We start from the raw sequence: 115,343 nt of genomic DNA, 5'->3' as shown, positions 1-115,343 counted from the left end.
GGGCGCGTCGGTGTCCACGTACCAGGGGACGACGTGGCCGGTGTCGTCGAAATAGGTCTCGCTGCCGCGGAGCCAGGGAACGGGTCCCAGGCCGAAGGGGTCCGTGACGGCGTGCGCGAGTGCCCCCGACTCCCAGCGGCGGATCTTCTCCGATCCCATGCCCGCACCCCTCCTCGTGCCCCCGTCGTACTGGCAAGCCCTTGCTCTGTGCTCGATCGGTCCCAGCACATCACATTACGCACGCAGTCCGTCACCGTTCGTCGTGAATTGGCGTGAGTGGAACGGATGGCTCCGCCTGTGCCGGGGACCACGGACGGTGGTGTGTGTGATGGCCGGGGGACGTGTGATGGCCGGGGACGGGAACGGTGGGGACGACCGCCGGACGGACCGGCATCGGACCGGACCGACCGCGCCGTCAGACCAGGCGGACCGGTTTCTCCGGGCGGACGCCGAGATGGCGGAGCCAGTCGCGCAGGGGCACGGGGTCTCCCGTCTCTATGAGGGTCAGGACGCGGGGGCCGATGTCGGCGGCCCGTTCACCGGCGACGAGGAGGGACGGGCCGTCCAGCCAGTCGAGTCCGGGGACCGCCCCGGCGGTGTCCATCGCGGCGCAGCAGACCATCGCCGTGACGTGGTCGGCCAGCAGTTCACGGCCGGTCCTGGGCGGCTGGAGGGGGAACAGCGGGAGCATCCGGTCGTCCCAGAGGTCGTGGTCGGGGCCCTGCTGCCCTGTGCTCCCGGCGGGCCGGGGCTTCGCCGGGGCGGATGCCTCCTCGCGGGCCAGTTCGGCGGTGAGCCGGGCCGCGAGGGCCGCCGACCGCTCGTTCCCCACGGCGAGGTCGGGATCGTCGCTCTCGGCGATCCCCATCTCCCCGTACGCCTCCGTCCGGTGCTCGGCGAGGGCGGCCGCGGGGTCCGGGGCCGGGGCGGGCCCGGACCCCGGCAGGGACAGGTGGTCCAGCACGCGGGCCAGGGTCGGTCCGTCCGCCTCGGGCAGCTCCGGATCGGCGGGGTGGCGGACGCCCAGCGCGTCCAGGACCCGGTGGAGCCGGGCCGCGTCGGTGCGCCACTTGCGGTCGACGACCTCGTCCGGGTAGTCCCGCCAGTCGACCGGCGCCCAGTCGGGGCCTGGCTCGGCGGGACCGCCGTGGAAGAGCCGGGCGGCGAGCAGCGAAGCCGCCTCGTCCACGGTGCCGGGCTCTTCGAGCAGGTCGCAGGCGGGGCGCTCGCCGAGCCGGGAGGTGAAGCCCTCGGCGAGCCGGTCGCGGCGGGACAGCTCGGTCAGGGCGGCGACGACACCCACGTCCAGCCGGGAGGGCCAGCGGCCCATCCGCCAGGCGGGCAGCGCGACACGGGTCAGCAGACGGTCCCAGCCCGCGTACGCCAGACCGACCTGTTCCTGGGCGACGATCCGCACGCCGTAGTCCACGGCCTGGGCGCGCTCGGCCGCCGCGGACGCCACGGCCCGCTCCATCTCGGCCGCGTGGTCCCGGCAGCCGCGCAGCAGGAGCCGGGTGACCCGGCCGACGCCGGCCAGGACCGTGCGGGACAGCGGGCCCCGGCCGGGTGCCGAGGCCACGGCCACGGCCGCGTCCAGGCCCCGGACGAAACGGCGGGCCGCGGCTATGTCCGGGTGCGCCGACGGGCCCGTACCGGCGACGACGGGGGCGAGGACCGCCCGCAGCTCGCCGACCCGCATCCACCACAGGAAGGGGGAGCCGATCACGAGGACGGGGGCGGTGGGGACACGGGCGGCGCGGTCCGTCAGCGCGGTCACGGGGCCGCTTCCGGCCGGATTCCGGCGCGGGCCGTCCGGCTCGCCCCTTCCGCCCGCGGAGAACCGGCCGTGCGCCCGATGGGTGCGGTCCTCCAGCCAGCTGTCGCAGTCCGGGGTGAGCGCTATCGCCGAGGGGGCCGGGACGTCGAGACGGTCGGCCAGGTCGCGGACCATGCGGTAGAGATCGGGGGCCGATTCCTCGGGGATCGGGACCGTGGGGCTCATCGCGGGCCGGGCCCGGGCCACGACGAGCGCGACACCCGCCGCCGCGAGGAGGACGACAACGGCGAGGACCGTCACGATCCACCCCGCGATCCCCCAGGGCCTGCCGGTGACGCGGCCGGTGGCGGCCCCCACGAGCAGCACGACGGCCACGGCCGCGGGCAGCAGGGCGACGGCCAGCGCCCTGCTGCGCACGCGCAGCACAGCGAGAGCCCGGGAGCGCGCTGCCTGCGCGCCCACCTCCACACCCATACCGGTCACGACCGGACGTCACCCCCTCTTGTCCGCCGGGACCCGGCCCTGTCGCTGCCGGTGCCGACGGATGCCCTGGCGTTGGTCACTCCCCCACTGTGGCACCCGCCGCCGACATCGCAATGCCGGTGGGCCAAGTGCCGGAATGCTTTCGCCGCACCATAGTTGGGGCCCCGGCCCTCGTCAGCCGGATAGGGCATCGGTCACCCGATGGAATGGCTCTGGGGAAAGGTGGATGACGACGGGCCTCGGACACGCTTCCGGTTCCGTACAGAAACCCGCAGGTGGCGGGGCCCGGACGCAACAAGACAAAGCCCCGGATTCCGTACGGAGTCCGGGGCGCTGTGCTGCTATGGGGGTCCGGGGGCCGGGCCCCCGCCGCGAGGACTACGCCTCGGCAGCCGCCTTCGCCGCGATGTCGGTGCGGTGCTGCGAACCCTCCAGACCGATGCGGGCGACGGCCGCGTAGGCGCGCTCGCGGGCCTCGGTGAGGCCGGATCCGATCGCTGTGACGGACAGCACACGGCCGCCCGCGCTCACCACCGCTCCGCCCTCGTGCCGGGTGCCGGCGTGCAGGACGTACGCGTGCGGGGCGTCCTGGGCGGCCACCTCGTCGAGCCCGGTGATCGGGTCGCCGGTGCGCGGGGTGTCCGGGTAGTTGTGCGAGGCCACGACGACGGTGACCGCCGCCTTCTCGCTCCAGCGCAGGGGTTCCAGATCGGCGAGGGTGCCGTTCGCGGACGCCAGCAGGACGCCGGCGAGCGGGGTCTTCAGCCGGGCGAGGACCACCTGCGTCTCGGGGTCGCCGAAGCGCGCGTTGAACTCGATGACCCGCACACCGCGGCTGGTGATCGCCAGACCGGCGTACAGAAGTCCGGAGAACGGGGTGCCGCGGCGGCGCAGTTCGTCGACGGTCGGCTGGAGGACGGTCTCCATGACCTCCTCGACGAGCTTGGGGTCCGCCCAGGGCAGCGGCGAGTACGCGCCCATGCCGCCGGTGTTCGGGCCCTCGTCGCCGTCCAGCGCGCGCTTGAAGTCCTGGGCCGGCTGGAGCGGGACGACGGTCGTGCCGTCGGTGATCGCGAAGAGGGAGACCTCGGGACCGTCGAGGAACTCCTCGATGACGACACGGTCGCAGGCGTTCGCGTGCGCCCGTGCCGTCTCCAGGTCGTCGGTCACGACGACGCCCTTGCCGGCCGCCAGTCCGTCGTCCTTCACGACGTACGGCGCTCCGAAGGCGTCGAGGGCCTCCTCGACCTCCTCGGGCGTCGCGCAGACGTACGAGCGTGCCGTGGGGACGCCGGCACCCGCCATCACGTCCTTCGCGAACGCCTTGGAGCCCTCCAGCTGCGCGGCCTCCCCGGAGGGGCCGAAGCAGGGAACGCCGGCCGCGCGCACGGCGTCGGCGACACCGGCGACGAGCGGGGCCTCCGGGCCCACGATCACCAGCTCGGCGCCGAGCTCCGTGGCCAGCGCGGCCACGGCGGCGCCGTCGAGGGCGTCGACCGCGTGCAGCTCCGCCACCTCTGCGATCCCGGCGTTCCCGGGAGCGCAGTGCAGGGCGGTGACGTCGGGGTCGAGGGACAGGGAGCGGCACAGGGCGTGTTCGCGGGCGCCACCACCGATGACAAGGACCTTCACGGGGTCAGCCTAACCGCCGCACCCGGGTGCCCCTTGTAGGGGCTTCCGAGACGCCGGGGCCACGAGGCTGGTGCGATCCTCCAGGAGAGGGTCCCCTGCGTGCTGGACGCGGGTGTCCCGCGGACCGGCGGGGGGCGTCCTCCGCGGACCGGCGGGGGGCGTCCTCCGGGGGCCGGTGGGCTGCGTCCCCGGGGGCGTCCGGGGCCCGGCGGACACCCCGGCTGCGGGCGCGACCGGCGGCGGCACAGAAGGACGGCAGAAGCCCGGCGGGCACGGTCGACGGTGTGTCCGAGGCCTGGGAAACAGGGTTTCAGGGCCGGTGGGCCGTGGCCTTGGAGCCGGTGAGCCGAGAGCCGAGAGCCGGGGAACGGGGTCTCAGGTCCGGCGGGCCGTGACCCGGGGACCGGGGACCCTGGGACCCAGAAAGCGGTGTCTCAGAGCCGGTGGGCCGCACCCCGGAAACCGGTGGGCCAGGGGCCGAGGGCCTGGAGACCGGTGAGCCGGTGAGCCGGTGAGCCGAAGCCTGGAAACCAGTGAGCCGAGACCTGGGGAGCGGGGGCCTCAGGGCCTATGGGCCGAGGCCCAGAGGTCGGTGAGCATGGCCCGGGGGCGGATAGCCGAGGCCCGCGGAGCCGGGGCCTCAGAGCCGATGAGCCATGACGCAGGGACCGGTGGGCCTGGGGCCCAGAAAGCGGGGTCTCAGAGCCGGTGGGCCGCACCCCGGAAACCGGTGGGCCAGGGGCCGAGGGCCCGGAGGCCGATGGGCTGAAGCCCGGGAAGCGGGGCCTCAGAGCCGGGCCCGGAGACCAGTGAGCCGAAGCCCGGGAAGCAGGGCTCAGAACCGGTGAGCCGTGCCCCGGAGACCGGTGGGCCAGGGGCCGAGGGCCCGGAGGCCGATGGGCTGAAGCCCGGGAAGCAGGGCCCCAGAGCCGGGGCTCAGGAACTCGGGAAGCCGAGGCTCAGGAACTCAGGGAACCGGGGCTCAGGAGCTCGGGGAGCCGGGGCTCAGGAGCTCGGGGAGCCGGGGCTCAGGAGCTCGGGGGTCACTCGTTCGAGAATTCCTCGATCACTGTTGCCCCGAGTTCGCGGACGATCAGTTCGTGGCCCGAGAGCGCGGACTCGTCCAGGTCGGGGTCGTCGTCCTCCGGGGTGTCGTCCTCCGGGGCGACCGGCGGCGGTTCGTACGCCGGGGCGCCCTGCACGGGGGCGGGCGCGGACATGCCCTGGGCCTGGGGACGCCCCGCGGACGGTCCGGACTGCGGCGCCGAGGGCCCGGGGGCCGGAGCGGACGGCTGCTGGGGCGCGGGGCTCCGGCCGGCCGGAGCCCCGCCGTACCCGCCGCCACCGCCACCGCCTCCGTAACCGCCTCCGCCGCCGAACCCGGCGGCCGGGGCGGGCGGCGGTGCCGAGCCGCCCGAGGCGTCCACGATCGCCTCGACCTTCCACTGCACGTTGAACTGCTCCGCGAGCGCCTGCCGCAGCACGTCCTCGCTGCCGCTGCTCGCGAAGTTGTCCCGCGCCCCGGCATTGACGAAGCCGACCTGCAGGGTCGTGCCGTCGAAGGCCGTGACCTGCGCGTTCTGGCTGAGCAGGATCCAGGTGAAGCGGCGGCGGTTCTTCACCGCCTCCAGGATGTTCGGCCACAGCACGCGGGGGTCGAGACCGCCCGGGGCCACGGCGGCCGCCTGGGGCGCTCCGGGAGCCGCGGCGGCCGGAGCGGCGGGTGCCGCGGCCTGCGCCGGTGCGGACTGCGCCGGAGGGCGGCCGCTCCCCGCGGGGGCCGCCGTGGGCCAGCCGCCGGGGCGCCGGCCGCTGCCGGCCGCCGTGGCGGCGGGCCAGGCACCGGGAGCGGCCCCCGTGGGAGCGCCGACCGGGGCCGCGGGCTGCTCGGGCGCCGCGGGGACGGGCGGGGGCGCGCTCGCCGGAGCCGGGGCGGTGAAGGACACGGCGGGTGCCGCGGGAGCGACGGGGGCGGGCGCCGCGCCGGGCACGGCTCCGGCGTTTTCCCCGGCTCCCGTCTGTCCCGCGCCCTGTCCCGCTCCCCGGGCGGCCGCACGGGCCGCCGCGAGGCCTCCCCCGGGAGGGACGGGGGCGGCGGCCGGCCCGGCCTGCGGGACCGGCACCGCGCCGTGCGCCTCGGGTCCGGGCACGTAGCCCATGGCGGGGGCGGCCGCGCCGCCGGAGAAGTTCACCCCGCGCTCGATGCGGTCGAGGCGGGCCATGAGGGACCGCTCGTCCCCGTAGGCGGCGGGCAGCAGGACGCGGGCGCAGATCAGTTCCAGCTGGAGGCGCGGCGAGGTGGCCCCGCGCATCTCCGTCAGGCCCTCGTTGACGAGGTCGGCGGCGCGGCTCAGCTCGGCGGCGCCGAACACCCCGGCCTGCGCCTGCATGCGCTCGACCACGTCGACCGGGGCGTCGATGAGCCCCTTCTCCACCGCGTCCGGGACGGCCGCCAGGATCACCAGGTCCCGCAGCCGCTCCAGCAGGTCGGCGACGAAGCGCCGCGGGTCGTTGCCGCCCTCGATGACGGTGTCCACCACCTCGAACGCGGCGGCGCCGTCCCCGGCCGCGAACGCCTCGACGACGGCGTCCAGCAGGGAGGCGTCCGTGTACCCGAGCAGAGAGGTCGCCATGGCGTACGTCACACCGTCGTCGGCGGCGCCCGCCAGCAGCTGGTCCATCACGGACATGGAGTCACGCACGGACCCCGCGCCCGCCCGTACGACAAGAGGCAGCACGCCGTCCGCGACGGGAATCCCCTCCTGGCCGCAGACCTCGCCCAGGTACTCGCGCAGGGTGCCCGGCGGCACCAGCCGGAACGGGTAGTGGTGGGTCCGGGACCGGATCGTCCCGATGACCTTCTCGGGCTCGGTCGTGGCGAAGATGAACTTGAGGTGCTCCGGGGGCTCCTCGACGACCTTCAGCAGCGCGTTGAAGCCGGCCGGCGTGACCATGTGGGCCTCGTCGATGATGTAGATCTTGTAACGACTGCTCGCGGGCCCGAAGAAGGCCTTTTCCCGCAGGTCACGGGCGTCGTCCACACCACCGTGCGAAGCGGCGTCGATCTCGATGACGTCGATGGAGCCCCGGCCGCTGCGGGCGAGGTCCTGACAGGACTGGCACTGGCCGCACGGGGTCGGTGTCGGGCCCTGCTCGCAGTTCAGGCAGCGGGCCAGGATGCGCGCGCTCGTGGTCTTGCCGCACCCGCGCGGGCCACTGAACAGGTACGCGTGATTGACCCGGTTGTTCCGCAGCGCCTGCGACAACGGGTCGGTGACATGCTCCTGCCCGATGACCTCGGCGAACGACTCCGGGCGATAGCGGCGGTACAGCGCGAGAGACGACACGTCTACGAGGTTATAGGCGCCCACCGACATCAAGGACCGCCCCGAGCGCATCGCAGGCACATCCCGGGCGCGACCCCTGCGGCCCGGGTCCCGGGCGGCAGGGTTTCAGGGCGGCAGGCCCGGCGGTGACCGCCCGGGTGACCGCCCCGGAAACGCAAGCGCCCCCCACGCACCCGCCAGAGCCGACCTACCCTTGCTGCCTTCCGGCCCTGGGGGAGTTCAGTCAGATAGCGCCACGTGAGGGGCTCCGCACAGAGTACAGGATCCGCGGCACGGGGAACGAGTTCGCGAGCACTCCTCAACGTCTTGTATTGTTTGCCGCGGAGGATTCGCCTAGAGGCCTAGGGCGCACGCTTGGAAAGCGTGTTGGGGGCAACCCCTCACGAGTTCGAATCTCGTATCCTCCGCCAGTGCCTCACCGGGCACTAACGTCGAAGGGCCCCGCTGCTTGCAGCGGGGCCCTTCGACGTTCCCGGCACCGTACGGCCCCGAGGACCGCTCGGCGCCCGGCGCGGGGCGTGAGTCCCGGCCGGGCAGCGTGCAGCGGGCCCTTCGGCGTCGTCCGTCCCGGTTTCCGTCTCGGTTTCCGTCCCGGTCGAAAGTGATCCCGGATCACGGTGGATGCCGTCCGCCGGGATCAGTCGATCTTCACCTTCTTCGAGACGGTGACCTCGTCGATGTCGCTGGTGCGGACCGTGACCTTCATGGTCCAGGTGCCGGGGAGGGGGAGGGTGAGGCCGTCGGAGGTCCAGTAGCCGCCCTTGTCGGTGATCTCCGCGTCGATGGGGCCGACCTTCTGTGATTCCAGGGTGAAGGTGAGGCGCACCTCGGGGACGGTCGCGAGGCCGCCGTCGGGGCCGAAGACCACGGCCTGCACGGAGTTCTCGCCCACCTGGCCGGGCGTCAGCTCGATCGACACCTTGCCGTGGCCGCCCGCGGTGCCGACGTCGAAGGGCACCAGGACCGTCCTCGAGGTCACCCGGCGCACGGCCGCGACCGCGTCCGCGCTCTCCGTGGCGGCGCGGCCCGGCTGGGTACCGGTCAGCATCGTCGTGATCACCAGCACCAGCATGCCGACGGCGACCTCGGCGAGCACCGAGCGGCGCAGGCCCCGGTGGTACTCGTTCTCCCCCGGACCGCCTGCCGCCCCGGTCCCCGCCGGACCCTCCGCCGCGCCGCCCGTGGCCGGGACGTCCCCTGAGGGCCCCTCTGCCGCCGCCCCGGCACCCGCCGCGGCCTGCGGGGCGTCCGGGTCCTCGTCGTCCGCCTGCTCCTCGCCCACGTCCCCGGAGACGGCGCCCGTGCCGGTCGGTGCCCCGGCCGCCACCCCGGCCGGGACCGCGGCCCGTTCCGCCGGGACGGTCGCGGGGATCCGCGCCGTCGCCGCCCGGGCCGTCCAGCGTCGCGAGACCGCTGCTCCCGCCAGGAGCAGCGCCACCAGGACGACCTTCACGGCCAGGAGCCGGCCGTACGACGTCGAGGTCAGGGCGCTCCAGGAGCCGAGGCCGCGCCAGGACTGGTAGACGCCGGTGACCGCGAGGACGGCGACCGAGGCGAGGGCGAGCCGGGAGAAGCGGGTGACGACGGCCGCGGGGACCGGCTCGGCGGGACGGTGGAGGGCGGTCAGCAGGGCGGCCAGACCTCCGAGCCACACCGCCATGGCGAGCAGGTGCAGCACGGAGGAGACCATCGCGACGGGAACCTGGATCCCGGCGGAGGCGTGCTCGGAGGCGGCCCAGGTGACCGCCAGGGCCAGGGAGAACAGCGCGCCGGACACCAGGACGCCACGACCGGTGCCCCGTGTCCCCGCCACCACGCGCGGGGGCACGAAGGCCACCGCGGCGAGCAGCGCCAGCCGCGCCACCAGCACGATGCCCGGCCGGCCGGCCAGGGTGTCGCTGAGGGTGGCCGGGTCGAAGACCCCGGACACGCCGGTGCCGCGCTCGTAGGGGCCGCGCAGCAGGAGCAGCGCGAACGTGGAGCCGAGCAGGATCCACCAGCCGGTCACCAGGAGACGCCGCAGGGACCCGGGGAAGCCGCAGCCGAGGACGAACGTGACCGTGCCGATGAACAGGGCGAGTCCGCTGTACGCGGCGTAGCGGGCGATGTCGTAGAGGGCGGAGGAGACGGGGTCGCCGACGGTGGGCGGCAGCGGCGCGCGGGTCGTGGAGGGCTCGCCGACGGAGAAGGTGAAGGCGCCGGAGACCGGGTGGCTGTCCGCCGAGACGACCCGCCAGGCCACGGTGTACGTGCCGTCGCCGAGGCCGCGCGGCAGGGTGACGCCGGCGGTGTCGGAGCGGCCGTCCGCGTGTTCCGCCTCGCCCGTGCGCACACGCCGGTTCTCCGGGTCGAGCACGCGGAAGGAGTCGTCGAACAGGCCGATCGACTCGCTGAACGTCAGGGTCACCCGGCGGGGCGCCGACTTCAGCACGCTGCCGTCCTGCGGATCGGTGCCCGTCAGGGCGGCGTGGGCGGACGCGCCGCCCACGCCGCCGAAGAGCACCAGGACCAGGACACCGCCCAGCAGGGCCAGGGCCCTGGCGCCGAGCCGCCGTCGCTGCCCGCTTCCGTTCACACGCCGTCTCCGTATCCGCATGTCCAGAGTCTCGGTCATGTACGGATTCGGGCCGCGTCCGGCTCACCTCGGTGCCGTCGGGCCCTTCTCGAAGGCCTCGCGGGTCAGGAAGGCGAGCAGGGCCCGCTTCTCGGGCAGGTGGACCTCGGGCAGGTCGATCTCGGGGAGCACGACGTCCCCGGCGGGGACGAATCCCTGCCGGGTCAGCCGGGCGATGGCCTTGGCGTTGCGGGCGTCGGGTTCGACCACGGCCCGCCGCCGGTCGAGGCCGGTCAGCGCGTACGCCAGGAACACGGACAGGAGCGTGGACGACCAGCCCGGCCGCTCGCCGTCGCCGGGGGCGGGGGGACCGATGAACAGGTGGACGCCGATGTCGCCGGGCCGGACCTCGTAGCACGCGGAGACGCGGTCGGCCTCGGGCTCGTACGTCTGGAAGAGCGCCGCCGGTACCCCGTCCTTGACGACGAGGAAGGCGTGGTGGGTGTCGAGCGAGTCGAGGTGCCGATAGGTCTCCAGCACCTGCTGCCGGGTGAAGCCCGTCATCCCCCAGTACGCGGCCCGCTCCTCGGTGACCCAGCCGTGCAGCACGTCGAGATCGGCGCGCGGGTCCACGGGCAGCACGCGGACCGTGCCGAAACCGCCGATCCGCTGCTCGTGGACGGCCTCGCGGGTGTCGGCGTACGTCTCAGTCGTCATCGTTCTCCTGGTTCTCCTTGGTCAGCGTGTTCCAGTCGGTGGCCACCGGGGCGAGATCTCCCCCGAGCCACAAGGGGAGTTGATCGCGGTGGTGGACCGCGCCGGGAACGCCGTCGGCGCCGAAGGGGACCACCCAGCGGCTGTCGTCCCGGTCGGCGAGGTCCCAGACGTAGCGGGCCGCGGGTCCGCGGGCGCTCAGGTCGGTCAGTCCGGGGACCGACGAGGTGGACAGGACGCAGTCGTTGTCGCCGGACAGGCCCGGTTCGTCGTACGCGGCGCCGGCGAGCGCCCGCCAGGGGGCGAGGCGGTGGGTGTCGCCCCAGGTGCCGGACACGGGACCGGCGGCCACGTCCTCGACGGCCTCCCGCACCACGGCGTCGGGGTCGATGCCGTACCGCTTCCCCGCCGTCAGCAGGTTCTCCAGGGCGAAGGCGACGCGCGGGGTGAGCGCGAGCCAGGGCAGGAAGACTTCCGGACGGGCGGGATGGTCGGCCAGGACGGCGAGGGACGGGTGCGCCACGAGCCGCCGTACGACCGCGTCGCGCACCCGCGCGTAGACCGCGGCCGTTCCGCTGTCGGCGTCCATGTGCCGGTTCCAGCGCAGGAGTTGGTCCCGCAGGCCGGCCGCCGCCGCCGAGAGCTCCAGCGCGGGCAGCCGGTCCAGCAGGACCGCCGCGGAGGCGAGACGGGTGTCCGTGTGGACGGCGGACATGTCCGCCGCCGACAACTTCCCTCCGGTTTCGAGCAGTTGGCGGATGCGGTCGGCGCGGTGGGGCGGCGCGAACTCGACGCCGAGCGGGGCCGCGGGGCCGCGCTGGTTCGCCATCACGGCGAGTCCGTCCTCGACCGGGCCGTACGGCATCGCGTGCCAGCCGGTCCACTCGTGGCCCGGCTCCCACGCGTTCACCACCCGCACGCGGTTGGCTTCGGCGCGCACCGGCACCCGGCCCGCGACGCGGTGCAGCACCCCGCCCTCGGTGTCGGCGGCCTGCACGACGTTCACCGGCTCCGCCCAGGCGTCGAAGGCCCGGTCCACGTCGGCGGCCCGGCGGGCCCGCAGCAGGGGCAGGAGCGCGCCGAAACCGAGGTCTCCGGTCACGCGGGGCGGGTAGCGCAGGCTGATGGACTCGTCGGCGCCGGCGCCCCCGATCACCACGGGTCCGCGTGCCGTCTCGACCACCTCGACCTCGACGCTTTCGCCGCCGGCCACCTCCACCCGCTCGGTGTGCCGTGCCGCGGCCCGCCAGGTGCCGTCGGGGTCGAGCGCCTCGACGGCCCCGGCGTCGCCGTGCCGCAGCCGCTCCCGGTAGAGGTCCTGGTAGTCGGCCATCGCGTTGGTGATCGCCCAGGCGACGGTTCCGGTGTGGGCGAAGTGGGCGATGCCCGGGACGCCGGGGACGGCGAGGCCGAGGACGTCGAACTCCGGGCAGGAGAGGCGGATCTGCTGGTAGACGCCGGGGTCCTCGATGAAGCGGTGCGGGTCACCGGCGATCAGCGCCCGGCCGGTGGCGGTGCGTTCGCCGCTCACCAGCCATCCGTTGCTGCCCGCCGTGCCCGGCCCGTCCATGGCGAACAGGCCGACCGCGTCCGCGCCGAGGCGCCGTACGGCCTCCTCGCGCCACAACTTGGCGGGGAACCCGGCGAAGAGGATGTGGGTGCCGAGCCAGACGCCCATCGGGCTCCAGGGCTCCCAGCGCCCCGGGGCGAGCCCGCTCGCCGCGAACTCGGGTGCCCGCGCGGCCCCTTCGGCCAGTCCGGCGTTGACCCCGTCGACGTACGCGACGACCCACGCGGCGGCCTCGGGGTCGCGCTCCTCCAAGGAGGCGAAGCAGCGCCGTGCGGTGTCGTCGAGCCTGGCCTGCCGGGCGAACCGGTCCCAGCCGACGGACTCCGCGCCGAGGAACGCGGCGGAGGTGCCCCGGGAACGGTGCCGTTCGACCTCCAGCTGCCAGGCGCGGTCCAGGGCGGTGACCCGGCCCTGCGCGTGGGCGAGTTCCAGGGCGCTGCCGGCGCGCAGGTGCGGGATGCCCCAGGCGTCACGGAAGATCTCGGCGGTCACGGTCCATCCCCAGTCATGTCAGGTTAGGCTAACCTAATTAATCCTCGGAGATCGTACGTCCGGGGTGAGGACCCGGTGACCACGGCCTCGCCGGTGCCCAGGCCCATGAGCACCTCTTCGAGGTCGTACGGGGAATCGGGGAACGTCCTCACGGTGGCCTTCAGCGCCTTCCGGTCGTCCGGGGTGAAGGCCCGCAGCGCGTGCTGGACGCGGTTGCCGAGCCGGCCGAGGACGTCCGCGGGGACGTCCTTCGGCGTCTGCGTCACGAAGAAGACGCCGACTCCTTTCGAGCGAATGAGCCGGACGGTCTGCGTGATCGGCTCCAGGAACGCCTTCGACGCGTCGCCGAAGAGCAGATGGGCCTCGTCGAAGAAAAAACGAACTTCGGCTTCTCGGCGTCGCCGACCTCCGGGAGGTCGTGGAAGAGATCGGCGAGCAGCCACATCAGGAAGGTCGAGAAGAACTGCGGCCGGTCCTGCACGGCGGGCAGTTCGAGGACCGAGACCACGCCCCGGCCGTCCGGTCCTGGGCGACCTCCCGGGCCCGCTCCCGGACCCTCGCCCCCGGCTCGCCCGGCGCCGAGACACCGGAGACGTCCCCCTTGACGTCGGCGAGGAACACGGGAACGCCCTGCGCCGACAACTGCTCGGCGATCAGCTGGAGCGTCTAGGTCTTGCCGGTGCCGGTGGCGCCCGCCACGAGGCCGTGCCGGTCGAGCATCTGCAGCGGGACGCGGATCTGCGCGTCGGGCAGGCAGGTCCCGTCCCGGACGAGCGCGCCGAGGTCGAGGGCGGGGCCCGCGAAGGCGTAGCCGACGGCGATCTCCAGCACCTCCTGCGGAAGCGCGGGCGCACCGGACGCCCGACCGGGAGCGGTTCCGGTGGCAGCCGACCCGGCGGTCTCACCGTCACGCATATCGGACCCCTGTTCCCGGTTTGCAAGCATTTACGCCATCTTTTCCAGCGCCGCACTCCGCCGCCATGGCTGCGCCCGGAAGGTCTTGACCGGTAGGCTTTCCGTGTGATCTTCAAGCGCATCGGAAACGGCCGGCCGTACCCCGACCACGGCCGGGAAAGCACCCGGCAGTGGGCGGACGTCGCACCGCGCCCGGTCCGCCTCGATCAGCTCGTGACGACCAAGGGCCAGTTGGACCTGGAGACCCTCCTCGCCGAGGACTCCACCTTCTACGGCGACCTCTTCGCCCACGTCGTCAAGTGGCAGGGCGATCTGTACCTGGAGGACGGCCTGCACCGCGCCGTCCGCGCCGCGCTCCAGCAGCGCCAGGTGCTGCACGCGCGCGTTCTTGAACTGGACTAATGGCCACGGCTTGACCCCAATGGGTTGAACTGAACACCGGGCAATGATCATCTAGTAGGCATTGGCGCCCCGGCGCACTACGCTGCGCCCATGAGCATGCTTACTCCCCCTGGCATGGGTGGCCAGTATCGGATCACGGGGGACAAGTACCCGCGGATGCGCCGGCGCAGCGGCCGTCGCAAGTTCGCGTTCGTGGGCGTCGCCTCCGTCACCGTTCTCGGGCTGATCGGGTGGGGGTCCCTGCAGCTCATCGACATCTACACGGGCGGCGGCGAGGCCTCGGCGAGCACCAAGGCGGACTGCGCGTCGAAGATCACCCCCGAGGCGAAGGCGGCCGCGGCTGCCGCCGCCGTCGCGGCCACGCTGCCGAAGCCCGGCCAGATCACCGTGAACGTCTTCAACGCGACCCCGCGCAGCGGACTCGCCAAGCAGACGGCGGACGAGCTGAAGAAACGCGGCTTCAAGATCGGCGACGTGGGCAACGCGGCGACCGCGTACGACAAGAAGGTCGCGGGCGCCGGGATACTGCTCGGCGCCAAGGCCGCCGACCAGGCCGCGCTGCCCGTCCTCAACACCCAGCTCGCCGGCGCCCAGCTGAAGACCGACGGCCGCGCCCGGGCCACCACGGTCGACCTGATCATCGGCACCGGCTTCAAGGCGCTGACGAAGAAGGAGGACGCCGACAAGGCGCTGACCGTCCTGACTCAGCCCAAGCCGGCGCCCTCCGCCTCGAAGAAGCACTGCTGACCCCGGGATCCCTCCCGGGGGCCGTCGGCCCCGGAGCCGGCCTCGAACCCGAGCCGCCGGCTCCGCGGTCGCCGCGGAGTTACTCGGCGGCCCCGTACATGCGGTCACCCGCGTCGCCCAGCCCCGGCACGATGTAGCCGTGCTCGTTCAGGCGCTCGTCGACCGAGGCCGTGACCACGGTGACCGGGGTGCCCGCCAGTTCGCGCTCCATGATCTCGACACCCTCGGGGGCGGCCAGGAGGACCACGGCGGTGACGTCGTCGGCGCCGCGCTTGATCAGCTCCCGGATCGCGGCGACGAGCGTGCCGCCGGTGGCCAGCATCGGGTCCAGGACGTACACCTGGCGGCCGGAGAGGTCGTCCGGCATCCGGGTGGCGTACGTGGAGGCCTCGAGTGTCTCCTCGTCGCGCACCATGCCCAGGAAGCCCACCTCGGCGGTCGGCAGCAGCCGGACCATGCCGTCGAGCATGCCGAGACCCGCGCGCAGGATCGGCACGACGAGCGGGCGCGGGTAGGAGAGCTTGACGCCCGTGGTCGGGGAGACCGGCGTCACGATGTCGACCTGCTCGGTGCGCACGTCGCGGGTGGCCTCGTAGGCGAGCAGGGTGACCAGCTCGTCGGCCAGCCGCCGGAAGGTCGCGGAGTCGGTGCGCTGGTCGCGCAGGGTGGTGAGCTTATGGGCGACCAGGGGGTGGTCGACGACGTGAAGACGCATGTCCACAACAGTAGCGGGGCTCGTGGCACCCGCCACTGACCCGCCCGGCAAGGTCCACCACCCCGCATCACCCGTCCGCTGGCATCAAACCATCCGTCGGAGGGAAAGTGGGAGGGACTGACCTGGGGTGGTGTGCCGATGCGGAACCAGCAAGAGGAGTCGTCCGAACGGCTGGAGAGCGACGCCGAGCGCAGGAGGCGGCGGGCCCAGTTCCTGCGCGACCTGGCCGAGGCGCGCGAGCTGCGCGACCGGGTCCAGCCCCGTCGCGCCAAGGCGGCCCGGCTGCGCCACGCGATGCGCATGCGCACGTTCCGCTGGTAACCGGCGCCCCCGCAGCCGCCGGCCCGCGTGCTCCCCTCCCACCGCACGGCCGCACCGCCCCCTGCGCCCGGCCCGCCCGCCACGGCCACCGGACGGCCGCCCCGCCACTGCCGTCGGCCCGCCCGCCACACCCACGGAACAGCCCCGCCGTGGCCATCGGCCCTCCGGCCGCCGTGCCGGATCGGCGGCACGCCCGCGGGGCGGAGCCGACACGCCCGTCAGAGGGCGGAACCGGGTGCGCCCCCGCCGGGGCCGACACCCCTACGGAGGAACCGGGGGCACACCGCCGCGGAGCCGCGGCAGCCCCGTCCGCGGGAGCGCCGACGCCGTACCCGTGCCGCCACCGGTCGCACGCCCGCCGCCACAGGGGGACGCGCCCGCACGGCTCCGGCGAGCGCCGGGAGAGAACCGGCTGCCCGGCCGCCGTGGAACCGGGCCGCGGCCGCGTCCGGAGGGGCCGTGTGGCGGACGTGTCGGGCGGGGAGGTGTCCACATGGCGCGGGCAGCCGCGTACGATCCGCTGTTAGCGATCAAAAGAGGCAGACACAGCAGGCCGAAGACGTCCCCTGAACGCTGTCTTTCTGCCACGATTCCGAGTGGGCGGGGCTCGGAGCAGCACTCCTCGCCCACAGCCTCCGCCGGGGGGAACCCCAACCGGCACACCTATGACCAGTGGGAGAGTCACGGTGTACTTCGCCGCACTGCTCGCGCGCACCGAAGACGGGTGGGAAGCGAGCGATACAGAGCTCGACGATGTGGAAACCCTGTCGGATCTGACCGATCTGGCCCGTGAAGTCTCGGACGAGGACACGGTGCTCGTGCTCATCGAGCAGGAGGACGCGTGGTTCGGCGTCGTCCGCGTGGACGGCGAGGAGGATCCCCGTATCTACGTCTCGGACGCCGCCGCGGCCGCCCGTAGTTCGTACGGCGAGATCCTGCTCACGGACGAGCTACTAGGACGGGAGCCGGACGACGACGCCGACCTGGACTCCCTCGATCTGGACGGCACGGAGGACGGTGAACCAGGGGACTCCGAGGACGACGAGGAGGACCGGGGGAGCACGTCCGGCGACGCCGTGTCGCACAGCCCCGTCGGGGACCGCTACATCCTCTCGGACCTCGGTGTGAGCGAGAAGGAACTGCTGGCCCTGGACGAAGGCGACGCGCTCGGCACGATCGCCGAGGCCCTGGGAGCGGCAGAGGTCCTGGAGACCGTCCGCTAGGGTCCCGGAAACCGCGGGGCCGGCGCCGTGGAAACGGTGGGGCCGGTCCCCGCGCCCGTGCGCCTGCCCCCGTACCGGCGAACCGGCCCGATCCGGCACGGGCCGGATCTTCGCCTGCCGTCCGCCACCCGCCCGCACCGGGGCGGTGGAACGGCGGGGGCCACCGCTCGCCGGTCCTCACCGTCGGCCCCGTCCCATCCGTCGGACCGGTGGCACACCCCGGCCCCGCCGGACCCGTCGCTTCTCGGCGGACCCGCCGGACCTGTCACACCCGGCGGACCCGCCGGACCCCTCGCACCCGGCGGGATTCCGCTAGGTTCCCCGGGTGAGCACCCCCCGTCAGACAACCCCGCCGCCCGATCCCGTACGCGACCGGTGGCGGGACCCGATGCGGCTCGCGCTGGACGAGGCACGGCTGGCCGCCCGGGGCGGGGACGTTCCCGTCGGTGCCGTCGTGCTGTCCCCGGACGGTGCGACCGTGCTGGCGGCCGGACACAACGAACGCGAGGCCACCGGCGACCCGACGGCGCACGCCGAGGTCCTCGCGCTGCGCCGGGCCGCCGCCCGGCTCGGTGAGTGGCGGCTGTCCGGATGCACGCTGGTCGTCACCCTGGAGCCCTGCACGATGTGCGCCGGCGCGCTCGTCCAGTCGCGGGTCGAGCGGGTGGTGTACGGCGCCCGCGACGAGAAGGCGGGCGCGACCGGCTCGGTCTGGGACGTCGTCCGCGACCGGCGGCTCAACCACCGCCCCGAGGTGATCGAGGGCGTCCTGGCCGACGAATGCGCGACCCTGCTCACCGACTTCTTCCGCGACCGCTGAGCCGACGCCGCCCCGGACACCGACACCGACACCGACGGGCGAACGCTCACGGGTGAACGCTTACGGGTGAACGCCTGTGGACCGGTACCGGCCGGACGGCGATCGGCCGGCGCCCCGGCGTGCCCGTCCCGCCCCACCGGACCGGGCCGCCCGAAGGGGCCGGCGAAACGGATTTCAGACCACGGCCCACCTTGGGGTAGGGTCTCCCTCGGTAGCGTGTCCGAGCGGCCGAAGGAGCTCGCCTCGAAAGCGAGTGTGGCGCAAGTCACCGAGGGTTCAAATCCCTCCGCTACCGCTTCCGAAGGGCCTCGTCGAAAGACGGGGTCCTTCTTGCGTTCCGGGTGTTCCGGGTACCCGGCGCTCCGGAGGCGCACCCGGTGGCGCCCGCGACACGAAGGAGCCCCGGCGCCGCTCCGCGCCGGGGCTCTCCGTACCCGAAAGGGTTCTCCGCTCCCACAGAGGAAGGGGGAAGGGGCGCATATCGGGGGCGCCCGCTTCCCCCACGCAAGGACCCGCAAGTCCACGCCGCCGTCTCGGGGGAAAGTCGGGCGGCGAGAACCCCGCAGTGGGGTCCCTCCGGGCCCCGTGGACTCCTTGCGGCATCCGCCGGGGCTCCCTTCCATCCTGGACCGCGAGAGCGCCGCTGAGGCCCGGCAAAGGACCTCTACCAGCGGGCCGTTGGTCCTTAAAGGGGGCGTGAAGGTTACACTCGCCGCCGTCAGCAGGGGGCCGACGGGCGCAGGAGTCACAGGGGAGGCCGCCATGGCGGTGAATTCGAAGAAGATCGCCATCTATGTGCTCGTGGTCTTCGCGCTCTACGTGATCATCACGGATCCGGCCAAGGCCGCCGACTACGTCCAGATAGCGTTCGAGGGCATATCGAACGCCGCCGGGGCGATAGGCGACTTCATGACCTGGATCGCCGACGGAGCGAAGAACTGACGTCGGGCTCCGCCGCCGGCACGACAGCGGTTCCGCGCGCCCGGCACCGGGCGGACCCGACAGGGCGCGGTGCGGCCGGGCACGGCCGCGGCCGTGCGAAGAACCACCTCATCTCCAGGGAGTACCCGTGATCCGCCATCTGGTCCTCTTCAAGCTCAACGACGGTGTTCAGCGCGAAGACCCCCGCGTCGTGGAGGGCGTCGCCGCCTTCCGCGCGCTCGACGGCCTTATCCCCGAGCTGCGGTTCTGGGAGTGCGCGTGGAACATCAGCGACCGGCCCATCGCGTACGACTTCGCGATCAACGCCGCCGTCGAGGACGCCGACGCCCTCAAGCGTTACCTGGAGCACCCGGCGCACGTGGCCGGTGTCGCACTCTGGCGGGAGTTCGCCACCTGGGTGATCGCCGACTACCCGTTCTGACCATTTTTGATCGCACACTCTTGCCGAGCCCCTGACCGCAACCGGTCAGGGGTTTCCGACGTCCTGGACCCCAAATCGCCGCCAACTCACCTGCAACTCAACCCCAACACGGCGTTATGCGGTGCTTGCACACAGTGCACATGTCTTGTGATGCTATGACCGCTTTTGACGGATGAGTTGACGGATCGTTGACGAACGAAGAGGTGGCGTTGACCGTGTCGGCCAGTACTGCGCCGCCCCAGGAGGAAGCCCCGGCCATGGCCCGGGCGACGGCCCTCACGCCCGCCCCACCGTCACCCCCGGCCCGACCCCTGACGCAGGCCGCGGCGCAGGGCGCGGCACAGAGCACGGCGCAGGCCTCGGCACAGACCGCGGCGCAGATCACGGCCCCGAGCGCCTCATCGGGCGCTCCTGGCACCGTCCTGGGCACTCCGGGCACCGCCCCGGGCGCCCAGGACCCCGCGTCCGGACCCGCGCCGGTCCAGGAGGTCCCGCAGGAGCGGCGTCGCGGCGCCGACACCCGGGCCCTCACCCAGGTGCTCTTCGGCGAGCTCAAGGTGCTGGAGCCGGGCACCCCCGAGCACAACCGGGTCCGCGGCGCCCTCATCGAGGCGAACCTCCCGCTCGTCCGGTACGCGGCGGCCCGCTTCCGCTCCCGCAACGAGCCGATGGAGGACGTGGTCCAGGTCGGCACCATCGGCCTGATCAACGCCATCGACCGCTTCGACCCGGACCGGGGCGTGCAGTTCCCGACCTTCGCGATGCCGACCGTCGTCGGCGAGATCAAGCGGTACTTCCGTGACAACGTTCGCACCGTCCACGTGCCGCGCCGGCTGCACGAGCTGTGGGTGCAGGTGAACAGCGCGACCGAGGACCTGACGACCGCCTTCGGGCGCTCGCCCACCACCGCGGAGATCGCCGAACGGCTGCGCATCACCGAGGAGGAGGTGCTCTCCTGCATCGAGGCCGGGCGGTCGTACCACGCGACCTCCCTCGAAGCGGCCCAGGAGGGCGACGGACTGCCGGGGCTGCTCGACCGGCTCGGTTACGAGGACCCCGCGCTCGACGGAGTCGAACACCGGGACCTCGTACGGCATTTGCTCGTACAACTGCCCGAACGCGAGCAGCGGATCCTGCTGCTCCGCTACTACAGCAACCTCACCCAGTCACAGATCAGCGCAGAACTGGGCGTTTCCCAGATGCACGTGTCAAGGCTCCTCGCCCGCAGCTTCGCACGTCTTCGATCCGCAAACAGGATCGAGGCGTAACCGAAAAGAGCGATTCGCTCAAGGTCGATTTTTACGTCGGTTCAGCGCTGAAAATCCGTCAGACCCCCTCTTTCCAGGGCTGATCCACCCTCTACATGTCGACAAGTCTCTACAGCGTGTTGCCGACATGTGACATTCTTCCGGCAGCGCGTTTGCCGCGGCCTCGCCTCCGGTATTCAGGTGGAGGCTGCGTTCCTCCGACGGGAGCGACTGCCGCGACCGTCCGCGACCCAAAGGGGGTGGCATGTCCGCAGATCAGGGCAGCTCGAAGGTGCTCACGCTCACGAAGAGCGACGCAGTGCCCGAGGCGCACGCCGCGCTTCACGATGTCCCTGCCGCCGAGGCCCCGGTAACCGCTCCGGTCCCCGAGTCCTCGGGCGCCATCGACACCCGGACCCTCTCCCGCTCCCTGTTCCTGCGGCTCGCCGCACTGGCCGAGAACAGCCCGGAGCGCGGTTACGTCCGGGACACCCTCATCGAACTCAACCTCCCGCTCGTCCGGTACGCCGCGGCCCGCTTCCGCTCCCGCAACGAACCGATGGAGGACATCGTCCAGGTCGGCACGATCGGCCTGATCAAGGCGATCGACCGCTTCGACTGCGAGCGCGGTGTCGAGTTCCCGACCTTCGCGATGCCGACGGTCGTCGGCGAGATCAAGCGGTTCTTCCGTGACACCTCCTGGTCGGTCCGCGTTCCGCGCCGCCTCCAGGAGCTGCGCCTGGCCCTCACCAAGGCCAGCGACGAGCTGTCGCAGAAGCTCGACCGCTCTCCGACGGTCGCCGAACTCGCCACGGCCCTCGGGGTGTCCGAGGAGGACGTGGTCGACGGTCTCGCCGTCGGCAACGCGTACACGGCGTCGTCGCTCGACTCGCCCGCCCCCGAGGACGACGGCGGCGAGGGCTCGCTCGCGGACCGTCTCGGCTACGAGGACACCGCGCTGGAGGGCGTGGAGTACCGCGAGTCGCTCAAGCCGCTGCTCGCCAAGCTGCCGCCCCGCGAGCGCCGCATCATCATGCTCCGCTTCTTCGCGAACATGACCCAGTCCCAGATCGGCGAGGAGGTCGGCATCTCGCAGATGCACGTCTCCCGGTTGCTCACCCGCACGCTGGCCCAGCTGCGCGAAGGCCTCATCTCCGACTGACCGGCCCGCGCAGGGTTCATAATTGACGGGTCGTCAGCCACACTGGCGCGATGCGTCACGAGCCGATGCGTCACGAGTCGACAAGCGGTCGCCGAGGTGCCCTGGTGCGTGCCTCGGCGGCCGTTCTGTGTCTGGGCGGAGTGCTGGCCGCGTGCGGGAGCGGCGGAAGCGGTGGCGGCTATGCCGCCGTCGGGGCCGCCGGCGGCTCTCCGGGAGCGTCCGGAGTGGCGGTGGCGCCTTCGGGCGAGGTGTCCCTGGTGCCGCTGGACGGCAGGGCCGCGGACGGCTCCGGCACGGCCGACGGCAAGGGGGGTTCCGGCCCGGGAGAGACGACCCCGGCCACCGGACCGGGCGGATCCCCGGCCGACGGCGCGGGTGGCCCGCCGGGCTCGGACAGTTCGGCCGACTCGACCGCCGGTTCGGGAGGTACGGGAGCCGGCACCGGTGACGGGTCCTCTTCGTCCTCCGGATCGTCGTCCGGATCATCATCCGGTTCGTCGTCCGGTTCGTCGTCCGGTTCGGCCTCCGGCGGCGACTCCGGCAGTACGGGCGGGAGTTCGGGAAGCTCCCCCGCTCCGTCCGCGCCCGGTCCGACCGCGAGCGCCGGGCCCGCCGTGCTCGCCGTGAGCGGCACCTCGCGCGCGGCCACCGATCGGCGGTGGTGCGAGAAGGTGACCGTCTCCTTCGGCAACACCGGTGGTACGGCGGTGCGTTCGGGCACGGTGACGTTCGGGACCCACATCATCGGGGCGCTCGGGATCGACTGGGCGACGATCCGGTCGGCCGAGGCCCTCCCGGCGCCGATCGCGGCCGGCGCGAGGAAGAACGTCACCTGGACGGTGTGCGTCGACGCCTGGCGGGTGCCGCTGGGCATGCACATCGAGACGCGGGACGTGTCGGTCCGGTGGAAGTAGGGGCGTGGCCCCGCCGGGTCACGCCGCCCCGCTGCTCAGCGGGCCCGCCCGGCCGTGGATCCGGCCGTGCGGTCCTGCGGAATCACATGAAGGCGAGATAGGCCACCGCGGCGACGACCGCGACGGCGAGGACGACGCCGACGATCAGGCCCACGCGGGGACCCGCGGGAGCGGCCGCCTGCTGCTGCCGGCCCTGGGGGGCCTCGTCGACGAACGCACGGAACATCTGAGTGCTGCCCGCGGGGTCGTAGTTGCCCTCGGGGCCCTGGGTGTTTGCCATAGGCCGGACCCTAGCGAATGCGCGGGGGCTGCCCAAGTGCCGGGTTGCCCTTCCCGTCGATCGTGACGTGTCCGTACACCGCACACGACCACGACGCACACCGCCCTCGCACCACCTCCTCATCTCGTCCGCCGCCTCCTTCCCCGCCCCCTCCCGCACCTCCACCCCCTTCCGCCACTCCCACCTGCACGTTTCCGTTCGCCAACACTTGCCTTTGCCTACTTTTTAGCCTTGAACCCTCAAATTCGTTTGCCTGCGGCAACCAACTTCTTTATGGTTGCCCCAAGCAACGAATAAGGAGGTGCGATGGCCGAGCAGACGCAGTACGAGGAACTGGCCCGTCAGCTCAGCGCCATCGGTGCCGTGAAGCGGGGCCTGGGCCGGATCCTGCCGCCCGACTGCCCCGCGGGATCCGCCGCCGTGCTCACGCTGCTCGGCCGGTACGGCGAGATGCGGATGAGTCGGCTCGCGGAGCTGCTCTCCGTGGACATGTCGGTGACCAGCCGCCATGTCGCGCACGTCGCCGACCGGGGCTGGATCGAACGGTCCCCCGACCCGGCCGACAAGCGCTCACGCATCCTGCGCCTCACCGGGGCCGGACACGAGCAGCTCGACGAACTGTCCCTGCGGACGTCGCGGCTGCTCTCCGACCGGCTGGGCCACTGGTCCGACGACGAGGTCGGGCTGCTCATCGAGCTGATGGGCCGGCTGCGCGAGAGCTTCGGCGACTGCCGCTCACCGCAGCGGACACCCGCGCACCCTCCCCCGTACGCGACAGACGTATCAGAACCGACCACCCGTACACCTGCGTAGACACAAGAAAAGGAAGCCCATGGCAACGACCACACCAGCCGGTGTGCGGGGCTCTCACGCCAAGCACGGAAGCGCCGACGGCGCTCCGATGACGCACCGGCAGATCATGGAAGCCCTCTCCGGGCTGCTGCTCGGCATGTTCGTCGCGATCCTGTCGTCGACGATCGTCACCAACGCGCTCCCCGAGATCATCGGCGACCTGGGCGGCGGCCAGTCCGCCTACACCTGGGTCGTCACGGCCTCGCTGCTGGCCATGACCGCGACCACGCCCCTGTGGGGCAAGCTGTCCGACCTGTACAGCAAGAAGGCGCTCGTCCAGATCGCGCTCGTCGTCTACGTGCTGGGATCGGCCGCCGCCGGTCTGTCCCAGAACCCCGGCATGCTCATCGCGTGCCGTGTGGTCCAGGGCATCGGCGTCGGCGGTCTGTCCGCCCTCGCGCAGATCGTGATGGCCGCGATGATCTCCCCGCGCGAGCGCGGACGCTACTCCGGCTACCTGGGCGCGACGTTCGCCGTCGCAACCGTCGGCGGCCCGCTGCTCGGCGGTGTCATCACCGACACCAGCTGGCTCGGCTGGCGCTGGTGCTTCTACGTCGGTGTGCCGTTCGCGGTCATCGCGCTGATCGTGCTGCAGAAGACCCTGCACCTGCCCGTCGTGAAGCGGGACGTGAAGGTCGACTGGGGCGGCGCGTTCTTCATCTCCGCCGCGGTCTCGCTGCTGCTGGTCTGGGTCACCTTCGCCGGTGACAAGTACGACTGGGTCTCGTGGCAGACGTACACGATGGTCGGCGGCGCGATCGTGCTCGGCCTGCTGTTCGTGCTGGTCGAGTCCAGGGCGAGCGAGCCGATCATCCCGCTGCGGCTGTTCCGCAACCGGACCATCACCCTCTCCTCCCTCGCGTCGCTGTTCGTCGGTGTCGCGATGTTCACCGGCACCGTGTTCTTCAGCCAGTACTTCCAGCTTGCGCGGGACAAGTCCCCGACGATGTCGGGCGTCATGACGATCCCGATGATCGGCGGCCTGTTCGTCTCCTCCACGGTCTCCGGCCAGATCATCACCAGGACCGGACGGTGGAAGTACTGGCTCGTCTCCGGCGGCTTCCTGGTCACCGCGGGCCTCGGCCTGCTCGGCACGATCCGCTACGACACGGCGTACTGGCACATCGCGATCTTCATGGCGCTGCTGGGCCTCGGCGTCGGCATGATGATGCAGAACCTGGTGCTCTCCACGCAGAACCAGGTGGCGCCGGCCGACCTGGGCTCGGCCAGCTCCACGGTGACGTTCTTCCGCTCCCTCGGCGGTGCGATCGGTGTCTCCGCGCTCGGCGCGGTCATGGCCACCCGGATCACCGACTACGCCAAGGACGGACTGACCCACCTCGGCCCCAAGTACGCGGCCCTCGCCGCCGGTTCGGACTCCAGCTCCAGCATCCCGGACATGGACAAGCTGCCCGCGCCGCTGCGCACCGTGATGGAGAGCGCGTACGGCCACGGCATCGCGGACGTCTTCCTGATCGCCTCCGGCCTGGCGCTGGTCGCCTTCCTGATCGTGCTGTTCATCAAGGAGGTCCCGCTGCGGACGTCCGGCGCGATGGCCCAGGCCGCCGCGGAGAAGTCCGGCGAGCCGGTCGCCGAGGCCGTCGAGGCCGCGGCCACCGCCGCTCTCGCTCCCGCCGTCCCCACCGAGGCCGCCTCCGAGACCTTCCCCGAGGGCACCCGGCAGCTCGCCGCTGTCGCCACGGCGACACGGGAGGACCAACCCCGGCCCGCGTCCGGCGGCATCACGGTGCACGGCCGGGTCCGCGGCGCCGAGAGCGCGCCCGTGCCGCAGGCCGCGGTCACGCTGATCTCACCGGAGGGACGGCAGCTCGGCCGCTCGGTCGCGCAGACCGACGGCTCGTACACCCTCGACGCGCCCGGTGTGGGCTCCTACGTCCTGATCGCCTCCGCCGACGGCTTCCAGCCGCAGGCCTCGACGATCGTCGTGAACGGGGAGCCGCTCACGTACGACATCCTGCTGAGCGGCACCAGCGGGCTGAGCGGTGTCGTCCGGGCCGCCGAGGGCGCGTCCCCGGTCAAGGACGCGATGGTCGTCGTGACCGACGTCCGCGGCGATGTGCTGGCCACCGGAACCACCGGTGAGCAGGGCGAGTTCGCCTTCGCCGAGCTGGTGCCCGGCGTCGTGACGGTCGCGGTGAACGCCGCGGGCCACCGGCCGCGGGCGCTGCCCGTCGAGGTCGGCGGCACCGGGATCACCCGGATCGAGGTCGACCTCGACCTGGGCGCCCGGCTCCAGGGTGTCGTCCGGGCACCGCACGGCCCCCTGCCGGACGCCCGCGTGACGCTGGTGGACGCGGCCGGGAACGTGGTCGCCACCGCCAGGACCGGCGGCGACGGGGCGTACGCCTTCACCGATCTGGACGGCGGCGAGTACACCGTCATCGCGGCGGGCTACCCGCCGGTGGCGACCGCGCTGACCGTCGGCGGCCGCGGAGCGGACGACCACGACATCGAACTCGCCCACCCCGGCGAGTAGTACGAGCCCCGGCCCGTGGGAACGCGCGCACTCTGAGCGGAGGTGCGCCCCCACGGGCCGGCCTTTTCCATCGATCCATCACAAGGAGTTACCGCCATGGCACTGACCGCGAAGATCCGGACCCGGGGCGGATGGGCCGTGTCGCACGCGGTCGTCACGGTGACCGACGCGACCGGCGCGCAGGTGCTGCGGGCCGGGGCGGACACCGACGGCGCCGTGCACGACACCACGAACCTCGCGCCCGGCGCCTACACGGTGATCGTGACCGCGCTCGGGTACGCGCCCGCCGCCTCCGGAGCCATCGTCACGGCGGCCGGCCGGGCCGACGTCGGCGAGGTGACGCTGGCCCGCCGGGGCGGCACCGAACTGCCGCCGCCGGGACCGTGGACCATCGACCCGGCGCACTCCTCGGTCGGCGCCGTCGCCCGGCACCTGGGCATCTCCAGCGTGCACGGCCGCTTCACGGACTTCACGGGCCGCATAGAGATCGCCGCCGACGACGTGACCGCCTCCCGCGTCGAGGCGACGATCACGGCGGCCTCCATCGACACCGGCAACGGCATGCGCGACGGACACCTGAGGTCGCCGGACTTCCTGGACGCCGAGAAGCACCCGCTGATCACCTACCGCTCGACGGACCTGACACCGGCCGGCTCCGACCGCTGGACCGTGCACGGCGAGCTCACCCTGCACGGTGTCGTCCGTCCCGTCGACCTCGACCTCGCCTACCTCGGCACCGGCGCCGACCCCTGGGGCGGCACCCGCGCCGCGTTCCGCGCGCGCGGCGAACTCCACCGTGAGGACTTCGCCCTGCACTACAACCAGATCGTCCAGGCAGGCATCTCGGCCATCGGCACCACGCTGAAGGTGGAACTCGAGATCCAGGCGGTGCAGGGGGAGTCGCTGCCGGCCGCCTGAGCCCGGCTCACTCGCCCTCGCTCGCGTCCACGATCCGTCGGGCCAGGTCACGGAGCTTGACGTTCTCCCGCTGGGAGGTGCGCACGAGGCTGGCGAACGCCTCGGACGCGTCGATGTCGAGCCGCTCCATGAGGATGCCCGTGGCCTGCCCGATCAGATCCCGGGTGCGCATCGCCTCGGTGAGCTGTTCGCGCAGGGTCGCCGAGTCCAGCGCGATGCCGACGTGCGCGGTGAACAGCCGCCCTATCCGGGTGGCCGACTCGTCGAAGGCGCGCGGCGCCCGTGCGTACGCGGTCAGGACGGTCAGCCGGCGCCGGTCGGCCCGCAGCCGCAGCGACAGCACCGACCTCAGCCCGAGGCCCGACAGGGCGAGATCCCCGTCGCCGTCCTTCGCGGCGCTGTCCTCGATCCGGGCCACCGGCGCCGTCCACAGCCGGTTCCAGTACGGGTGATGCTCACGGCCCGCGTTCAGCGCGTCGGCGGAGCGGACGACCTCGTCCGTCCAGGCCAGTGTCTGCCGGCGGGCCTCCGGCTCCATGACGGAGATCCCGGCGTACTCGACACCCGGCAGGATGCGCACGGCCAGTCGGACGGCGGTGTGCAGGGTGGCGTGAGGACTCGATGTCTCGTGCAACTGCCGAGCCGCGGCCGTGAGGCCTTCGGCCAGCTCGAAACCCGTATCAGGGCGGGACAATTCGGAAAACTCGGACGCAGCCACCACGAACCTCTTCGGCATGCACGGCCAAACGGCCATGCGCAGGAGAGCTCCGCAGCACATTCCCGACTGCGAGCACAGGACGAAGAGCACTTTAGCCGCTTCGCCGAGGTCGGGTGCCGCCCGCCGGCCCAGCCCGCGGGCGATCGCGGGGCACGCGCCCTACGCTGATCGCATGGCACCCCACACCGCGACGAACACCTCCGTCTCCCTGGACGAGTTGCTGGACTTCGTACGCCCCCGCCACCGGGCGATCCTGCTCACCCGCCGCGCCGACGGCGGCCCGCAGGGCTCTCCGCTGACCTGTGGCGTCGACGACTCGGGACGCATCGTCGTCTCGACGTACCCCGAGCGCGCCAAGACCCGCAACGCCAAGCGGGACGAGCGGGTGAGCCTGATCGTCCTCAGCGACGAGTGGAACGGGCCCTGGGTCCAGGTCGACGGCACCGCCGAGGTGATCGACTCGCCCGACTCCGTCGAGCCGCTCGTCGAGTACTACCGGAACATCGCCGGGGAGCATCCGGACTGGGACGAGTACCGCGCGGCGATGCGCAAGCAGGCCAAGTCGATCATCCGTGTCACCCCCACCCGCTGGGGCCCGGTGGCCACCGGCGGCTTCCCGGCCCACCTGGCCCCGCAAGACTGACCCGCCCGCGGGTGACCCCACCCCCTTTTTTCGCCCCTTCCGCCCCTACCCTTCCCGTACCCGGGGCTCCGCCCCAGACCCCGCTCCTCAAACGCCGGAGGGGCTGAATCCTCCCGGGGCTGGATCCTCCCGAGGTTGAAATTTCACGCAGGTGAGGGGATGCGCCCAAGCCACCGCACTCCCGCAGCCGGGTACGCGCGGGAGGGGCCGTGCCGGTACATCGATGCCCGTCGCCACCGACGGCCACACCTCACCCAACAGCGACGGGCTGATGCACCGGCACGGCCCCGCCCCACCCACCGAACCGCACCCACACCCGGCAGACGGCAGGCGGCACCTCAGCCGACCGGCGGCACCATCGCCTCGATCCCCGCGATCAGCAACTCCAGCGCGAACTCGACATCCCGCTCCCGCGCCTCCGCACCGGCGAAGTGCGACCCGTACACGAACTGGAACACCGCCGACATCGCCCCCGTCTGCCGGCACGGCGGCATCCCGGCGTTCCGGATCACCTGCCGCACGCACGCCGAGAACGCCATGGAACACGGCCCGATGTTCGGGAAGATCCCGATCAGCGCCGACACCCACGGGTGGCGCACCGACAGCGCCCGGTACCCGACCGCCAGCCCCCGCAGCTGATCACGCCAGCCTTCCTCCGACTCGACGTCCGGCAGCGCCAGTTCACCGAACACGGCGTCGAGCGCGAGCTCCAGCAGATCGTCCTTGGTGTCGACGTACCAGTACACGGACATCGCGCTGACGTTCAGCCCGGCCGCCAGCCGCCGCATGGAGAACTTCGCCGGACCCTCCGCGTCCAGCAACCGCACCGTGGCCGCGGTGATCCGCTCCCGGTCGAGCCCGGACGGCCGGTCCCCGCCGCGGGCGGCCCCGCCCCGGGGAGCCTTGTCGCGAGGGGCCTCGCCCTCGAGCCAGACACTGGTCCGCGCCGGCCGCTTCGCCCTGTCCGCCGTCCCCGCCATGGCGCCCCTTCCCGGAACTCGGCCACGGACCGGGCCGGACTCCCCGGTCGCCCTCCTCGACGATGCTAAGCGGGCCCCGCACGGACACGTGCGACCCAACCACCCGAAACAGCCACGGGAACGGGCGGTGGCCCGGAGCGAACACGCTCCGGGCCACCGCCCGTTCACCGGATAACCAGAGCCGGACCGGAACCGAACCAGAACCGGACCAGAACCGGACCGAAACCGGTCAGCTGCCGCCGGCCGCCTGCGTCAGGTCGTAGAACGTGGCCGAACCCACCGTCACCTTCTTGAAGTTGGCCGTGACCCACGAGCTGATCTGCGAGGAGGTGGAGGTGGTACCGGACCCTCCGCCACCACGCGTTCCGCCTCCCATGCCGCCACCCATGGCACCGCCCGAGATGAAGTAGTGGATCCTGCCGTCCGCCACGTACTTCTTGAACTGGGCCAGGGTCGGGGACGGGTCGGTTCCGTTGAAGCCGCCGATCGCCATCACCGGCTTGCCGGTCGCCAGTTGGTAGCTCGCGGAGTTCTGGGAACCGACCGCGGCGGCCGCCCAGGTGTAGTCCCCCGCGTTCTTCGACAGCAGCGCCTCGGCCGCGGAGCTGACGCTCGCGCCGTTCAGCAGTCCTCCGGCACCGCCACCGCCCGGCATACCGCCCTCGCCCGTACCGCCACCGGGCATGCCGCCCTGCTGGTTCTGACCGTTGCCGTTGCCCTGCTGGTTCCGGCCGGGGAAGCCACCGGTGCCGCCCGTCGGGGGCTGGACGTTTCCGCCGCCCTGCGGAGCGTTCGGCATGCCGCCGTTGCCGTTCTGCGGGCTCTGGCCGCCGGGGAAACCGCCCCGCGTGCCGCCACCGGGGAAGCCGCCCCGGCCGCCCATCATGCTCGCCCCGGCCGGACCGGCCGTCACGATGGAACCGGTGTGCCCGGTGTTCACCGTGGAGAGCGTGTACGCCGTCGGGCCCGCGAGTGCCGCCACGAAGCCCAGTCCGGCCGCCGCGAGAGCGAGCTGCCGACCCAGCCGGGCCACGAAGATCAGACCGAGCGCCGCAGTCAGACCGCCGACGAGGACGAACCACTTGAGCCAGGGCAGGTAGTCGGGAGTGCGGTCGAGAAGGACGTAGCCCCAGGCCGCACCGGCGGTGACCGCGCCGGCGAGGGTGAGCGACGCCCACACCTTGTGCCGCTCCTCCCACAGCGCCGTCGCGCCCATGCCGACCAGGGCGGCGATGTAGGGAGCCAGGGCCACCGTGTAGTACTGGTGGAAGATGCCGGCCATGTAGCTGAAGACCAGCGCGGTCATCAGCAGCGCGCCGCCCCAGGCGAGGAACGAGGAGCGGGCCAGGTCGGTCCGCTTCGCCTTCCGGGTCAGGACGAGGCCGCCCACCAGCAGGATCAGGGCCGCCGGGAGCAGCCAGGAGATCTGGCTGCCGATCTCGGAGTTGAACATCCGGTTCCAGCCGGTCTCGCCCCACTGTCCGGTGCCGCCGGCGCCCCCACCGCCGCCGACACTGCCGGTCTCGTCGCCGTTGATGCGGCCGAGGCCGTTGTAGCCGAAGGTCAGCTCCAGGAAGGAGTTGTTCTGCGAGCCGCCGATGTACGGGCGGGAGGAGGCGGGCCACAGTTCGACGATCGCGACCCACCAGCCGCCGGCGACCACCATGGCGGCCGCCGAGAGACCGAGCTGCGCGAACCGCTTGCGGACGGTCACCGGCGCGCAGACCGCGTACAGCACGGCCAGCGGCGGCAGGATCAGGAAGGCCTGGAGCGTCTTGGTGAGGAAGGCGAGGCCGACCGCGGCGCCCGCCCACAGGAGCCACTTGGTGCGGCCGTCCTCCAGGGCGCGGATCACGCAGTAGACCGTGACGGTCATGAGCAGCGCGAGCATCGCGTCCGGGTTGTTGAACCGGAACATCAGCGCGGCGACGGGGGTGAGCGCGAGCACGGCGCCGGCGATCAGACCCGCCGCGGCGCTGAACCGGCGGCGTACGGCCGCGTACAGGACGCCGACCGTGGCCACGCCCATCAGCACCTCGGGGACGAGGATCGCCCAGGAGCTGAGGCCGAAGATCCGTACCGACAGGGCCATCGGCCACAGCGAGGCCGGGGGCTTGTCGACGGTGATGGCGTTGGCGGAGTCGAGCGAGCCGAAGAAGAGTGCCTTCCAGCTCTGGCTGCCGGCCTGCACGGCCGCGGAGTAGAAGGAGTTGGCGTACCCGGAGGCGCTCAGGCCGTACAGGTACAGCACCGCGGTGGCGAGCAGCAGACCGAGGAAGGCGGGGCGCGCCCAGCGCGGGTCCTCGGGCCGGCCTCTGCGGACCCGCCGGAGGAAGGGCTGCTGGGGCTCACCGGCCCCGGGGGCGGCCGGGGGCGGGGCGTGCTCGGGGGGCGGTGCGGAGGCGGAGGGCCCCCAGGCGTGACCGGAGGTGCCGGTGCCGCCGGTGTTCGTCTCGATGCTCGTACCGGCACCGGCGCTCGTACCGGCACCGTTACTCGTACCGGCGCTCGTGTCGGGCTGTGTCGTCATCGCGCGTTCCTCGGATCGTGATCGTGCGGGCGCACCGCCTGCAACTGCATGGTCGAATCCCGCCAGGAGCGGTCCGCGGCCTCGTCGGCGCGGTACCGGTCGGTGTCGTACGGGGAGGAGGGTGCGGTCGGGCGCTGCGGCAGCGGTGGACACCCGGCCGTTCCCGGCCGGGCACCCACCGGGTGGACCGGCGGGACCGGCTGGTGCGAGGCCGCCACCGGGGACGGGGACGGCGTCCCGCCCTGCCGGTCGGAGAAGACCCAGGCACGGAAGAGCAGGAAGCGCAGCACGGTCGCCGCGAGGTTGGCGGCGATGAGCACCGCCAGCTCGGTGGAGTGCGCGGGGTCGCTCGTCCCGGCGTTCAGGGCGGCGAGGGAGCCGCTGGTCAGGGCGAGCCCGATGCCGAAGACGACGAGTCCCTGCGCCTGGTGCCGGACGGCGCCGCCCCGGCCGCGTACGCCGAAGGTGAGCCGCCGGTTGGCGGCCGTGTTCGCGACCGCCGACACGAGCAGCGCGAGCGCGTTGGCGACCTGCGCCCCGGTGAAGGTCCGAAAGCCGCTGTAGAGCAGCAGGTAGAAGAGGGTGGACAGGCCGCCCACGACGCAGAAGCCGACGAGCTGGCGGGCCAGGCCCTTGGGCACGCCGGTCAGTTCGCGGTCGCGCGGGTCGTCCCCGAAGGGCCGGGCGAGCCGGTCGAGCGACAGCGAGCCGGTGGCGAGGGCGCGTCCCACGCGCCACACCCCCAGCAGGTCGTCCGTCGCGGTCTTCACGATGTGGACGGTCGAGTCCGGGTCGTCGACCCAGTCGACCGGGACCTCGTGGATGCGCAGCCCGGCGCGCTCGGCCAGCACCAGCATCTCGGTGTCGAAGAACCAGCCGGTGTCCTCGACGAGCGGCAGCAGCACCCGGGCGACGTCACCGCGGATCGCCTTGAAGCCGCACTGCGCGTCCGAGAAGCGGGCCTGGAGCGAGCCGCGCAGGATCAGGTTGTACGTACGGCTGATGAGCTCCCGCTTGGCGCCCCGCACCACCCGTGAGGAGCGGGACAGCCGCGAGCCGATCGCGAGGTCCGAGTGACCGGAGATCAGCGGGGCCACCAGCGGCAGCAGCGCGTTCAGGTCGGTGGACAGGTCCACGTCCATGTACGCGAGGACCGGCGCGTCGGACGCCGACCACACGGTCCGCAGCGCCCTGCCACGGCCCTTCTGCTCCAGCCGGAAGGACCTGACCTCCGGGATCTGCGCCGCCAGCCGGGCCGCCACCAGGGGGGTGCTGTCCGTGGACGCGTTGTCCGCCACCGTGATGCGGAACGTGTACGGGAACGTGCGCCTGAGGTGGTCGTGGAGTCTGAGCACGCATGGCTGGAGGTCCTTCTCCTCGTTGTAGACGGGGATCACGACGTCCAGGACAGGCGTACCCGCGTCCGCGGCCGGGAGGTGCTCCCGCGCCGGCAGGTTGCCGGGAGAAGGTTCGGTTCGCATGGCAACGACTCTCGTCAAGCCCGCTGTTGCACCCATGTGCTGGCACTGTGCTGTACCTGTGAGTGCTGTTGCCATGACGTTTCGAGGACGAGCGCGGGCAGATGCAGGGTGAACACCGTCCTGCCGGGGCCGCTGTCCACGGTCACGGCGCCCCCGTGCGCGGCCGCGACGGCCTGCACGATGGCGAGCCCGAGGCCCGTCGATCCGGAGGAACGCGAGCGCGAGGAGTCGCCGCGCGCGAACCGTTCGAAGACACGGGGCAGCAGGTCGGGCGGAATACCGGGCCCGTCGTCCTGGACGTCCACGCACAGCCACGGCCCGTGCCGGTGCACCCGTGCGGTGACGGTCGTCCCCGGCGGGGTGTGCGTGCGGGCGTTGGCGAAGAGGTTGACCATGACCTGCTGCAGGCGTGCGGCGTCCGCCGACACCAGCGCGGGCTCCTCGGGCAGTTCGAGCCGCCAGTTGTGGTCCCGCCCGGCCGCCCGCGCGTCGCTCACGGCGTCGATCACCAGGGGGACGAGGTCGGTCTGCTCGTACTGCAGCGGCCGCCCCGCGTCGAGGCGCGCCAGCAGCAGCAGATCCTCCACGAGCAGCGTCATCCGGCCGGCCTCGGACTCGATCCGTCCGAGCGCGTGCCGGGTGTCGGGCCCGGTCTCCTCACGGCCGCGTCTGGTCAGCTCGGCGTACCCGCGGATGGACGCCAGCGGGGTGCGCAGCTCATGACTGGCGTCGGCGACGAACTGCCGTACGCGCATCTCGCTCTGCTGCCGCGCGTGCAGCGCTCCGTGGATGTGGTCGAGCATCCGGTTGAGGGCCGCCCCGACCTGCCCGACCTCGGTGTGCGGATCGGCCTCCGACTCCGGTACCCGCTCGTAGAGGGTGACCTCGCCGGTGTGCAGCGGGAGTTCGGAGACCCGGGTGGCGGTGGCGGCGACCCTGCGCAGGGGGCGCAGGGCGATGGTCACGATGGCCGCGCCCGCGAGGGAGGCCGCCGCGAGACCCGCGCCGGTGACACTGAGCTCGACGTAGATCAGCGTGGTGAGGGTGTTGGTGACGTCGTCGGTCGGGAGCGCCACGTAGAAGGCGCCGTTCCGGCCCTCCTTGTACTGCACGCGGTACTCGCCCCGGCCGGGGATCTCCACCGTGTGGGGGTATCCGTCCTTCTCCACGGAGGCGAGGGCGGCGAGCTGGCTCTTGCCGAGCTGCAGCGCGGTGGGCTGCTTGACCCCGTTGGAGTCCTTCTTCCCCACGCTGACTATGCCCTTGGTGGCCTTGCCGTTCGTCACGGTCGCGCCGATGGCACCCATGGCCTGCCCACGGAGCACGAACTCCAGGGGGTCCTTGCCGATGACGTCGTCGCCCGGGGGGTGCACGGCTCCGCCGTCGGTGGGGCCGCCCGCAGGGGGCCCCGTCGGGCCCGCCGCGCGCATCGCCGCCTCGGCGACGTTGCCGTCCAGCTGCTTGTACAGGTGGGTGCGCAGCGCGATCGTGGTCACGGTGCCGATCACCGCGCACACGACGGCGATCAGCACGACGGACCCGACGACGAGCCGCGTCCGAAGGGTGCGCGGCTGTCGCCCCCGCCTCCTCTGTGCCCGCGGCCGTCGTCGTCCGCTCATGACGTCGCGGGCTTGATCAGGTAACCGGCGCCGCGCCGGGTGTGGATCATCGGTTCGCGTCCGGCGTCGATCTTGCGGCGCAGATACGAGATGTAGAGCTCCACCACATTGGCCTGGCCGCCGAAGTCGTACGACCACACACGGTCGAGTATCTGCGCCTTGCTCAGCACCCGGCGCGGATTGCGCATCAGGAAGCGCAGCAGCTCGAACTCGGTCGCGGTGAGGTGGATGTTGTCCCCGCCGCGCGACACCTCGTGGCTGTCCTCGTCCAGGGTGAGATCCCCGACGACGAGCACGGAGTCGGACCGACGGTCGGCCGCGCCGGAACGCCGGATCAGGCCGCGCAGCCGGGCCACGACCTCCTCCAGGCTGAACGGCTTGGTGACGTAGTCGTCGCCACCGGCGGTGAGACCCGCGATCCGGTCCTCGACCGCGTCCTTCGCGGTCAGGAACAGCACCGGCACGTCGGGCTGCTCCCGGCGGAGCCGGCCGAGCACCGTCAGCCCGTCCATGTCCGGCAGCATCATGTCGAGCACCACGGCGTCGGGCCGGAACTCGCGCGCGGTCTGCACCGCACCCGTCCCGTCACCCGCGCTGCGGATCTGCCAGCCCTCGTAGCGAAGGGCCATGGACAGCAGCTCGGTGATCGACAGTTCGTCGTCCACCACCAGCACTCGGACGGGGCTCCCGTCCGGCCTCAGCAGTTCGGTGCGCCCCTGGGGCGAGGTCGTGGTCATAGCGGACACCTTGGTAGGCACCGCTGAGAGCATCCTTTCGGCAGCCTGTGATTTTCCTGAGAAACGCACAGGAGCTTCTCAGGAAACTGCTGGGTAGCGCTTTCCGGCGTCAGCCGAGGCCGAAGAGGCGGGCGCCGTTGTCGAAGCAGACCGCTCGCAGCCAGTCGTCCCCCAGCCCGAGCCGTTCCAGCGCGCGCAACTGGTGGACGTACGGGTACGGGATGTTCGGGAAGTCCGTGCCGAGGAGCACCCGGTCCCCGAGGTCCGCGAGGCGGGGCAGCAGTTCCGGCGGGAACGGCGCGAGCCGCTCGCTGAAGTCGGTGAACGCCATGGTCGTGTCGAGCCGTACCTCGTCGTACCGCTCGGCGAGGCCGAGGAACTCCTCGTACTCGGGCATCCCCATGTGCGCGAAGACCAGGCGCAGCCGGGGATGCCGGCGCAGGACGGCCGCGACCGGGCCCGGGCCGGTGTGCTTGCCGGGCGAGGGCCCCGATCCGCAGTGGATCACCACGGGGGTTCCCGCCTCGGCGATCAACCCCCATGCCGGGTCGAGGAGTTCGTCCCCCGGGTCGTAAGCCCCCACCTGTACGTGCGCCTTGAAGACGCGCGTGCCCGCCTCCACCGCCTCGCGCACGTACCGCTCGACTCCCTTCTCGGGGAACAGGGTCGAGGTGTGCAGGCAGTCCGGGGTCCGGCGGGCGAAGCCGACGGCCCAGGAGTTGAGCCACTCGGCCATGCCGGCCTTGTGCGGGTAGAGCATCGCCGTGAAAGCGCGTACCCCGAACTCCCGGATCAGTGCCAGCCGTTCGTCCTCGGCGGCGCGGTAGGCGATCGGCCACTCGATGCCGCCGGTGAGCTCGCCGAGTCCGTCGAAGTAGTCCCACACCTTGCGCAGCACCCGCTCGGGCATGAAGTGCGTGTGGACGTCGACGAGTCCGGGCAGCCCGAGCCCCTCCCAGAAGGCCCGCACCTCCCGCGCCTCCTCCCGCGCCTCCCGGGCGAGCGGACGAGGGCCCGCCTCCTGCCGCGCGCCGCCGCCGACCGTCTCCCCGGGGACCACCTCGGGGGCCGCGTCCGCGCCGCCTTCCCGCTCAGTCCCCGGCATGCTCGAACCCGTGGCTCCGCTCGACCCTGGCGATGTGCAGGGTGTACCGCTCGTACCACTCGGCCCGGCCGCGCCGCTGTGCCGCCCGGTGCTCGGCATGCGCACTCCACTCCTTGATGGCGTCCTCGTCCCGGAAGTATCCGACGGTGATGGCCAGTCCGCCCGGCGTCCGCGCGTGGTCCATCCCCAGATAGCCCGGGATCCGCTTCACCAGCTCTTCCATCCGCTCGGCCGCCTCTGCGTATCCGGCGTCCTCGTCCGTGCGCACGGAGGTGAACACGGCGGCGTAGTAGGGGGGTTCGTGGGCTGCGACAGGTACGTCGGAGTGATCGCTCATGTCCGACACTCTCGTTCCGGGCGTCCCCCGTCGTCCAGCACCTTTCCGAACGGGATCCGAAAGGGATCGAAGTCTTGACCATTCCGGCCCCGGCCGACCCCTGCGTCCCCCGTCCCCTCTCCCTCTTCCCCCAGAAGAGACCGTCCTCCTTCAGAAGAGGCCGTCCTGGACACCGGCGTCCGCCGGGGGCGCCTCCCGGACGGGAAAGGTGATTCCAGAACCCCCGGCCACGTCCGCGGCCCCGGCCCCGGTCAGCTCCCATCCCGTCATCAGCCGGGTGTCGAGAACGACCACTCCACGCCCGGTGAGGAGATGGAGATCGGGACCCGCGGCACCACGCAGCTCGCCGTCGACGGAGCCGCCCGCGGCCAGTTCGCGCACGACCCCCCACGCGGGCGAGAGCCCGGCGAGTCCGAAGACGTCCGTGTGATCGACGGGCTCGAAGGGTGCACGCCCGAGCGACTCCGGCCAGCCGTCGAGATCCGCGGCACGCTCGTGCAGCTCCCGGATCTCGGCGAGGCGCTCCCCGGCCCCCGGCAGCGCCGCCCGCACCGCCCGCTTGTCGGCGTACGGAATCCGGTCCGGCACCCCGAGCGCGGCCCGCAACAGCTCCTCGGCCCGGCGCGCCGCCATCAGCGGCCCCTGCCCCAGCCAGCTGAAGGTGACGGCGCCCTGCTCCAGGAGCCGGACGGAACCCCGCTCGACCCGGGTGATCCCCACCTTGACCAGGCCGGGCCCGAACCACGCGAGGTACACGCGGTACGGCCGCGGATCATCGGCGAGCGTGTCAGCGGCCACGGAGTGCGCCCGGTCCAGCCGCGCGCACTCCTCGCACCGCGCCCCCGTACCGCGCGACGACACGACGGCCCGGACGGGACACGCGTTCCCCCGCGCCCCCACGCAGGTCCGCACACCCCCGTCCACGACACCGAACGCGACCCGCCGCCCAGGAACCAGCGGACTCGTCCGCCCGCCACCCCACACGAGCACGGCCCCGTCCCCCGACCACCGCACCCCCGAACACGTCCACGCCCGCCGCACACAACGACAGTAGAGGACCCCACCGACAAGCACCCTGGCCGGCGGGAACGTCCACGGGACGCAGGGGCGTGGCAGGCGGCGGGGCCGGTCCTGCCGCCGTGTGTCCGGCGAGCGGGCCGGCCCAACGGCTACTTGGCGGGGGTGATGCTGACGATGTGGTGGTCGGGGGTCATGACGACCGAGAGCTTGACGGTGCCCCCCATGCTCCAGCTCAGGGTGACGACGGCCTCGGTGGAGTCGCCCTTGCTCTTCTCGGTCACCGTCCACCGGGCGGGGATGTTCTGGGCACGCAGGACGCCGTCCGCGTGGTTCGTGCGCTCCCAGGCCGCCAGCTTCTTGCTGAGCGCGGAGTCCAGGTAGTGGGCGCGCAGGTCCTTCATCAGCTTGGGGTTGGGGTCGGAGCCGTTCTGGGCGTCGATGTAGGCGCCGTAGAAGTCGGCGATGCCGGTCAGCGCGTCGCCCGTCTTGCCGCTCACGGTCCGCGCCTGGGCGGTGGCCGCCAGCGGAGCGCGGTGCGGCGCGGCGGTCTGGGAGGCGTGCGCCGAGACGCCGAGCCCGAGGCCCAGCGTGAGACCGGCGGCGACGGCCGCGATACGGCGGAGGCTGCGGCGTCCGGAAGTGTTGCCGTGCATGGTGTGTCCCTCGTTCCTGGTCGGTGGACGTCGTCGCACGGGCCCGCCGGACACCCCGTCGAGGGTGCGTCCGGGCAGGGATGTCCCCTGGACGAGTCGGTGATGTGGATGCCGCTCCCCTGAACAAGCCGGCCTGTGGGGCCGTACCGCTGGAGGGCGACACCAAGAGCATCGGCGGCGCCTGGGCGCGGCGGCAATCACTGCCGTCCGATCCGCAACGGTGGAACCGTCCCAGGGCAGTTGACGTGCAAAGACGTGGACTGCCTGGGATGCCGTTCCGGGACGGGACGGACGGATACGAGCGGAGGTGGGCACGGGCCATGGCCGTGGCCGACGACGTGACGAGGTTCGCGGAGCTGCTGGCGCACCTCAAGACCCGCACGGATCGCAGCTACGCGGCTCTCGCCCGGCGCCTGGACATGAACGCCTCCACGCTGCACCGCTATTGCGCGGGCGAGGCCGTGCCGCTGGACTTCGGCGTGGTGGAGCGGTTCGCCGCGCTGTGCGGGGCCTCGCCGCGCGAGCGCGTGGAGTTGCACCGCCTGTGGATCCTGGCGGTCGCGGAGCGGCGCCGGTCCCGCCCGGCCGGGACCGGACGGCGGCCGGGCGGCACGCCGCGGCCTCCGGCGGCCGCGGGCGAACCGGCCGTCCCGGCAGACGGCACGGAGGAACGCGGCACGGAGGGGCAGGGCAGAACTCCTGAGCCGGGAACCACCCCCGCGCCCCTCGCGACACCCGCTTCCCCGACGCCGCCCACCTCCCTCACGGCACCCGCGCCGGACGCGACGCCCGCTCCTGACACGACACCTTCGCGGGACGCGGCGGCCGAACCGGCCCCGCCGGACGCACCGACCCTGCCGGACACCCCGGCCGCGACACCCGCGCCGGACACGGCGCCCGCGCACACCACCCCGGACGCGCCCCGCACACCGGAGGCCGGGACCGCGTCGGGAGCGGCGCCCGCGACCGTCGGCGGGCGGCCCTCCCGTGCCTGGTACCGGCGACGTCCGGCCGTCGTGTCCTCCGTACTGGGCACCGTGTTCCTCCTGACCGCCGCGGGGCTCTCGGCGCTCCCGGGGTTCCCGGACGCCCTCACCCAGGACTCGCCCGGCGGCGCGGCCTCACCGCACCACGGCCCGTCGGCCTCGCCCACCGGCACACCGGCACGCCCGTCCGCCCCGGCCGCACCGTTCACCTGGGCCGTGAACTCCCACGTATGGGAAGGGGACTGCGGCCACGACTACGTCATCGGCAGACCCCCGCGGCAGGTCCCGCCGCCGCCGTCCGCCGAGGACGCCGAGGTGTGGGCGAACGCCCAGGACGCGGTGCACGGCGGGGAGACGATCGTGCGGGTGTCGGTACAGGGGCGCACCTCGGCGGCCGTCGTCCTGGAGGCCCTGCACGTCCGGGTCGTGCGCCGCGCCGCGCCCCCGGACAGCGGAGCCTTCGTCTACGACACGTCCCCGGGCTGCGGCGGGGGCATCACGCCCAGGTCCTTCGCCGTGAGTCTCGACAAGCGCACCCCCGTCGCCCGGGCCGTGCCCGGAAGCAGGGGCGACACGATCCTGCCGGCGCGGCGCTTCCCGTACCGGGTCTCCGTGGAGGACCCGGAGGTCCTGATGGTGGACGCGCGGACCAAGACGTGCGCGTGCGAGTGGTACCTCGACCTCGACTGGTCCTCACAGGGCAGCACCGGCACCATCCGGATCGACGACCACGGCCGCCCCTTCCGCACCACCGGTATCACCGGGCTGCCGCTCTACCGGTACGCCGACTCGCCCCGGCAGTGGGTCCCGGAGTCCCCGCGAAACTGAGCTCACCCCGGACGCGCGGGGCGTCGACCGACGGCCCGCCGGCCCTGGACTTGTCGGACGAACCGAAGCCACGCGTTGACCTGCCCCACGGTTTGGGTTCCAGTTGCGGTGGCTGACTGGCGGCGGGGATGTGTCTTGTTCGGAGAGTAGTTCGTACTCGATCGGGGTGCGGTAGCCCAGTACCGAGTGGCGCCGCTGTCGGTTGTGGAAGATCTCGATGTACTCGAAGATCGCGTTCGCCAACTCGACCCGGGTCCTCCACCGTTTGCGGTTGAGCAGCTCGATCTGCATCGAGGACCGGAACGACTCCGTCATCGCGTTGTCCAGGCCGTCCCTGACGGTGCCGAACGACAGCAAGAGGCCGGCGGAGCGGATCCGCTCCCCGAAGACCCAGGAGGTGAACTGGGTTCCGTGATCGGCGTGAACGATCCCGCCCGGTTCGGGGCGCCGGTTGCGGAGGGCCATGTCCAATGCGTTGACGCTGACCAAGCTGGTGACCGTCTGCCAGTGCTGCGCCCAGGGGAAGGACGCCAAGCGGGAACCCAACCACCGGAGGTGCTGCGCGGTCGGCGACTGCTGCGAGGCCTGCCCGTCCCGGCGGATCGTCCAGGGGTCTCGCGACGCCCTGCGTGCCGCGCTCACTCACGCGGTCACCGAGGAGGAGATCACCAAGAACGTCGCCTCACTGGTGAAGGTGCCCAGCCTCGACGTCGTCGGATCAAACCGTGGTCCGTTGCCGAGGCGGGCCGGTTCCTCGCTGATGCGGCTGCCCGTGACGACCACCTCTTCGCGGTCTGGGTGCTCGTGCTGTGCCTCGCTCTGCGCCGCGGTGAGGTGCTCGGGCTGACCTGGAAGTCCGTCGACCTCGAGCGGGGTGAGCTGTACGTGGATCACCAGATCCAGCGGGCCGGTCGGCAGATCCTGCACCGCGAGACCAAGACGGAGGACTCCGACGACTTCCTGCCGCTGCCTGCGCTCTGTCTCAAGGCGCTGCGGATGCGTCGCGCCCAGCAGACCGGCGACCGGGCGGTTGCCCGGGATCTCTGGCAGGACAGCCACGGCCTGATCTTCACCACGAAGTACGGAACCCCGATCGAGCCGGGCAACCTGACTCGGATGTTCGCCCTGCGCGTCCGCCGCGCCGGCCTCCGTGCGATCCCGCTGCGGAACACCAGGCACACGTGCAGCTCGCTCCTGGTCGCCCTCAAGGTCCACCCGAAGGTGGCGCAGCGCATCCTGCGACACTCGCAGATCGCCATGACGATGGAGGTCTACGCGGAAGCGAGCGAGGAAGAGGTGTGCGCCGTGATCGGCAAGCTGTCCGACGTGATGGGCGGCGTCGGCTGAGCCGTCCACAGCGTCGGCGTGCGGAAGACCTCGGGGACTACCCCAGGGTCTTCTCCTCTAGTTCGATGAGGCGGAAACAGTCAACGCGTAGTCCACGCCGATGGAGAAGTCGCCCGACCGTCCACGGATCTTCAGCGAATGTGCTCCGGGAGCCAGGGAGGGCAGCTGCGCCCAAAGGCCGCACCCCGTAGCCGTGAAGCGCCCTCCCTGCTGGGTGACCGGGTTGCCTTGAGTACCTTCCACCGTGATCGAGTCACCTGCATAGGTATCCGGTTCCACCGGCTTGCCGTCGAGCACCACAGTTCCTTGCGCGCCTTCCATGAAGGCCGCACAGTCCTGGTCGTCTCCGACAAGATTGATCACAGGCACTGCGATCGGACGACCGTTGGGCACCTCGCACGCTCGCTTGACCTGGCCGCCGAAGGAGCCGGCCAGGAACCACACGTCCTTCGGTTGATTGCGGCCGCACGCGCTCCCGTCCGTGTCAGCGACAGGGTTGCTCGCCTCGGGTTCCGTGGCTGCCCACGTCCACCATCGGCCCTGCAGTTCTGCGGAAGGAAGGTTCGTCTTCTCCGCCGCCGGGGCAGTGGTCACCGACGCCGGTCCTACCGTGTCGTCCGAGCCTCCGGCTGCCTGTGTCCCACACCCGGCCAGGGCCGCCAGTACTACAGCGGTCAGTCCCGCTGTCCCAACTCTGAACCTCATATGGCCCCTCCCGACCGCACGCCCCCGCCGCCTCGGCCCTACAGCCAGCGCGACATGAGCGGACACCCTACCTACGGGGTGGGACTCCTCTGCTTCAAGCCCGTTGCTGTACTTCGCTGCTGTACGCCCACACAACGCAAGAGGCCCGGACTTTCGTCCGGGCCTCTCACCTGTGTGCACTCGGCAGGATTCGAACCTGCAACCTTCTGATCCGTAGTCAGATGCTCTATCCGTTAAGCTACGAGTGCTTGTTCTGTTTTTGCTTCTGTCTTCGCTCCCCGGGCTTTTGCCCCGCTCGCGGCGACAGGAAGAACATTACATGACTGCCGCCGCCATGTGAAATCCATTCCCCTCACCCCTTGTGACCTGGGAAAACGTCCTTCAGGGCGCTCGCGGGGTCGCTGGGGGCGCATGTGGTCGGTGGTCCTCGCGGACTCCCGGAACGCCGAAACCCCGGTCCAGTGGACCGGGGTTTCGGGTCTTCGCGCGGAGGCGGAGGGATTTGAACCCTCGATGGGATTGAAGTCCCAAACCGCATTAGCAGTGCGGCGCCATAGACCGGACTAGGCGACGCCTCCCGCACAACCCCTCACGCGAGCGCGAGTGGTGCGTGCAGATGATGACACAGTCGAGCGCCGTGTCACCAATCGCCCCCCACGGTACTAGGCGGATGCGCCGCACCGCAAAGCCTCCACGGGCACGCAACCGGGTGGGTCGTTCCGCGTTAGGCAGGACATGTTGCGCCGACTGCTCCTCACCGCCGCCGTGTCAGCCACCGCCGTCCTCTCCTGGACGCCCGGCGCCACCGCCGGCGCCGTCACCCGTGCCCCCGGGATGCCCCCCGTGCCCGTCGCGTCCCTCTCCGGGCCCGCCACCGCGCTCACCGCGTTCACCGGACCGTCGTCCCCGTTCCGCGCCGGGCCGCCGACGACCGCGGCGCGAACCGCCGGCACCTCGTACGGCCTCGCCCTGCCGGCCCTCATGCCCCCGCCGGCCCGGCCGGAGGACTCCGCCGACCGGCTGACCGTGACCGTCCACGGCGTGGGCGGCGACGCGGACGGGACGTTCGAGCTGGACTGCCACCCCGCGGGCGGCACCCATCCGCACGCGGCGGATGCCTGCGACCGGCTGGAGCGGATGACCACCTGGGGCAAGGACACCTTCGCCCCGGTGCCGCCGGACGCCCTGTGCACGATGGTCTACGGGGGTCCGGCCACCGCTCATGTCACGGGAACCTGGGCGGGGCGCCCCGTCGACGCCCGCTACGACCGCTCGAACGGGTGCGAGATCTCGCGCTGGAACGCCCTGGTGCCCGTTCTGCCGGGCGCCCGTTCCTAGCGCGGAAGCCGCGAGGACACGGCGAAGTCACGGTGATCTCACGGTTCCGCTCGGTGAAATGCGTGGTCACAGGTTCTCCGCCGGTTCTGCGTCTCATATGTGTGCGACCTCCCTCTCATCCGGCATCGCGAGCGCAACCTCTGCCCGTAGACTCCCTCGCGTGACACGCCGCGGGCCGGTTGGCAAGATGGCCTCCGCGGTCGGCAAGGTGCGGTAACAGGGAGGAAGCGTCTCGTGAGCAGCAGGCCATCCCGAGGCGCTGCTCGCCTCGCAGCCATACTGGACGCGCTGCCCGATGCGCTGGTCCTGGTCAACGCCAACGGGACCGTCGTCAACGCCAACACGATCGCCCTGGAGGCCTTCGAGACCCCGGGCACGGCCCTGGTGGGCCGCGGGCTGCTCGATCTGCTTCCCGAGTTCGACTCCCGGCTGATCCCCGGCTCCATGCGGCGCCCCGACAGCACCGACGAGCGCGGGCGGACCAAGCCGACCCGGATGATCGCGCGGCGGACCGACGGCTCGGAGTTCCCGGTCGAGGTCACCAGCGCGAATCTGGAGAGCGGCCAGCAGGCCTACGACAACCACGGCCCCACCCCCGACGAGCTGCTCATGCTCGTCGTGCGCGACCTCTCGGGCACCGTCGACACCGAGGCCGAGCTCGCGCGTTCGCAGCGCCAGACCGAGATGATCCTGCGCGCGGCGGCCGAGGGCGTCGTCGGCACGGACACCGACGGGCGGGTCGTCCTGGTCAACCCCGCCGCCGCCCAGATCCTCGGATACCGGGCCAGCGATCTCGGCGGCAGGGAACTGCACACCCTGATCCTGCACTCGCGGGCGGACGGCGAGCCCTTCCCCTACTCGGAGTCGCCGCTCGCCGACACCCTGCGCTCCGGGCGCAAGCACCGGGTGCGCGGGCAGGTGCTGTGGTCGAAGTCCGGGGACAAGGTGCCGGTCGACCTGACGACCTCTCCGGTGCGCGACGGGGACCAGCTCGTCGGTGCCGTCATGACCTTCACCGACCGGCGGCCGTACGACACCCTGGTCGAGGAGAAGGAAGCCGCCGCCACCCGGCACGCCGAGGAACTGGAACGGCTCGGCGAGGAGCACACCGCCGAGCTGGAGAAGCTGCGCGAGCGGCACACCGCCGAGCTCACCGAGCTGACCGAGGGGCACGAGGAGGATCTCGCCGCCGGCGAGGAGCGGTACGCGGCGCTCGGCGAGCGCGAGAAGGACCGCTACGAGGCGCTGGCCGCCCGGCACGAGCAGCTGCTCGCCGTCCTCGGCCACTCCCTGCGCGGACCCCTCGACCAGCTGCGCGGCGAACTCGCCAAGCTCGCCGCCGACGACGCGGGGCAGCTGTGGCCCGAGGCCAACCAGGTCCTGCACCACCTCGCGGCCGGCTACTCGCGCATCACGACGCTCGTCGACAACGTCCTCGGCTACCAGCGCCTGGACGCGGGCATCGACACGATCTTCCGTACGAACGTGATGCTGGACGCCGTGGTCGCGGCCGGTGTCGAGGGCGCCATCGAACTGATCGGGCCCGGACGCGTCCAGTTCGCCGTGCACGCACCGCCCATCGAGGCCGAGGTCGATCCGCAGCGCCTCGCGCGCGCCCTCGCCCACCTCGTCGCGGACGTCGCCGGAGTCGACGCGACCGGCAACGCGCCGGTGTCGGCGGGCGGTTACATGGACAACACGGTCGTCGTGGCGGCGGCGCAGCGCGGCGAGGTCGTCCGCATCGAGGTGCGCGGGCCGTACGCCGGGGGAGACCCGGTGCACGAGCCGATCGTGCGCGGGATCGTGCGCGCGCACGGCGGTGTGCTCCAGACGCACGAGGTGCCGGGGATGAGCGGCAGCGCGTACGTCCTGGAGGTGCCCATCGGCGGCGGGGCGGGCGCGGTTCCGCTCGACGCCGTGGCGCCCGTCGGCGCCGAGATCGCCCTTGCCGGGCAGGACCCGCGACAGGCCCTGCAGCAGGCCCCGCAGCAGAGCGGTGGCCGGCGCCGGGCCCGGCGGTCCTCCACGGACGCCTTCCTGGAGGGCGAGGAGTCCGGGGAGTCGGGTCCGCAGGCCCTGGAGGCGGCGGGCGCGACCGCTCCCACGGGGCGCCGCCGCCGGCGTGCCGTCGAGGAGCAGGCGGCGGGCGAGCCGGCGGTTCCCGCGCAGGAACAGCAGGGCGAGGGCGCCGAGGACGGATCCGGCGGCACCGGACGACGCCGTGGCCGGCCCAGCCCCGCCGAGGGCACGGGCGACGCCCCGGCCCAGGGCACGGCCGGCGGGGTCTCCGAGGGCTCGGTCGTGATGGCGGGCGAGCACGGGGCGGAAACCGCGGCCGTGGGATCCGGGCTGGGCGGCACGGTGCCTCCGCAGGGGATGCCGGTCCCGGTGCCCACCGGACGGCGCGCGCGCCGCGACGGTGAGCAGAACGCGCTGCCCGCGGCGCCCGTCGCGCCGGCGCCGGACCAGGGTTCCGACGAGGACGACGACACCGACGAGGCGGGCCGGCCGGCCGGGCGGCGGCGCCGTGCGCTGGCCGCGGCGGCCGAGCGTGCCGCCGAGCAGGACACGGGCTCCCGTACGGTGTTCGCGCTGCCGCCGGCGGAGGCGGACCGCTCTCCGGAGTATGTCCAGGCCGAGGCGCAGGCGCAGGCCGCGCAGGAACAGGCCGCCGAGGCCCACGCGGCCGAGGTCCAGGCCGCGCGGGCGCAGGTGGCCCAGGCGGCACAGGACCAGGTGCAGGCCCAGGTGCAGGCCCAGCAGGTGCAGGCCCAGGTCGCGCTGGCCCAGCAGCCCGACGGCCGCCACGACGCGATGCGGCACGACCCCGACGACGACCACACCCCGCCGCAGCCGCACCCTGTCGCCGCCCCGACGGGCCGCCGACGCGCCCGCCAGGTCGCGGAACCGGTTCCCGCGGCGGCCGGGGCACTCGGACAGGCGCTCCCGGCGCCGGGCATTCCCGGTCGGCCGGTGCCCGCGCAGGGAGTGCCCGCTCAGGGAGTGCCCGCTCAGGCGGTGCCCGCTCTCGGGCAGACGGTTCCCGCGCAGGGACTTCCCGCGCAGGTCGTCCCGGCCGCTGCCGCCGCCGGTCAGCCGGTTCCCCCCGGACTGCCTGCCGCAGGCGCGCAGCCGGATGCCGTGCCCGTTCCGGCGGCCCAGCCGTGGCCCGACGCGAACACCACCGGCGCCGGTGCGCAGCCCGCGCTCCCGGCCGCCCAGGCGGCTCCCGCCCCGCTGCCACCGGAGCGCCCGGCCGCGCGGGTCGCCCAGCCGCTGCCCGCCGAGGCGACGCCCGCGTCCGCCCCGGCCGACCCCAACTCGACGCAGGGCCGTGCCATAAGCGTGCGCACGCTCGGACAGGGCGTCCCGTTCGCCCGCCAGGTCGCGGCGGCGCAGCCGGGCGGCGGCGTCCAGGCCCCGACTCCTCCCCCGAACGCGACGAACGGCGGGGGCAGGCGCCGCAAGCTCGGCACTCCGCCGGAGCCCGCCGCCGATCGCCCGGAGACGGCCGCGCGCGCCCTTCCGGGGGGTGCCCAGCCGGGTGCCGGACCCCGGCGGCCCGGCACCACCGAGGGCGCCGGACGGTCCTACGCCATAGGAGCGCCGGACGAGAACGCCGCCGAGGGTCCCGAACCGCTCGACGGTCCCGGCGGTGCGGTCGAGATCGCCGACCAGCCGCAGCCGCGGCCCGTGGACGACGAACTGCCCCCGGAGCCGCTGGACAACCCGCGGCGGCTGCTCGTGTGGCCGGCGCCCGACGCCGGTACCCAGCAGGCGCTGAGCGACCGCGGCTACCGGCCGGTCATCGTGAACTCGCGCGAGGAGGTCGACGCGCAGATCGCCGCGTTCCCCGCCGCGCTGTTCGTCGACCCGCTGACCGGTCCGATCACCCGCACCGCGCTGCAGTCGCTGCGCCAGGCGGCCGTCGCGGCCGAGATTCCCGTCCTGGTGACGGCCGGGCTCGGACAGGCGACGCGCGAGGCGGCGTACGGCGCCGACCCCGCCGTGCTCCTGAAGGCGCTCGCACCGCGCGACTCCGAGCAGCACCCGCCGCGCGTGCTGCTCATCGAGGAGCACGCGGAGATCGCGCTGGCGCTGACGGCGACGCTGGAGCGGCGCGGGATGCAGGTCGCGCGCGCCTCGACGGACGAGGACGCGGTCACCCTGGCCGCGCAGATGCGTCCGAACCTCGTGGTGATGGACCTGCTGCAGGTACGGCGCCGACAGGCCGGGATCGTCGACTGGCTGCGTGCGAACGGGCAGTTGAACCGCACGCCGCTCGTCGTCTACACCGCCGCCGTGGACACGGCCGAACTGCCGCGGCTGGCCGCGGGGGAGTCGGTGCTGTTCCTCGCCGAACGGTCCACGAGCGACGAGGTCCAGGAGCGGATCGTCGACCTCCTGGCCCGCATCGGCACCAACTAGGGCCGTGCCCGTACGTTTGTGAGAAGCACGCAGCACGCGAGCCGGGAGGGACGCCCCTCCCGGCTCGCGTGTGATGTGCGCGCGGCGGAACGCGTCAGAGCTCGGTCACGTCCAGGCCGCCCTCCGCGTACTGCTTGCGGATGACCTTCTTGTCGAACTTGCCGACGCTCGTCTTCGGGACGGCCTCGACGATCGACCAGCGCTCGGGAAGCTGCCACTTGGCGATCCTGCCCTCGTCGGCGAGGAAGGCGCGCAGCGACGCGAAGTCGGCGGTGGAGCCTTCCTTCAGGACGACGGTGGCCAGCGGGCGCTCGCCCCACTTCTCGTCGGGGACGGCCACGACCGCGGCCTCGGTCACGTCCGGGTGGGACATGAGGGCGTTCTCCAGGTCGACCGAGGAGATCCACTCGCCGCCCGACTTGATGACGTCCTTGGCACGGTCGGTGAGGGTCAGGAAGCCGTCGGGGCTGATCGTGCCGACGTCACCGGTCTTGAGCCAGCCGTCCTCGCTGAACTTGTCGGCGGGGCGCAGCGGTTCCCCGTCGCTGCCGCCGTAGTAGGCACCGGCGATCCACGGGCCGCGGACCTCCAGCTCACCGGCGGACTCGCCGTCCCACGGGAGCCGCTCGCCGCCGGGGCCGGTGAGGCGGGCCTCGACGCCCGCCGGGAAGCGGCCCTGGGTGAGGCGGTAGGCGAACTCCTCGTCCGTGCCCACCGCGTGGGCCGGCGGGCGGGCGATGGTGCCGAGCGGGGAGGTCTCGGTCATGCCCCAGGCGTGACAGACGTGCATGCCCAGGTCGTCGAAGGCGGCCATGAGCGAGGGCGGGCAGGCCGAGCCGCCTATCGTCACCTGGGTGAGGGAGGAGACGTCACGGGGCTTGGCGGTCAGTTCGGCGAGCAGTCCCTGCCAGATGGTCGGGACGGCGGCGGCGTGCGTCGGCCGCTCGGACTCGATCATCTCGGCGAGCGGAGCGGGCTGGAGGAAGCGGTCGGGCATCAGCATGTTGATGCCCGACATGAAGGTCGCGTGGGGCAGGCCCCAGGCGTTGACGTGGAACTGCGGCACCACGACGAGGGTCGTGTCCCGGTCCGTGAGGCCCATGGACTGGGCCATGTTCACCTGCATGGAGTGCAGGTAGATCGAACGGTGGGAGTACACGACGCCCTTGGGGTCCCCGGTGGTCCCGGAGGTGTAGCACATGGCCGCGGCCTGCCGCTCGTCGATCTCCGGCCAGTCGAAGACCGTCGGCTTCCCGGCGATGAGCTCCTCGTAGTCGTGCACCCGCACGCCCGCCCCGCCGAGCAGCGAACGGTCGCCGGGGCCCGAGACCACGACGTGCTCCAGCGTCGGCAGCTGGGGGAGGAGCGGTGCGAGCAGCGGGAGCAGCGAACCGTTGGCGATGACCACGCGGTCGGCGGCGTGGTTGACGATGAAGACGAGCTGCTCGGCCGGGAGGCGGAGGTTCAGGGTGTGCAGCACGGCGCCCATGGAGGGGATCGCGAAGTACGCCTCGACGTGCTCGGCGTTGTTCCACATCAGGGTCGCGACGCGCTCGTCGCCCGTCACCCCGAGGTCGTCGCGCAGGGCGTGGGCCAGCTGGTTCGCGCGCGCGCCGGCCTCGCGGAAGCTGCGGCGGTGCGGCTCGGCCTCGCCCGTCCAGGTCGTGATCTGCGACCCTCCGTGCACCAGCGCCCCGTGCTCCAGAATGCGGGTCACAGTCAGCGGTACGTCCTGCATCGTGCTCAGCACGGCGTCCTCCCGGGGCGACATTGCCTACGCGGTAGTAATGGGTTGCGCTGATTCTGCGCACATACCGCTCGGTATGTCACTAGACCACGGAATGATCGATCAGCTCAGGGCACACTCGGCGGCCGGCCGGACCCCGTCCCGGCGGACGGGTGTCAGCTCGGGGTCCTCGCGCAGTTTGCCCAGCGCACGGGAGACCGCCGACTTGACCGTGCCCACGGAGACCCCGAGGACCTCCGCCGTCTGGGCCTCGCTCAGGTCCTCGTAGTAGCGCAGCACCACCATCGCCCGCTGCCGCGCCGGCAGCTTCGTGATCGCCCGCCACATCGCGTCGTGCAGCGCCTGCTGCTCGGCGGGGTCGGGGGCGGGCAGCCCCTCCGGCTCCGGCAGTTCCTCGCAGACGAACTCGTCGACCTTGCGCTTGCGCCACTGCGAGGTCCGCGTGTTCAGCAGGGCGCGTCGCACATAGCCGTCCAGCGCCCGGTGGTCCTCGATCCGGTCCCAGGCGACGTACGTCTTCGTCAGCGCCGTCTGCAGCAGGTCCTCCGCGTCGCTCGGGTTCGCGGTGAGCGACCGGGCGGTCCGCAGCAGCACCGGCTGCCGCGCCTTCACGTACGACGAGAACGACGGGTACGACAGGGTCCGTGCCGCCCCTGTGGCGGCGTCCGAGGCGCTCGTGCAGACGAGTGTGGTCATGGCTCCACGCTAGGTTCGCCCCCTCGTCCGGCGGATCGGCCGCAGGTCCCGAAGCCGTGTCCGCCTCAGGTCGGAGAACGGGGGCCTGCCCCACCTCCTGAAGGTGGACACGCGGGTCGCGTCGTCTGAGGGTTCACCCCTGAGACACGGCCGCCGGGCGCGGTTCCCGTCCGGTGGGTGGGTCGGGGCCGTGCCGGTGCATCAGCCCGTCGCTGTTGGGTGAGGTGTGACCGTCGGTGGCGACGGGCATCGATGTACCGGCACGGCCCCTCCCGTGCACGGCCGACTGCGGGTGATTCGTGGTGGCGGCGGTCTCAGGCGTCGGTCCCGAGGATCAGGCCCGATGTGGGAACCCCGGTTCCCGCGGTCACCAGAACACGGGAGGCGCCCGGTATCTGGTTGACGGACGTGCCCCGCAGCTGTCGTACGCCCTCCGCGATCCCGTTCATCCCGTGCAGGTACGCCTCCCCGAGCTGCCCCCCGTGCGTGTTCAGGGGCAGCCTCTCCTCGGCGACGAAGTCCGCGGCCTCCCCCGGCTTGCAGAAGCCGAACTCCTCCAGCTGCATCAGCACGAACGGTGTGAAGTGGTCGTACAGGATCCCCACGTCGATGTCCGCCGGGCCGGTCCCCGACGTCCGCCACAGCTGCCGGGCCACCACACCCATCTCCGGAAGCCCGGTCAGGTCGTCCCGGTAGAAGCTGGTCATCTGCTCCTGCGCCCGGCCCGCGCCCTGGGCGGCGGCCGTGACCACCGCCGGGGGGCGCGGCAGATCGCGGGCCCGTTCCACGGAGGTGACCACCAGCGCCTGGCCGCCGTCGGTCTCCTGGCAGCAGTCCAGCAGCCGCAGCGGCTCCACGATCCACCGCGAGGCCGCGTGCTCGGCGAGCGTGATCGGTCGGCCGTGGAAGTAGGCGGCCGGGTTCGTCGCCGCGTACTTCCGGTCCACCACCGCGACATGGCCGAACGCCTCGGGCGTCAGTCCGTGGGTGTGCAGATACCGCCGGGCCGCCATCGCCACCCAGGAGGCAGGGGTGAGCAGCCCGAACGGCAGGGCCCAGCCCAGCGCCGCGCCCTCCGCCGACGGCTCCCGCCGCTGTACGCCCGAGCCGAACCTGCGGCCCGACCGCTCGTTGAACGCCCGGTAGCAGACCACGACCTCGGCCACGCCGGTGGCGACGGCGAGGGCCGCCTGCTGGACGGTCGCGCACGCCGCCCCGCCGCCGTAGTGGACGCGCGAGAAGAACGACAGTTCCCCCATCCCGGCCGCCTGCGCGACGGTGATCTCCGGGCTGGTGTCCATCGTGAACGTCACCAGCCCGTCCACGTCACCGGGCGTCAGCCCGGCGTCGTCGAGTGCGGCCCGCACCGCCTCCACCGCGAGCCGCAGCTCACTGCGCCCCGAGTTCTTGGAGAACTCGGTGGCCCCGATGCCGACGATCGCCGCCCGCCCGCCGAGCCCGTCCCGCCCGCGCACGCTCATGCGGCACCGCCCTCGGACGGGGTGTCGGCGGACGGAGGGTTGGCGGACGGAGGGTTGGCGGACGGAGGGCCGGGGGGAACGACGGCCGCCGATTCCGGGGCCGGGACCGTCACCGTCACCGTGCCCGTCACGTGCCGGCCTATGCCGTTGGCGCCGAGGATGCGCACCGTCGCCGTGTCGCCGTCGACCTCCTCCACGGAGCCGGTCAACACCATGGTGTCTCCAGGATGGTTGGGGGCTCCCAGTCGTATCGCCACCCTGCGCAGCACGGCGGCCGGACCGAAGTGGTCGGTCACGTACCGTCCGACCAGACCGTTGGTCGTCAGGATGTTCATGAAGATGTCCGGTGATCCCTTCGCCCGCGCCAGGTCCGTGTCGTGGTGCACGTCCTGGTAGTCCCGTGACGCGATCGCCCCGGCCACGATCAGCGTGCGGGTGATCTCGATCTCCAGTGGTGGCAGCGCCTCGCCCGCCTTCATGTCCCCGCCTCCCCGTTCGCGATCAATTCCCCGAGCTCCTGCAGCAGTTCGCCTCCGCAGCCCAGATACGCGTCCAGCTGGCGGCCCCACAGGAAGTGCCGGTGCACGGGGTGTGCGAGGTCGGCGCCCGCCCCGCCGTGCAGGTGCTGGCCGGTGTGCACCACACGCTGACCGGCCTCGGACGCCCACCAGGCCGCCGTCAGGGCGTGCGCCGCGTACGGCAGCCCCGCGTCGCGCCGCCACGCCGCCTCGTACGCCGTCACCCGTATCGCCTCGGTGTCCATGTACGCGTCGGCGGCGCGCAGTTGGACGCCCTGTCGGACCGCGAGCGGCTGCCCGAACTGTTCGCGCGTGTTCGTGTGCTCCACCGCCCGTGCCAGCGACCCCGCGCACACCCCGGCCTGGAGTCCGGCGAAGGCGGTACGGGCCGTCGCCAGCATGTCGTCGTACGCCCCCGCGGCGCCCACCGCCTCGCCCGGAGTCCCGTCCAGCGTCAGCCGCCCCGCCGACCAGGGCGCCGTCAGCTCGACCGGCTCGCTCGCCGCCGCCTCCGCCGTGCGGACCAGCCGGAGCCGGCGCCGGTCGTCGGCGACGAGCACATGGGTGGCGTCGCGCAGCCACGGTACGGCGGGCAGGACACCGGTCAGCCTCCCGGAAGCGGACCGGACGCCCGAGTCCGCCGGCGCGCCGGTCACCACCACCGTCCCGTCGGCGATCCCCGGCAGCAGCCGCTCGCGCTGCTCCGGCGAACCGTGTGCCGTCAGCGCGAGCAGTCCGTACACGCAGCTCGCGGCGAACGGCACCTGCGCCGTCGTACGCCCCTGTTCCTCCAGCAGCAGGACGAGGCCGAGGAGCCCGGTGTCCGCGACCGCGGCCACCAGCCCCGCGGCGCACAGTTCCTTCCACAGTCCGGTGTCGCTGCCGGTCCCGGCCGCGGTGAGCCGCTCGTGGGTGGAGAGGTCGCCGAAGATCCGCGCGGCCAGCTCCGCGGCGGCCCGCTGCTCCTCGGTGGGCGTGAAGTCCATGTCAGCCCCCCTCGCCCGAGCGGGCGCCGGCCCGCTCCGCGGCGCGGAAGACCGGCAGCACCAGCCCCTCGTCGTACCGCTGGAACGCGAGCCGCACCGGCATCCCGATCCGCACCTCGTCGTACGGGACGCCCACCACGTTGCTCACGATCCGCACGCCCTCGGCGAGCTCGATCAGGGCGACGGCGTAGGGAGGGTCGAAGGCCGGGAACGGCGGATGGTGCATGACGACGTACGAGTACACGGTCCCCTCGCCGCCCGACGCGACGGTGTCCCAGTCCGGGCAGCCGCACGCGCCGCACCCCGGCAGCCACGGGAACCTCAGCGCCCCGCAGTCCGTGCAGCGCTGGATCAGCAGCCGGTGCCGCTCGACCCCCTCCCAGAACCCCGCGTTGTCCCGGTTGATCACCGGACGCGGACGCCCGCTCCCCGCCCCGGCGTTCTCGGTCCGCGCGGTGCCCGACGAGCCCCGGGGCACCTCGGCGGTCTTCGGACTCCGGTGCGCCGGGGCGTACTTGAGGATGCGGAACCGGTGCGTCCCGGCGAGTTCGCCGCCCGCCCGGATGTCCATCCGCGTGGTGACGAAGTACCCGGTGCCGAGCTTGGTCGTCTTGCGCCCGGACACGGACTCGATCATCGAGTCGAAGGTGATCTCGTCACCGGGGCGCAGCGGACGCAGGTACTCCTGTTCGCAGTCGGTGGCGACCACCGAGGTGTATCCGGCACCGTCGAGCAGGGCGAACAGCTCGTCGTAGGTCCCGGAGCGGCCGGGGCGGCCGTCGTGCCCGGAGAGACCGCTCATCGTCCACGCCTGGAGCATGGTGGGCGGGGCCACCGCGTCCGGCCCCCGGTACGCCGGGTTGGTGTCGCCCATGGCCTCGCACCAGTGCCGGATCATCGGCGCGTTGACCGGGTCCCTGCCGACACCCCCGGCGGTGGCCGGGCGCCCCTCGTACTCCTTCAGACGCTCCGCCAGACCGTCCCCGTCGCCCACCGTGCCGTCGGTCACGGACGCGCCCCCGACCGCTCCGCCGGGCACGGTCCCACCCCGCACCGCAGCGCCTGGAACGGCACGCCCCCCGGGCACGGCGCCGTCATCCGCCCCGGGACCCGCGCTCCCTCCCCGGCCGTTCACCGCCGCCCCCTCCTCATGCCGAGCCGCATCGTCGCGACGATCTCCCGTTGCACCTCGCTCACCCCGCCCCCGAACGTGTTGATCTGCGCCGCCCTGTTCATCCGCTCCAGTTCGCCGCCCGCGAAAGCCCCCGGCGAACCGGAGCGGACCAGCGCCTCCGGTCCCACGACGTGCTGGCACATCCGGTACACCGCGACCGCGGACTCGGTTCCCGTGAACTTCACGCCGCTCGCGTCCCCCGGTGCCGGTCCGCCGGCCCCCACGTCCCCCACCAGACGCCAGCTGAGCAGGCGGGACGCCGCCAGCCGGGCGTGCACCTCGGCGAGCCGGGAACGCACCCACGGCTCGTCCGCCCGGCACCGCCCGGTCACCGGATCAGGTGTACGGGCCGCCTCCAGGGCGGCCGTGTAGAAGTCCTCGGCCTGCATGCCGATCGCGGCGAGGGCCACCCGCTCGTGGTTGAGCTGGCTGGTGACGAGCCCCCAGCCGGCGTTCTCCTCGCCGACCAGGTTCGAGGCCGGGACGTGGATACCGTCGTAGTAGGTCGCCGTGGTGATCTGACCGCCCACGGTCTCGACCGGGGTCCACGAGAAGCCGGGGGCCCCGGTGGGGACGAGCAGGATCGAGATGCCCCGGTGCCTGGGCGCGTCCGGGTCGGTCCGGCAGGCGAGCCAGATCCAGTCGGCGTTCTGGGCGTTGGACGTGAAGATCTTCTGCCCGTCGATCCGCCAGAGCGCTCCCCCGGCGCCGGTCTCCCGGACGGCGCGGGTGCGCAGAGAGGCCAGGTCCGTGCCGGCCGACGGCTCCGAGTACCCGATGGCGAAGACGAGTTCGCCCTTCAGGATGCGCGGCAGGAAGTACTCCTTCTGCTCCTCGCTGCCGTACTTCATGAGGGTCGGTCCGACGGTGTTCAGCGTGACCATCGAGACGGGAGCGCCGGCCCGGTAGGCCTCGTCGAAGAAGACGAACTGCTCGTCCGCCCCGCGCCCCTGTCCGCCGTACGCGACCGGCCAGCCGAGGCCGAGCAGTCCGTCGGCGCCGATGCGGCGCAGCAGCGCCCGCTGCCGGGCGGAGTCGGCGGCGGGCGGCGGCCCGTCCGGCATCAGCTCCCGGAAGTACGTGCGCAGTTCGGCGCGCAGCCGCTGCTGGCGCTCGGTGGGGGCGAGGTGCACGGCGGCGGCCCTCCCGGACCTCGTACGAACAAGGTTTTCTGACTGTCCGTCAGATACTGTGCCCTGTCAAGGTCATGGACACCGCCCCGCACACCGTCCCGTACACCTCCCCGCGCCGCCCCGGGTCGCCCGCGCGCCGCCGGGCCGGGCGCTCCCGCGGCGCCCCGGGAACACGTCTGCGCGACGGCACCGAAGCACCGTCGCGCAGACGTCGTGAAGCCCCCGCCCCCGGAGCCCCCCGCCCCGGATCACCACCCCGCCCGGAAACCCCCCGGCCGGCAGGAGTCCGCCGGCCCCCGGCTCACCAGAGCCTGGCGAAGTTGACGAAGACGTTCGAGTCGCCCTGGTCGAGGACCGTGAACGCGGAGCCGTTCACCTGGGCGGTGTTGCTCCGGTTCGACGCTCCGGTGCCGACCGCCTGTTGTTGGGTGGTGGAGGAGTTGCCGCTGTTGTCGCGGCCGACCCCGCTGCCGCCGGCGGTCGCCACTCCCGCGTTCGATCCGGTGTCCGCGATGGAGCCGTTGTCGGCCGCCGCGACCCCGGAGAGGAGGGCGGCGGTCAGGGGCAGGGCCGCGACGGCGGCGAGGACGCGGGCGGTACGGACGCTTGCCATGTGAGTTCCTCCAGAACCGGGCGCACGCGCCGGCGATGAACCGGGATGCACGCGAAATACGGTTTGTTTACGGCTTGTTCCGGGGCGGCCGGCCGACCGCCTCGGCGTTGTCCACGACGTCGCGAGTCCAGAGTTGCCCACCGCGCCCCCGGCGAACCGCACCGGAAGACGCAATTCCCCCTCAAGCGTGAGGACATGTCGATAAACCACCTTCATGCACACAAAGCCCCTGCTCAGACCCTCGGCGACCGCTCGACCCGCGCACCGCAACAGCGGAAGCGTTCCGGCACGTTTCCGACCGGTCCCGCTTCTCACCCGCCCGGCCCCTCCACACAGACGGGGAACCCTTCCCTTTTTCGAACACCCGTACGATTATGGGGACATGGCCACCATCGACCGGCGGGCCACCACACTGGCCCTGGCGCACGCCCTGTCCGCAGCGGAGCGCGGACTCGCGGTGATCCCGCTGTCCCGCACGAAGCTCCCGGCCCTGCGATCCCCCCACCGCGACGACCCCGACCCCCGGCCGTGCCACGGCGAATGCGGCCGCTTCGGGCACGGCGTGTACGACGCCTCGACCGAGCCCCGGCGCATCCGCGAGCTCTTCGCCGCCGCCCCCTGGGCCACCGGCTACGGCATCGCCTGCGGGCTGCACCCGCACCACCTCATCGGCGTCGACCTCGACACCAAGTCCGACACCGACTCCTCGGCCGCTCTGCGCGAACTGGCCCTGCGCCACCTCTTCACGATCCCGGACACGGTCGTCGTCCTGACCCCCAGCGGCGGCCGCCATCTGTGGCTGAGCGGGCCGCCGGACGTCGTCGTCCCCAACTCGGCGAGCCGGCTCGCCCCCGGCATCGACATCCGCGGCGCCGGCGGCTACCTCGTCGGCCCCGGCTCACGCACCGAACACGGCGTGTACGGGACGGCCCCCGGCACCTCCCGGCTCGCCCCCGCGCCCTGCCCGCCCGAACTCCTGCGGCTGCTCCTGCCTCCGCCCCCGGCCCGTGCCCGTCACCCCGCGCCCTCCGCGAGCGAACGCCAAGGGCAGGGACTGGTCCAGTTCGTCCTCGCCGCCCACGAGGGCCAGCGCAACACCCGCCTCTTCTGGGCCGCCTGCCGCGCCTACGAGAACGGCATCGGCCCCCGGCTGATCACCCCGCTCGTCCAGGCCGCCGTCCGCACGGGCCTGACCGAACGAGAGGCCCGCTCGACGATCGCCTCCGCGGCACGGATGACGCCCCCTTCGGACCGGCGGCACTGAGACGACGCCGTCGCCCGCGCCGCCGGGCGGCGGGCGGACCGGGGCGACGGGCGATGACGGGCCGACGGGACGATGCACACGTACGGGGTGACGACCAGTGAAGTTTCATCACACGTACGGGTGAGCGTCAGGACCTGACGACCGGGTATGGAGCCACCTGCCCATGGCCGCGCGGAAGCCCGTCCCGGTGACGGCCCGAGCGGCGAAAGCACCCGGTGACAAAGGCGTTTCCGGAAAGAGCAGCGACACGGAACGTGTTTCCGGCCCTCATGAATCGGCGGTATGTGCGTGTCTACGCCGAACCAAACGTCTTGATTGTTCAGAATGTGGCCAACCGCCCCATTTGAAACTTTGAAGTTTCGTTGCCAAGGAGCGTGGCATGCAGGTTCGCAGGTGGCTCCCGGGCCAACCCACCCATATCGGTCGGCACGACTGGCCGGACGAGGGCGACGACAGGACACACCTGCGGTTGCGGGCCGGCTCCACCGTGGTACTGGACCGGCAGGCCTGGCGGGTCCTGGAGATCAACGACTACCCGGGCGACTGGTGGCCGGAGTCCTACGAGAAGGCATGGGGCGAGCACCTGGAGCTGTGGTGGCACGCCAACGAACTGCGGCGGACCAACGGCCAGGCGGTCAAACCGGCCCCCGAGCGCGCCGAGTTCTACAAGCGCCCGGTGATCCTGGTCCTGCGCAGCGAGAACCTGCCCCGGTCCGCGCCGAAGCACTGGTGCGCTCCCGCCAGCCACGACTGGCAGATCCTCCCGGAGCACTACGCCGTCTGCCACGCCTGCGGCGAGCTGCCGCCCTGCCGCCACGGGGAGTACCGCTGGGAGAGCGGTCCCCGCCACCCGGAGCAGAACGGCGGCATCCCGCTCATGGTGCCGGAGGGCTGCTGCATGGGGTGCGCCGAGCAGATCAAGCCCCGGGGACGGACCGTGCACTTCCCGGGTCCGAACCTCTGGTACCCGGACCTGGGGGAGAACACCGCCGTCTTCCACACCCGCGCCGCCTGTGCCGACCAGGTCGACTGCTACCGCATGCAGTGGCAGGCCCAGTACAGCCCCCGCGCCTCCACGCACTCCGCCACCCTGGCGTTCCCGGGTTTCGAACACCTCCTGCTGCCCCGGACGCGCCGCGCGCCGGACCTGCCCCCGCACGTCCAGCAGATCCCCCAGGGTCCCTACGTCGTACCGTCCCCACCGGCTCCGCCGTCCCGGCCCGAAGAGGAGACACACACCTTCCCGGTCAGCGGCTCCGGAACCTTCCATCTCCCGTTCGCCAGGTACCAGGGGGAACCGGAGACCGGCAACGGGCCGGCCTGCCCGCCGGCACCCGCCGTTCCCGAGCCGACGGTCCGGCCGTCCGCGGCTTCCGGCGCGCCCCCGGCGAACCCGGTCGCGCCGGTCCGGTCCGTCCTCCCAGCCGAGGTGCCCGCGCCCGCCGCCGCTCCCTCGCCCCCTCCCGCCGAGAGCGCCGGGGCAGCCCTCCAGGCGGCGCAGGAACTGGGCCTGTCACTGGCGGAACGCCCGGCCTTCCACAACGCGGAACAGGCGGCCCGGGTGATCGAGGAACTCACCGCCGCGGTCCGGAACATCGCGCTCTGCCTGAACAACCCGGCGGCCCGCGAGCACTCCTGACCCGTCCCGGTCACCGGGCCGGATCGACGGGGGGGCAGGCCCCATGCGGATGGGGTGCCCCTGTGAGAGAGACACCCCATCCGTCCGGTACGGCCATGCACTGCGGTGGGTGTGGGATTTGAACCCACGGTGACTCGCGCCACGACGGTTTTCAAGACCGTTCCCTTAGGCCGCTCGGGCAACCCACCCCGCTCCGCCCGGCCGGGTGGAGCGGGTACAGCGTACCCGGCTCCGAGCCGGTCGCGGGGGCACGGTCCGCACCGGGTCCACCAGCACCGATCCGGCTCCCCGGCGGGCCCTGCCGGGTCCCGTCGGCGCCCGTGCGTCAACGCTCCGAACGGGATCGGCCCACGTACACGAAAAGCCGCTTTGGTGAATACTTCCGCGCGCTCGCGCTCACTCGTTTGCCGCACATCTGGATGCGGGGGAGCCGCGTTAGCGGAACATGGCGAAAGCAAGATCTCTCGCTCCGGCCGTGTCCGGAGCGACGACGACGGGTCCGCTCCCGGCACGTGCGGTGCCGGCCGGGCGGCCTGGCCGCAAGCCCGCCACCGTGTACACATCGTCCGCCGCCCGCGGCACTTCGCGCCAGGACGGCGCGCGCACCGAACCGTGGGGAGCGAAGTCGCCGCCGGGCGATCTCCTCACGGCGCTGGACACGTTTCAAGAGGAAATGGATCAGCGGTGGAACGGCCGGGAACGCTCCGGCCGCCACGGCGCTCACGTGACCGGGACGAATTTCCGTGAATGACGAATACCCGAATCTCTCCTTCGCCCGGTACGGACAGCATCCCGGACCCCCTGCCGGGACGGAGCCCGGCCAGTACGGCGGTCCCGTGGCCGACCTGCACGAACAGGGCTGGGACCCGGTCGAGGAACTCACCTACCTCCTGCAGGACGCCGCGGCGGCGGAGCAGGACGTCACCGTGCCGCCCCCGCGCAGCGAGCCGGTGTACACCGAGGAGTACGCCGAGGAGTACGCCGCGGAGTACGCCCCGGAGTACACCGAGGAGTACGCCCCGGAGTACACCGGGGAGTTCGCCGGTGACCCGATGGACAACCTGGTTCGGATCACCGCCGAACTGCCGCCCCTCCGGCGCTCCCCGGCCGGGCACCGCAAGGTACGGGTCCGCAATCCCCGCAACTGGGTGCAGACCGTCAGCTTCGTGATCGCCGCGGTCGCCGCCGCCACCGTGTCGATGGTGAGCGTCTTCAGCGGCATGGTGGCCTACTCACCGCTGCAGCGCATCGCGTCCAACGCGCAGAGCGGCACGGGACCTTGGTGGCCCCTGCTGGTCTACGGCCCCTGGATGGTGGCCTCGCTCTCCATCCTGAGAGCCGCCCTGCACCAGCGCCGGGCCGTGCACTCCTGGTACGTCGTGCTGCTGTTCTCCTCGGTCGCCATGATGTTCTGTGTGGCCGATGCCCATCAGACGATCACCGGTGTCGCCACCGCCGTCGTGCCCGCCCTCGCGTCGCTGACCTGCTTTCAGCAGTTAATCCGTCAGATCACGCTGACCCGGCCGCCGCGCCAGACCGTGTCCCGCCATCGGCAGCGTCCCGGTCCCCCGCCGTCCCCGGAGCGCGCCGAAGGCAAGAAGAAGAGCCCGGCGGCCGCGAAGAAGCCGCGCTCCTGACCCGTCGATCCGTCCGGGCGGGCCGCCCCGGGACAGGACCGGCGGCATGCGGAAGGGGTGCCTCTCCATGAGAGGCACCCCTTCCGCGTGTGATCGAGGGATCAGTTGTCGCCCTCGCGGGAGCCGAGGGTGACGTCGGTCGTGTGGGTCTTGCCGTCGCGCGTGTAGGTGAGCTTGACGGTGTCGCCGGGCTTGTGGGTCCAGATCGCGCCGATGAGGGTCGGGCCGCTGTCGACCGTCATGTCGTCGAGCCTGGTGATCACGTCGCCGGGCTTGAGGCCCGCCTTGGCGGCGGGACCGCCAGCTTCGACGGACGAGGAGCCGCTCGCGCCCTGCTCGGTGATCTTCGCGCCGCCCGTGCCCTCCTCCAGGGAGACCGACGCGCCGATCTTCGCGTACACCGGCTTGCCCGTCTGGATCAGCTGCTGGGCCACGTACTTGGCCTGGTTGATCGGGATGGCGAAGCCGAGGCCGATCGAGCCGGACTGGCCGGAGCCGCCGAGACCGCCGCTGCTGGACGACTGGATCGCCGAGTTGATGCCGATCACCGCGCCCGAGGCGTCGAGCAGGGGACCGCCCGAGTTGCCCGGGTTGATCGAGGCGTCCGTCTGCAGGGCGCTCATGTACGAGGACTTGCTGCTGGCGCTGCCGTCGCTGGAGGCGACCGGACGGTTCTTCGCGCTGATGATGCCCGTGGTCACCGTGTTGGAGAGACCGAAGGGCGCGCCGATCGCGATCGTGGAGTCACCGACGGCCACCTTGTCGGAGTCGCCGAGGACGAGCGGCTTGAGGTCCGAGGGCGCGTTCTTCAGCTTGATGACCGCGACGTCGTACCCCTGCGCGTGGCCGACCACCTCGGCGTCGTACTTCTTGCCGCTCGGGAAGGTGGCGGTGAGCTTGCCGCCGTCGACCGCGTCCGCCACCACGTGGTTGTTGGTGAGGATGTGGCCCTGCTTGTCGAAGACGAAACCGGTGCCGGTGCCGCCCTCGCCGTTGGTGCTCTGGGCCTCGATGGTGACGGTGCTCGGCAGCGCGGTGGCGGCCACGTTCGCGACCGTGCCGGAGGCGCGCTTGACCTCGCCGCTGGTGCTCGGGGCGGAGACCGTCGTCGAGTCGGTGGAGTTGTCGTCGTTCTTGGCCAGCGAGTAGCCGATGCCGCCGCCGACACCGCCGGCGACCAGGGCGGCCACCAGAACCGCGGCGACCAGGCCGCCGCGGCCGTTCTTGGGCTTCGGCGCGGGCTGCTGGTAGGCGGAGCCCCAGCCGCCGTGCCCCGAGCCGCCGCCGTCGGCGTACGAAGGGGTGGGGGGCGGCGGCGGAGGCCAGCCCGCCTCGGGCGCGGAGCCCTGCGCCGGGGCCTGTGCGTAGGGGTCGGTGCCCTGCCCGGCTCCGTTCGACGCGTACGCCGGCATGCCCGCGGGCGCCGACTCGTGCTCCGGTGCGCCGGGGGTGCCGGGCACCGCGGGGATCGGAGCGGTCGGCGCCTCCCCCACGTGCGGGGCGCCCTGCGCGGAAGCAGCGGGAGTTTCCACCGGCACGGGGGGTGCGGACGGGGCCGGGGGTACTGCGTTGCCCTCGTTCTCGGTGCTCACAGCTCTTCTCCTCGATCCACGGCTGTTGTTCTCGGTCGCACTCGGTCACGCCCACTCACACTTGTCGATGGCCCGGCGCGATTCAGCTGTGCATGTGCTTTTGTACGCCGTCAGCTTTTCCCACGAGGCGTCAGGGCACCATAAGCGGCGGCTGTGCGTCCGGGGCCATCCTTTATAACGGACTTTTATTACTAAAAGGAATGTTCTGCGACATATCTCACCTCACACTCGCCTCGCGACGGTGGCACCATGACGCGGTGACCCTCGCACGACAGCACCCGATTCAGGTCGTCGCCCACCGCGGAGCCTCCGAGGAGGCTCCCGAGCACACGCTGGCCGCGTACAGGAAGGCGATCGAGGACGGTGCGGACGCCCTCGAGTGCGATGTACGACTGACCGCCGACGGCCATCTCGTCTGTGTCCACGACCGCCGCGTGAACCGGACGTCCAACGGCCGCGGAGCCGTCTCCGCCCTGGAACTCGCCGAACTCGCCGCGCTGGACTTCGGCTCGTGGAAGAACCGCGACGAGTCGCCCGACTGGGAACACGCTCCCGGGAGCCTCGCGGACACCTCCGTCCTCACTCTGGAGAAACTGCTCGAACTCGTCGCCGACGCCGGACGCCGGGTGGAGCTGGCCATCGAGACCAAGCACCCGACCCGCTGGGCGGGCCAGGTCGAGGAACGGCTGCTGCACCTGCTGAAGCGTTTCGGCCTGGACGCCCCCGCCTCGGCCGACGAGTCCCCGGTGCGCGTCATGAGCTTCTCGGCGCGCTCGCTGCACCGCGTCCGGGCCGCGTCCCCGACCTTGCCGACGGTCTATCTGCTCCAGTTCGTCTCCCCCCGGCTGCGGGACGGACGGCTGCCCGCCGGTGTCCGGATCGCAGGCCCCTCGATGCGGATCGTCCGCAGTCACCCGGCCTACATCGAGCGGCTGAAACGCGCCGGTCACCAGGTGCACGTCTGGACCGTGAACGAGCCCGAGGACGTCGATCTCTGCGTTGAGCTGGGCGTCGACGCCATCATCACCAACCGCCCGCGCGCGGTACTGCGCCAACTGGGCCGCTGACCTGGCTCCGGCCCCGGCCGACGGACTCCGGAAAACACCACGACCGCCCCTCGGAAACCGTCAAGAACCAGCCACCCGGTCACAGGGAGTGCACCGGCGCGTTCGTTCCGCATTCGATCGTTACGAGTGCGTCAGCAGACGTCGATTGGCCGGTTTCCGGTCCAGCCCAAAGGGGCATTCACACCGTGGCGTGGGGTGAAGGAGGTCTCGGGGGTGGCGTTGGTGGTGGCACAGGAGGTGCCCACGTCGTCGAGCATGGCCGTACCCCATGGCCCTGCGGGCGTGGGGGAAGCAAGGCACCGGATGCGCGATCAACTGCGTTCGGGGGGCGTGGCGGAAACGGTCATCGACGATGCCGTGCTGATCCTTTCCGAACTGCTGAGCAACGCGTGCCGACATGGCAGGCCCTTGGGGGACGCCCTCGCGGGCGACGGCAATGTGCGCGCGGCCTGGCGTGTCGACCCGGCGGGCCGGCTGACGGTCGAGGTGACGGACGGCGGCGGCCCGACCCGCCCCGTACCCGCCACCCCGTCGGTCACCGCCCGGGGCGGCCGCGGGCTGAACATCATCAGGGCGCTGGCCAAGGACTGGGGTGTCCGGGACGACATCCACGGCGAGGTCACGGTGTGGGTGGTCGTCCAGAACGACGTGGAAACGGCGCACCGGCACGACGATTTCGCTACGCGCGTCACGTCACCGAGGGTGTCCGGGATCCCCGGTCTGGACTTCACGGACGTCTTCGACGACCTCGACTGAGCCGGACCGGGGCGGGACGGAGGACCTCGGCCGAGCGCGGTCGAGGACCCCGGCCGACGCGAACCGGGGCGCGGTCGAGGACCCCGGCCGGCCCGAACGGGGACACGCTCGACCGCCCCGGCCCGCCCGGGCCGGAGCACGCTCGGCCACCCCGGCCCACCTGGGCCACGGCGCGCGGGGGGCCACCGGGATCCGGGACGACGCGGTGCGTTGTCCACAGGATCCCGTCGGTCTCCGTACGAACGGCTAGGCTCGCGCCAGTACGAGACGAGCCGTGATCGGGAGACAGCCACGATGGCCAAGAAGCGACCCCAGACGAAGGCCAAGCAGCCGCAGCTCAAGGACGGCGAGATCCCGGTCGTCGGCGCCCGCGAGCCCTGCCCCTGCGGCAGCGGCCGCCGCTACAAGGCCTGCCACGGCCGGGCTGCCGCGCACGCCGCGACCGAGCTGGTGCACCGCCCGTTCGAGGGCCTGGCGGGTGAGGGCGACTGGGTCGCGCTGCGCGAACTGGTGCCCGCCGCGACGGTCGAGCTGAAGCTCAAGGAGAGCCTGCCCGAGGGCGTTCCCTCGGTCACCCTCGCCACGGTCCTGCCGATGGCGTGGCCCGCGCTGCGCCGCGAGGACGGCTCGGTGCTGCTCGGCCTGCAGAACGACACGCCGTCCGGCGACATCAGCCGCGACCTGGCCGACACCCTCCGGCGCGCGCTCGTCGCGCCGCCCGGCACCCCGGTCGAGGGGCGGCGCGCCCCGGCCGACGGTCCGCGGCTGCAGGACCTGCTCGACCCCGAAGGCGCCTTCGAGCCAGTTGTGCACAGCGGCTTCGAATTCTGGGTCCCGGACGCGGAGAACGCGGCGCCCGAGGTGACCGCCTCGCTGGAGCGGGCCAACGCCGCCGCCATCCCGACGGTGAAGCTCTCCGGGGTCGACGCCGCCTACTGGTGCGAGACGCCCGAGAAGAACCACCTGCGCTGGGTCATGCCGCACGCCGAGGAGCAGCTTCTGGACGCTCTGGCGCGGCTGCACGCCGAGGGCCGTTCGAGCCTCGGGGAGGGCACCCGGCTGGTGGGTTCCTTCCGCGCGCACGGCCTCACGGTGCCGGTCTGGGACCTGCCGAGCGGCGTCACGGCGGACGACGTCGAGAAGCCGGCGGCCGAGTTCGCCGAGCGCCTCGCCACCGCTCTGGCCATGGACGCGCCGCTGACGGCGGACGAGCGCCGTGCGCGCGGGGGACTCACCAACCGCCAGGTGACCCTCAGCTGACCCACAGCTGACCCACAGAACCGGAAACTGACCGACCAGTCAGCTGGTCGGGGCCCCGGAACCGGGTGACTCCTGTCACAACTCCCCGTTGTGACAGGTAAATCCGTGTCCGAATAGCCGAGATCGAATTTGCGAACAGCCGATCTCTTGTTACCGTTCGAGTAGCCCGGTTGCTGGTGCATCCCCCGTCGCCAGCAACCGGGTCTTTCCATGTTCGGAATCCCGAACAATATCAATCGCCTTACCGGCGGCCCGAGTTGCTTCCCGAACGCAGCAGCAGCGGCCCGTCGGCACTCCTCGCGAATTCCGCGACCGCCGAGTACGCCCCCGGATCCCCGGCCGAACGCTGTCCCGGTGTCTCGCACGTTCCCGGGTCGTCCTCCGCGTCCACCGCGCAGTCCATCTGCACCGTGCGACCGCCCGGACCCATCAGACTCAGGGCCGAGCTCAGCGCGTCACCGGTCGCGTTGCGGTAGTAGGCGCGCGCCCACGTCTCCCCGCCCCGGGTCAGGACACAGGTCTGCGCCTCGACGCCGTCGGGCGAGGAGAGCTCGGGACCGCACCGGAAGGCGGTGGCGGGCCCGAGGCCCGGCGGCGGGGCGGAGCGACGGGGTCCGGGCACCCGCGGCCGGTCGTCCGCGGGCACGGGCCCGCGCCCGGCCCTGGAGCTCCCGTCGCCCACCGGGCCGGCCGAGGCCACGGCCAGCGGCAGGGCGAGGACGAACGCCACGACTCCCGCCAGCGCCACGAGGTTGACTCTTCGGGGGTCCGGCCCGCCGGCCGGAGCCGTCACGGCCCGGCACCCCCCGGAACGACGCTGCATAGGCGGACGATAACGAGCACGGGCGGGCGGGCGGCCCGCCGCGCGCCGGACGCCCCTACAACTCGGGCGCGCTCACACCCGTACGAGTGAGTGCCTCGACGACGGCGTCCACCACGGCCTCCACGTCGGGCACCCAGGGGGCGGCCGAACCGGGCAGCGGAGCGCGCTCCCAGCGGATCTGTCCCTGGCCGGTCTCGGACGGCGGCAGCGCGATGTAGCCGCCGTCGCCGTGGAAGCGCAGCGAGCCGGGGACGAAGTCCTTGGCGTAGAGCAGTTCGCCCAACTGCTCCATGGAGTACGGGGCGACGAGGATCGCCCAGCGGGAGGGGGACGCGACGACCGGGCCGAGGCGCATGCCCGTGCGGTCGAGGGCGTCGAGCGCGCGGGCCGCCGCGAGGGCGGGCAGGCTCACCGCGCACGGTGCGCCGCCGCCGGTGGCCAGCACGACGGGGGCCGAGGGCCGGTTGGTCCACCACCAGCGCACCATGCGCTCGTCCGTGGTGGCCGCGAGGAGGCCGGGGTCGAAGGGATGGGCGCCGGGCACCGTGCACTCCGGGTCGGGGCAGCCGCAGCGGGCACGCCCCTGCGGGTCGGCCGCCACACCCGGGAGTACGGGCCACCGCCATGCGGTCGCGAACGTCAGGGCCGCGCTGAGCATCTCAGGCCTCCCGTTGTTTCGCCTGGACAGGAGCCTGCGTCGCCTTCCGAGGATCTCGCGCATGAGCGCTCGTTCCTTTCCGTTGCACGCCTGGCAACACCGAGGATCACATCACACCATGTGTCGATCACTTCACTGTGCGTACCTGCTGGCGCATCACACCCCTGCCGGAGACAAGGGAAACCCCTCTGAGCCGAGCATGTGGCTGTGTCCGCGCCCATACCGCGTACATCCACAGCATGGGCATGGCGTGGGGTGGCGGCGCCTGGCGTTTTACGTCCCGCGTATTGCTAGCCGCCTCCGCCACGGGAGGATGGGGCACGGTCGTCGGTGGTTAAGACGCCCGGGTCCGTCGCCAGGTTCCGGGCGGATCTCAACCACCCCTGGCCTTCACCGAGTACGTACCCATCACGACCGCTGTGACGCTCCGTCGAACGAGGCCAGTCGACCTCAATAAGCCGTTACCCGAGTCAGTTTTAGGCCAATTTTGATTTCCCGCAAGGGTTACCACCGGTCGCACGGACACCAGGAATCCCGGCAGGACAATGCTGGACATCCCCTCACGAGTACGTGTACATGTGGAGACACCGCTAGCGGCGCAGAACGACATGGGGGTTTGCGATGCTATTGAGCAATACGCACCGGTCGGAAAGCCGGACGTCATGAACGCCCCTCACCTTCCGAAAGTGGCCGGAATCGATTCAACGGTTCCTTCGCCCGCACACACTGTCGCGCCGACTCCCGCGCCCACGGGCGCCCCGTCGGCCGGCCCCGGAGCCGCGCTCCAGGACCGCCTCGCGGGCTGGGTCTCGGATCTCACCACGCTCCACGAACTGACCGAGCGCCTCGCGGGCACCGCGACACTGAGCGACGCCCTGCAGGAACTGCTGCGCGCCGGAGCCGCCCTCGTGGGCGCCCGGCGCGGTCTGGTCGTCATGGAACCCGGCGACGGACTGGGCCCCGACACCACGATCGGCCTCGGCCTCGCCCGGGCCGACCTCGGCCACATCGAGACGGTGCCGCGCAGCTCCATGTCGTACGGGAAGATCCTGGACGGCCTGCCGGGCGGCGAGGGCGAGATCACCCAGCCGGACCTCCTCTCGGAGGACGGGCTCGACCCGCGCCACCGCGAGGTGGCCGCCCGCCTCGGCTACGCCGCCAGTTACGCGCTGCCGCTGTCCACCGAGGCGGCGGGCCGCCTCGGTGCCGCCGTATGGCTCTACGACGAACCCGCCGAACCGGTGGAACGCCAGCGCCACCTCGTCGGCCTCTACGCCCGCTACGCCACGGAGCACCTGGCACGGCTGCTGGAACTCGAACGCGCGCGAGCGTGTGTGACGACGATGTCCGAGGAGCTGCTTCCCCCACGGCTGCCCCGGGTCGTCGGCGTCCAGCTCGCCGCCCGGCACCGCACCGGGCCGCGCGGCGGCGGCGACTGGTACGACGCGCTGCCGCTGCCCGACGCCGCGCTCGGCCTCGCGGTCGGCTCCGTCACCGGCTCGGGCCCCAGCGCGGTCGCCGCCATGGGCCGACTGCGGGCCTCCCTGCGCGCCTACGCCGTCATGGAGGGCGAGGACCCGGTCGCCGTGCTCTCCGACCTCGAACTGCTGCTGCGGCTGACCGAGCCCGCGCGCTCCGCCACCGCCCTGTTCGCCTACTGCGAGCCCGCCCTGCGCAAGCTCACGCTCGCCGGCGCCGGACACAGCCCGCCCCTGGTGATCGGCCCGCGGCGCACCGAGTTCGTGGAGACCTCCCTGTCCGCGCCCCTGGGCATGCTCGCCTGCTGGGAGGCGCCGAGCGTCGAACTGACGGCCGAGCCCGGCGAGACCGTGCTGCTCTACACCGACGGCCTGCTGCACCGCACCGGTGATCCGATGGACCGCGCCTTCGCCCGGCTGCACGCGGCGGCGGCGAGCGTCCCGCGGGCGCTGCGCGACGACCCCGGCGCGATCGCCGACCACGTACTGCGCGGGGTGCTGCCGGACGGTCTCGACGAGGCGGACAGCGACGAGGACGTCGTCCTCCTGGCGGCCCGCTTCGAATGAGAGGCCTCTTACACGGTGTAACAGGTCCTCCGGCCCTGGGCCCCCTTCAGTACGACCGTACGATGGGGTGGTCCAAAGTCGTATGAAGGAGGCAGACCGTGTCGGAGGCGCTCACCCCGGAGACCCCGGAAGCCGTGCTCGACGAAGCCGCTGACGAAGCGGGCGAGGAAGAGCCCATCAAGCAGCGCAAGAACGGCCTGTACCCGGGCGTGTCCGACGAGCTGGCCGCGAGCATGAAGTCCGGCTGGGCCGACACCGAGCTGCGGGGCCTCGCGCCCATCGCCCAGGCCGGGTACACCGCGGCCCGCCGCGCCGCGTTGTCCGCCCGCTTCCCGGGCGAGCGTCTGGTGATCCCGGCGGGCAACCTGAAGACCCGCTCGAACGACACGGAGTACCCCTTCCGTGCCTCGGTCGAGTACGCCTACCTCACCGGCAACCTCACCGAGGACGGCGTCCTCGTGCTGGAGCCCGTCGCCGACGGCCACAAGGCGACGATCTACCTGCTGCCGCGCTCCAACCGTGAGAACGGCGAGTTCTGGCTGTCCGGGCAGGGCGAGCTGTGGGTCGGCCGCCGCCACTCCCTCGCCGAGGCCGAGCAGCTGTACGGCATCCCCGCCTCGGACGTCCGCGAACTGCCGGCCGCGCTCAAGGAGGCCACCGGTCCCGTCCGCGTCGTGCGCGGCCACGACGCCGCGATCGAGGCCGCGCTGACCGACAAGGTCACCCGCGAGCACGACGACGAACTGCGCGTCTTCCTCTCCGAGGCACGACTCGTCAAGGACGAGTTCGAGGCCGGCGAGCTGCAGAAGGCCGTCGACTCCACCGTGCGCGGCTTCGAGGACGTGGTGAAGGTCCTGGACAAGGCCGAGGCCACCAGCGAGCGCTACATCGAGGGCACCTTCTTCCTGCGCGCGCGGGTCGAGGGCAACGACATCGGCTACGGCTCGATCTGCGCGTCGGGCCCGCACGCCTGCACGCTGCACTGGGTGCGCAACGACGGCCCGGTCCGCTCCGGCGATCTGCTGCTGCTGGACGCGGGTGTGGAGACCCACACCCTCTACACCGCCGACGTCACCCGCACGCTGCCGGTCAACGGCACGTACACGGAGATCCAGAAGAAGATCTACGACGCCGTGTACGACGCCCAGGAGGCCGGTATCGCGGCCGTCCGTCCGGGCGCCAAGTACCGCGACTTCCACGACGCCGCGCAGCACGTGCTGGCCGAGCGGCTCGTCGAGTGGGGTCTTCTCGAGGGCCCGGTCGAGCGTGTCCTGGAGCTCGGCCTCCAGCGCCGCTGGACGCTGCACGGCACCGGCCACATGCTCGGCATGGACGTCCACGACTGCGCCGCCGCGCGCACCGAGACGTACGTCGAGGGCACGCTGGAGCCGGGCATGTGCCTGACCGTCGAGCCGGGCCTGTACTTCCAGGCGGACGACCTGACCGTGCCGGAGGAGTACCGCGGCATCGGCGTCCGGATCGAGGACGACCTCCTCGTCACCGAGGACGGCAACCGGAACCTGTCGGCCGGCCTGCCGCGCCGCTCGGACGAGGTCGAGGCCTGGATGGCGTCCCTCAAGGGCTGACGCGGGGCCCGCGAGGGCTGATACGGGACCGATGGCCGGGTTCCCTCCGGGAGCCCGGCCGTCGGCGTGTCCGAAGGACGGCTTCCCGGCTGCCCGCTTGCCCGGCTGCCCGGCTTCCCGGCTTCCCGGCTTCCCGGCTTCCCGGCTTCCCGGCTTCCCGGCTTCCCGATTGTCCGGCTTCCCGATTGTCCGGGAGCGGCTCCTCGTGGAGGACGGCTTCCCGGTGGTACCGGCGTGGACCTGAAACGGGTCGTCAGACGGGCCCGGCAGGCAGGGCGTCCACGAACAGCGCGCCCGCGAGCAGGGCGCCGCTGCCCCCGGGGCTCCACCCGCGCACGTGGAGATCCTCGTCGAGGGCGGCCAGGCCCGAGCGGCCCGCCTCCGTGGCCGTACCCCCCGCTTCGAGCACTCCCCGGGCGCCGGCCTGGACATGGCGGAGGCCGTGCGGTCCGGCCGTGTACAGCAACTCGGTGTCCTGGAGCGTGGACATGACGGTCAGGAGGGCGTCGAGACGGGCGCACGGTTCGGGCGCGCCGGCCGAGCGGGCACCGGCGAGCGCGTCCAACGCCCTGCGCACGTGCGGGAATCCGGCACGCGCCTCACCGCGCGCACCGGCCGCGCCGTACTTCGCCGAGACGGACGAGCCGCGGGAGGGCCGCCGCGGTGCCCGCCGGTCGGCGTGCGCCGCGATCCGCTTGGCCGTCGCGGTGACCTCGGCTCCGCGCGCCCCGGGCTCCAGTGCCGCCGCGGCGACCAGCAGCCCGAGAACCCACAGCGCACCGCGGTGGCCGCCGCCCGTCAGGGCCACCGAGTGCTCGGTGCACCGGCCGATCGAGCCCAGTTCCTCGCGGAGTCCGGACGTGGCCCCGCCGGTGCGGCGGGCGGCGGCGGCCATGGCCGCGAGGCCGGGTGTCAGCGCCTTGGCGGACCAGCGCAGGGAACACAGATCACGCCGGGTGACGCGGGCACGGAGGTCACGGGGGTCGGGCAGCCCGGGTTTGGGGGTCAGCTCCAACTGCCGGGTCAGCGCGGCCACCGCGGCCCGTGCCAGCGCCTCGTCGTCCTCACGGCTGCTCATCCACGCACCACTTCTCCCGAGAACGCCGGCGGTGCGGGCACCGGAGCCGGCCGCGGCCATGTGCGAGGGAAACCTAGACGCGCCGGCCTTCAGGAACCTGGGCGCACGCTGTCACCGGCCTGTGCGTTCCGGGAAGCGGAGAAGAAGAGCGGTGGAGGCGAGAGCCCCGGCGCGTCAGGCCGGCAGCAGCGAGGGGACCGTCTTCCACTTGAGGATCTTGTCGAAGCTCACCACTGCACCGCCGCGCCCCGGCCTGTTGCCGATGTGGACGTGGTCGGCGAGTTCGCGGATCAGGCACAGCCCCCGTCCGTGCTCCGCGTCCTCGCCGGCCTGGCGCAGCGCGGTACGGGCGTTCCCGGCCGGGAAACCGGGGCCGAAATCGGCGACTTCGATACGGCACTGGTCACCGTCGAGGTAGGCCGTCACGCGGTACGCCTCGCAGGAAGGGTCCCGTACGTCGTCCCCGCCGTGCTCGACGGCGTTGGCACAGGCCTCGGTGAGAGCGATCGAGAGGTCGTACGAGATGTCCGGGTCGACGCCCGCGCTCTCCATCGTGCCGAGCAACAGGCGTCTGGCGAGCGGAACACTCGCAGCCTCGCGCCGCAGATGGAGTGACCACCAGATGCTCATGCTCCAGCCTCCCGGCCGCGGCTCGACATACCGTTACGTATTGCCGCAACCACCCGTGCGCAATCGCATACGCGACGTGATGCCGCCCATACGGCCGACGCGCTCCCGGGGGGTGGCGGTGTATGCGCGAGCGATCAAGCGATCGACGAGGCCCGTTCGGCGGTACGCCGTGCGGCGGACGGACCGGTCACAAGCCGTCAATCGGACCTGCCGCACGGGGTGTGGGGGCCCAGTGCGATGATGAGCCCGCCATGACTGCCCCCCACCAGCGTTCGGCGCACTCCGGAGCGGGCCTCCGGACCCTGAGGGCCGCGGTGTTCGCCGCGGTCTGCGTCGTGCTGGCCGCGGCCGGTCACGGAATCGCCTCCTGCACGACGGTCCCCCTGTGGACGCTGGGCGCCGGCTTCCTCGCGGTCTTCGCCGTCGCCGCGGCGCTGGCGGGCCGCGAACGCGCCCTGCCGGGCATCGTGGTGCTGCTCGCCCTCGGCCAGACGGTGCTGCACACGCTCTTCGGGCTCGGTCTGCGCACCGGTGCGACGGCCACCGGGTCCATGGGCGCGATGGCGTCGGGCACGCAGATGTCCGACGCCATGCTCGTGGAGCGGGCCGCCCGTCTGGTGTGCGGTACGGCCGCGGCGGCGATCAGCCCCGCGCAGGCCATGAAGATCCTCGCCGACGCGCGGATCGACACGTCCATGGCAGGGATGACGGGCATGACGTCGTCCATGCGGCACGCCGCGGACGCCGTACCCACGGCGGCCGGCACCCCGATGCCGGTGCTGCCCTCCCTGCCGATGCTGCTCGGCCACGTGCTCGCGGCCGTCGCCGCCGGGTGGGTGCTGCGCCACGGCGACCTGGCCCTCCTGCGGCTCATGCGGCTGTCGGCGCAGGGAGTCACCGAAGCGGCGCTCGTACGGTCCCTGCGCGCCGCGCTCACCCTCGTACGCGCCCTGCGTACGGGACTTCCCGGGGCGCCCGAGATCGCGCGCACGCCGCGCACCGAGCTGCTCGCGCCCCTCGCCCCACGGACGACCGCGCTGCAGCACACCGTCGTCCGTCGCGGGCCGCCCGCCTCCGCCTTCACCCTCGCCGCCTGACACGACGCGCCGCTTCACGGAAATCCACGGAACGCCCCGGGTCCCCGGAGTCCTCGACCTCACGGACCCCACGGACCCCATGGGCTTCACGGACCTTCTCGAAGGGGACGCGGTCGTGCCGCACGCGCGCGTGCCCGCCGGGTCTCCCCGGGCACCTTCCCGCCCCTTCCACGGGACACCGAGGCGCACGCGCGTCCCCTTTGTCACCGGACTGAATGTGGAGTGTCTCCTTCCATGAAGGCTTCTCGTCTCGCCGCCGCCGGCACCGTCGCCGCCACGGCCGTTCTCGCCCTGTCCGCCCCCGCGTTCGCGCACGTCAGCGTGCAGCCCGAGGGCGTGGCCGCCAAGGGCGGCTACACGGTCGTCGACTTCAAGGTGCCCAACGAGCGCGACAACGCCTCGACCACCCAGGTCGAGGTGAACCTCCCGGCCGACCACCCGCTGGCCTCCGTCATGCCGCAGCCGCTCGACGGCTGGACCGTGAAGGTCACCAAGTCCAAGCTCGACAAGCCGGTCACCGCGCACGGCGAGAAGATCAGCGAGGCCGTCACCAAGGTCACCTGGACCGCCGACGGCAAGGGCATCGAGCCGGGCTTCTTCCAGAAGTTCCCGCTCTCCGTCGGCGCACTGCCCGAGGACACCGACTCCCTCGTCTTCAAGGCGATCCAGACGTACTCCGACAAGGACGTCGTCCGCTGGATCGAGCCGCAGAAGGAGGGCGCCGAGGAGCCCGAGCACCCGGCTCCGACCCTCGCGCTCTCGGCCGCGACCGAGGGCGGTCATCACGGGTCCGCCGCCGCGGAGGACGCCTCCCACACGGAGGAGACCGCCGAGCACACCACCGAGGCGGCCTCCGCCACGGACGGCAGCGACACCACCGCGCGCGTCCTCGGCGTCGTGGGCATCGCCGTCGGACTGGCGGGCGTGGCGTACGGCGTCCTGGCCGGCCGGCGGCGTACGAACGCCTGAGGTGCCGGCCCGCACCTGAGGTACTGAGACACACACGCTCCCGGTGGGCACCGGAGGGTCGCGGACGCGGCTCTCCGGACCTGCCGGACCGGCTCGGACCGGGTCCGGCTCGGACCGGCTTCCGGTCCGTCCGACCCGGCCCTCGGCCCCGTCCGACCCCCGGTGCCCACCGGAGCGCTCACATCTGGGACATTTTTCTATGCGCAAGAAGACGTACGCGATGGCCGCCCTGTTCGCCGCCGCCGCACTGACCCTCTCCGCCTGCGGCAGCGACGGCGACAGCGGCAAACCGGTCGCCGACGTGTCCGCCGAGGCCGGCTCGGCCAAGGCCGCCACGGTCCTCGACAACCCGTTCGAAAAGCCGGACCTCGTGCTCACCGACACGACCGGCAAGAAGTACGACCTGCGCGCCGAGACCAAGGGCAGGCCGACCCTCGTCTACTTCGGCTACACCCACTGCCCCGACGTCTGCCCCCTGACGATGAACAACCTCGCCGTCGCCAAGAAGCAGCTCCCGAAGGCCGAACAGGACAAACTGCGCGTCGTGTTCGTCACCACCGACCCGGCCCGCGACACCCCCGCCGCGCTCGGCACCTGGCTCAAGGGCATCGACTCCGACTTCATCGGCCTCACCGGCGACTTCGCCGCCATCCAGGCCGGCGCCCGCACCCTGGGCATCACCATCGAGCCGACGACCAAGGACAAGAACGGCAAGACCGTCTCCGTGCACGGCACCCAGGTCATCGCCTTCTCCCCGAAGACCGACGCGGGCTACGTGCTGTACGGCGAGAACGCCACGGTCGACGACTACACCAGGGACCTCCCCAAGATCGCCGAGGGGAAGACGCCGTGAGCCGCCGTACGAGCCGCGCGGGACTCCTCACCGCCTGCTCCCTCGTCCTGGCCGCCGCGGGCACGCTCACGGCCTGCGGCCCGGGCGGCTCCCCGTCGTCCTCGGCCGCACCCGAACTCAAGGTCACCGGCGCCTACATGCCCGCCCCGAGCATGGGCACGATGGCGGCAGGCTTCTTCACCGTCACCAACTCCGGCGGCGCCGACACCCTCACCTCGGTCACCAGCGACCTCGCGGACGACGTGACGATGCACGCGACCGTGGACGGCGCGATGGAGGAGAGGAAGTCGTTCGCCGTACCCGCCGACGGCACCCTGGACTTCGCCAGCGGCGGCAACCACCTCATGTTCGCAAAGCTCACCCACAAGCCCGGACAGGGCGAGAAGGTGTCCGTGGAACTGCACTTCGCCAAGTCCGGCACCGTCAGGATCTCCATGCCGGTGAAGCCCGCGACCTACAGCCCGAAGACCGGGCACTGAGGGAGGCATCACCGTGAAACCGACCATCGCCCCCCGCCTCAGGACCCTCCTGCTGCTGTTTCTCGCCGTCACCGGAACGCTCCTGGCGGGCGCCGCGCCCGCCTCCGCACACGCCGCGCTGACCGGGAGCAACCCGACGCAGGGATCGGTGGTCGACAAGGCACCCGCCCAGGTCTCGCTCACCTTCTCCGAACAGGTCTCGCTGAACGACGACTCGCTCCAGGTGCTCGACCCCAAGGGCGACCGCGTCGACGCCGGCGGCGCGAGCGGCCTCGGCGGCGACACCTACGGCCTGAAGATGCGCCCGGGGCTGCCCGACGGCACGTACACCGTCACCTACCAGGTGGTGTCGGCGGACAGCCACCCCGTCTCCGGCGCCTTCACCTTCTCCATCGGCGCCCCCTCGCAGACCTCCGTCGCCCTGTCCGGCCAGGCGGTGGGCGGCGGCGTCGTGGGCTTCCTCTACGGAGCCGCGCGCTACTTCTCGTACGCGGGATTCATCCTGCTCGTCGGCGGCGCCGCCTTCGTCCTGGCCTGCTGGCAGCGGGGCTCGGGCATCCGGTCGGTACAGCGGCTCGTGGTCGGCGGCTGGCTCACGCTGACCGCCTCCACCATCGCCCTGCTGCTCCTGCGCGGCTCCTACGTGGGATCCGGCAAGATCGGCGACGTCTTCGACCTGACCCTCCTCGGAGAGGTGCTGCAGACCAAGTCGGGCGCGGCCCTGGTGTCGAGGCTGCTGCTGCTCGCCGCGGCGGCACTGTTCATCGCCGTGCTCTTCGGCGCGTACGCCGGACGCGACGAGGACGAGCGGGCGGCCGACGCGAACACGGGTGACGGCGAACCGTCCGAGACGGCGGACGCCGGCTCCCCGGCCGCCGGCCCGACGCATGCCGACTCCCCGGCCGCCGAGGACGCGGACGCCGAGGACGGTCACCTGGCCGCGGAGAAGAACGACCTCACCTTCGGACTCGCCGTCGGCGGCACGGTCGTCGCGGCCGGCCTCGCCGCCACCTGGGCCATGGCCGAGCACGCCTCGACCGGCCTCCAGCCGGGCATCGCGATGCCCGTCGACGTCCTGCACCTGCTGGCCGTCGCCACCTGGCTCGGCGGTCTGTCCACCCTGGTGGTGGCCCTGTTCCGGGCTCCGGCCGACACCCCGATCGAGGCGGGGGCCGTGCACCGGTTCTCCCGCATCGCGTTCGGCTCCGTCCTCACGCTGGTCGCCACCGGGATCTACCAGTCCTGGCGACAGCTCGGCTCCTGGTCGGCGCTCACCGGCACCTCGTACGGGCGACTGCTGCTCGTCAAGATCGGCCTGGTGGCCGTCCTCGTGGGCATCGCGTGGATCTCCCGGCGCTGGACGGCCCGGCTGACCGGGGCCACGGCCCCCGGAGCCGCTGCCGCCACCGTCGTCGTGGAGCAGCGCTCCGAGGTGCGGACGCCCGCCACCGTCCCCGCCGACCCCGGGCGCGCCGCCCAGCTCGCCCGGCAGCAGGCCGCCCTGGACTCCACGCGCGACAAGCGGGTCCGCGACGCCGACCCGCACCGCTCGGGCCTGCGGCGCTCGGTACTCGCCGAGGCCGGGGTCGCGGTCGTCCTGCTCGCGGTCACGACCGCGCTGACGGCCACCGAGCCGGGACGCACGGCGGAGGCGGCCCGGCAGGCCACCGCGGCCGCCTCGCAGCGCTCCGGACCCCTGTCCCTGAAGATGCCGTTCGACACGGGCGGCGAGGACGGCAAGGGCACGGTGGAGGTCACCCTCGACCCGGCCCGCGTCGGCGGCAACCAGATGCACGTGTTCGTCCTCCGCCCCAACGGCAAGGCCTTCGACGTCCCCGAGGTGAAGGTCGCCTTCACGCTCACCGCGAAGAACGTCGGCCCGCTGCCCGTGACCCCCGACCGGGTCGCCACCGGACACTGGGCGGCGAGCGGAGTACAGATCCCCATGGCGGGCGACTGGAAGATCGCGGTGACCGTGCGCACCTCCGACATCGACCAGACCACCGTGAACAAGAACGCGCAGATCGGCTGAACCTGACCATGGCTGACCAGTCCGCCCCGGGGGCCTCCGCCCCCAGGACCACCGCCTCCTCCGCCCGGAAGGCCCCGTCCCCCGAGGCGTCCCCCGGCACCTCCCCGTCGGGCGATTCCCCGGCGGGGGTCATGTCACGGCGCCGGCTGCTCGGCACCGCCGGCGCCACCGGGCTCGTTCTCGGAGCGGCGGGGGCCGCCGTGGGGTACGCGGCGGCGCCCGCCCCCGTGAAGACCGTCCCGCTGACCTCCGTAGGCGCGGACATGGCAATGTTTCACGGGAAACATCAGCCGGGCATCACCGACGCCCTCCAGTCGTGCGGCCACCTCGTCGCCTTCGACCTGACGGCGGGCGCGGGCCGCAGGGAGGCCGCCGCACTGCTGCGCCGCTGGTCGGTGACCGCCCGGCGGCTCATGGCGGGCGAGGCCGCGGGCCACGAGGACACCGACGTCGCGCGGGACGCGGGCCCCTCGTCCCTCACCGTCACCTTCGGCTTCGGACACAGCTTCTTCGCGCGTACGGGCCTGGAGAAGCAGCGCCCTCTCGCCCTGGACCCCCTGCCCGACTTCTCCTCCGACCGCCTCGACAAGGCGCGCAGCGACGGCGACCTGTGGGTGCAGATCGGAGCGAACGACGCCCTCGTCGCCTTCCACGCCCTGCGCGCGATCCAGAAGGACGCCGGCTCCGCGGCACGGGTGCGCTGGCAGATGAACGGCTTCAACCGCTCCCCGGGCGCCACCGCCGCGCCGATGACCGCCCGCAACCTGATGGGCCAGATCGACGGCACCCGCAATCCGAAGCCGTCCGAACCCGACTTCGACGGACGGATCTTCGTCCCCGCCTCCGGCACCCCGGAGTGGATGGCGAACGGCTCCTACGCCGTCGTACGTCGTATCCGCATGCTGCTCGACGACTGGGAGAAGCTCTCGGGCACGGCCCAGGAGAACGTCATCGGGCGGAAGAAGTCCACCGGCGCGCCCCTCAGCGGCGGCACCGAGACCACCGCGATGGACCTGGACAAGACCGACGCCGACGGCAACCCGGCCGTACCCGTCAACGCGCACGCCCGCATCACCCGACCCGACCAGAACGGCGGCGCCGCGATGCTGCGCCGTCCGTTCTCCTTCCACGACGGCATCGGCACCGACGGAACACCCGACGCCGGTCTGCTCTTCGTGTGCTGGCAGGCCGACCCGGTGCGCGGCTTCGTCCCCGTCCAGCGCAAGCTCGACCGCGGCGACGCGCTCTCGGAGTTCATCCGCCACGAGTCGAGCGGCCTGTTCGCGGTGCCGGGCGGCGCGGCGGAGGGGGAGTACGTGGGGCAGCGGCTGCTGGAGGGGTGACGGGGGCCGGCCCTCCGACGGGTCTTCGCGCTCAGCTCGGCGCCGGGCTCCGTACCGGTGGTCGCCCAAAGCCCCGGTACCGCGTTCCGTACCGCAGTACCGGACCGCGTACCGGGCCCGGGCCCGGGGGTCCGCGGGCGCCGGACGCTTCGGGCGCGGCCCATTAGGGTGACGGTATGTCGGCGACGCGCTACACCTATCTCGGCCCCGAGGGTACGTTCACCGAGGCCGCCCTTCGCACCCTTCCCGAGGCCGCGACGCGGGAGCTGGTCCCCATGGTGTCCGTCCCGGCCGCGCTCGACGCGGTACGCGGCGGCCAGGCCGCGGGCGCGCTCGTCCCGATCGAGAACTCCGTCGAGGGCGGTGTCACCGCCACCCTCGACGAGCTGGCCAAGGGCGACCCGCTGATGATCTACCGCGAGGTCGTCCTGCCGATCGCCTTCGCCCTGCTGGTCAGGCCCGGCACCGAGCTGAAGGACGTCAAGACGGTCACCGGGCACCCGGTCGCCCAGCCCCAGGTGCGCAACTGGCTGGCTGCTCATCTGCCGGACGCCGTCTGGGAGTCGGCGGCGTCGAACGCGGACGGTGCCCGGCTGGTCCAGGAGGGCCGTTACGACGCGGCCTTCGCGGGCGAGTTCGCCGCGGCCACCTACGGCCTCGAACCGCTGGTGACCGAGATCCACGACGCGGCGAACGCCGAGACCCGCTTCGTGCTGGTCGGCCGCCCGGCCCGGCCCGCCGCGCCGACCGGCGCCGACAAGACGTCCGTGGTCATCTGGCTCGGCGACGACCACCCCGGAGCGCTGCTCGAGCTGCTCCAGGAATTCGCCGTGCGCGGCGTCAACCTGATGCGGATCGAATCCCGCCCGACCGGCCAGGGCATCGGCAATTACTGCTTCTCGGTGGACGCCGAAGGGCACATCACCGACCGCCGGGTGGCCGAGGCGCTGATGGGCCTCAAGCGGATCTGCCCCCAGGTGCGCTTCCTCGGTTCCTATCCGCGGGCCGGCGTCGCCCTGGAGGACGTGGGCACGCTGCGGCCCGGGACGTCCGACGACGAGTTCTCCGCCGCGTCGGACTGGCTGGCGCGCTGCGCCGACGGCCGGTTCTGAGCGGCGGTTCCACACCCGTCCGAGCGTTTCCCCAGGTCCTGCCTGGCCGGTTCTCGCCATCCACAGAGTTATCCACAGGTGCGCTTCTCGACCTGGGGACAAGTCGACAACGAAGCACTACATCATCGACAAATCAGCTACTCGACCCAAGTCCGTCCACACCCTCACACGTCCCTCTTCGTCTACCCTTTTCCATTGATCAACCCGATAGAGCGAATCATTTACACCCGAAAGTGGGTGTACAGAGGGTTTGAACCAGGAATTCCTCAGCCCTCAAAGGGGGATCGGAATGATCAATTCCGACATCCACAGATCTTCCACACACCCTGTGGATAACTAAGAGAGGGGCCCGGCCCCTGTGGACAACCCGGTTCGCAAGTCCCGCCCCCCGCAAGGAAATCCGGTCAACCGGTGAAGCACCGTCTGCCCCGTTTCGGGGAGTAGGCCCTATTCCTTGACGCTGTTCGACAGCCAGGGGATCCGGCCAGGGGACCCGGTCCGGCATTTCACTCATACCGTGACAGCGGTCACGCTCCGGAATATCGGTTCGTTGGCCGGAAGCCCGCACCGGTAGCCTTGAGGGGTGATTGACCTTCGCCTGCTCCGTGAGGACCCCGACCGTGTTCGCGCCTCCCAGCGCGCCCGTGGAGAGGATGTCGCGCTCGTCGACTCCCTCCTCTTGGCCGACGAGCGGCGCAGGTCGTCCGGCGTCCGCTTCGACGAGCTGCGTTCCGAGCAGAAGTCGCTCGGGAAACTGATCCCCAAGGCCACCCCGGACGAGCGCGCCGAGCTGCTGAAGAAGGCCGAGCAGCTCAAGACCGACGTCAAGGCCGCCGAGGCCGACCAGAACGAGGCGGACGAGGAGACCAAGCGGCTCCTCCTCCGGCTCGGCAACCTGGTGCACCCCGATGTCCCGGTCGGCGGCGAGGAGGACTTCGTCGTCCTGGAGACGCACGGGACCATCCGCGACTTCGCCGCCGAGGGCTTCGAGCCCAAGGACCACCTGGAACTCGGCGAGGCCCTGGGCGCGATCGACGTCGAGCGCGGCGCCAAGGTGTCCGGTTCGCGCTTCTACTACCTGACCGGTGTCGGTGCGCTCCTGGAGCTCGCCCTCGTCAACGCGGCGATCGCGCAGGCCACGGAGGCCGGCTTCACGCCGATGCTGACCCCGGCCCTGGTCCGCCCGCGCGCCATGGAGGGCACCGGCTTCCTCGGCCAGGCCGCGGAGAACGTGTACCACCTGGAGAAGGACGACTACTACCTGGTCGGCACCTCCGAGGTCCCGCTCGCCGCGTACCACATGGACGAGATCCTCGACGCGGACAAGCTGCCGATGCGCTACGCCGGTTTCTCGCCGTGCTTCCGCCGCGAGGCCGGCACCTACGGCAAGGACACCCGCGGCATCTTCCGCGTGCACCAGTTCGACAAGGTCGAGATGTTCTCGTACGTCGACCCGGCGGACGCGGAGAACGAGCACCGGCGGCTCCTCGAGTGGGAGAAGCAGTGGCTGACCGGCCTCGAACTGCCCTTCCAGGTGATCGACGTGGCCAGCGGCGACCTGGGCTCCTCGGCGTCCCGCAAGTTCGACTGCGAGGCGTGGATCCCGACCCAGGGCAAGTACCGCGAGCTGACCTCGGCCTCCAACTGCGACGGTTTCCAGGCCCGCCGGCTGTCCGTCCGCATGCGCGACGGCAAGAAGGTCCAGCCGCTCGCCACGCTGAACGGCACGTTGTGCGCCGTCCCGCGCACCATCGTCGCGATCCTGGAGAACCACCAGCTCGCCGACGGTTCGGTGCGGGTTCCGGAGCTGCTGCGGCCCTACCTGGGTGGCCGTGAGGTTCTGGAGCCGATCTCCAAGTGACCAGCACCACCGGTCCGGCGGGAGCGTCCGGGGCCGTCGAGCCCGGGGCGTTCCCGTACGGGCTCGTCGCGACCGATCTCGACGGGACACTGCTGCGTCCCGACGGGACGGTCTCGGCGCGCACGCGTGACGCGCTCGCCGCGGTGACCGAGGCGGGCGCGGCGCACATCGTCGTGACCGGGCGCGCGGTGCCCTGGACGCGGCACGTCCTCGACGAGCTCGGCTACGAGGGCCTCGCGGTCTGCGGTCAGGGCGCGCAGGTCTACCACGCGGGGGAGCACCGGCTGCTCACCTCGGTGACGCTGGACCGGCAGCTGGCCGGTCTCGCGCTCGCCAAGATCGAGGCGGAGGTCGGACCGCTGCTGCTGGCCGCGAGCCGTGACGGGCTCGACGGCGAGGTGCTGGTGGGTCCCGGCTACCGCAGGCTGGAGGGCGCGCTGCCGGTCGTCCCGCTCAGGGACGCGGCGGACCTCTGGTCGGCTCCTTTGAACAAGGTGTACGTCCAGCACCCGACGCTCTCGGACGACGAGCTCGCGGCCGTGGCCGTGAAGGTCGCGGGCGGACTCGTCGGGATCACGATGGCGGGCCCGGGGATCGTGGAGCTGCTCCCGCTCGGGCTCTCCAAGGCGACGGGGCTGTCCCTGGCGGCCCGGCGCCTGGGCCTCAGGGCCGCCGGCACCATCGCCTTCGGTGACATGCCGAACGACCTCCCGATGTTCGCCTGGGCGGCCCACGGGGTGGCCATGGCCAACGCCCATGACGATCTCAAGGCGATCGCGGACGAGGTGACGTCCTCGAACGAGGAGGACGGCATCGCGGTCGTGCTGGAGCGGTTGCTCACGCGGGCGTAGCGTTCGGGCTTCCGCGTCGTGCGGAGCTTCTGTGTCGTGCGGAGGATGCGCGGATCGAACGCGCGCGGGGTTTCACCCCCGACCACGGCTTAGCAAGCCGGTGCCTTTCCACTCGGCCAATCCTCCGGGTGGGCGGCCCGCGCGGTGACGCGCGCTCGAAGCGGCCGCCCCGGGCAACTCCCCCTGCGAGCGGGTTCGACGGAGGTAGTGACTACTCCGGAACCCGCCGCGGGCTGCCCTGCCGGGAGCTCGACGAACTGCTCCTGATGAACATCGTCGCGCTCCTCTCCCGGAATGTGGCGCCGGCCCGATGCGGCGGCGTGTACACAACCACTGTGCCCGTACGCCGACTTGGGCGCCACTGATTAAAGGCCGCCTCGGCGGGGGTTCAGCTGCGGCGCCATCTGCGTCGGCGTCCCCTGCTGAAGAACCATCCGGCCGGCGGCTCGTCGGAGCGCCAGGGCTGCGGGTCGGGGCCGCCCTCGCGCCAGCGGGCGGCGAGCATGCGCGCGCGGGCCGACGGTTCGGTCGTCTCCGCGGAGCGTACGAAGTTCTCGTCGAGCACGAGGTCGTCCCACGGCTCCCCCGCCGTGTTCCCGGTCCCGTCCGCGGCCCGGTCCCCGCGCCCGTCGGTGGGTCCGTCCCCGGCCCGGTCCCGGCCGCCACCCCGTGGTTCCTCGGTCGCCATCCCCGTTCCTCCCGGCCGTGCGTCCCCGTTCGCCCAGTGTGCCCGGACCGGGATGAAGCCGCTGTCAAGAAAAAGGGGGCTCCCCGCGCGCGTGCCGCCCACCAGAGGGCACGCGCGCGGGGAGCCCTCGTTCACTCCTCGCCGGCCAGCGTCAGCGACCGCAGCCGCTGTCCCGCGTACCAGGTGGCGAGGACGGTGACCACGATCAGCAGGACCGTCGCGGTCGGCAGGCTCACGTCCGAGGTGACGAGGTCGCCGCCGGTCACCTTGTGGCCCACGGCGAGCGCCCACTGCTGGACGCTAAGCGTGCGCGCGCCGGACACCAGGGACCCGAACAGGGCTTCCCAGACGAGCGCGTAGACGAGCCCGAAGACCACCGCGTGCCGGGTCACGGTCCCGAGGAGCAGGAACATCGCGGCGTAGGCGATCGAGGCGACGAGGGCGGCCACGGTGTAGGCGACGGCGATCTGCTGGCCGTTGCCGTTGAGGATCATGCCCGCGATGAAGGTCGGTACGGCCGAGAAGGCCATGGTGACGGCGATCGCGACGATCAGTTTGGTGAAGATGATCGTGGGCCGCTTCAGGGGTTTGGCCAGGAGATACACCACCGAGCCGTCGTCGATCTCGGGTCCGATCGCGCCCGTGCCGGCGATGACGCCGATGATCGGGACCATGGTGGCGAGGGCGAACCCGCCGAGCAGGTCCGAGGCCACCTGGTCGTCGGCTCCGGAGAAGCTCCGGACGGCCAGGGAGATCACGATGAGCAGGACGGGAAGGACGCCGAGGATGAGGGCCCGTCGGCGGCCGAGCAGGCCGCGGTAGGTGAGCCGGGCGACTGTGGGGTCGTACATCTTGGGCCTCCTACGCCGCGACGAGATACGAGAAGACGGATTCGAGCGACTCGTCGGACGGCGACACCGTCAGCAGCCGGATGCCGTGGTCGCGCGCGACCTTCGGCAGCAGTGCGGTGAACCGGCCGAAGTCGACGGCCTGGATGCGCAACGCGCCCTCGGCGAGGTCGACTTCGATGCCGGAGGTCGACGGGTCGGCGATGAGGGCCGCGGCCAGCGCACGGTCGTCGCTGGAGCGGACCAGATAGCGGTGCGGGCGGTCGGTCATCAGCCGGCGGATGCGGCGGAAGTCGCCGCTGGCCGCGTGGCGTCCGGCGACGATCACCTCGATGTGGGCGGCGAGTTGCTCCACCTCTTCGAGGATGTGGGACGAGAACAGCACGGTGCGGCCCTCGTCGCCCATGCGGCGCAGCAGGTCCATGAGCTGCATGCGCTGGCGCGGGTCCATGCCGTTGAACGGCTCGTCGAGCAGCAGCAGTGAGGGGTCGTGGACCAGCGCGGACGCCATCTTCACGCGCTGGCGCATGCCTTTGGAGTACGTGGAGATCTTGCGGTCCTGGGCGTACTCCATCTCGACGGTGGCCAGCGCGCGGTCGGCCGCCTTCGGGCCGAGGCCGTGCAGTTCGGCGTTGGCGAGGACGAATTCGCGTCCGGTGAGGAAGTCGTACATCGCCTCGCGTTCGGGGACGATGCCGATGTGCCGGTAGATGTCCTCGTTGCGCCAGGTCGGCTTGCCGTCGAGGGTGACGGTGCCGGTGGAGGGGGCGAGGAAGCCGCCCATCATGTTGATGAGGGTGGATTTTCCGGCGCCGTTCGGGCCGAGGAGTCCGGTGACGCCGGGGCCGATCGTCATGGTGATGTCGTTGACGGCCACCACGTTGCCGAACCAGCGCGAGACGTGGTCGATGGTGAGCGTGGTCACAGCCCGGCCTTTCGGTAGCGGCGCATCAGGAGGCCGTAGCAGCCCGCGATGAGACCGAGGACGACGGCGAGATAGACGAGGCCCTGTGCGGACGAGGGGCCCACCTCGCCGGGAAAGGCGGAGGAGGCGCCGAGGAAGGCCGTCTGGACTCCGTCGATGAGGGTGATGGGCGAGAAGAGTCCGAGCCAGGGGACGGCTCCGCTGCTGGACCGCTCGAAGGCGATGGCCTGGACGGTGGAGACGGCTCCGTAGGAGATGGTCAGGGCGGCGATGACGGCCGCGATGCCGAAGCCGCGGCGCGGGGTGATCGCCGAGATGACCAGGGCGATGCCGGCGAAGAGCAGGGACAGCAGGGCCACGGAGGCCAGTCCCTGTCCGAAGCCCTTGGACTGGTCGGCGAAGTCGAGCTTGGCGAGCAGTGCGCCCACGTAGAGGACGACGAGGGGGGCGGCCGTGAGGATGAACAGGGCCGAGGCCAGGGCCGCGTACTTGGCGCGCACGTAGTCGGCGGTCTCGATGGGGCGTGAGAAGTACAGGGGCACGGTCTTGAAGCGCAGGTCGCGGGAGACGGCCTGGGGGCCCTGTGAGGCGACGTAGAGGCCGATGACGGCCTGCATGATCACGGCGTAGCGCGTGTAGTCGACGGGCAGGTCCTTGGCCTTGGTGGCGACCGCGACGGCCACCATGATCAGTGCGGGGACGCACATGACCACGAAGAGCAGCATCGGCAGGATCTTGGACTTGACCGAGCGGCCGAGTCCGTAGGCGCCGCGCAGGGACTGCGAGTACAGGGAGCGGCGGGCGTAGGCGCGGCCGAGGCGCGGGCCGTCGTAGGTGCGGTAGCCGATGTTGTGGATACGGGTCTGCTCACCCGGCTGGGTGAGGGGGTGCTCAACTGCCATGGCCGACCGCCTCCTTCCGCTGTTCGTCGCTGTCGGTGAAGACCTCGGCGATGTGGTGTCTGCGCTGTTCCATGCGGACCAGTCCGAGGCCGAGGTCGGCGACGACGTCGCGGACGAGGTCGTAGGTGTCCTCGCTCTCGGTGGTGAGCAGCAGGATGTGTCCGGCGCCGGGCAGTCCGCCGCCGTCGTCGTGGGTCTCGATCCCGCGCGCGTGGAGCACCTTGCGCACCGCACCCGTGCCGTCCGGGTGTTCGTCGCTGTCGGTGACCTCGACGGCGAGGGTGGTGGTGGTCTTGGTGAAGTCCGTGGTGGAGCTGGAGCGCAGCAGTTTGCCGCCGTCGACGACCACGACGTGGTCGCAGGTGCGTTCCAGTTCGCCGAGGAGGTGCGAGGTGACCAGGACCGAGATGCCGAAGTCCGTGTGGATGCGGCGGATGAGTCCGAGCATGTCGTCGCGGCCGACCGGGTCGAGGCCGTTGGTCGGTTCGTCCAGGAAGACCAGCTGGGGGTCGTGGACGAGGGCCTGCGCGAGTTTGACGCGCTGCTTCATGCCGGTCGAGTAGCCGCCGATGGGTCGGTAGCGCTCCTCGTAGAGACCGACGTGGCGCAGGGTGTCCGCGGTGCGTTCGCGGGCGGCGGCGGGCGGCAGTCCGGACATGCGGGCCATGTGGACGACGAACTCGGTGGCCGAGACGTCGGGCGGCAGGCAGTCGTGCTCGGGCATGTATCCGACCCGCTCGCGGATGGCCGCGCCCTCGGTGGCGACGTCGAGGCCGAGCACGTGTGCGCGGCCCTCGGTGGCGGGGGACAGACCCAGCAGGATCTTGATCAGTGTGGACTTGCCGGCTCCATTGGCTCCGACGAGTCCGGTCACACCGGGCCCGACGTCCACGGAGAGCCGGTCAAGCGCGGTCACCCGGGGGTACCGCTTGCTCAGGCTTTCGGTCGCGATCACAGTCACGTTTCGACGGTAGTGGCGCGCGCCACAGCGGTCGTCAGCCCACGGAGGTGGATCGGCGTCAGCCTCCAGGCGTACGGGCCCGTAGGGGTCACCCTCAGGTACGGCACGGTGTGTGCCGGACCGGGTCCGTCCTGCCGGTTGTCCACAGGCTCGCCACGGGCCTATTGACGCAGCCTCTAACAACTGTCACATTCGCCGGTGTCACGTTACGGACACGTACCGCAGTCGGTACGGACAGGTGGGGCGGTGGCATGACGGCGATGACGGCAGGCGGACTCTCGGCGGAGCTGCGGGGGTTCAAGGAGGTGCAGCGGCTCGCGTACGCGTGCGCGGAGGCGGTCGCGGCGCAGTTGAAGCCGGGCGTCACGGAGCGGGAGGCGGCGCGCATGCAGCGGGTGTGGCTGCGTGAGCGCGGGGTGCGGGACTGGTTCCATCTGCCGTTCGCCTGGTTCGGTGACCGCACGGCCTTCGCCGGCTTCCGCATCCCGTTGCAGTTCTTCCCCACGGACCGCCGGCTGGAGCCGGGGATGCCCTTCATCCTCGACATGGCGCCGGTGCACCGGGGCTTCACGGCGGACGTCGGCTATTCGGGTTCGCTGGGGCCGAATCCCGTGCAGGACAGGCTGCTGGCCGATCTGGAGGCGCACCGCGAGCTGATCCTGCGCGAGGTGCGCGAGCGGCGGCCGCTGCGGGAGATCTACGAGGGCGTGGACCGGCTGATGGTCCGGCAGGGCTGTGCCAACCGGCACCGCGCGTATCCGTTCGGCGTGATCGCGCACAAGGTGGACCGGGTGCGGGAGCGGCCCTGGTCCCCGCGTCTGTTCGGGTTCGGTGTCCGGGCACTGAAGGGGCTGGCGAGCGACGCGCTGCACGGGCACCGGGAGGGATGGTCCCCGCTGTGGTCGCCGTACGCCTTCTCCGACCACCCGCCCCGGCCGGGGCTGTGGGCGGTCGAACCGCATCTCGGTTTCCGGGGTACGGGCGCGAAGTTCGAGGAGCTCCTGGTCGTCACGGACTCCCGGGACCCCGAGCAGAGCGCGTTCTGGCTCGACGACGATCTGCCGCATGTGCGGCGCTGGGCGGAGGACAAGTGACTCTCGTGGGGGCGCGCGAGCGCCGGGTGCGGACGGGCGGGATCGAGCTGTGTGTCGCCGAGCTGGGTGACGACAGGCAGCCGACCGTGGTGCTCGTCCACGGCTATCCGGACTCCAAGGAGGTGTGGTCCGAGGTCGCCGTGCGGCTCGCCGACCGCTTCCATGTCGTGCTGTACGACGTGCGGGGACACGGCCGGTCGACGGCGCCGCGGCCCCTGCGCGGCGGGTTCACGCTGGAGAAGCTGACCGACGACTTCCTGGCGGTGATCGACGCGGTCAGCCCCGGCGAGCCGGTGCATCTCGTGGGTCATGACTGGGGTTCGGTGCAGTCGTGGGAGTTCGTCACGGTCGCCCGCACCGAGGGCCGGATCGCGTCGTTCACGTCGATGTCGGGTCCGTCGCTGGACCACTTCGGCCACTGGATCAAACGGCGGATGCGTCGGCCCACCCCGCGAAGGATCGGCCAGCTCCTCGGCCAGGGCGCCAAGTCCTGGTACGTGTACATGCTGCACACGCCGGTGCTGCCCGAGCTGGCCTGGCGCGGTCCCCTGGGCAGGCGGTGGCCGAAGATCCTGCAGCGGCTGGAGAAGGTGCCCGCGGGCGACTATCCGACCCCGTCGCTTCCCTCCGACGCGGCGCACGGCGCGTGGCTCTACCGCGACAACGTGCGGTCCCGGCTCGGCCGCCCCCGTAAGGACGCGTACGCGCACGCGCCCGTGCAGCTGATCACTCCCCTGGGCGACGCCTTCCTCTCCGAGCGGCTCTACGACGAACTGGAGACGTGGGCCCCCGACGCGGTGCGCCGCACGCTCCCGGCCAAGCACTGGATACCGCGGACCAGGCCCGACCAACTGGCCTCCTGGATATCCGAGTTCGTGACGGTCCACGAGGGCCGCGAGGCCGGGGTGCCCGCGCCCGAACCGGTGGCCACCGGCAGGTACGCGGACCGGTTCGGCGGGCAGCTCGTGCTGGTCACCGGTGCCGGCAGCGGCATCGGGCGGGCCACCACGTTCGCTTTCGCCGAGGCCGGCGCGCGGGTGGTGGCCGTCGACCGGGACGCCGAGGCGGCGGCCCGTACGGCGGAGCTGTCCCGGCTGATCGGCTCGCCCGCGGCCTGGGCGGAGACGGCCGACGTCAGCGACGAGCAGGCCATGGAGAAGCTCGCCGACAGGGTCGCCGCCGCGTACGGCGTGGTGGACGTGCTGGTGAACAACGCCGGTATCGGCCTCTCCGGCTCCTTCTTCGACACGACGGCGGAGGACTGGAGGAAGGTCCTCGACGTCAATCTGTGGGGTGTGATCCACGGCTGCCGGCTCTTCGGCAGGCAGATGGCCGAGCGCGGGCAGGGCGGTCACATCGTCAACATCGCGTCGGCGGCGGCGTACCTGCCCTCGAAGGCGCTGCCCGCCTACAGCACCTCCAAGGCGGCCGTCCTGATGCTGAGCGAGTGTCTGCGCGCGGAGCTGGCCGGGCAGGGCATCGGTGTCTCGGCGGTCTGCCCCGGCATCGTCAACACGAACATCACCTCGACCGCGCGCTTCGCCGGGGTCGACGCGGCCGAGGAGAAGCGGCGCCGGAGAAAGTCGGCGCGTCTCTACGGCCTGCGCAACTATCCGCCGGAGAAGGTGGCCGACGCGATCCTGCGCGCGGTCGCCCGTGACGAGGCGGTGGTGCCGGTCACCCCGGAGGCGCGCGGCGCCCGCCTCCTGCACCGTTTCGCGCCGAGGACGCTGCGCGCGATCGCCCGTATGGAGCCACCCTTGTGAGGGAGCGATGAGCGAGGAGCCGAACGGTGCCGCGTACCGGATCGAGGACCTGGCGCACCGCAGTGGCGCCACGGTCCGGACGATCCGCGCCTATCAGGACCGGGGGCTGCTGCCCCGTCCCGAGCGGCGAGGGCGCGCCAATGTGTACGCGGACGCCCACCTGGCACGGCTGCGGCAGATCGCCGATCTCCTGGACCGCGGCTACACGCTGGCCTCGATCAAGGAGCTCCTGGAAGCCTGGGACGCGGGCCGGGGCCTGGGCGGGATACTCGGCCTGGTCGCGGAGGTCGACGGGCCGTGGACCGACGAGGAGGCGGCCCGGATCTCCCGGGCGGAGCTGGTGGAGCGGTTCGGCGGCCGTGCGGACGACGCGGCGGTCGCGGAGGCCGTGGGGCTGGGCGTGCTGGTGCCCGTCCCGGGGGACGAGGACACCTTCCTCGTCCCGAGTCCTCAAGAGCTGTCCGCGGCGGTCGAGTTGTACGACGCGGGGGTTCCTCTGTCCGCGATCGCCCGTCATCTGCGGGAGTTGAGGGTTCAGGTCGAGCACATCGCCTCCCGTTTCCTGGAGTTCACCACGGAGCATGTCTTCGCGCGCTATCTGGAGGAGCGGCGCCCGCCGAGCGACGCGGAAGCGGCCGAGGCGGCTTCGCTCGTACGGCGGCTGCGCCCTCTCGCGCAGCAGACGGTGGATGCCGAACTGGCCCGCGCCATGCGTCATTTCGCGACTCGTCACTTGAGCCGGCAGCTGGCGGCGGGACCGGTCCCGGTGGAGCCGGAAAGCGCGCGTCCGGTGAAGGTGGCCGCCGGGACAATGCGGGCCGTGGAGCGTCTGGTCGGCGCGGAGCACGTGTCGGAGTTCGTCACGGCGGCCACCGAACGTGAGCTGCAGGCGCGCACGTTGGACAGACTGGCGGCAAAACGCCCTCATGGCACGATCGTTGACGAAGTACCCTAAAAGGAAACCCGGTTGTCCACAGACTCGCCAATTCGCCTGTGGATAAAGCCACTTGGCTGTGGATCAAACCTTCAGGACAAAATCACATGCGTGATCCGCCTCTCACCAGGCACGCTGGGAGGATGAAGGAACACGCCGACGAACGCGCGCACGAGCGGACACGTGACCGAACACGGGGCCGAGCGCATGAGCACACGGATGATCGGACGGAAAGACCGTCCGCTGAGCAGATGGACGAGAAACGCACCGTGAAGGTGTCGAAGTACCTCTCGAAGCATCTGCGGCACCAGCCCGAACGGATCGGACTCACGCTCGGCGAGGGCGGCTGGGTCGAGATCGACGCGCTGATCTCGGCCGCCACCGCGCACAACTTCCGGCTCACCCGGGACGAGCTCGATCATGTGGTGGCCACCAACGACAAGCGGCGCTTCGCCGTCGAGGGAACCCGGATCCGGGCCAGCCAGGGCCACTCCGTCGAGATCGACCTCGGACTGCCCCCGGCGATCCCGCCGGCGTACCTCTACCACGGGACCGTCGCCCGCAGCCTGGACCCGATCCGCGCCGAGGGCCTGAAGCCCATGAACCGGCACGATGTGCACCTCTCGGCGGACCGGGAGACGGCCACCCGCGTCGGCGCCCGGCGCGGCCGCCCGGTCGTCCTCTCGGTGGACGCCGCCGCCATGCACCGTGACGGCCATGTCTTCCGGGTCAGCGCCAACGGCGTATGGCTGGCGGAGGCCGTACCCCCGCGCTACCTGCGGTTTCCCGGGCCGCACTGACCCGGGACACCGGGCCCCCACCGGTGGCGTGCCCCCGACCGCACCGGTCGCGGGTGCCGGGCCATGAGGCGTCCGCCTCCCGGATCCGTCTACGCTCGACGCATGAGTCTGCGTCTGAGCACCGTGATCCTGCCGTACGTCCGCTGGCACGAGGGCGGGCGTTCCGCATGGCAGCGCGCGGAGCAGCTCGGCTTCCACACCGCCTTCACCTACGACCATCTCTCCTGGCGGACCTTCCGCGACGGCCCCTGGTTCGGGGCCGTGCCGACCCTGACCGCGGCGGCCGCCGTCACCGACCGGCTGCGCCTCGGCACGCTCGTGACCTCGCCGAACTTCCGGCACCCGGTGACCCTCGCCAAGGATCTGATCTCCCTCGACGACATCTCGAACGGCCGGGTCACGCTGGGCATCGGCGCCGGCGGCACCGGCTTCGACGCCACCGCGCTCGGCCAGGACCCGTGGACCCCGCGTGAGCGCGCCGACCGCTTCGGTGAGTTCGTCCCGCTGCTCGACCGGCTCCTCACCGAGGACTCCGTCTCCTACGGCGGCAATTTCTACTCGGCGCACGAGGCGCGGAACATCCCTGGCTGTGTCCAGCGCCCCCGGCTGCCGTTCGCCGTGGCCGCCACCGGCCCGCGCGGACTGAAACTCGCCGCCCGTCACGGCCAGGCCTGGGTGACGACCGGTGACCCGAAGCTGTACGAGACGGGCACCCCCGAGCAGTCGGTTCAGGCCATTCGCGGACAGGTCGCCAAGCTCGCCGACGCGTGCGCCGAGATCGGCAGGGACGTGGCGGAGATCGACAAGATCCTGCTCACCGGCTTCACCCCCGACCGGGGCCGCCCCCTGGAGTCCCTCGACGCGTTCGTCGACTTCGCGGGCCGGCACACCGAACTGGGCTTCACCGACATCGTGATCCACTGGCCGATCCCCGACTCGGACTTCGCCGCCGACGCGAAGGTCTTCGAGCGGATCGCCATGGAAGCGGTGGCCCAGCTGCGCTGAACCGTGCCCCGGGATCCGGCGGGGCGGGACGGCAGGGGTGAGACGAGGCGGTAACCACTCAAGTGTGCACACCGCCGCACGGCCGTGCGCATATATGCGGGAGAATGAGCCCGTGACCTCAGCGACTCGCCGGCCCGAGACTCCGGCCTCCACCGTCCCGCCCCGGCTGATCGCCACGGACCTCGACGGCACTTTGTTGCGCGACGACAAATCGGTGTCCGACCGCACGATCGCCGCCCTCGCCGCCGCCGAACAGGCCGGCATCGAGGTCTTCTTCGTCACCGGCCGCCCGGCCCGCTGGATGGACGTCGTCAGCGACCACGTCCACGGGCACGGCCTGGCCATCTGCGGCAACGGCGCCGCCGTGGTCGACCTGCACGGCGGCCCCGGCGCCCACCGCTTCGTCAAGATCCGCGAACTGACGCCCGCCACCGCCCTGGACGTCATCGGGATCCTGCGGTCCGCCGCGCCCGGCACGGTGTGCGCCGTCGAGCGGACGTACGGCCTCCATCTCGAACCGGGTTACCCCCTCATGCACATGGAGCCCCCGGAGATCGTCCTGCCCGCCGAGAAGCTCCTCGCGAAGGACGCGCTGGACGCCGATCAGCCGGTGCTGAAGGTGCTCGCCTACCACCCGGAGATGGACCCGGACGAGTTCCTCGCCGTCGCCCGCCCGGCCATCGGCGACCGGGCCAACGTGACCCGGTCGAGCCCCAGTGCCCTGCTGGAGATCAGCGGCCCCGGCATCTCCAAGGCCAGCACCCTCGCGCTGTGCTGCGCCGAGCGCGGGATCGCACCCGAGGAGGTCGTCGCCTTCGGCGACATGCCGAACGACGTCGAGATGCTCACCTGGGCCGGCCGGTCGTACGCGATGGGCAACGCCCACCCCGCCGTGATCGCCGCCGCCTCCGGGCGCACGGTCGCGAACAACGAGGACGGCGTGGCGGTCGTGATCGAGCAGATCCTGGCGGACCGCCCGTAGCGCCGCGACAGCACGGCTCCGGGCCCTCCGGCGGGTGCCGCCGGAGGGCCCGGGGGTGCCGTTCGGATCGGTCCGGGTCCGCGGCGCCCGGCCCGGCCTGATCCGAACCGGCCTGATCCGAACCGGCCTGATCCGAACCGGTCCGAACCGATCCGGACGACACCCCCTAGACGACGACCCCGTGCTCCGCCAGCCACGGCACCGGGTCGATCGCCGATCCCATCTCCGGCGTGACCCGCACCTCGAAGTGCAGATGCGGGCCGGTCGAGTTGCCGCTCGTGCCCGACTGCCCGATCCACTCCCCGGTCGAGACCTGTTGCCCCTGGTCCACGGCGACGGCCGCGAGATGCGCGTACTGCGTGTAGTAGCCGCCGGGGTGCTCGACGACGACCTCGATGCCGAAGGCGCCGCCGCAGGACACCTTCACCACCCGGCCCGCTCCGGCCGCCCGCACCGGGGTGCCGATGGGTACCGCGAAGTCCTGCCCCGTGTGCCGGTGCGCCCAGTGCTCGCCCCCGCTGCCGAAGCCCGCGGAGAGTTCGTACGTCTCCACCGGCGCGACCCACGCGCTCGTGAAGTTCACCGGCGGCTGGTCGAGCCGAACCGCCCCGCGGCAGGAACCGGCCGCCACGGACGCGTCCGCCCGGCTCTGCAGCGCCGACCGCGCCTCGTCGAGTTTCGCCTCGATCGTCCGCTTGATCGCGGCGAGTTCCCCGCTGCGCTTCTCCAGCGCCTGCCACTCGGACCGGGCCTTCGCCTCGTCCACGGCGAGCCGGCCCTCGGCACGCCTGCTCTTCGTGACGGCACGGGCGACGGCCAGATCGGCCCGCCGCACGGCGTGCTGACCGCGCATCAGACCGTCGGGATCCTTCGCGAACAGGATCTGCGCGGTGTACGGCAGCCCGCCGCCCTGCCGGTACTGGGCCCGCGCGATACGGCCGAGGTCCTCGTGCAGGACCGTGATCTCCTGGCGCTCCTGCACGAGAGCGCGCTCGGCCCGCTCCGCCCGGCCGCGCTGCGCGTCGGCGTCCTGCCGCCCCGCCTCGTACTGTCCCGTCGCCACGGAGGCGTCCTCGTACAGGCGCTCCACCTGGGCGCTGATGTCGAGGTCCGCGCCGTCCCCGTCGCCGTCGGCCACCGCGGGCCGGGCCGCGAGGACCACGAGCGCGGACAACAGGGCCGGTACGAGGAGGGGATGGCGGCGAGATGAGCGCATGACAGCGATCGTGGCCCGTGCCTTCGGGCCCGGCCCGTTCAAGGCGTACACCTGGGGGACAGGACGTCACGAATGGCCCAGCGCCGCGACCGGGCGGCTCCCGCAACGGCGGCCGCCGCGGACAGGACGGCCGCACAGCACGCGAACAGGCCGCTCCCTCAAGGGGATTCAGTACGGCACCTGCCACACCACCGTCGTACCGCCGCCGTCCGCACCGATCCCGGGCCCGTACCAACTCGCTCCGCCCAGCGACTCGGCGCGCCGGGCGAGGTTCTTCAGGCCGCTGCGCCGGCCGCCCTCGGGGATGCCCACGCCGTCGTCGGCGACGGCGAGGCGCACACCCGGCCGCCCGTCGGGCAGAAGGGCGTCCGCGTCGACGGTGACCTCGATCCGGGAGGCCCTCGCGTGCCGGAAGGCGTTGGAGAGGGCTTCCCGCAGCGCGGCGATGAGGTTCTTGGCGGTGAGTTCGCCGACGAGCGTGTCGAGGGGCCCGTCGAAGCGGTGCCCGGGGTGGAAACCGAGCGGGACGGCGGCCATGTTGATCTCGCGCAGGACGCGGGTGCGCAGCCCGGACGGCGTCTCGGCGGGGCCCTGCCGGAGCGCGAAGATCGCGGTGCGGATCTCCTGGATGGTGATGTCGAGTTCGTCGACCGCCTTGCCGACGCCGCGCCGCACCTCGGGCACGTTCGACCGGCGCTGCGCGCTCTCCAGCGTCATCCCGGTGGTGAACAGCCGCTGGATGACCAGGTCGTGCAGGTCGCGGGCGATCCGGTCGCGGTCCTCGTACACCGCGAGCCGTTCCCGGTCGCGCTGGGTCTCGGCCATGATCAGCGCCAGGGCGGCCTGCGAGGCGAACTGCGTGGCGACGGTCCGCTCGGTCGCGGTGAACTGCCGTCCGTCGCGGGACCGCGGGGTGAGGAGGGCGCCGAGGACCCGGCCGTCGCTCTGCAGGGGAAGCATCATGACGGGCCCGTAGGCGTGGGTGAGGTCCGTCCGCATGCGCGGGTCGGCGGACGCGTCCGCCAGGAACACCGGGTTCCCGTCGCGGAGTTCGGCGACCAGCTCGCTCTCGGGCGGAACGACCACGCCGAGTGCCTTCGACGGCTGGTCCGAGGCCACCGCGACGACCTCCAGGCCGCCCTCCTCGGTGGGCAGCAGCACGATCCCGGCGGCGGATCCCGACAGGCGGCGGGCCTGTTCGGCAACGATCTGCAGCGCGTCCTCGGCGTCGCCGCCCGCGAGCAGCGCGGTGGTGACGGCCACCGAGCCGTCGATCCAGCGCTCGCGCTGCTTCGCCGCCTCGTACAGACGGGCATGGCCGATGGCGATTCCGGCCTCCGTGGCCAGCACCCTGACCATGTCGAGATCGTCGTCGTCGAAGGTGCCGCCGCCGCGCTTCTCCGTGAGGTACAGGTTTCCGAAGATCTCCCCCTGCACCCGGATCGGCACTCCGAGGAAGCTGCGCATCGGCGGGTGGCCGGCCGGGAACCCGCAGGAGCGCGGGTCGTCGGTCAGATTCGCCAGGCGCACCGGATCGGGGTCGCGGATGAGCGCGCCCAGCAGCCCCTGGTGGCCGTCGGGCCTCCGTCCGATCCTGCGGGCGGTCTCCTCGTCGACGCCGCACTGGACGAAGTCCGCGAGCCCCTCACCGCTCTCGTCCACGACCCCGATGGCCGCGTACCGCGCGTCCGCGAGTTCGGCCGCCGTCTCGCAGATCCGGTCCAGTTTGGAGTGCAGTTCCAGCCCCGATCCGACCGACCGCACGGCCTCCAGCAGCCGCGGGACCCGTGTGGCCTCGCCGGTCGGCCCTCCGGGAGCGCGGGCCGCCGGGGCCGCCGCGCCCGTGCCGTCGCCCGGGACGGGAAAGCCCCTCGCCGCTGACATGCCTTGAGCCTAACGAGTCCCCTTTGCGGGGAAAAGTCGGGCCTGGGGAGCGATCCGACCGTGCGGCCGTGCGGCCGGGTCGGCCGGGTCTCGGAAGTGGTCCGGGCGCACGGCGCTCAGGACGTCACCGCGCGCACCAGCAGATCCGCGGCCCTCTCCCGCTCCACCATCTCCCGCAGCGGCCCTTGCACGGCCGACAGCTCCGCGAACGCCCCCCGCTGGACCACGCCTCCGCGCGCGAGCACGATCACCTCGTCCACGGCGTCGAGCCCGGCCAGCCGATGCGTGATCAGCAGCGTCGTACGGCCCTTGGTCGCGGCCAGCAGATCGGCCGTGAGCGCGTCGGCCGTCGGCAGGTCGAGGTGTTCCGCCGGTTCGTCGAGGACGAGCACGGGGAAGTCGGCGAGGAGCGCTCGGGCCAGCGCGAGCCGCTGGCGCTGGCCGCCGGACAGCCGTGCTCCGTGTTCTCCGATCAGGGTGTCGAGCCCGTCGGGCAGATCGTCCACCCAGTCGAGGAGCCGGGCTCGACCGAGCGCGTCGCGCAGCGCGGCCTCGGTCGCGTCCTTGCGCGCGAGCAGCAGGTTCTCGCGCACGGTGCTGTCGAAGAGGTGCGCGTCCTGGGCGCACAGCCCGACCAGTCGGCGCACGGCGTCCCCGTCCATCGCGCGGGTGTCCGCCCCACCGAGCGTGTACGTCCCCGCTTCCGGGTCCAGGAACCTCAGCAGCACCTGCGCGAGCGTGGTCTTGCCGGCTCCGGAGGTGCCGACCACGGCGATCCTGCGGCCCTGTTCGAGGGTCAGATCGAGTCCGGCCAGCGCGTCCCGGTCCTGTCCGGCGTGACGGGCCCGGAGCCCGGACACACGGAGCGGGAACGGTGACGCGGGCGCCGGCCGCGGCTGTTCGGGCTCGCGTACGGGATCGGCGGCGTCCAGCACCTCGTACACGCGCTCGGCGCTCTTGCGCACCCTCTGCCGGTACTGGACGGCGAGCGGCAGTCCCATGACGGCTTCGAAGGCGGCGAGCGGGGTGAGGACGACGACGGCCATGAGCACGCCGTGCATGCGTCCCGCGGCGACCGCCTGGGCGCCCACGAGAGCGGTGGCCGCGACGGTGAGCCCGCAGACGAGTGCCGTGAGTCCGTCGCCGAGTGCGGTCGCGGTGGCGGCCCGCGAGGCGATGCCCGTGAGGACCCGGTCGGCCTGTCGCGTCCTGGCGGTACGGGCGGGCAGCGCGCCCGCGACGGTCAGCTCGGCGGTCCCGGTGAGCAGGTCGGTCACCTGGGTCGCCAGCGCGCCGCGGGCGGGAGCCAGCCGTCGCTCGGCGCGGCGCGCCACGGCTCCGGTCACCAGGGGGACTCCGGCGCCGGCCGCCAGGAGGCCGACGGCGAGCACGGCCCCGGCTTCGGGGAGCAGCCAGGCGGTGAATCCGACGGAGGCGGCGGACACCAGGGCCGCGGCTCCGGCGGGCAGCAGCCAGCGCAGCCAGTAGTCCTGCAGGGCGTCCACGTCGGTGACGAGCCGCGAGAGCAGGTCACCGCGCCGGGTGGTGCGCAGCCCGGCGGGCGCGAGCCGCTCCAGCCGCCGGTAGACGGCGACCCGTGTGTCGGCCAGCATCCGCAGGACGGCGTCGTGCGAGACGAGGCGTTCCGCGTACCGGAACACCGCCCGTCCGATGCCGAAGGTCCGGGTGGCCGTCACGGCCACCATCAGATAGAAGACCGGCGGCTGCTGGGAGGCTCGTGAGATGAGCCAGCCGGAGGTCGCCATGAGGCCGACGGCGCTCCCGAGCGCGAGGCTCCCGAGGAGCAGGGCGAGGGAGAGCGGACCGCGTCCGGGAGCCGCCATGGCGCGGACGCGGGCGAGCACTCCGCCCCGGTCCCGGGACACCGCGACGCGCTCTTCCGGGCCCGCCGGGGGCGCGCCTTCCTGATCGGCCCCTCCGGGCGGCTGTGTGCGGGTCGGCTCCGCGGAGCTGCGGGCGCCGGCCTCGGACGCCGGCCGGGGCGCGCCGACGGCAGCGGTGTCGAGGCGTACCACCCGGTCCGCGACGTCGAGCAGGGCGGGCCGGTGGACGACCAGCAGGACGGTCCGTCCCACGGCCAGCCGCCGGACCGCCGCGACGACCTCGGCCTCGGTCTCCCCGTCGAGCGAGGCTGTCGGCTCGTCGAGCAGCAGCACCGGCCGGTCCGCGAGGAACGCCCGTGCGAGTGCCAGGCGTTGCCGCTGGCCGGCCGACAGTCCGGCGCCGTCCTCGCCGAGGACCGTGGCGGCCCCTGCCGGCAGCGCGTCGACGAACCCCGCCGCACCGGCGTCGACGAGTGCCTTGCGCAGCGCGGTGTCGTCGGCGTCGGGCCGTGCCAGCCGTACGTTGTCGGCGATGGATCCGGCGTACAGGTGCGGCCGTTGCGGCACCCAGGCGATGCGCGAGCGCCATTCCGTGAGGTCGGCGTCGGCGAGATCGGCTCCCCCGGCCCGGACATGGCCGGCCGTGGGTTCGACGAAGCCGAGCAGGACGTTCAGCAGCGTCGACTTGCCCACTCCGCTGGGGCCGACGAGGGCGACCGTCTCGCCGGGGCCGACCGTGAAGGAGACGTCCGAGACCGCGTCCGCGGAGCGCCCCGGGTATCGCACGGTCACGCCTTCGAAGGCGATCTCCCCCGCGGGCACCCGCAGCGAACCGGACCCCGGTGCCGGGGTCTCCAGCACCTCGAAGATCGCCTCGGCGGCCGCGAGCCCCTCGGCGGCGGCGTGGTACTGGGCGCCCACCTGCCGCAGCGGCAGATAGGCCTCGGGCGCCAGCACGAGGATGACGAGTCCTGTGTACAGGTCCATCTCGCCGTGGACGAGCCGCATTCCGATGGTCACCGCGACCAGGGCGACCGAGATGGTGGCGAGCAGTTCCAGGGCGAAGGAGGACAGGAAGGCGATCCGGAGCGTCCGCATGGTCGCCTGCCGGTACTCGCCGGTGATCTTCCGGATCGACTCGGCCTGCGCCTTGGCCCGGCCGAACACCTTGAGGGTGGGCAGTCCCGCGACCACGTCCAGGAAGTGTCCGGACAGCCGGGACAGCGTCCGCCACTGGCGGTCCATCTGGCTGCGTGTGGCCCAGCCGATCAGCACCATGAACAAAGGGATGAGCGGCAGGGTGGCGACGATGATCGCCGCCGATACCCAGTCCTCGGTGACGATCCGCGCCAGCACGGCCACCGGCACCACCAGTGCGAGCCCCAGCTGCGGCAGATAGCGCGAGAAGTAGTCGTCGAGCGCGTCGACCCCCCGTGTCGCGAGAGCGACCAGAGAACCCGTCCGCTGACCGCTGAGCCATCCGGGTCCGAGCGACGCGGCCTTCTCCACCAGCCGCCCCCTCAGCTCCGACTTGACCGCGGCACTCGCGCGGTGCGCGGCGAGCTCGGTGAGCCAGGCCACCACGGCGCGACCGAGCGCCACCGCCGTCAACAGCATCAGGGGGATGCGTAGTTCGGCGACGGAGAATCCGTGTTGGAAGGCACCGACCACCACTTCGGCGATGAGCATCGCCTGGGCGATGACCAGGGCCGCTCCGGCGGCGCCCAGCCCCACGATCGCCCCGAGGAAGAGGCGGGTGGCTCGGGCGTACCGCAGCAGGCGCGGATCGATTGGTTTCACGTGAAACACACCTTTGGCCCATCGGGCACGTTTCACGTGAAACATGCCGTTACATCGGATTCAGTGCGACCCGTCCACAGCGATGTGGTGCGTGCCGATGCGCTTGCGGAACACCCAGTAGGTCCAGCTCTGGTAGACCAGAACGATCGGCGTGGCGATCACGGCACACCAGGTCATGATCTTCAGGGTGTAGTGGCTCGACGAGGCGTTGGTGACCGTGAGGCTCCAGTCCGCGTTGAGCGAGGACGGCATGACGTCCGGGAAGAGCGACAGGAAGAGCATCGCGACGGCCGCCACGATGGTGAGCCCCGAGAGGATGAAGGCCCATCCCTCACGCCCTCCGCCGACCATCGCCAGCGCCGCGACGAGGGCGACCACGGCCACGATCAGCGCGGCCAGCGAGGCGCCGTCACCGCTGTCGATCTGGGTCCAGATCAGGAAGGCCAGCGCCAGCACGGCTGTCGCCAGACCGACCTGCAGCGCGAGCGTCCGCGACCGCTCCCGGATGTCCCCCACCGTCTTGAGCCCGACGAACACGGCCCCGTGGAAGGTGAACAGGGTGAGCGTGACCAGACCGCCGAGGATCGAGTACACGTTGAGCAGGTCCCAGAAGTTGCCCACGTACTCGAAGTTCCGGTCGATCTTCACTCCGCGCACGATGTTGGCGAAGGCCACTCCCCACAGGAACGCGGGGATCAGCGAGGTCCAGAAGATCGCCGTCTCCCAGTTGCGCTGCCAGTGCTCCTCGGGGCGCTTGGCCCGGTACTCGAAGGCGACGCCGCGCACGATCAGACAGACCAGGATGATCAGCAGCGGCAGATAGAAGCCGGAGAAGAGGGTGGCGTACCACTCGGGGAAGGCGGCGAAGGTGGCACCGCCGGCCGTGAGCAGCCACACCTCGTTGCCGTCCCACACGGGGCCGATCGTGTTGATCAGCACCCGCTTCTCGGTGCGGTCCCGGGCCAGCAGCTTGGTGAGGATGCCGACTCCGAAGTCGAAACCCTCCAGGAAGAAGTAGCCGATCCAGAGGACCGCGATGAGGACGAACCAGACGTCGTGAAGTTCCATGACTCAGCAGCTCCCTGAGCCTAGTAGGAGAAGGCCATCGGCTTGTCGGCGTCACTGGAGTCGCCGCCGATCCTGGTGGGCGGGTTGAGGTCGGACTCGGTGAGCTCGGGGGGCCCTGCCTTCACGTACTTCGCGAGCAGCTTGACCTCGATGACGGCGAGGATCGCGTAGATCAGCGAGTAGACGGTCAGCGAGGTGATGACCTCGCCCTGGGAGACGGTGGGGGAGACCCCGTACCGGGTCTGCAGAACGCCGTACACGACCCACGGCTGACGGCCCATCTCGGTGAAGATCCAGCCCCAGGAGTTGGCGATCAGCGGGAACGCCAGGGTCCAGATCGCGATGCGCCAGCCCCACTTGGTGAGCTTCGGGCCGAGTGCCTTGTTCTTGAACAGGACCAGATGCGGCACCTCGTCCTCGCCGACCCTCAGGTGCTGCGGCAGCAGGAACTTCTTGCGGGTCAGCCAGAGTCCGCCGATGCCGATCACGAAGGAGGCCATGCCGAAGCCGATCATCCAGCGGAACGCCCAGAAGGTGACCGGGATGATGGGGCGGTAGTCGCCGGGACCGTACTTCTCCTGCTCGGCCTTGTTCGTGTCGTTGATGCCGGGGACGTAGGAGTTGAAGTCGTCGTTGGCGAGGAAGGACAGTATCCCCGGGATCGACAGCTCGACGGTGTTGTGGCCCTTGCTGACGTCTCCGTACGCGAAGATCGAGAAGGGCGCCGATTCCTGGCCGTCCCACAGCGCCTCGGCGGCGGCCATCTTCATCGGCTGCTGCTTGAACATGACCTTGCCGAGGGTGTCGCCGCTGATCGCCGTGAGGAGACCGGCGATGACGACGGTGACGAGGCCGAGCCGCAGCGAGGTCTTCATGACGGCGACGTGCCGCTTGCGGGCCAGGTGGATCGCGGCGATGCCCACCATGAAGGCGCCGCCGGTCAGGAAGGCCGCCGTGAGGGTGTGGAACACCTGGGCGAGCGCGGTGTTCTGGGTCAGCACATGCCAGAAGTCGGTGAGTTCCGCGCGCCCCTTCGCCTTGTTGATCCGGTAGCCGACGGGGTGCTGCATCCACGAGTTGGCCGCGAGGATGAAGTACGCGGACAGCATGGTGCCGATGGAGACCATCCAGATGCAGGCGAGGTGGAGCTTCTTCGGCAGCTTGTCCCAGCCGAAGATCCACAGCCCGATGAAGGTGGACTCGAAGAAGAAGGCCAGCAGGGCCTCGAAGGCGAGCGGGGCGCCGAAGATGTCACCGACGAAGCGTGAGTAGGCGGACCAGTTCATGCCGAACTGGAACTCCTGGACGATGCCGGTGACGACACCCATGGCGATGTTGATCAGGAAGAGCTTGCCCCAGAACTTGGTGGCTCTGAGGTACTTCTGATTCTCCGTTCGCACCCAGGCGGTCTGCAGGCCGGCGACGAGCGCGGCGAGCGAGATCGTCAGGGGGACGAAGAAGAAGTGGTAGACGGTGATAATGCCGAACTGCCATCGCGCCATGGTTTCTGGCGCCAGAGCCAATTCCACGTCGTCAGTCTCCTTACGTCGCCGTGGTCACAGCGGCAGTGTGCCCGCTTTACAACAGACATCACGGGAGCAACAGGACACGCTTGTGAACGCGTTCACATTCACAAGCAATTATGACGCATGCCCGTTCGAGGAACGAGGGGTGGGGGGTCCCAAGCGGGGCCGAAGGGTCCCGACCAGGAGGGACCGGACAGCCCTGGGGCGCACAAGAGGCTCCCGGCCCGCCCGGCCCGGGGTCCATCCGGTCGGCACCCGGGCACGCGGAGGGGCCCCGTACACGCTCGACGCGTACGAGGCCCCTCCGCGGACGTGCGGGCGAACTCCCCCACGGAAAACGGACTGGCGCGCTCCGGTGGGCAGTTGGTTCGCCGGGCGCCTACAGCCCCTTGGGGAAGCCCTCGGTCGCCTTCAGGAAGATGTCGTTCGCCTCGGTCTCACCGATGGTGACACGGACGCCCTCGCCGGCGAACGGACGCACGACGACACCGGCCTGCTCGCAGTGCGCGGCGAAGTCGAGGGTGCGCTCCCCCAGCCGCAGCCACACGAAGTTGGCCTGCGTCTCGGGCACCGTCCAGCCCTGGGCGCGCAGGGCGTCGACCACCCGGGTGCGCTCGGAGACCAGGGAGCCGACCCGGCCGAGCAGTTCGTCCTCGGCCCGCAGGCTCGCCACCGCGGCGTCCTGGGCCAGCTGGCTCACGCCGAACGGCACCGCCGTCTTGCGCAGCGCGGCCGCCACCGGCTCGTGAGCGATCGCGAAGCCGACCCGCAGGCCGGCCAACCCGTACGCCTTGGAGAAGGTGCGCAGCACACAGACGTTGGGCCGGTCACGGTAGATCTCCACACCGTCCGGCACCTCGACGTCACGGATGAACTCGCGGTACGCCTCGTCCAGGACGACCAGCACATCGCTCGGCACCCGGTCCAGGAACCGCTCCAGCTCGGCCCGGCGGACCACGGTGCCGGTCGGGTTGTTCGGGTTGCAGAGGAAAATCAGCCGGGTGCGGTCCGTGATGGCGTCGGCCATCGCGTCCAGGTCGTGCACCTCGCCCGGGGTCAGCGGCACCTGCACCGAGGTCGCCCCGCTGATCTGCGTGATGATCGGGTACGCCTCGAAGGACCGCCAGGCGTAGATGACCTCGTCACCGGGACCGCTCGTGGCCTGCAGCAGCTGCTGCGCGACGCCGACCGAGCCGGTGCCCGTCGCCAGGTGGGAGACGGGGACGCCGAAACGGTCCGCCAGCTCGTTCATCAGCCCGGTGCACGCCATGTCAGGGTAACGGTTGAACGAGCCGGTCGCCGCGGCCAGGCTGTCGAGGACACCGGGCAGCGGCGGATACGGGTTCTCGTTGGAGGACAGCTTGTACGCCACAGCGCCGGCGGCGGCGGGCTTGCCGGGCTTGTAGGTGGGGATCCCCGCCAGCTCAGCACGCAGCTTGGGGTTCGTGTCGCTCACCGCAGTCCTCCTCGTGACCACCAGCGGCTCATGACCACCACCGGCTACCAATGCTTCTCACCTTATGAGGATTCCGCGCCGGTGCGAATGGCCTGTGGACAACCGGACACCACCTCGTGTCCGACAGACACCCCCCTCGCGTGCGGCCCGGTGATCATCGGCGGACGCCGGAGACGCCGGACCCGGCCGTCGGCACGGCGCACTCCGGCCGCCGGCACAGCGCGCCCCGGCCGCCGGCACGGCACGCCCCGGCGGCCGCCCTCGTACGAAGTCGTACGAAAAGGGGGCGCGTCGACGGCTACCACATGCGCCGGTGGCTCACGCCGTGGCGCGCATCCCTCGTACAGGTGAGTTGAGACCTCTTCGAGACATCGCCGACTTGGCAGGCCCGCACGCGCCGACAAGTCACGTATTGGGATGAGATCGCTCAACTACCTTCACTTCAAAGAGAGTTACAGCATGTCGATCATGCAGAAACGTGCCTGTCAACGCGTGCATATGCGTCCGCACTACCCCACCGTATGAGCCCTACTATCGGCTCGCCATGACAGCAGCAGGGAAGCACCAGGTGAGCCGGGCGGAGACCTCCCGCCGAGGCGGTCGGCCGGGCAGGGCGGGCATCAGAGACGTGGCCGCGGCAGCAGGGGTCTCCATCACAACCGTGTCCGATGCCCTCAACGGCAAGGGACGACTCCCGGACGCCACCCGGCGTCACGTCCGCGAAGTCGCCGACCGGCTGGGCTATCGCCCCTCGGCCGCGGCCCGAACCCTCCGCACCGGCAAGTCCGGCCTGATCGGCCTGACCGTGACCACGTACGGGGATGAACCTTTCACCTTCACCGAGTTCGCGTACTTCGCCGAGATGGCCAGAGCCGCCACCTCGGCCGCGCTGGCCCGGGGATACGCCTTGGTCATCCTCCCCGCGACCTCCCGCCACGACGTGTGGTCGAACGTCGCCCTGGACGGGACCGTGGTCATCGACCCGTCCGACCAGGACCCGGTCGTCAGCGAGCTGGTCCGCCAGGGGCTGCCGGTCGTCTCCGACGGCCGGCCCGTGGGATCGCTCCCGGTCACCGCCTGGGTGGACAACGACCACGAGGCCGCGGTCCTCGGCATCCTGGACCACCTGGCGGACGCGGGCGCCCGCCGCATCGGCCTCCTCACCGGCACCACCACGGACACGTACACCCGCCTCTCCACCACCGCATACCTGCGCTGGTGCGAGCGCGTGGGCCAGGACCCGGTGTACGAGGCCTATCCGGCGCACGATCCGTGCGCCGGAGCCGTGGCCGCCGACCGGCTCCTCGCCCGGCCCGACCGCCCGGACGCCGTCTACGGCCTCTTCGACCCGAACGGCACCGACCTGCTGGCCGCCGCCCGCCGCTACGGTCTGCGCGTACCCGACGACCTGCTCCTGGTCTGCTGCAGCGAGTCGAACGTCTACGCCAGCACCGAGCCGCCCGTCACGACCCTCTCCCTCAAACCGCGCAGAATCGGCACGGCTGTCGTCCAGCTGCTGATCGACGCCATCGAAGGGGTCGAATCGGACCAACCGGTCGAGCAGGTGATACCGACGGAGCTGATCGTGCGGACCTCGTCGCAGCGCCGGTCGCCGCGGACGACCGTCAGTCCGCCCCGATCACCCGAGCAGGGCTGACACCCGACAGGACAAGGGCGGGGCGAGCCCCGCCCAATTCGGGCGAAAGCCGCGGTGAACTGGGCTCCTGTTCCGATTCACCACCCCTGGGTCATCACATGGCGCGATCCGCATTCCTATGATGGGCGGACGACACCGCGGGCCGCTGCGACCAGGCAGTCCGAACCGGTGCAGATGCGGCGCGATGGTGGTGGAGGGGTCGATGACTCAGGGGGCCGGTCAGGGACCCGAGGTGGTGCGGACGGCGACGTTGCGCGACTTCCGAGTACCCGGGTACGTCCATGAGACCGGTCCGTATGCGCAGAACACGCCTCAGGGCGAGGGCGCAGGACCCGTCGGGGAGACTGCGCGGTACGTGCCGGGCGAGTCGAACCCGTACATGTCCGGAGAGTCTCCGGCGGAGTTCCCGGGCGAGTTCTCCGAGGGGTACACGCCCACGCAGCGCGATCTGCCGGTCATCAACCGGGGCGACACCCAGCAGGTCGTCGTCGACCCCTCGGGGGCCCCGTCCCCGGCGCCCGGCGCGGGGCCCGGACCGCTGTACGTCGTCGGGGACGTGCACGGCTACCTCGACCAGCTCATCGCCGCGCTCCAGGCCAAGGGCCTCGTCGACGCCGCCGGAAACTGGTCGGCCGGTACGGCGCGCCTGTGGTTCCTCGGCGACTTCACCGACCGCGGCCCGGACGGCATCGGCGTGATCGACCTCGTGATGCGGCTGTCCGCCGAGGCGGCCGCGGCCGGCGGCTACTGCAAGGCGCTCATGGGCAACCACGAGTTGCTGCTGCTCGGCGCCAAACGGTTCGGCGACACGCCCGTCAGCTCCGGCGCCGGCACCGCGACCTTCCAGGCCGCCTGGCTGCTCAACGGCGGCCAGAAGACGGACATGGACCGCCTCCAGGACCACCACCTGCAGTGGATGGCCCGCCTCGACGCCATGGAACTGGTCGACGGACACCTTCTGGTGCACTCCGACACCACCGCCTACCTCGACTACGGCGACTCCATCGAAGCGGTCAACGACACCGTCCGCGAGACCCTCACCCGCAACGACGCGGAGGACTGCTGGGACCTCTTCCGCAAGTTCACCCGGCGCTTCGCCTTCCGCGACGACGGCGCCGCGGCGGTCCACGAACTGCTCGACGCCTACGGCGGCGCCCGCATCGTCCACGGTCACAGCCCCATCCCGTACCTCCTGGGCGAGGTGGGCCCGGAGGACGGCGAGGCCGGATCGGGCCCCGTGATCGAAGGACCGCACGTCTACGCCGACGGGCTGGCCATCGCGATGGACGGCGGGGTGACCATGGCCGGAAAGCTGCTGGTCCAACAACTTCCCCTGGATATCTGAGCGTTCACCGGGCAGGCGTCCGGCGGGCACGGCACACCGGACGGGGGGCCAATTTCTGGAAACCCCCTGTCACGGCGTGCCGTCACCGCTCTACCATCGGCTTATCCGTAGCAGGCTCCCCTCCGTTTCTGCCCGACGGCTCGTCAGCGTGCGAGCCACCAGCCCTACGGAGCATCGGGGGATGCAGATGAACAGCGTTCCGCAGCACCTGCTGAGCGAGGACCGCCAGGAATACGAGCGGATCCTCGATGAGGCGCTGCGCTCCGCACCACACCGCCCGGAACTCGCCGCTGTCGGCCAGCGGCTCAACCTCGAACAACTGCGCACGATGGCGCTCAACGCCACGGCCCTCATCACGACGGCCGCGTCGGACGAGTACGCGCACTATGTGAAGGTCCGCAGCGAACTGCGCCGCCCGGCGCGGTCCGTCCCGGCCATGAGCGAGGAAACCGGCTCCGCGGAGCCGGGCACGCCCTCGATGGGCCTCGCCACCACCGTGGGGGAGGTCACCGAGGCCGCCGGAGCCGGCGCGGTCGCCGTCGTCGCGGTGCTCGCCCCCGTCCTCGCCGGGACGGCGGCGGCGATATTCCTGCTCGTGGGCTATGTCCTGAGGATGCTCGATCCCGAGCCGACCATCGCCAGAACCCTGCTGACCACCGGCTGGGTCTTCGGCGCGGTCACGGCGGCCGCCATCCTGGTCGCCGCGGCCGGTCTGCTGCTGACCGCCCTGCGCAACAGCTCCTCCTCCCTCCAGGCCGGAGCGGGCGACGAGCTGACCGAACAGGTCACCCGGGCCAAGGAAGCCTGGCACGACGCCCTGCTGGAGCGCGGCATCCTGCCGTTCCTCCGGGAAGCCCTCGCGGACCCGGGCTCGGCGGCGCTGAACCGCCCCGCACCGGCCCCCAGCCGCATACCCCACCTCGGGTACGGCCGGCCGGGGTTCAGCAGCCCCGAGGACGGACCCGCGGCAGGCCCGCGCCCGAGCTTCTCCAGCCCGGACTTCACCAGCCCGGACTTCGGGGGGCCTGAACACCAGCCCGAGTGACCCGGCCGGCCGACGGCCGGGTTCGCGGCAGGAGGGGGCCCGCGCGAGTGCGCGGGCCCGTGCACGGCCCCCGGTGCGGCCTCGTACGGCCGCTCCAGGGTGTCCTGCCGGCGCCCTGCGGACGTCGTCCGCCGTCTTCCTCAGAGCTGTCGTGTGCTGTGTGCTGTGTGCTGTGTGCTGTGTCAGATGATGCCCAGCCGCCGTGCCTCCTTCGTCCACGACGGGAACTCGGACAGCAGTCGGTCGTAGAGCTCCGGATCCGGTACGGCACCGATGTCGTCCACCGCGAAGAAGCCCACGTTGTCGACGCGTCGGCCCGGCAGTGTGTCGAACTGCTCCAGAACGCCGTAGTTGGAGCGCCCCAGTCCCACGAACTGCCAGAAGACCGGCTCCTCCACCGCCTCCCGCAGCTCCTTCTCGATCTCCTTGTTGCGGTAGACGCCGCCGTCGGAGAAGAAGAGCACCAGCGTGGGATCGTCGACCGGGTGATCGCGGACATACGCCCGTACCTCGGCGATCACCTTCTGTTCCTCGTTCTGGATGCCGACCGCCCGCATGTCCACCTGTCCCGGCAGCAGTCCCTTCTTCGGCTTCTTCCGCCGGAACAGGGTCAGTTCACCGACCCGGACATGGCGCTCCAGCCACTCCGGAAGATCACCCAGGACGAGGTCCGGCAGCCGGGCCGGGTTCGACGCGAAGGTCCATGCCTGCATCTCCCCGTCGTCGTCCAGCTGGGCCGCCACCGCGGCCATCCGCTCCACCACGTCGGCCACGACGCCCTTGGAGTACAGGAACGACATCGACCCGGAGGCGTCCAGGACCAGGATGACGCGGGCCCTGACACCTACGGCCCCGTGCTTGCGCAGACTGACCGCCACCTGTTCCTTGCGCAAGGAGAGCCGCTTGCGCATGTCCACCGGCAACCGCTCCTCCCCCTTGACGAGACGAGGAGCCGAGCCGGGGGGTGAGGGTGGCAGGGGCGCCGACGGTGCTGGGGGCACGGGCCCGGGCGGAGGTGCCGGTACCGAGGGGGGTACCGGGGGTACCGAGGGGGATACCGAGGGGCGTGCCGGGGGTGCCGACGGGACGGCTCCGCCTGCCAGGTTCCTCGCGTCCGTTCCCCCGGCAGTGCCGGGCTCCTCGTCCACGCTGATCCCGAAGTCGGTGGCCAGGCCCGCGAGTCCGGAGGCGTAGCCCTGGCCCACCGCACGGAACTTCCACCGGCCGCCCCGCAGATACAGCTCGCCTCCGATGAAGGCCGTCTCCGTCGTCGCCTCCATGTCGAAGAACGCCAGCTCTTCCCCGCTTCCGGCATCGAACAGCCTCAGTCTCAGACCCGACAACTGGCCGAAGGTGCCCCCGTCCGCGGAGGCGCCCAGGACGACCCGCTGGATCTCCGACTCCAAGGCCTGCAGATCCACCTCGACGGTGTCCGTCGTCCCGTCGCCCTCCCGCTGCTTGCCCGAGTGGCGCACGGCGCCGGAGGCGTGCCTGGGCTGGTTGTAGAAGACGAAGTCACCGTCGTCGCGCACCCGCCCGTCCTGGCGGAGCAGCAGGGCCGAGGCGTCGGCGTCCGGTGCTCCGGGGCCTCCGGACCAGCCGAGTACGACCCGCACCTGCCGCGCGGCAACGGGAAGGTTGGCGCCCTTGCTCATCGATGTCGGTGTCATGCGTCCAGTCTCCCCGGAGAAGCCCCTGGTGGATCCGACCGGTACGCCTGCACGGGGGAAGGGCCGGCCGCGTCCGTCGCGGCCCGTACGAAGGCACGCAGCCGTTCGGTGGTGTTGCCCTCCATCCACACCAGCCCCCGTTCGATCGGCTGTGCGTCGTGAAGGGGTACGTAGGCGACGTCGGGCCGGGGGTAGTACTGCCGCGAGTGCTCCCCGACCGGGAGGACGCCCCTGCCCATCGCGACCAGCGTCAGCATCTCGGAGAACGACCCGCCCACCGGGCCCTTCGGAACGGGCCGGCCCGAGGGGGTGCGGTCCGGTGTGCGGTCCCGTTTGAACCCTGCCGAGGTCACCTGCGGGTACTGCACGACAGGGTGTTCCGCGAGCACCTCGACGGACAGCCGTTCCTCACCGGCCAGCGGATGGCCGGCCGCGACGGCCAGCACCCGTCTCTCCCGCAGCAGAGCGGGCCCGCAGGCCATTCCGTCGAAGGGGAAGGAGGCGAGCAGCACGTCGATCGAACCGTCCAGCAGACTCGCCCGGGAGTTGGACAGCTGGACCTCCCGCACGTCGACCCGGCATTCGGGGTGCCGCTCGCCGAACAGGGCGACCGCCTTGAGGAGCGCGGGTGCCGTCCACTCGCCGAGGAAGGCGGCCCGCAGCTCTCCGGTGATCCCCCGGCCGGCGTCGGCCGCTCTTCGCAGGGCCGCTTCCATCCCGGCGACCAGGGGCGCCAGATCGGCCGCCAGCTGCCGGCCGATCGGGGTGAGCCGGACCGAACGGCTGGTGCGTTCGAAGAGCGGTCCGCCGACTCTGCGCTCCAGCGTCCTGATCACCTGACTGACCCTCCCGGTCGTGATCCGCAGCCGTGTGGCGGTCCGGCCGAAGTGCAGTTCCTCGGCCAGCGTCAGAAAGGCCTCGGTCTCCAGTCGCTCCAGCATGAATCCCCCGGCGTTAAATCTGGCTCAACAGTCGTGTAGCGATCTTGCCTTGATGGCATCCGTCCCGCGGCGGATCGTAGAGGCGTCCACCGGGCTTCGGGAAAAGAACCGAGCCCGGCCGTGCCGACGAGATCGACCCGCCCTGTCCAGCGCGTGGCTCCGCCACGCCGTCGCCCTGGAGACGACATGACCACCCTGCGCGTGAAGGCCTTCGACCACCTGGTCCTCAACGTCGAGGACGTCGAGCGGTCCCTGGAGTTCTACATCGGCCTTCTCGGCCTGGAACCCGTACGCGTCGACGCGTGGCGGCGCGGCCAGGCCCCGTTCCCGTCGGTGAGGGTCACCGCGGAAACCATCATCGACCTGGTCGCCCATGCCCCTGAGGGGTCCAACGTCGACCACATCTGTCTCACCGTGGAACCGCTGGACTGGGACCAGGTCATCGCGTCGGGATCCTTCACCGTGCTCGAGGGGCCGGTGAAACGCTTCGGTGCGCGGGGCAGCGCCACCTCGGTCTACGTCCAGGACCCGGACGGCAACACCGTCGAGCTGCGCTGGTACCCCGAGGACGTCACACCGTGAGCCTGCCGAGGACGCGGTCCGGGGGCACCCCCGGACCGCGTCCTCGTGGAGCGGCTCAGTCGGCCAGCGGCAGGTACACGCGGTTGCCCGCCTCCGCGAACTCCCGGGACTTCTGCAGCATGCCCGCGGAGATCTCCTCGGCCGAGGCTCCCTCGGCCACGTCACCGCCGAACCGTTCGTTGATGTTCTGGCTGATCTTCATCGAGCAGAACTTCGGCCCGCACATGGAACAGAAGTGGGCCGTCTTGGCGGGCTCGGCCGGCAGCGTCCGGTCGTGGAACTCCCGCGCCGTGTCCGGATCGAGGGCCAGGTTGAACTGGTCCTCCCACCGGAACTCGAAGCGGGCGTCGGAGAGCGCGTCGTCCCATTCCTGCGCACCCGGGTGCCCCTTGGCGAGGTCGGCGGCATGGGCCGCGATCTTGTAGGTGATGACGCCGGTCTTGACGTCGTCACGGTCGGGCAGGCCCAGGTGCTCCTTGGGCGTGACGTAGCAGAGCATGGCCGTGCCCCACCAGGCGATCATCGCGGCACCGATGCCGGAGGTGATGTGGTCGTACGCCGGCGCGACGTCCGTCGTCAGCGGGCCGAGGGTATAGAACGGAGCTTCATCACAGATCTCCTGCTGAAGGTCGATGTTCTCCTTGATCTTGTGCATCGGGACGTGCCCCGGGCCTTCGATCATCGTCTGTACCTGAAAACGCTTCGCGACCTTGTTGAGTTCCCCGAGCGTCCTCAACTCCGCGAACTGCGCGGCGTCGTTGGCGTCCGCGATGGAACCCGGCCGCAGCCCGTCGCCGAGCGAGTAGGTGACGTCGTACGCGGCGAGGATCTCGCAGAGCTCCTCGAAGTTCTCGTACAGGAACGACTCCTTGTGGTGCGCGAGGCACCAGGCGGCCATGATCGAGCCGCCGCGCGAGACGATGCCGGTCTTGCGGTTCGCGGTGAGCGGCACATACGCCAGGCGCACCCCCGCGTGGACCGTCATGTAGTCCACGCCCTGCTCGGCCTGCTCGATGACGGTGTCCTTGTAGATCTCCCAGGTCAGTTCCTCGGCACGACCGTCGACCTTCTCCAGTGCCTGATAGAGCGGCACGGTGCCGATGGGTACGGGGGAGTTGCGCAGCACCCATTCCCGCGTGGTGTGGATGTTGCGCCCGGTGGACAGGTCCATGACCGTGTCGGCGCCCCAGCGGGTCGCCCAGGTCATCTTCTCGACCTCCTCCTCGATGGAGGAAGTGACCGCGGAATTGCCGATGTTGGCGTTGACCTTCACGAGGAACCGCTTGCCGATGATCATCGGCTCGATCTCCGGATGGTTGACGTTCACGGGCAGGACCGCCCGGCCTGCGGCGATCTCCTCCCGTACGACCTCGGGATCGACGTTCTCCCGGACCGCCACGAACTCCATCTCGGGCGTGATCTCACCGCGCCGCGCGTAGGCGAGCTGGGTGACCGCCTGTCCGGGGCGCCCCCGGCGCGGCTGGCGCGGCCGGCCGGGGAAGACCGCGTCGAGGTTGCGCAGTCCTCCACGCGGGGACGTGTGCTTGATCCCGTCGTCCTCGGGACGGACAGGGCGGCCCGTGTACTCCTCGGTGTCCCCACGGGCGATGATCCAGCTCTCGCGCAGCGGCGCCAGCCCCCGGCGCACATCGGTGTCGATCGTCGGATCGGTGTACGGGCCGGAGGTGTCGTACAGCGTCACGGACTGCCCGTTGGTGAGGTGCACCTGGCGGACCGGCACCCGCAGATCGGGGCGCGTACCCCCGACATAGGCCTTGTGCCAGCCGATGGACTTTCCGTCCCCGCCGTTCGCGAACGGCGGGGAAGCCCCGTCCGTCCGGCTGGAGGCAGGCGTGCGTACATCCTTGTCGGTCATGAGACCTACTCCCTACGCCGGCATTACCCGGTAACAGGTTCAGCGGTCGACGCAGCGGCTTCCGATCGCCGATGTTTCATGTGAAACATCGCGAAGACGGAGGTCAGCGCCCTCTCAGCCCGGTGCTCCGAGCTCCCGCGTGTGCAAAGGTGCCTCCACGCTAGCGTCATGTCTGGCGCGGTGAACAGGGGGCCCTTGACGTTCTTGCGATGATCGGGCGGTGACGACGACCCGGCAGCACCCGTTCCCCTCGTCCGAGCCACCGCGGCGCCCCGGCTCCGACGGCGGCCGCGGGCATGGCTCCGGCCACGGCCCTGGACATGAGCACGAGCACGGGCACGGGCACGGGCACGGGCATGGACCGGGCAGTGATCACCTCGGCTTCGACGACGGGCACGGGCCGGGTCCCCGGCGCGGGCGCGACGAGCCCGCGAGCGGTGGGCACGGACATTCCCACAGCCACGGTCCCGCCGCGCCGGTCTCCAAGCATCTGCGCAAGGTCATCGCCGCGGTACTGATCCCCTTCGCGGCCGCGGTCGCGGTGGGTCTCGTGGTGCTGTGGCCCGGCGGCGCTCCTGCCCACGAGCGCACCGGTGTCGGCTTCGACCGGCAGACCCAGCAGGCGACGGTCACGAAGATCGACCAGGTGGACTGCAAGTCCGTCAACGCCTCCTCGGGGTCCGCGACGGCCGCCGGCTCCGCCGCCGGGGGTTCCTCCGCCCGGCGCGGGACGACGGGGGAATGCAAGAAGGCGACGGTCCGGATCGACACCGGAAAGGACAAGGGCCGCACCTTCACCGAGATCGTTCAGCCTGATCAGTCACGGCAGTTGCACCAGAGCGAGAAGGTCGTCGTCGCGTACGAGCCCTCCGCCCCCAAGGACCTGCAGTACTCGGTGACGGACGCCAACCGGAAGCTGCCCCTGACGCTGCTCTCCGTGATCTTCGCGGTGGTCGTCGTGGTGATCGGCCGCATGCGCGGTGTCATGGCACTGGTCGCCCTGGCCATCAGCTTCCTGATCCTCAACTTCTTCATCCTGCCCGCGATCCTGCAGGGCTCGAACCCGCTGCTGGTGGCCGTTGTCGGGTCCAGCGCGATCATGCTGATCGCGCTCTACATGTGTCACGGTCTGTCGGCCCGTACCTCCG

The 115,343-nt window shown here is 71.9% G+C and carries 92 protein-coding genes, 6 tRNA genes, 1 other RNA gene, 3 pseudogenes and 1 riboswitch (2 of these 103 running past the window's edge); of the genes and pseudogenes, 47 read left to right on the top strand and 55 right to left on the bottom strand.

What is annotated here, in order from left to right; translation table 11 throughout:
• The 5 genes from ACH4S8_RS24090 to ffs all read right to left on the bottom strand — a co-directional run.
• On the bottom strand, window positions 1-159 hold the start of the coding sequence (locus tag ACH4S8_RS24090) for a N,N-dimethylformamidase beta subunit family domain-containing protein (protein WP_398397259.1). 1,371 nt of this gene lie to the left of the window's left edge; 159 of the gene's 1,530 nt are visible here — the first part of the coding sequence; its start codon is at window positions 157-159; its stop codon lies off the left edge, out of view.
• Window positions 160-415: 256 nt separating this feature from the next.
• Window positions 416-2,251, bottom strand: a complete 1,836-nt coding sequence (locus ACH4S8_RS24085) for a hypothetical protein (RefSeq protein ID WP_398397376.1) — start codon at window positions 2,249-2,251, stop codon at window positions 416-418.
• 387 nt (window positions 2,252-2,638) lie between these two features.
• Window positions 2,639-3,892 (bottom strand): phosphoribosylamine--glycine ligase, encoded by a 1,254-nt coding sequence (gene purD / locus ACH4S8_RS24080; RefSeq protein ID WP_398397257.1) that lies wholly within the window; start codon window positions 3,890-3,892, stop codon window positions 2,639-2,641.
• 1,043 nt (window positions 3,893-4,935) lie between these two features.
• Entirely contained in the window at window positions 4,936-7,239 is a 2,304-nt protein-coding gene (locus ACH4S8_RS24075; protein WP_398397254.1) for a DNA polymerase III subunit gamma and tau, read from the bottom strand.
• Window positions 7,240-7,390: 151 nt separating this feature from the next.
• Window positions 7,391-7,489: signal recognition particle sRNA small type (ffs, locus tag ACH4S8_RS24070), an RNA gene on the bottom strand.
• Window positions 7,490-7,561: 72 nt separating this feature from the next.
• On the opposite strand from ffs, the gene ACH4S8_RS24065 reads away from it, so the two are divergent.
• Window positions 7,562-7,649 (top strand) — tRNA-Ser (locus ACH4S8_RS24065).
• A gap of 227 nt (window positions 7,650-7,876) precedes the next feature.
• On the opposite strand, the gene ACH4S8_RS24060 is transcribed toward ACH4S8_RS24065, so the two are convergent.
• The 4 genes and pseudogenes from ACH4S8_RS24060 to ACH4S8_RS24045 form a co-directional block, all read right to left on the bottom strand.
• The gene (locus tag ACH4S8_RS24060; protein WP_398397251.1) at window positions 7,877-9,853 is read right to left on the bottom strand and encodes a copper resistance CopC/CopD family protein; all 1,977 of its coding nucleotides are present in this window, start codon (window positions 9,851-9,853) and stop codon (window positions 7,877-7,879) included.
• Between the two features lie 24 nt (window positions 9,854-9,877).
• Window positions 9,878-10,510: a GNAT family N-acetyltransferase gene (locus ACH4S8_RS24055; RefSeq protein ID WP_398397249.1), complete on the bottom strand. Its 633-nt coding sequence runs from the start codon at window positions 10,508-10,510 to the stop codon at window positions 9,878-9,880.
• Window positions 10,500-12,569 carry a penicillin acylase family protein gene (locus ACH4S8_RS24050; RefSeq protein ID WP_398397246.1) on the bottom strand — a complete coding sequence of 690 codons (2,070 nt, stop codon included), beginning with the start codon at window positions 12,567-12,569 and terminating at the stop codon, window positions 10,500-10,502. The genes ACH4S8_RS24055 and ACH4S8_RS24050 overlap by 11 nt, the downstream gene beginning before the upstream one ends.
• Before the next feature lie 74 nt (window positions 12,570-12,643).
• Window positions 12,644-13,484, bottom strand: a pseudogene (locus ACH4S8_RS24045) (helicase HerA-like domain-containing protein); the annotation flags it as partial.
• Between the two features lie 105 nt (window positions 13,485-13,589).
• Here ACH4S8_RS24045 and ACH4S8_RS24040 point away from each other — a divergent pair.
• Both ACH4S8_RS24040 and ACH4S8_RS24035 read left to right on the top strand, forming a co-directional pair.
• The gene (locus ACH4S8_RS24040) at window positions 13,590-13,886 is read left to right on the top strand and encodes a type II toxin-antitoxin system VapB family antitoxin (RefSeq protein WP_003999914.1); all 297 of its coding nucleotides are present in this window, start codon (window positions 13,590-13,592) and stop codon (window positions 13,884-13,886) included.
• A gap of 90 nt (window positions 13,887-13,976) precedes the next feature.
• Window positions 13,977-14,633 carry a LytR C-terminal domain-containing protein gene (locus ACH4S8_RS24035; RefSeq protein WP_398397243.1) on the top strand — a complete coding sequence of 219 codons (657 nt, stop codon included), beginning with the start codon at window positions 13,977-13,979 and terminating at the stop codon, window positions 14,631-14,633.
• A 79-nt stretch (window positions 14,634-14,712) separates the two neighbouring features.
• On the opposite strand, the gene upp is transcribed toward ACH4S8_RS24035, so the two are convergent.
• Window positions 14,713-15,348, bottom strand: a complete 636-nt coding sequence (gene upp / locus ACH4S8_RS24030) for a uracil phosphoribosyltransferase (protein WP_339130329.1) — start codon at window positions 15,346-15,348, stop codon at window positions 14,713-14,715.
• A 138-nt stretch (window positions 15,349-15,486) separates the two neighbouring features.
• Between upp and ACH4S8_RS24025 the strand changes: the two genes are divergently transcribed.
• The 8 genes from ACH4S8_RS24025 (at window position 15,487) to ACH4S8_RS23990 (ending at window position 21,484) form a co-directional block, all read left to right on the top strand.
• Complete coding sequence (locus ACH4S8_RS24025) at window positions 15,487-15,669, top strand: hypothetical protein (protein ID WP_398397240.1); 183 nt, start codon at window positions 15,487-15,489, stop codon at window positions 15,667-15,669.
• A gap of 686 nt (window positions 15,670-16,355) precedes the next feature.
• A complete protein-coding gene (locus tag ACH4S8_RS24020) occupies window positions 16,356-16,892 on the top strand; it encodes a hypothetical protein (RefSeq protein ID WP_398397374.1) in 537 nt (178 codons plus the stop codon).
• Between the two features lie 388 nt (window positions 16,893-17,280).
• Window positions 17,281-17,712: a tRNA adenosine(34) deaminase TadA gene (gene tadA / locus ACH4S8_RS24015; RefSeq protein WP_398397372.1), complete on the top strand. Its 432-nt coding sequence runs from the start codon at window positions 17,281-17,283 to the stop codon at window positions 17,710-17,712.
• Window positions 17,713-17,922: 210 nt separating this feature from the next.
• Window positions 17,923-18,007 (top strand) — tRNA-Ser (locus tag ACH4S8_RS24010).
• A gap of 467 nt (window positions 18,008-18,474) precedes the next feature.
• Window positions 18,475-18,654, top strand: a complete 180-nt coding sequence (locus ACH4S8_RS24005) for a hypothetical protein (RefSeq protein WP_037615173.1) — start codon at window positions 18,475-18,477, stop codon at window positions 18,652-18,654.
• A 127-nt stretch (window positions 18,655-18,781) separates the two neighbouring features.
• Window positions 18,782-19,075, top strand: a complete 294-nt coding sequence (locus ACH4S8_RS24000; RefSeq protein ID WP_398397238.1) for a Dabb family protein — start codon at window positions 18,782-18,784, stop codon at window positions 19,073-19,075.
• A gap of 215 nt (window positions 19,076-19,290) precedes the next feature.
• Window positions 19,291-20,343 (top strand): RNA polymerase sigma factor SigF, encoded by a 1,053-nt coding sequence (locus tag ACH4S8_RS23995; protein WP_398397236.1) that lies wholly within the window; start codon window positions 19,291-19,293, stop codon window positions 20,341-20,343.
• Between the two features lie 244 nt (window positions 20,344-20,587).
• A complete protein-coding gene (locus tag ACH4S8_RS23990; RefSeq protein WP_398397234.1) occupies window positions 20,588-21,484 on the top strand; it encodes an RNA polymerase sigma factor SigF in 897 nt (298 codons plus the stop codon).
• Between the two features lie 178 nt (window positions 21,485-21,662).
• On the opposite strand, the gene ACH4S8_RS23985 is transcribed toward ACH4S8_RS23990, so the two are convergent.
• Both ACH4S8_RS23985 and ACH4S8_RS23980 read right to left on the bottom strand, forming a co-directional pair.
• Window positions 21,663-22,358 (bottom strand): hypothetical protein, encoded by a 696-nt coding sequence (locus tag ACH4S8_RS23985; protein WP_398397231.1) that lies wholly within the window; start codon window positions 22,356-22,358, stop codon window positions 21,663-21,665.
• Between the two features lie 122 nt (window positions 22,359-22,480).
• Window positions 22,481-22,678: a hypothetical protein gene (locus tag ACH4S8_RS23980; protein WP_339130334.1), complete on the bottom strand. Its 198-nt coding sequence runs from the start codon at window positions 22,676-22,678 to the stop codon at window positions 22,481-22,483.
• A 306-nt stretch (window positions 22,679-22,984) separates the two neighbouring features.
• Here ACH4S8_RS23980 and ACH4S8_RS23975 point away from each other — a divergent pair, with 306 nt between their 5' ends.
• The 3 genes from ACH4S8_RS23975 (at window position 22,985) to ACH4S8_RS23965 (ending at window position 26,945) form a co-directional block, all read left to right on the top strand.
• Window positions 22,985-23,491 carry a MarR family winged helix-turn-helix transcriptional regulator gene (locus ACH4S8_RS23975; RefSeq protein WP_398397228.1) on the top strand — a complete coding sequence of 169 codons (507 nt, stop codon included), beginning with the start codon at window positions 22,985-22,987 and terminating at the stop codon, window positions 23,489-23,491.
• Window positions 23,492-23,510: 19 nt separating this feature from the next.
• Window positions 23,511-26,027: an MFS transporter gene (locus tag ACH4S8_RS23970; RefSeq protein ID WP_398397226.1), complete on the top strand. Its 2,517-nt coding sequence runs from the start codon at window positions 23,511-23,513 to the stop codon at window positions 26,025-26,027.
• Window positions 26,028-26,123: 96 nt separating this feature from the next.
• Window positions 26,124-26,945 carry a YceI family protein gene (locus tag ACH4S8_RS23965; protein ID WP_398397224.1) on the top strand — a complete coding sequence of 274 codons (822 nt, stop codon included), beginning with the start codon at window positions 26,124-26,126 and terminating at the stop codon, window positions 26,943-26,945.
• A gap of 7 nt (window positions 26,946-26,952) precedes the next feature.
• Here the strand turns inward: ACH4S8_RS23965 and ACH4S8_RS23960 are convergent, their stop codons facing one another.
• Window positions 26,953-27,681 carry an ANTAR domain-containing protein gene (locus tag ACH4S8_RS23960; protein ID WP_398397370.1) on the bottom strand — a complete coding sequence of 243 codons (729 nt, stop codon included), beginning with the start codon at window positions 27,679-27,681 and terminating at the stop codon, window positions 26,953-26,955.
• A 154-nt stretch (window positions 27,682-27,835) separates the two neighbouring features.
• On the opposite strand from ACH4S8_RS23960, the gene ACH4S8_RS23955 reads away from it, so the two are divergent.
• Window positions 27,836-28,306 carry a PPOX class F420-dependent oxidoreductase gene (locus ACH4S8_RS23955; protein WP_398397222.1) on the top strand — a complete coding sequence of 157 codons (471 nt, stop codon included), beginning with the start codon at window positions 27,836-27,838 and terminating at the stop codon, window positions 28,304-28,306.
• 338 nt (window positions 28,307-28,644) lie between these two features.
• On the opposite strand, the gene ACH4S8_RS23950 is transcribed toward ACH4S8_RS23955, so the two are convergent.
• The 9 genes from ACH4S8_RS23950 to ACH4S8_RS23910 form a co-directional block, all read right to left on the bottom strand.
• On the bottom strand, window positions 28,645-29,286 hold the full coding sequence (locus ACH4S8_RS23950; protein WP_398397219.1) for a TetR/AcrR family transcriptional regulator: 642 nt from the start codon (window positions 29,284-29,286) through the stop codon (window positions 28,645-28,647).
• A gap of 229 nt (window positions 29,287-29,515) precedes the next feature.
• Window positions 29,516-31,816, bottom strand: coding sequence for an ArnT family glycosyltransferase (locus ACH4S8_RS23945; protein WP_398397217.1), 2,301 nt, complete (start codon window positions 31,814-31,816; stop codon window positions 29,516-29,518).
• On the bottom strand, window positions 31,813-33,297 hold the full coding sequence (locus ACH4S8_RS23940) for a glycosyltransferase (protein ID WP_398397215.1): 1,485 nt from the start codon (window positions 33,295-33,297) through the stop codon (window positions 31,813-31,815). The genes ACH4S8_RS23945 and ACH4S8_RS23940 overlap by 4 nt, the downstream gene beginning before the upstream one ends.
• Window positions 33,298-33,311: 14 nt before the next feature.
• Entirely contained in the window at window positions 33,312-34,916 is a 1,605-nt protein-coding gene (locus ACH4S8_RS23935) for a sensor histidine kinase (RefSeq protein ID WP_398397213.1), read from the bottom strand.
• A complete protein-coding gene (locus tag ACH4S8_RS23930) occupies window positions 34,913-35,653 on the bottom strand; it encodes a response regulator transcription factor (RefSeq protein WP_398397210.1) in 741 nt (246 codons plus the stop codon). Before ACH4S8_RS23930 ends, ACH4S8_RS23935 begins: the two co-directional genes overlap by 4 nt.
• A 109-nt stretch (window positions 35,654-35,762) precedes the next feature.
• Window positions 35,763-36,758, bottom strand: a complete 996-nt coding sequence (locus tag ACH4S8_RS23925; protein ID WP_398397208.1) for an amidohydrolase family protein — start codon at window positions 36,756-36,758, stop codon at window positions 35,763-35,765.
• Window positions 36,745-37,095: an antibiotic biosynthesis monooxygenase family protein gene (locus tag ACH4S8_RS23920; protein WP_398397206.1), complete on the bottom strand. Its 351-nt coding sequence runs from the start codon at window positions 37,093-37,095 to the stop codon at window positions 36,745-36,747. Before ACH4S8_RS23920 ends, ACH4S8_RS23925 begins: the two co-directional genes overlap by 14 nt.
• Before the next feature lie 150 nt (window positions 37,096-37,245).
• Window positions 37,246-38,136 carry a DUF2797 domain-containing protein gene (locus ACH4S8_RS23915; RefSeq protein WP_398397204.1) on the bottom strand — a complete coding sequence of 297 codons (891 nt, stop codon included), beginning with the start codon at window positions 38,134-38,136 and terminating at the stop codon, window positions 37,246-37,248.
• Window positions 38,137-38,264: 128 nt separating this feature from the next.
• Window positions 38,265-38,768 carry a hypothetical protein gene (locus tag ACH4S8_RS23910; RefSeq protein WP_398397202.1) on the bottom strand — a complete coding sequence of 168 codons (504 nt, stop codon included), beginning with the start codon at window positions 38,766-38,768 and terminating at the stop codon, window positions 38,265-38,267.
• Between the two features lie 320 nt (window positions 38,769-39,088).
• Here ACH4S8_RS23910 and ACH4S8_RS23905 point away from each other — a divergent pair, with 320 nt between their 5' ends.
• Window positions 39,089-40,582 (top strand): helix-turn-helix domain-containing protein, encoded by a 1,494-nt coding sequence (locus ACH4S8_RS23905; protein WP_398397200.1) that lies wholly within the window; start codon window positions 39,089-39,091, stop codon window positions 40,580-40,582.
• 147 nt (window positions 40,583-40,729) lie between these two features.
• Here ACH4S8_RS23905 and ACH4S8_RS23900 read toward each other — a convergent pair.
• Window positions 40,730-41,062 (bottom strand): annotated as a pseudogene (locus ACH4S8_RS23900) (transposase); the annotation flags it as partial.
• 1 nt (window position 41,063) lies between these two features.
• On the opposite strand from ACH4S8_RS23900, the pseudogene ACH4S8_RS23895 reads away from it, so the two are divergent.
• Window positions 41,064-41,929, top strand: a pseudogene (locus ACH4S8_RS23895) (site-specific integrase); the annotation flags it as partial.
• Window positions 41,930-41,986: 57 nt separating this feature from the next.
• On the opposite strand, the gene ACH4S8_RS23890 reads toward ACH4S8_RS23895, so the two are convergent.
• From ACH4S8_RS23890 to ACH4S8_RS23880, 3 genes are all read right to left on the bottom strand, one after another.
• On the bottom strand, window positions 41,987-42,523 hold the full coding sequence (locus ACH4S8_RS23890) for a signal protein (protein ID WP_398397198.1): 537 nt from the start codon (window positions 42,521-42,523) through the stop codon (window positions 41,987-41,989).
• A 286-nt stretch (window positions 42,524-42,809) separates the two neighbouring features.
• A tRNA-Arg gene (locus ACH4S8_RS23885) sits at window positions 42,810-42,882 on the bottom strand.
• Window positions 42,883-43,121: 239 nt separating this feature from the next.
• Window positions 43,122-43,212 (bottom strand) — tRNA-Ser (locus ACH4S8_RS23880).
• A gap of 157 nt (window positions 43,213-43,369) precedes the next feature.
• Between ACH4S8_RS23880 and ACH4S8_RS23875 the strand changes: the two genes are divergently transcribed.
• The gene (locus ACH4S8_RS23875) at window positions 43,370-43,972 is read left to right on the top strand and encodes an SSI family serine proteinase inhibitor (protein ID WP_398397196.1); all 603 of its coding nucleotides are present in this window, start codon (window positions 43,370-43,372) and stop codon (window positions 43,970-43,972) included.
• A gap of 234 nt (window positions 43,973-44,206) precedes the next feature.
• Entirely contained in the window at window positions 44,207-48,400 is a 4,194-nt protein-coding gene (locus ACH4S8_RS23870) for a PAS domain-containing protein (protein ID WP_398397193.1), read from the top strand.
• A 94-nt stretch (window positions 48,401-48,494) separates the two neighbouring features.
• Here the strand turns inward: ACH4S8_RS23870 and ACH4S8_RS23865 are convergent, their stop codons facing one another.
• The 8 genes from ACH4S8_RS23865 to ACH4S8_RS23830 all read right to left on the bottom strand — a co-directional run bounded on the left by ACH4S8_RS23865 (window position 48,495) and on the right by ACH4S8_RS23830 (window position 56,748).
• Window positions 48,495-50,171: a long-chain fatty acid--CoA ligase gene (locus ACH4S8_RS23865; protein ID WP_398397191.1), complete on the bottom strand. Its 1,677-nt coding sequence runs from the start codon at window positions 50,169-50,171 to the stop codon at window positions 48,495-48,497.
• A gap of 78 nt (window positions 50,172-50,249) precedes the next feature.
• Window positions 50,250-50,843, bottom strand: a complete 594-nt coding sequence (locus ACH4S8_RS23860) for a SigE family RNA polymerase sigma factor (RefSeq protein ID WP_398397189.1) — start codon at window positions 50,841-50,843, stop codon at window positions 50,250-50,252.
• Between the two features lie 314 nt (window positions 50,844-51,157).
• Window positions 51,158-52,324 (bottom strand): lipid-transfer protein, encoded by a 1,167-nt coding sequence (locus ACH4S8_RS23855; RefSeq protein WP_398397187.1) that lies wholly within the window; start codon window positions 52,322-52,324, stop codon window positions 51,158-51,160.
• Window positions 52,321-52,803: a MaoC family dehydratase gene (locus tag ACH4S8_RS23850; protein ID WP_398397185.1), complete on the bottom strand. Its 483-nt coding sequence runs from the start codon at window positions 52,801-52,803 to the stop codon at window positions 52,321-52,323. The genes ACH4S8_RS23855 and ACH4S8_RS23850 overlap by 4 nt, the downstream gene beginning before the upstream one ends.
• Window positions 52,800-53,828 (bottom strand): acyl-CoA dehydrogenase family protein, encoded by a 1,029-nt coding sequence (locus ACH4S8_RS23845; RefSeq protein ID WP_398397183.1) that lies wholly within the window; start codon window positions 53,826-53,828, stop codon window positions 52,800-52,802. The genes ACH4S8_RS23850 and ACH4S8_RS23845 overlap by 4 nt, the downstream gene beginning before the upstream one ends.
• Window position 53,829: 1 nt before the next feature.
• On the bottom strand, window positions 53,830-54,837 hold the full coding sequence (locus ACH4S8_RS23840; protein ID WP_398397181.1) for a bifunctional MaoC family dehydratase N-terminal/OB-fold nucleic acid binding domain-containing protein: 1,008 nt from the start codon (window positions 54,835-54,837) through the stop codon (window positions 53,830-53,832).
• A 122-nt stretch (window positions 54,838-54,959) separates the two neighbouring features.
• Window positions 54,960-56,135: an acyl-CoA dehydrogenase family protein gene (locus ACH4S8_RS23835; RefSeq protein WP_398397178.1), complete on the bottom strand. Its 1,176-nt coding sequence runs from the start codon at window positions 56,133-56,135 to the stop codon at window positions 54,960-54,962.
• 301 nt (window positions 56,136-56,436) lie between these two features.
• Complete coding sequence (locus ACH4S8_RS23830; protein ID WP_398397176.1) at window positions 56,437-56,748, bottom strand: hypothetical protein; 312 nt, start codon at window positions 56,746-56,748, stop codon at window positions 56,437-56,439.
• A 382-nt stretch (window positions 56,749-57,130) separates the two neighbouring features.
• On the opposite strand from ACH4S8_RS23830, the gene ACH4S8_RS23825 reads away from it, so the two are divergent.
• Both ACH4S8_RS23825 and ACH4S8_RS23820 read left to right on the top strand, forming a co-directional pair.
• Window positions 57,131-58,012, top strand: coding sequence for a bifunctional DNA primase/polymerase (locus tag ACH4S8_RS23825; protein WP_398397173.1), 882 nt, complete (start codon window positions 57,131-57,133; stop codon window positions 58,010-58,012).
• 379 nt (window positions 58,013-58,391) lie between these two features.
• A complete protein-coding gene (locus tag ACH4S8_RS23820; RefSeq protein WP_398397171.1) occupies window positions 58,392-59,651 on the top strand; it encodes a hypothetical protein in 1,260 nt (419 codons plus the stop codon).
• A 103-nt stretch (window positions 59,652-59,754) separates the two neighbouring features.
• Here ACH4S8_RS23820 and ACH4S8_RS23815 read toward each other — a convergent pair.
• A tRNA-Ser gene (locus ACH4S8_RS23815) sits at window positions 59,755-59,839 on the bottom strand.
• A gap of 555 nt (window positions 59,840-60,394) precedes the next feature.
• On the opposite strand from ACH4S8_RS23815, the gene ACH4S8_RS23810 reads away from it, so the two are divergent.
• A complete protein-coding gene (locus ACH4S8_RS23810) occupies window positions 60,395-61,288 on the top strand; it encodes a DUF2637 domain-containing protein (protein WP_398397169.1) in 894 nt (297 codons plus the stop codon).
• Window positions 61,289-61,389: 101 nt separating this feature from the next.
• On the opposite strand, the gene ACH4S8_RS23805 is transcribed toward ACH4S8_RS23810, so the two are convergent.
• On the bottom strand, window positions 61,390-62,880 hold the full coding sequence (locus tag ACH4S8_RS23805; protein ID WP_398397166.1) for a S1C family serine protease: 1,491 nt from the start codon (window positions 62,878-62,880) through the stop codon (window positions 61,390-61,392).
• 257 nt (window positions 62,881-63,137) lie between these two features.
• On the opposite strand from ACH4S8_RS23805, the gene ACH4S8_RS23800 reads away from it, so the two are divergent.
• The 3 genes from ACH4S8_RS23800 to ACH4S8_RS23790 all read left to right on the top strand — a co-directional run bounded on the left by ACH4S8_RS23800 (window position 63,138) and on the right by ACH4S8_RS23790 (window position 65,963).
• Window positions 63,138-63,947: a glycerophosphodiester phosphodiesterase gene (locus tag ACH4S8_RS23800; RefSeq protein WP_398397164.1), complete on the top strand. Its 810-nt coding sequence runs from the start codon at window positions 63,138-63,140 to the stop codon at window positions 63,945-63,947.
• A 126-nt stretch (window positions 63,948-64,073) separates the two neighbouring features.
• Window positions 64,074-64,703, top strand: a complete 630-nt coding sequence (locus ACH4S8_RS23795; protein WP_398397162.1) for an ATP-binding protein — start codon at window positions 64,074-64,076, stop codon at window positions 64,701-64,703.
• Between the two features lie 294 nt (window positions 64,704-64,997).
• Window positions 64,998-65,963 carry a DUF5926 family protein gene (locus ACH4S8_RS23790; protein WP_398397160.1) on the top strand — a complete coding sequence of 322 codons (966 nt, stop codon included), beginning with the start codon at window positions 64,998-65,000 and terminating at the stop codon, window positions 65,961-65,963.
• A gap of 241 nt (window positions 65,964-66,204) precedes the next feature.
• On the opposite strand, the gene ACH4S8_RS23785 is transcribed toward ACH4S8_RS23790, so the two are convergent.
• Entirely contained in the window at window positions 66,205-66,711 is a 507-nt protein-coding gene (locus ACH4S8_RS23785; protein ID WP_398397158.1) for a hypothetical protein, read from the bottom strand.
• A gap of 130 nt (window positions 66,712-66,841) precedes the next feature.
• Window positions 66,842-67,507, bottom strand: a complete 666-nt coding sequence (locus ACH4S8_RS23780) for a bifunctional DNA primase/polymerase (RefSeq protein ID WP_398397156.1) — start codon at window positions 67,505-67,507, stop codon at window positions 66,842-66,844.
• Window positions 67,508-67,989: 482 nt separating this feature from the next.
• Between ACH4S8_RS23780 and ACH4S8_RS23775 the strand changes: the two genes are divergently transcribed.
• A complete protein-coding gene (locus ACH4S8_RS23775) occupies window positions 67,990-69,489 on the top strand; it encodes a PP2C family protein-serine/threonine phosphatase (protein WP_398397154.1) in 1,500 nt (499 codons plus the stop codon).
• Between the two features lie 98 nt (window positions 69,490-69,587).
• Entirely contained in the window at window positions 69,588-71,075 is a 1,488-nt protein-coding gene (locus tag ACH4S8_RS23770; RefSeq protein ID WP_398397152.1) for an aminopeptidase P family protein, read from the top strand.
• 253 nt (window positions 71,076-71,328) lie between these two features.
• On the opposite strand, the gene ACH4S8_RS23765 is transcribed toward ACH4S8_RS23770, so the two are convergent.
• On the bottom strand, window positions 71,329-72,153 hold the full coding sequence (locus ACH4S8_RS23765) for a triphosphoribosyl-dephospho-CoA synthase (RefSeq protein WP_398397150.1): 825 nt from the start codon (window positions 72,151-72,153) through the stop codon (window positions 71,329-71,331).
• A 174-nt stretch (window positions 72,154-72,327) separates the two neighbouring features.
• The gene (locus ACH4S8_RS23760) at window positions 72,328-72,783 is read right to left on the bottom strand and encodes an ATP-binding protein (protein ID WP_398397148.1); all 456 of its coding nucleotides are present in this window, start codon (window positions 72,781-72,783) and stop codon (window positions 72,328-72,330) included.
• A 251-nt stretch (window positions 72,784-73,034) separates the two neighbouring features.
• On the opposite strand from ACH4S8_RS23760, the gene ACH4S8_RS23755 reads away from it, so the two are divergent.
• The 9 genes from ACH4S8_RS23755 to ACH4S8_RS23715 all read left to right on the top strand — a co-directional run bounded on the left by ACH4S8_RS23755 (window position 73,035) and on the right by ACH4S8_RS23715 (window position 83,380).
• A complete protein-coding gene (locus tag ACH4S8_RS23755) occupies window positions 73,035-73,880 on the top strand; it encodes a hypothetical protein (protein ID WP_398397146.1) in 846 nt (281 codons plus the stop codon).
• A gap of 234 nt (window positions 73,881-74,114) precedes the next feature.
• Window positions 74,115-74,849 carry a YcnI family protein gene (locus ACH4S8_RS23750; protein ID WP_398397144.1) on the top strand — a complete coding sequence of 245 codons (735 nt, stop codon included), beginning with the start codon at window positions 74,115-74,117 and terminating at the stop codon, window positions 74,847-74,849.
• A 199-nt stretch (window positions 74,850-75,048) separates the two neighbouring features.
• Window positions 75,049-75,702, top strand: a complete 654-nt coding sequence (locus ACH4S8_RS23745) for an SCO family protein (protein ID WP_398397142.1) — start codon at window positions 75,049-75,051, stop codon at window positions 75,700-75,702.
• Complete coding sequence (locus tag ACH4S8_RS23740) at window positions 75,699-76,181, top strand: copper chaperone PCu(A)C (RefSeq protein WP_398397140.1); 483 nt, start codon at window positions 75,699-75,701, stop codon at window positions 76,179-76,181. Before ACH4S8_RS23745 ends, ACH4S8_RS23740 begins: the two co-directional genes overlap by 4 nt.
• A gap of 13 nt (window positions 76,182-76,194) precedes the next feature.
• A complete protein-coding gene (locus ACH4S8_RS23735; protein WP_398397138.1) occupies window positions 76,195-78,213 on the top strand; it encodes a copper resistance CopC/CopD family protein in 2,019 nt (672 codons plus the stop codon).
• Window positions 78,214-78,221: 8 nt separating this feature from the next.
• Window positions 78,222-79,556, top strand: coding sequence for an iron uptake transporter deferrochelatase/peroxidase subunit (gene efeB, locus ACH4S8_RS23730; protein WP_398397136.1), 1,335 nt, complete (start codon window positions 78,222-78,224; stop codon window positions 79,554-79,556).
• Between the two features lie 176 nt (window positions 79,557-79,732).
• The gene (gene pheA / locus ACH4S8_RS23725) at window positions 79,733-80,668 is read left to right on the top strand and encodes a prephenate dehydratase (protein ID WP_398397134.1); all 936 of its coding nucleotides are present in this window, start codon (window positions 79,733-79,735) and stop codon (window positions 80,666-80,668) included.
• A 583-nt stretch (window positions 80,669-81,251) separates the two neighbouring features.
• Window positions 81,252-82,529 carry a serine--tRNA ligase gene (serS, locus tag ACH4S8_RS23720; protein WP_398397132.1) on the top strand — a complete coding sequence of 426 codons (1,278 nt, stop codon included), beginning with the start codon at window positions 81,252-81,254 and terminating at the stop codon, window positions 82,527-82,529.
• On the top strand, window positions 82,526-83,380 hold the full coding sequence (locus ACH4S8_RS23715; protein WP_398397130.1) for an HAD family hydrolase: 855 nt from the start codon (window positions 82,526-82,528) through the stop codon (window positions 83,378-83,380). Before serS ends, ACH4S8_RS23715 begins: the two co-directional genes overlap by 4 nt.
• A gap of 39 nt (window positions 83,381-83,419) precedes the next feature.
• On the opposite strand, the gene ACH4S8_RS23710 is transcribed toward ACH4S8_RS23715, so the two are convergent.
• The 6 genes from ACH4S8_RS23710 to ACH4S8_RS23685 form a co-directional block, all read right to left on the bottom strand.
• A tRNA-Ser gene (locus tag ACH4S8_RS23710) sits at window positions 83,420-83,506 on the bottom strand.
• A 262-nt stretch (window positions 83,507-83,768) separates the two neighbouring features.
• On the bottom strand, window positions 83,769-84,068 hold the full coding sequence (locus ACH4S8_RS23705) for a hypothetical protein (RefSeq protein ID WP_398397128.1): 300 nt from the start codon (window positions 84,066-84,068) through the stop codon (window positions 83,769-83,771).
• 131 nt (window positions 84,069-84,199) lie between these two features.
• Window positions 84,200-84,919 carry an ABC transporter permease gene (locus ACH4S8_RS23700; RefSeq protein WP_398397126.1) on the bottom strand — a complete coding sequence of 240 codons (720 nt, stop codon included), beginning with the start codon at window positions 84,917-84,919 and terminating at the stop codon, window positions 84,200-84,202.
• 10 nt (window positions 84,920-84,929) lie between these two features.
• On the bottom strand, window positions 84,930-85,841 hold the full coding sequence (locus ACH4S8_RS23695; protein WP_398397124.1) for an ABC transporter ATP-binding protein: 912 nt from the start codon (window positions 85,839-85,841) through the stop codon (window positions 84,930-84,932).
• Complete coding sequence (locus ACH4S8_RS23690; protein WP_398397122.1) at window positions 85,838-86,743, bottom strand: ABC transporter permease; 906 nt, start codon at window positions 86,741-86,743, stop codon at window positions 85,838-85,840. The genes ACH4S8_RS23695 and ACH4S8_RS23690 overlap by 4 nt, the downstream gene beginning before the upstream one ends.
• On the bottom strand, window positions 86,733-87,698 hold the full coding sequence (locus ACH4S8_RS23685) for an ABC transporter ATP-binding protein (RefSeq protein ID WP_398397368.1): 966 nt from the start codon (window positions 87,696-87,698) through the stop codon (window positions 86,733-86,735). The genes ACH4S8_RS23690 and ACH4S8_RS23685 overlap by 11 nt, the downstream gene beginning before the upstream one ends.
• 257 nt (window positions 87,699-87,955) lie before the next feature.
• Here ACH4S8_RS23685 and ACH4S8_RS23680 point away from each other — a divergent pair, with 257 nt between their 5' ends.
• The 6 genes from ACH4S8_RS23680 to ACH4S8_RS23655 all read left to right on the top strand — a co-directional run bounded on the left by ACH4S8_RS23680 (window position 87,956) and on the right by ACH4S8_RS23655 (window position 94,285).
• A complete protein-coding gene (locus tag ACH4S8_RS23680) occupies window positions 87,956-88,798 on the top strand; it encodes a M24 family metallopeptidase (protein WP_398397120.1) in 843 nt (280 codons plus the stop codon).
• On the top strand, window positions 88,795-90,564 hold the full coding sequence (locus ACH4S8_RS23675) for an SDR family oxidoreductase (protein ID WP_398397118.1): 1,770 nt from the start codon (window positions 88,795-88,797) through the stop codon (window positions 90,562-90,564). Before ACH4S8_RS23680 ends, ACH4S8_RS23675 begins: the two co-directional genes overlap by 4 nt.
• 7 nt (window positions 90,565-90,571) lie before the next feature.
• Entirely contained in the window at window positions 90,572-91,519 is a 948-nt protein-coding gene (locus tag ACH4S8_RS23670; RefSeq protein ID WP_398397116.1) for a MerR family transcriptional regulator, read from the top strand.
• 230 nt (window positions 91,520-91,749) lie between these two features.
• Window positions 91,750-92,298, top strand: coding sequence for an RNA 2'-phosphotransferase (locus ACH4S8_RS23665; protein WP_398397114.1), 549 nt, complete (start codon window positions 91,750-91,752; stop codon window positions 92,296-92,298).
• A 102-nt stretch (window positions 92,299-92,400) separates the two neighbouring features.
• Window positions 92,401-93,303 carry an LLM class flavin-dependent oxidoreductase gene (locus tag ACH4S8_RS23660; RefSeq protein WP_398397112.1) on the top strand — a complete coding sequence of 301 codons (903 nt, stop codon included), beginning with the start codon at window positions 92,401-92,403 and terminating at the stop codon, window positions 93,301-93,303.
• 94 nt (window positions 93,304-93,397) lie between these two features.
• Window positions 93,398-94,285, top strand: a complete 888-nt coding sequence (locus tag ACH4S8_RS23655; RefSeq protein WP_398397110.1) for a Cof-type HAD-IIB family hydrolase — start codon at window positions 93,398-93,400, stop codon at window positions 94,283-94,285.
• A 166-nt stretch (window positions 94,286-94,451) separates the two neighbouring features.
• On the opposite strand, the gene ACH4S8_RS23650 is transcribed toward ACH4S8_RS23655, so the two are convergent.
• The 6 genes from ACH4S8_RS23650 to hisC all read right to left on the bottom strand — a co-directional run bounded on the left by ACH4S8_RS23650 (window position 94,452) and on the right by hisC (window position 105,079).
• On the bottom strand, window positions 94,452-95,501 hold the full coding sequence (locus ACH4S8_RS23650) for a peptidoglycan DD-metalloendopeptidase family protein (RefSeq protein ID WP_398397108.1): 1,050 nt from the start codon (window positions 95,499-95,501) through the stop codon (window positions 94,452-94,454).
• Between the two features lie 168 nt (window positions 95,502-95,669).
• The gene (locus tag ACH4S8_RS23645) at window positions 95,670-97,385 is read right to left on the bottom strand and encodes a GAF domain-containing sensor histidine kinase (RefSeq protein ID WP_398397106.1); all 1,716 of its coding nucleotides are present in this window, start codon (window positions 97,383-97,385) and stop codon (window positions 95,670-95,672) included.
• A gap of 116 nt (window positions 97,386-97,501) precedes the next feature.
• A complete protein-coding gene (gene cydD / locus ACH4S8_RS23640; protein WP_398397104.1) occupies window positions 97,502-101,029 on the bottom strand; it encodes a thiol reductant ABC exporter subunit CydD in 3,528 nt (1,175 codons plus the stop codon).
• A gap of 60 nt (window positions 101,030-101,089) precedes the next feature.
• Entirely contained in the window at window positions 101,090-102,097 is a 1,008-nt protein-coding gene (cydB, locus tag ACH4S8_RS23635) for a cytochrome d ubiquinol oxidase subunit II (protein ID WP_398397102.1), read from the bottom strand.
• A 20-nt stretch (window positions 102,098-102,117) separates the two neighbouring features.
• Window positions 102,118-103,626: a cytochrome ubiquinol oxidase subunit I gene (locus tag ACH4S8_RS23630; protein ID WP_398397100.1), complete on the bottom strand. Its 1,509-nt coding sequence runs from the start codon at window positions 103,624-103,626 to the stop codon at window positions 102,118-102,120.
• Between the two features lie 376 nt (window positions 103,627-104,002).
• A complete protein-coding gene (gene hisC / locus ACH4S8_RS23625; protein ID WP_398397098.1) occupies window positions 104,003-105,079 on the bottom strand; it encodes a histidinol-phosphate transaminase in 1,077 nt (358 codons plus the stop codon).
• A gap of 544 nt (window positions 105,080-105,623) precedes the next feature.
• Here hisC and ACH4S8_RS23620 point away from each other — a divergent pair.
• The 3 genes from ACH4S8_RS23620 to ACH4S8_RS23610 all read left to right on the top strand — a co-directional run bounded on the left by ACH4S8_RS23620 (window position 105,624) and on the right by ACH4S8_RS23610 (window position 109,126).
• Window positions 105,624-106,736 (top strand): LacI family DNA-binding transcriptional regulator, encoded by a 1,113-nt coding sequence (locus ACH4S8_RS23620; RefSeq protein WP_382783169.1) that lies wholly within the window; start codon window positions 105,624-105,626, stop codon window positions 106,734-106,736.
• A gap of 202 nt (window positions 106,737-106,938) precedes the next feature.
• Window positions 106,939-108,081 (top strand): metallophosphoesterase, encoded by a 1,143-nt coding sequence (locus tag ACH4S8_RS23615; RefSeq protein ID WP_398397095.1) that lies wholly within the window; start codon window positions 106,939-106,941, stop codon window positions 108,079-108,081.
• A 181-nt stretch (window positions 108,082-108,262) separates the two neighbouring features.
• A complete protein-coding gene (locus tag ACH4S8_RS23610; RefSeq protein ID WP_398397093.1) occupies window positions 108,263-109,126 on the top strand; it encodes a hypothetical protein in 864 nt (287 codons plus the stop codon).
• A gap of 182 nt (window positions 109,127-109,308) precedes the next feature.
• On the opposite strand, the gene ACH4S8_RS23605 is transcribed toward ACH4S8_RS23610, so the two are convergent.
• Window positions 109,309-110,796, bottom strand: a complete 1,488-nt coding sequence (locus tag ACH4S8_RS23605) for a VWA domain-containing protein (RefSeq protein WP_398397091.1) — start codon at window positions 110,794-110,796, stop codon at window positions 109,309-109,311.
• A complete protein-coding gene (locus ACH4S8_RS23600) occupies window positions 110,793-111,737 on the bottom strand; it encodes a LysR family transcriptional regulator (RefSeq protein WP_398397088.1) in 945 nt (314 codons plus the stop codon). Before ACH4S8_RS23600 ends, ACH4S8_RS23605 begins: the two co-directional genes overlap by 4 nt.
• Window positions 111,738-111,923: 186 nt before the next feature.
• Between ACH4S8_RS23600 and ACH4S8_RS23595 the strand changes: the two genes are divergently transcribed.
• Entirely contained in the window at window positions 111,924-112,319 is a 396-nt protein-coding gene (locus ACH4S8_RS23595) for a VOC family protein (protein ID WP_398397086.1), read from the top strand.
• Window positions 112,320-112,374: 55 nt separating this feature from the next.
• Here ACH4S8_RS23595 and thiC read toward each other — a convergent pair whose 3' ends face one another.
• Entirely contained in the window at window positions 112,375-114,195 is a 1,821-nt protein-coding gene (gene thiC, locus ACH4S8_RS23590) for a phosphomethylpyrimidine synthase ThiC (RefSeq protein WP_398397084.1), read from the bottom strand.
• Window positions 114,188-114,344: riboswitch (TPP riboswitch) on the bottom strand. It overlaps the preceding gene by 8 nt.
• 71 nt (window positions 114,345-114,415) lie before the next feature.
• On the opposite strand from thiC, the gene ACH4S8_RS23585 reads away from it, so the two are divergent.
• On the top strand, window positions 114,416-115,343 hold the 5' portion of the coding sequence (locus ACH4S8_RS23585) for a YibE/F family protein (RefSeq protein ID WP_398397082.1). 596 nt of this gene lie beyond the right edge of the window; only the first 928 of its 1,524 coding nucleotides appear in the window; it begins with the start codon at window positions 114,416-114,418; its stop codon lies beyond the right edge, outside the window.

It is taken from the genome of Streptomyces sp. NPDC021080 (assembly GCF_044333225.1).
Taxonomy (GTDB): Bacteria; Actinomycetota; Actinomycetes; order Streptomycetales; family Streptomycetaceae; genus Streptomyces.
Note: the sequence above shows the minus strand (reverse complement) of the source record. Positions and strands in the feature narration are given on the sequence as shown.

Coding starts and splice junctions, on each gene's coding strand:
- ACH4S8_RS24085 (WP_398397376.1), bottom strand. CDS start 2,251: ATGGGTGTGGAGGTGGGCGCGCAGGCAGCGCGCTCCCGGGCTCTCGCT.
- ACH4S8_RS24060 (WP_398397251.1), bottom strand. CDS start 9,853: ATGACCGAGACTCTGGACATGCGGATACGGAGACGGCGTGTGAACGGA.
- ACH4S8_RS24055 (WP_398397249.1), bottom strand. CDS start 10,510: ATGACGACTGAGACGTACGCCGACACCCGCGAGGCCGTCCACGAGCAG.
- ACH4S8_RS24035 (WP_398397243.1), top strand. CDS start 13,977: ATGAGCATGCTTACTCCCCCTGGCATGGGTGGCCAGTATCGGATCACG.
- upp (WP_339130329.1), bottom strand. CDS start 15,348: ATGCGTCTTCACGTCGTCGACCACCCCCTGGTCGCCCATAAGCTCACC.
- ACH4S8_RS24025 (WP_398397240.1), top strand. CDS start 15,487: ATGCGGAACCAGCAAGAGGAGTCGTCCGAACGGCTGGAGAGCGACGCC.
- tadA (WP_398397372.1), top strand. CDS start 17,281: ATGCGGCTCGCGCTGGACGAGGCACGGCTGGCCGCCCGGGGCGGGGAC.
- ACH4S8_RS24005 (WP_037615173.1), top strand. CDS start 18,475: ATGGCGGTGAATTCGAAGAAGATCGCCATCTATGTGCTCGTGGTCTTC.
- ACH4S8_RS23990 (WP_398397234.1), top strand. CDS start 20,588: ATGTCCGCAGATCAGGGCAGCTCGAAGGTGCTCACGCTCACGAAGAGC.
- ACH4S8_RS23985 (WP_398397231.1), bottom strand. CDS start 22,358: ATGCCCAGCGGCACCCGCCAGGCGTCGACGCACACCGTCCAGGTGACG.
- ACH4S8_RS23980 (WP_339130334.1), bottom strand. CDS start 22,678: ATGGCAAACACCCAGGGCCCCGAGGGCAACTACGACCCCGCGGGCAGC.
- ACH4S8_RS23975 (WP_398397228.1), top strand. CDS start 22,985: ATGGCCGAGCAGACGCAGTACGAGGAACTGGCCCGTCAGCTCAGCGCC.
- ACH4S8_RS23970 (WP_398397226.1), top strand. CDS start 23,511: ATGGCAACGACCACACCAGCCGGTGTGCGGGGCTCTCACGCCAAGCAC.
- ACH4S8_RS23965 (WP_398397224.1), top strand. CDS start 26,124: ATGGCACTGACCGCGAAGATCCGGACCCGGGGCGGATGGGCCGTGTCG.
- ACH4S8_RS23960 (WP_398397370.1), bottom strand. CDS start 27,681: ATGCCGAAGAGGTTCGTGGTGGCTGCGTCCGAGTTTTCCGAATTGTCC.
- ACH4S8_RS23955 (WP_398397222.1), top strand. CDS start 27,836: ATGGCACCCCACACCGCGACGAACACCTCCGTCTCCCTGGACGAGTTG.
- ACH4S8_RS23950 (WP_398397219.1), bottom strand. CDS start 29,286: ATGGCGGGGACGGCGGACAGGGCGAAGCGGCCGGCGCGGACCAGTGTC.
- ACH4S8_RS23945 (WP_398397217.1), bottom strand. CDS start 31,816: ATGACGACACAGCCCGACACGAGCGCCGGTACGAGTAACGGTGCCGGT.
- ACH4S8_RS23940 (WP_398397215.1), bottom strand. CDS start 33,297: ATGCGAACCGAACCTTCTCCCGGCAACCTGCCGGCGCGGGAGCACCTC.
- ACH4S8_RS23935 (WP_398397213.1), bottom strand. CDS start 34,916: ATGAGCGGACGACGACGGCCGCGGGCACAGAGGAGGCGGGGGCGACAG.
- ACH4S8_RS23930 (WP_398397210.1), bottom strand. CDS start 35,653: ATGACCACGACCTCGCCCCAGGGGCGCACCGAACTGCTGAGGCCGGAC.
- ACH4S8_RS23925 (WP_398397208.1), bottom strand. CDS start 36,758: ATGCCGGGGACTGAGCGGGAAGGCGGCGCGGACGCGGCCCCCGAGGTG.
- ACH4S8_RS23920 (WP_398397206.1), bottom strand. CDS start 37,095: ATGAGCGATCACTCCGACGTACCTGTCGCAGCCCACGAACCCCCCTAC.
- ACH4S8_RS23910 (WP_398397202.1), bottom strand. CDS start 38,768: ATGCACGGCAACACTTCCGGACGCCGCAGCCTCCGCCGTATCGCGGCC.
- ACH4S8_RS23905 (WP_398397200.1), top strand. CDS start 39,089: ATGGCCGTGGCCGACGACGTGACGAGGTTCGCGGAGCTGCTGGCGCAC.
- ACH4S8_RS23875 (WP_398397196.1), top strand. CDS start 43,370: ATGTTGCGCCGACTGCTCCTCACCGCCGCCGTGTCAGCCACCGCCGTC.
- ACH4S8_RS23865 (WP_398397191.1), bottom strand. CDS start 50,171: ATGTCGCCCCGGGAGGACGCCGTGCTGAGCACGATGCAGGACGTACCG.
- ACH4S8_RS23860 (WP_398397189.1), bottom strand. CDS start 50,843: ATGACCACACTCGTCTGCACGAGCGCCTCGGACGCCGCCACAGGGGCG.
- ACH4S8_RS23855 (WP_398397187.1), bottom strand. CDS start 52,324: ATGAGCGTGCGCGGGCGGGACGGGCTCGGCGGGCGGGCGGCGATCGTC.
- ACH4S8_RS23850 (WP_398397185.1), bottom strand. CDS start 52,803: ATGAAGGCGGGCGAGGCGCTGCCACCACTGGAGATCGAGATCACCCGC.
- ACH4S8_RS23845 (WP_398397183.1), bottom strand. CDS start 53,828: ATGGACTTCACGCCCACCGAGGAGCAGCGGGCCGCCGCGGAGCTGGCC.
- ACH4S8_RS23830 (WP_398397176.1), bottom strand. CDS start 56,748: ATGGCAAGCGTCCGTACCGCCCGCGTCCTCGCCGCCGTCGCGGCCCTG.
- ACH4S8_RS23825 (WP_398397173.1), top strand. CDS start 57,131: ATGGCCACCATCGACCGGCGGGCCACCACACTGGCCCTGGCGCACGCC.
- ACH4S8_RS23820 (WP_398397171.1), top strand. CDS start 58,392: ATGCAGGTTCGCAGGTGGCTCCCGGGCCAACCCACCCATATCGGTCGG.
- ACH4S8_RS23790 (WP_398397160.1), top strand. CDS start 64,998: ATGGCCAAGAAGCGACCCCAGACGAAGGCCAAGCAGCCGCAGCTCAAG.
- ACH4S8_RS23780 (WP_398397156.1), bottom strand. CDS start 67,507: ATGCGCGAGATCCTCGGAAGGCGACGCAGGCTCCTGTCCAGGCGAAAC.
- ACH4S8_RS23775 (WP_398397154.1), top strand. CDS start 67,990: ATGCTGGACATCCCCTCACGAGTACGTGTACATGTGGAGACACCGCTA.
- ACH4S8_RS23765 (WP_398397150.1), bottom strand. CDS start 72,153: ATGAGCAGCCGTGAGGACGACGAGGCGCTGGCACGGGCCGCGGTGGCC.
- ACH4S8_RS23760 (WP_398397148.1), bottom strand. CDS start 72,783: ATGAGCATCTGGTGGTCACTCCATCTGCGGCGCGAGGCTGCGAGTGTT.
- ACH4S8_RS23755 (WP_398397146.1), top strand. CDS start 73,035: ATGACTGCCCCCCACCAGCGTTCGGCGCACTCCGGAGCGGGCCTCCGG.
- ACH4S8_RS23750 (WP_398397144.1), top strand. CDS start 74,115: ATGAAGGCTTCTCGTCTCGCCGCCGCCGGCACCGTCGCCGCCACGGCC.
- ACH4S8_RS23745 (WP_398397142.1), top strand. CDS start 75,049: ATGCGCAAGAAGACGTACGCGATGGCCGCCCTGTTCGCCGCCGCCGCA.
- efeB (WP_398397136.1), top strand. CDS start 78,222: ATGGCTGACCAGTCCGCCCCGGGGGCCTCCGCCCCCAGGACCACCGCC.
- pheA (WP_398397134.1), top strand. CDS start 79,733: ATGTCGGCGACGCGCTACACCTATCTCGGCCCCGAGGGTACGTTCACC.
- ACH4S8_RS23705 (WP_398397128.1), bottom strand. CDS start 84,068: ATGGCGACCGAGGAACCACGGGGTGGCGGCCGGGACCGGGCCGGGGAC.
- ACH4S8_RS23700 (WP_398397126.1), bottom strand. CDS start 84,919: ATGTACGACCCCACAGTCGCCCGGCTCACCTACCGCGGCCTGCTCGGC.
- ACH4S8_RS23690 (WP_398397122.1), bottom strand. CDS start 86,743: ATGGCAGTTGAGCACCCCCTCACCCAGCCGGGTGAGCAGACCCGTATC.
- ACH4S8_RS23680 (WP_398397120.1), top strand. CDS start 87,956: ATGACGGCGATGACGGCAGGCGGACTCTCGGCGGAGCTGCGGGGGTTC.
- ACH4S8_RS23670 (WP_398397116.1), top strand. CDS start 90,572: ATGAGCGAGGAGCCGAACGGTGCCGCGTACCGGATCGAGGACCTGGCG.
- ACH4S8_RS23665 (WP_398397114.1), top strand. CDS start 91,750: ATGGACGAGAAACGCACCGTGAAGGTGTCGAAGTACCTCTCGAAGCAT.
- ACH4S8_RS23660 (WP_398397112.1), top strand. CDS start 92,401: ATGAGTCTGCGTCTGAGCACCGTGATCCTGCCGTACGTCCGCTGGCAC.
- ACH4S8_RS23655 (WP_398397110.1), top strand. CDS start 93,398: ATGCGGGAGAATGAGCCCGTGACCTCAGCGACTCGCCGGCCCGAGACT.
- ACH4S8_RS23650 (WP_398397108.1), bottom strand. CDS start 95,501: ATGCGCTCATCTCGCCGCCATCCCCTCCTCGTACCGGCCCTGTTGTCC.
- ACH4S8_RS23645 (WP_398397106.1), bottom strand. CDS start 97,385: ATGTCAGCGGCGAGGGGCTTTCCCGTCCCGGGCGACGGCACGGGCGCG.
- cydB (WP_398397102.1), bottom strand. CDS start 102,097: ATGGAACTTCACGACGTCTGGTTCGTCCTCATCGCGGTCCTCTGGATC.
- ACH4S8_RS23620 (WP_382783169.1), top strand. CDS start 105,624: ATGACAGCAGCAGGGAAGCACCAGGTGAGCCGGGCGGAGACCTCCCGC.
- ACH4S8_RS23615 (WP_398397095.1), top strand. CDS start 106,939: ATGACTCAGGGGGCCGGTCAGGGACCCGAGGTGGTGCGGACGGCGACG.
- ACH4S8_RS23610 (WP_398397093.1), top strand. CDS start 108,263: ATGCAGATGAACAGCGTTCCGCAGCACCTGCTGAGCGAGGACCGCCAG.
- ACH4S8_RS23605 (WP_398397091.1), bottom strand. CDS start 110,796: ATGACACCGACATCGATGAGCAAGGGCGCCAACCTTCCCGTTGCCGCG.
- ACH4S8_RS23600 (WP_398397088.1), bottom strand. CDS start 111,737: ATGCTGGAGCGACTGGAGACCGAGGCCTTTCTGACGCTGGCCGAGGAA.
- ACH4S8_RS23595 (WP_398397086.1), top strand. CDS start 111,924: ATGACCACCCTGCGCGTGAAGGCCTTCGACCACCTGGTCCTCAACGTC.
- thiC (WP_398397084.1), bottom strand. CDS start 114,195: ATGACCGACAAGGATGTACGCACGCCTGCCTCCAGCCGGACGGACGGG.